This window comes from Neomelitea salexigens DSM 19753, assembly GCF_000422345.1.
Classification (GTDB): domain Bacteria; phylum Pseudomonadota; class Gammaproteobacteria; order Pseudomonadales; family Spongiibacteraceae; genus Spongiibacter; species Spongiibacter marinus_A.
Genome location: NZ_AULP01000008.1, coordinates 1 through 115,343 on the forward strand (window position 1 = coordinate 1; position 115,343 = coordinate 115,343).

The window sequence follows — 115,343 nt, forward strand, 5'->3', positions numbered from 1 at the left end:
AGGGCAGCCAATACACAAGCCATGACTGGAGCGAGTTTCTCAGAGAGCATGGCTTGGAGGGGAGCATGAGCCGCCGAGGCAACTGCCACGACAACGCGGTTGCGGAAAGCTTCTTCCAGTTACTAAAGCGAGAACGAATAAAGCGCAAAATATACGCGACACGAGATGCAGCAAGGAGCGATATATTTGATTACATCGAGATGTTCTACAACACAAAACGACAGCATGGTTCCAACAATGGGCTGTCGCCTGTAGATTATGAGCGTCAGTATTTAAAAGAGGCTGAAAAGCGTCTAGTGAACTAGTGGCGATTCAGAGAAAGGTGACAAAAACGCGTCTTTCTACTCCCTGATCGAGCAGCCTACCCCACCGGTGGTGACCTTCTACTGACAGCCAAGAATCCTGTTTTTCAGAGCCATACCGACACCCTGAAAAACGTAAAACTGAAAATGGTGCCAAATGTACAACACCGGGGACCCCCATGGTTACTGTGTTTTTTAGTTTTTTAAAATACTATGTTTTACGCTTTTTAGTGTGTCAGTGAATCAAACCTCAAAGCTGATAAACAGCCCCCGGTCAACATCGATCAGAGAGTGTTTTATGGAATTGGAACAGTACAACCTACAGCCTCAGGAACAGCTCGCAGTGAGCCTATACCTGAAGTCGATGAACAAGTCCCAAGCTGCCACCGATGCTGGCTTTGCATCATCCGCTGTTTTCAATAAACCCTCGGTGAAGAGTGCCGTGGCTGAACAGCTAAGCAAACGAGCTGAACGAATGCGTGTTGGCGGTGACTGGGTATTGGTAGAATTAAGGCGAGTCTACGAACGCTGCATGCAAGTGGAGAAAATCCTGGATCGTGACGGCCACCCCACCGGTGAAATCAAATTCGACCCATCCAACGCCCTGAAGGCGCTGGCGCTTATTGGTAAGCATGCTGACGTAAAGGCATTTGAGAGCGCCAATACCTCACACAATGACGAGATAGCCGCGCGACTGCGCCGAGCTAGGCAGCGAACACAAGAACGATCAATTAACAATCACCATGAAGAGGAAGGGTCAGGAGTGAGCTTCCTATAGCTGTATCGGCTCCTGACGAAAATTTCCGACACTTCAATTTTCCCACACTTGATTGACGGTTTCCGCCGCATCGCGAAAAATAGAGCCAGACAACGGTGGGCAACCCTCTGAGTAACCACTGCCACTGAATGAGGCGAGAGTCTTATTCTCCGCGACGTCGACCAAGTCCACTACTATGTAGTTGAATTTATAACCACCACCAAAGCACCGGTTTGCCTCGCCATAAAAAGTCGAACCTTCAACCCTAACAATATATCGAGTGGCCGCGCTATTGTATAAGTTTGTTTTATCCTCCGAGACCTTATCAAAAGTCTGATGCTGGCTAGCCCATCGCAACACAGTGAACCCCCTTCTTTTCAGCTGATGCTCAATTTTGAGCACCCAAGGTGATCGCGGCCCATGGAGTGCTACTTCCTTCGGACCTGTAATCTTTGTATTGTGATCGACATATATATCCGTGTGACTACAGGCTGAAAGAAATACAGCTGCTATCAGAATTACAATCGTTCCCCTCATAAGTAAGTCCCTTTTCGTCTGCGTTAATTATCAACAAGTACAATGCTATTCCGGCTTTCGGCCAGGATATAAGGAAACTACGACCTCTTCGCGGTACTTGGCTATCAATTCGTCCCGTCGGCGCCTACGCTGCGACAGGTTGCGAATATGCCTCGTAGCGAAGTTAGCTCGCGCCTCCGGTAAGTCAAACTCAGGGTCGTAAGCGTCCTTTGGCAGGCTCTTCACCGTAGTAACGCGGGACTTGGCCAGTAAATCCTTCACCCTTACTCGCGGGACGACGAAATGCTCCCAGTCATCATCACCCGTTATCTTGAAACCCTTTGGGTCATCATCATTTGCCATAACTACGCCTCCGCCTCCTGTAATAGCCTTTCAACCCTTTTATCAATTGCGCCCTTAGTCAAATTACGTCGCAAAATGTCGCCTGCAGCCTCACTAGACCAATTAACTATTACCGTATTTCGCTCCTTACCAATACTATCAATAACACCATCGTCTAGATCTGAGCCAGGGAGCTGCAAAAATACCTGATTTTTTATAACGGGGGGATCTTCACTCTGGACTTTCCCAATAATCTCTTTGATGATCGCATCAAGATCTGCAGAGTACCCTTTCCGCTTACTACCCCCTTTAAAACTTCTATCCCGGTGTGACTGAAGTGCCAATAACCAATTAGCATACCGATTCAATTCCTGCCCAGCTTCTGGCCCGGGACTGGGGTCTTTTTTGATCTTCTGACAAATAGCCCAAAGTCTACAAGCTACCCATATCGATCTATTTCGGTAAGTCAACTTATCGAAGTCCTTCACTGACGCACCAGTAGTACCCATCAATCCGCCGAATGAGCCATAATCACTCCCCATCAAAAGCTTACCCCTGGCGTGCTCCAAATAAGGCCTTGCCTCACCTTCAGCAGTAGCTACATCAGCCATGAGCATTTTTCTGCGCGCTTCCGTGATATCTTTCTTAACGTCGTATTTCTCATCCATGGCTGCGCGCCCCTATTGCGACAATGTCAGTGCCATCACGTAAAGCATCCAGATGATCAGCCCATGACTGCATCATCCTGGTACGCTCGGCGAGATACTCTGATCTGTTGTAAGCCCTTGAGGTAGCTGTACCGACTAGATGAGCTAGCTGGGTTTCTATCACATCATGATGCCAACCCCTCTCGTGCAGGATCGTTGAAGCAGTACTCCTGAAACCATGTGCCGATACCACATCAGCAGCGTAGCCCAAGCTACGCAACCGGTTCGTCATGACATTTTTGCTAATCGGCTTATCGCTATTGGACAGACTGGGGAAAACATACCAAGAGTAACTGGTTACTTTTTGAATAGCTTGCAACTGCTCGAGAACCTGATCCGCTAATGGCACAAGGTGATCACGGCTACGCTTCATTTCTTCAGCAGGAATGACCAACAACTTTTGATCGAAATCGATATATTCCCACTTGAGGCATCTTATTTCTTTAGGCCTTAGGAACAATCGAGGAATCAGTTTCAACGCCTCTACGGTGCAAAAACTACCTGAGTCGGTTTGATCAATGTCTCGAATGAGCTGACCCAAAGCTATTGAAGTAGTGATGGCTGCTCGGTGCGTCACTTTTGGCATTGGATTCAGAACATCACCGAGGGGTAAACCCTGAGCGGGATTGCTACGCGTGTAGCGGTGAGCCAGTGCATACCCAAATATGCGATTGATAAGCGATAGAATGACTGGAGCCGCGCGCCGTTTACCCGAGGCTTCTAGCGACAGCATTAACTCGGTGATATGACCTTGATCAATGACATCCACCGGCAGCTTAGCCAGCGGCTTCATATCAACGGTAATCCAGCGATTTATCTTTCTAGCGTGGTCGGCGGACCATGATGACTTTTGTCGCCCCCACCAAACTAGAGCAACGGCTCCAAAGACACGTTCACCTGTGGTTGAAACGCGCTTCCTCGCACGCCGCTCTTCCGCAGGGTTGATACCCTGCACTAGCTGAGCACGAGCGCGTGCAGCCATGTTTCGAGCTTCAACTAGGGGTATCGTTGGGTATCTGCCGAAGGCGAGTTCTTGATATGTACCGGAGAACCGATATCGAAACCGCCACAGCTTCGAACCATTGTTTTTTACTAATAAAAACAGTCCGTTACCATCAGATTTCTTACATAGCTTTTGACTTTTTGGGCAGGACGCCCGCTTTACTTCAAGCGCTGTGAGGCTCATTTCTTCCATCCAAGTAGGGGTATTATCAAGGGTATAGCGATGGAAAAAAGGTGATTTGATTGGTTGCCCAATCGAAGTAACCCCTACTTGTACCCATCGATACCTGCGTTTTACTGCACCATTATGCTACGTCCTGCATTCGAAAGGCAATAAAAAAGCCCGCAAACACTAGGCTTGCGGGCCTTCTTGACACTTACTGGGACTATGTCAGGACGCTTACATCATGCCGCCCATGCCACCCATGCCACCCATGCCGCCCATGTCAGGCATTGCAGGAGCTGCTTCTTCTTTTGGTGCGTCGGCAATCATGCACTCGGTGGTGATGATCAGGCCAGCCACTGAACCTGCAGCTTGCAGAGCAGTACGGGTCACTTTAGCTGGGTCAAGGATACCCATTTCCATCATGTCGCCGTAGGTGCCGTTGCCCGCGTTGTAACCGAAGTTACCTTCGCCAGAGCGCACCTTGTCGAGTACTACAGAAGCTTCGTCACCCGCGTTAGTCACGATTTGACGCAGAGGCGCTTCCATCGCACGCAGCGCCGCGTTAATGCCCGCCAGCTGGTCTTCATTGTCACCTTCAACCGCGGCCAAGTTGCTGATTGCGCGAACCAAAGCAACACCGCCGCCAGGAACAACGCCTTCTTCTACCGCTGCGCGCGTTGCATGCAGAGCATCTTCAACGCGGGCTTTTTTCTCTTTCATTTCGATCTCAGTGGCTGCGCCTACTTTGATCACCGCAACACCGCCAGCCAGTTTGGCTACGCGCTCTTGCAGCTTCTCGCGGTCGTAATCAGAGCTGGTGTTTTCGATCTGAGTACGAATCTCGGCAACGCGTGCTTCGATATCGCCCGCTTGGCCGGCACCATCAACAATCACGGTGTTTTCTTTGTCCATGGTTACGCGCTTAGCGGTACCCAAGTGCTCCAGAGTCGCTTGCTCCAGGTCGAGGCCAACTTCTTCAGAGATCACGGTGCCACCGGTCAGGATGGCGATGTCTTGCAGCATCGCTTTACGGCGGTCGCCGAAGCCAGGCGCTTTACACGCAGCCACTTTAACGATGCCACGCATAGTGTTAACAACCAGTGTTGCCAGGGCTTCGCCTTCAACATCTTCAGCAACAATCACCAGCGGACGGCTGGCCTTCGCAACGTTCTCCAGCAGCGGCAACAGCTCGCGAATATTGGAGATTTTCTTATCAACCAACAGGATGAAGGGGTTATCGTGCTCAACAGACATGTTGTCGGTGTTGTTCACGAAGTAGGGAGACAGGTAGCCGCGATCAAACTGCATGCCTTCAACAACATCCAGTTCGTTTTCCAGGCCCTGACCTTCTTCTACAGTGATAACGCCCTCTTTGCCGACTTTTTCCATCGCCTCAGCAATGATTTCACCAACGTGGCTGTCGCTGTTGGCAGAGATGGTGCCAACCTGAGAGATGGCCTTGCTGTCAGCACAGGGGATAGACAGCTTCTTAACTTCTTCAACTGCCGCCGCGATTGCCTTATCGATGCCGCGCTTCAGATCCATTGGGTTCATGCCAGCAGCAACTGCTTTCAGGCCTTCGTTAACAATGGCCTGGGCCAATACGGTGGCCGTGGTGGTACCGTCACCCGCGTCGTCAGAAGCTTTAGAAGCCACTTCTTTGACCATCTGCGCGCCCATGTTCTCCAGCTTGTCCTCAAGCTCGATTTCTTTGGCAACAGAGACACCGTCTTTAGTTACAGTTGGGGCGCCGAATGACTTGTCCAAAACTACGTTACGGCCCTTGGGACCAAGCGTCACCTTAACCGCGTTTGCCAGAGTGTTAACGCCAGCCACCATACGCAGGCGAGCTTCGTTACCAAATACTACGTCTTTAGCCATGATTGTTTTACCTTCCTACTAATTCGTTGATTCAATTGAGTGCTAAAAATTAGCCTTCGATAACGCCGAAAATTTCAGACTCACCGAGAACAATCAGCTCTTCACCGTCAACTTTAACGGCGTTGCCAGAGTACTGACCGAAGATCACGCGATCGCCAACCTTGACACCAACAGGGCGCAACTCGCCGTTTTCCAGCAGTTTGCCCTCGCCTACCGCCAATACTTCACCTTGATTCGGCTTCTCTTTGGCAGAACCTGGCAAAACAATACCACCGGCGCTGGTCTGCTCCTCTTCGCTACGACGAACCACTACACGGTCGTATAAGGGACGAATTTTCATCTTGATCAATCTCCATTAAACCAATGAACAGATTTTTATTTGACCGGACACTCCGGCGCCACCATGTAGACAACTTCTACTTGGCGACCTCCCTTTCACACGGATCGGGAATCATCAGGTTTCCCATCGCGCAGACTGGACAACCAGTCACCGTGGGCTGCTCTGGTAATTGGGGGCGGGAAAATACTTTTCAAGGGCCGAATGCGAAATTTTTTAGTCTTCTTTTCGGTATTCGCCTTCGATGGTGATATGGCCAGACTCGCGACGCCCTTCGGCGTCCGAAGAATTGCCGCGCGGGCCGCCACTGGCGCTGAAGCCACCGGCCTGCATCTGGATAACGCCACGGCGCAGTAACTGATCAATAACCGCGTTGCGCAGCGGGCGAATCAGGCAGACAAAGCCCACCGCATCAGTGATAAAGCCCGGTGTGAGCAGCAACGCACCACCGACTGCCAACATCAGGCCCTCGAGTATCTCTCTGGCGGGCAACTCACCGTGATCCAGGCGCTGGCGCGCACGCAATAACGTAGACACACCCTGCTGGCGCAGCAAGGTGGCGCCAATTAACGCGGTTAGCAATACACAAGCGATCGTAGGCAAGGCGCCGATCAGCCCCCCAACCTCGATAAGCAGCCACATTTCCAAAATGGGGGCGATGACAAAAATACTAAATAGGGCTCTCATAGTTATGCTGACCTGATGAATCAAAAATGGTGCCGTCTTTAGCCCCAATAAAAGAAAAAAAACCAAAGCGCCTAGTGCCCGCCTTGCTGACAACTTATTATGTCAGCAACGCCACTGCGACCTCTACCACCTTTGAGAGCTCAGCCCTATGCACCTCGCTCGCGCCGCCTTATTCCTGCTGCTAACCCTATATATTTCAAAAACTTACGCAGCACCTTCGGATGCACCAACTCCGGCGATGGATATGGAAGAATGTCTATCGCTGGCCACCCAGAGCGCCTCCGACGAGATCACACTCGGCCAGTTGCGCGAGCAGTGCCAACAGCGCCTTCAAGGCCCCGATGCTGCCGAAGCGCATATTCGCAAACAAAATAAGGGCGTTGTCGAAGAGCGCGTTGCATTAGAGCGCTTCACCGATGATAACCCCTTTGTCCTCACTCCCCACCGCGCCAATTACTTACTTCCCCTGTCCTGGCGCGACGATAGCGCCGATTACAGCTCATCCCTGCCGATCAAAGAAGAGAATATCGACAGCGTGGAGATGGAGTTCCAGCTCAGCGTGAAAGTACATATCGCCAAAGGAATTCTCGGGGGCGGTATTCTCAGCGGCGCCTATACCAACCGCTCCTTCTGGCAGGCCTACAATAAAGAGTTTTCTGCGCCATTTCGCGAAACCAACCACGAGCCCGAGCTCATTCTCAGTTACAGCAACGACTGGCAATGGAAGGGGGTTCGCAATGTAGGTAACCAGCTAATTTTCAACCATCAGTCCAACGGACGCGGCGAGCCGTTATCGCGCAGCTGGAATCGCATCATGCTCAATATGGTATTTGAGCACGACCGTTTCGCGATGACCTTTAAACCCTGGTACCGCATCCCCGAGGCCGCCGATGACGACGACAACCGAGACATCGAATTTTATCTCGGCCACTTTGAGTGGATGGGCTTCTATCAGTGGAAAGACCGCACACTAAGCGTCATGCTGCGCAACAACTTGCGCAGCGACAATCGTGGTGCGGTTGAAATCGGCTGGAGCTTTCCGATTAGTTCCAAGATCAAAGCTTATGTAAAATACTTTAATGGTTATGGCGAAAGCCTGATCGAATACAATAACTCGCTGCAGAGCGTCGGTTTTGGCGTGCTGATCAGCGATTGGCTGTAACACTCGACAGAAAATACATATAAAGGTAGATAATGATCAATGCTCAGGAAGCGCTTGCGCGTTTAAAAGAAGGCAACACCCGCTTTGTTGAAAAGCTGACTGAAAACAAAGACTACATATCGAATAAAAAACCCGAGTTGGTTGAGGAGCAGAGCCCCTTCGCCATTATTTTGGGTTGCTCCGATGCGCGGGTTCCCGCTGAGATGGTGTTCGACCAAACACTGGGTGACCTGTTTGTTATTCGCGTAGCCGGCAATGTTGTCGCCCCCTCCGGCATCGGCAGTGTTGAATTTGCCGCCCTTAATTTTGGTACGCCATTGGTTGTGGTGCTGGGCCACTCGCGCTGTGGCGCCGTCAAAGCCACAGTAGACGCACTAAGTGGCAACTCCAAAATCCCTACCTCCGCCCTACACTCCATTGTTAAGCGCGTGCGCCCAGCGGTGGAAACCCTGCTAGTCACCGAGCTAAAAGACAACCCCGAGGAGCTGGTTAAGCAGGCGGTACGCGCCAATGTACGTACCTCGGTAGAGCACCTTTGCAGCGGCTCATCCACACTGGAACAGCTGATTAGCGAAGGAAAGCTAATGGTGGTGGGCGCGGAATACTCGCTGGAAACCGGAAAGGTCGACTTCTTCTATGAAGACTACTGGGAGCGCATTCGCAACCTTGACGAATAAGTCCTCCGACCAGGCTCGGCGTCAGCTACTGCTGGCGCTGAGTCAGATCCCCTCTGGCCGCTTATGCAGCTACGGCGAGCTCGCCCGCCAAGCAGGACTTCCCGGCCGGGCCCGCTGGGTTGGGCGCCAGCTCAGCCAACTTCCCGACAAGAACACCCTACCTTGGCACCGAGTTATCAATGCACAAGGAAAAATCAGTTTTCCGCACAACTCTGAGGCTTATCGTCGACAGCTCTCACGACTAATTGATGAAGGCAGTGCCTCACCCGACGGCAAAATCGCGTGGCAGCGATGCCGGTGGCCTGATCAGCATTAACGCTCTGCCGACCACGGCGCGACCTTAATCAGCATCAACATACCGGGGATCGCCAAGCCGGCACAGAGCAAATAGAAGTTCGTCCAACCGACCACTTCAACAATAGCGCCGGTGGTGGCATTCGCAAAGGTGCGCGGCAGCGCTGCTAGCGCAGTGAACAAAGCAAACTGTGTGGCCGCATAGGCCGGTGTCGTTGCCCTGGCAATAAAGGCGGTAAAGGCAGCGGTGCCTAAACCCACCCCCAGGTATTCAAAAATAATCACCAAGGTTAATGCCAGGCGATTCGGCCCGATTTCCGCCAACGCCGCAAAGCCAAAGATGCTGAGCAGCTGCACCACACCAAATAGCCAAAGCGCGCGATTGATTCCCAGGCGAATCATAATCACGCCGCCCACCAAGCCGCCGATAATCGCGGCCGTCAGCGAGGCAGTTTTAGCGATCGTGCCAATTTCCGTGAGGCTAAAACCGATATCCAAGTAAAAAGGCGACGACAGCGCTGTGGCCATATTGTCACCGAGTTTGTACAAGAACAGGAACGTCAGCAGCCACAGGGCACTGCCCAGCCCGTTGCGCTGTACAAATTCCTTAAATGGTTCGACCACCGCCGCGCGCAGAGTAAGAGGCGCCGCGCTGTCATCACCGGCCTCACTTACCCAGAAGGTCATCGCAACACCGATGAGCATGAAGCCGGCCATCACCATGAACACCGTACTCCAGGGGAAGTAGTCCCCCATGATCACTCCGAGAGAGCCCGGCACCAAACCGGCTAAGCGGTAGGCCTGCACATGTATCGCGTTGCCCAGCCCCAGCTCCTTGTCCTTCAACAGCTCGCGGCGATACGCGTCCAGCACAACATCCTGGCTGGCGCTAAAAAAAGCGACCCCCGCCGCCACATAGGCAACCAGCCCGACAGACATTGTCGGGTCAATAAAACCCAGTGCGGCCATGGACAGCATGAGAGCAATCTGAGTGATCAACATCCACCCGCGCCGACGCCCCAAAAACGGCGGCACATAGCGGTCCATCAACGGCGCCCATACAAACTTCCAGTTATACGGAAAGCCCACCAGGGCAAATAAGCCGATCTCGGTTAGCCCTACTCCCTCGCTGCGCAGCCACGCTGGCACCAATTGAATAAGGAAATACAACGGCAAACCCGAGGCCAACCCGGTCAGCACGCAGATAAACATCTGCTGCGTAAAAATGGCTCGATACCATGGCAGGTCTGTGACGTCCGGTGACGGCTGGGGCTGCATATTGCCTATCCTTTATTGGGCTGCGGCCCAGAGGCCGGGGTCGGTGCAATCAATCGCGAAAATTATTAAATTGCAGGGGCTGCTCTAGATCAGCATCGCGCAACAGCGCCATAACCTGCTGGAGGTCGTCGCGTTTCTTGCCGGTGACCCTCACCTGATCACCCTGAATTTGGCTTTGTACTTTCAGCTTGCTGTCTTTGATGAGCTTAACGATCTTGCGGCAAAGATCCGACTCCAAACCATTTTTCATGGTCACCCTTTGCCGCACTTGCTTGCCGTAGCCTTCCATGTCGCCCAGTTCCATCGCCTTCGGGTCGATCTTGTTCTTGACCAGGCTGCTGCGCAGTATGTCTTCCATCTGAGTCAGCTGAAACTCCGCCTCGGCCAACACCGTGGCATTGAGCCCGTCGCGCTCGAAGCTGGCTTCAACACCGCGAAAATCAAAGCGGGTATCCAACTGACGGTTGGCCTGATCCAGAGCATTGGTAAAGGTGTGCAAATCCACTTCAGACACGATATCAAACGACGGCATTCAAGTTCTTCCTATACAAATTAACGGGCTCAAGTGTAACAAGGGCTGGGGCGCGCAAACAGCACCGTTGCTCCACCCCGCAGCCATCACGTAAGCTGCCACCATGACTTCACACAGCTCACATTGGCACATACTTGGCGCAGGCGCGATAGGCAGCCTGTGGGCCAGCTACGCCGTTAAACACGGCCTGCCAACCACCTTGCTGCTACGCAGCGACGAACGGCTTTCGCAGTTTAGAATGGCTGGGGGAATCCTCGCGACCCTCGCAGGGAGTGCTGAGCTGCTGCCGCTGGCGGCAGAGTCATGTCAACAAGACGGCCCGCCGATAGCGCGTTTACTCCTTACCACCAAAGCGCCAGACAGCTTGTCAGCCGTCGCGTCTATCAGCCCCCGCTTGGTCTCGGGTGCCTGCGTGGTGCTGCTTCAAAATGGCCTGGGTGTGCGTGAAGAATTGCTCAAACTTCGGCCCGACCTGCAGTGCTATCACGCCGTCACCACGGAAGGGGCGTTTCGCCCCGCCCCGTTTCAGGTCGTGCACGCGGGTCGCGGTCGCACGCTGCTCGGCGGCGGCTCAAACGATGAAACCCTTGCGAAGGAGCTCAGCGTCGGGCCGCTCGTTGTTACCGCCGACCCGAACATCGAGCAAGCCCTGTGGCGCAAGCTCATTATCAACTGCGCCATCAACCCCTTAACGGCGCTGTATCGCTGCCGCAACGGTGAGCTGCTGGACAACCCTCAGGCGCTTCAGCAACTGCACGGCGTCATCGACGAGGCTCTCTGCCTGGCGCCGCATTTGCAACTGGGCGATGTCTTTGACGGCCTGCGGGAGCAAGTCTTGGAAGTCGTCGCAAATACCGCCCTCAACCGCTCATCGATGTTACAAGACATCGAGTCCGGTCGCCGCAGTGAGATCGACTACATCACGGGCTATCTCTGTCGCGTGGCAGAGCAACACGGTATTGCCATGCCAATCAACCGGCAGCTGCTGGGGCAGCTTAAGGCCCTTCCGGGCCAATAAACCACAGGCTTCCGTGCCCCCGACTGCAGGTCGAGGTATTTGCCACCAAGCCCCCATCAAGGCTCCACAGGTTCGCGGCTAAAAATACCGATAATCGGCGTTTGCTCTGCGCGCAAAATCGGCTCAATTTCCCGGTGAACGGCGTGATAGCGATAAAACGGCACGCGGGGAAATAGGTGGTGGATAGAGTGCAGATTTTGTCCCAGCCAGAACCATTCAAATGGCTTCATCCAACGCGGCATGATCATACTGCAGGTATTGCGGTAGCGTTCAGCGTCGCGGTAAGGCAGGTGCGGGCGATACGCAAACCAGTAGGCAGTAAAGAAACCACCAAGGAAGTAGCCCACGATCAATAATGCAACAATCGCTGGCGTCGCCACCCACGCCACCAAGGCAATACGCCAGCTCACAGAAAACGCAATTTCACTCAAATAAATCAGCCGCTCGCGGCCAGACACCTTGTGCCAGCCGGTCGCATAAAGGAAGCGGTTTTGCAGCCAAAAAAACTGCAGTCCCGTCACCAGAAAGGCCCACAACCCGTCGCCCATTTTGTGGAGCATATAGTCCGGATCCTTACCCTGCTGATTGGTATAGCGGTGATGGGTAAAGTGCTCCACCGTGTGCGATGCGTAAGGGATCATAATAATGGGGGCAACAACAAACCCACAGGCATCGTTTAGCCATTTCAACGATGCATGATCACCATGAATATTCGCGTGGGTGGCTTCGTGCAAAGGCGTGTACGCCATGTAGGTGAGCGCAGCATACACCAGCGTCGCCAGCCACCAGGGCACCACACCGGCGATGAACAGTGCCAAATTCGCAATAAACGCGCCGACAACCAACATAGTGAGTAGCACCGTTGGCCAAGCAAACTCTCCCATGTAGCGCTTGGCCACCACAATAGCCCGCCGATTAGCTGTGCTATGATTCTTTTCCACCGATTATTCTCCGAGCATTGATGACAGGCCAGCACACTACAGACCGCTTCGCTCAACCAGAAGGGCATTTCTGGCCGTCATCAGGGCATCGCAGACCACCACACATTGCGTGCCGGCTGCAGCGGCAGACGGAGCTGGCCGGGCGATGACCGCGGATATTCTTCACCCAATCACCATGGCCCAGGTCATGGTGAACTTTGCAGCCGAGCGCGGCGTTAGCCAACAATGCTGCCTGCGAAACACCGGTATTTCCGGCAGCGACCTTGCCGAAACAGAAAGCCTGATTACCCGCGAGCAGGAAATGCAGGTCATCGCGAATGTGATGCATGCCCTTGGCGGCAGCCCCGCCATCGGGTTTGAACTAGGCCTGCGCTACAACATCGCCACCTTCGGCTTATGGGGCTTCACGCTTCGCACCTGCCGCAGCCTGCGAGACGCCGTGCAACATGCCATGCGCTATCTGCCGCTAAGCACTGCCTACTGCCAACTGAGCCTGATCGACAACGATACGCACTTCGGCGTTGTACTCAACGGCGATACGATCCCACTCGAGCTCAGGGAATTTCTGAAGCTTCGCGATTTGGCAACTGCGCTCAATTTACTGCGTGAACTCGGTTTGTCAGGCATTACCGTGCAAGCCGTGGAGCTGGACTTATTGCAAACCGCGGAGCTTGAGAAAAGCGAGACCTTAGCGGCCTGGAACCCCAATTTCGCTGCACCGCGAACCGCCGTGTTAATCGCCCCGGAAGACGCCGACCGACCGCTTCCCACTTACGACCCCCACCTGGTGAGAATGCTGGAAGACCAGTGCCGCAAGCAATTGGCACGTCGACAAGAAACCGGAACCGCCGGACAAGTCCGTCGCCAAATCCTCTGTCAACTCGGGCTAAGCGCCACACTGGAAGACACGGCGGCCGCACTGTCGATGTCACCGCGCAGCCTGCGTCGTCGTCTGGAAGAGGAAAACACCAGCTTCAGGCAACTGGTTGATGACGAGCGACGCTCACTCGCCGAGCAACTGCTAAAAAACTCCCTGATGACGTTGGAAGAGCTCGCCGCCCAGCTCGGATACCTGGATACAGCAAGCTTCACCCGCGCCTTTCGGCGCTGGCACGGCCAGTCTCCAGGTCAATACCGCAAGACCCACAACATCAAATAACCGCTTCGCAGCGCTGCAGCATACTGGAAACCCTAAGCAAATTCTTCGCACGCTAATAGCAACGTGCCGATGTATACAATTTGACAATGCCCCCTAGCCCGAATAGAGTTGCGCCGCCTGAGTTAGGTGCCTAAAAACTTTTGTTTGAGGGTTAAACGGGAAGTTCGGTGAGTCGATAACTCGACAAGACCGACGCTGCCCCCGCAACGGTAATCACCTTTGGTGAGAGCCCGGAACCGGCCTAATCAGTTATCACCCGATGTAGCGGAGGGCTTCATCAGCGGTCATATACTTGTATATCACCACTATCCCTCCCTCATTGCTTCCTTTTCTTAGCTTTGAGGTAAGTCATGAAAATCCGTCCACTTGCTGCGAATACTGCACTGCTTGCAGCCTTATCCAGCCCGCTGATTAGCAGCGCCGGCGAAATAGAAACTACCGTTGTCACGGCAACACGCACCGAACAAAGCATTGCCGAAGTACTGGCACCGGTCACGGTATTCGAGCGCGCCGATATCGAGCGTATCGCACCACTAGACTTGCAAGAGTTGCTGTCGCGCGCCGCCGGCATTAGTTTCGTGCGCAATGGTGGCCGCGGTTCTGCCACCAGTTTGTTTGTTCGCGGCAACCAAAGCAATCATACGCTGTTGCTGGTTGACGGCGTGCGGGTAGGCTCAGCAACACTGGGCAGCCCTTCGCTCACTAACTTGCCACCGGAACTGATCGAGCGCGTAGAAATTGTCCGCGGGCCTCGCTCAGCCTTGTATGGTTCCGAGGCGATTGGCGGCGTCATTAACATCATCACCAAGAAGTACCACGACACCGATGGCGTGAAACCTTTTGTACAACTTAGCGCAGGCACCCAGGGCACCGTTAAAACGGTTGCTGCCGTTAACGGCGGAAACGCTGACACTCAGTTCAGCCTGAGCGGTTTGTACGAGGAAACTGACGGCGTCGACAACACCACAAGCAAGGCCCTGCGCCACGGCGATGACGACGGTTTTGAGCAGCAGGCTATCAACGCCAGCGTGTCACATCGCATTAACGCACGCGCTAAAGTTCACGCGCTGTACCAGCACAGCGACAGTGAGAGCGAATACGACACCAACTGCTACTCACCGTTTCCCAATAACTTTGGCTGCGAGCCCTACACAGACAGTACGGTTACCGTCGCGGGTTTGCGCGGTGAATTTCAATTAGCCGACAACTGGGCACTGAAACTCACCGCGGGCCAATCTACCGATGAAAGCCAAATGCGTTATCGCTATCGCGACCCGGCGTTGGTTGCCGCGAATCTTCGCGGCGATGTATTCGAAACCACTCGCAAACAATTCACTGCCCAGAATGATTGGCAGCTCGGTAAACACCACGTACTCACCCTGGGTGGCGAGCATATTAATGACGAGGTCGACAGCACGCTGAGCTACGGCAAAGACGAACGTGAGAACAACGCAGGCTTTGCGCAATGGCAAGCCGACTATGGCCGCATCGACTACGCACTGGGTTGGCGCCATGACAGCAATGAACAATTTGGTTCCAGCGACACCCGCAACGCCGCCGCCGGATTGGACTTAGCCATGGGCATGAAATTGATCGCCTCCTACGGCGAGGGCTTCAACGCGCCCACCTTTAACGACCTGTACTACCCCGGCTACGGCAACCCCAACCTCGAGCCTGAAAGCTCAAAAAACCGGGAGCTTGAGCTGCGCGGCAAACACGCCTGGGGACAGTGGAGCGTCAACTATTTCATCAATGACGTGGATATGCTCATTCAATACAACCCCGCCACCTTCGGGCCGGACCAAATTGAATCAGCACGCATCGAGGGCCTGGAGCTAAGCTTAGCAACCGTAGTAAGACAGTGGCATATCGAAGCCAATGCAACCCTCCTGGATACTGAAGATAAAAATTCGGGCAAGGAATTGCGCCGCCGCGCCGACAGCCAGGTGAACATCGATGTTGACCGCCAATGGCAGCAATGGGGAGTCAACGCCAGTGTTCGCCTGACCAGTGACCGCTACGAAAACACCAGCAATACCGACGAATTGCCCGGCTACGGTTTGGTCGATGCCGGAGTTTCTTACCAAATCAATGACAGCCTCAAGTTGCAACTGCTGGTAAAGAACCTGTTTGACAAAGACTACGTTAGCGCCAGACACTTCAGCCTCGGTAACTATGAGTCAATTGGGCGTGAAGCCCTGCTAAGCGTGACGTACGCCCCTTAAGGCGAACGCTTAGACTGCGATGGAGCTCCGTCACAATGAATGAAGAAGAGAAGCGCCACCAACAGCGCATGCAGAAGAAGAAGGCACTGATCGACGCCAAGGTCGCGAAAGCGACCGAAGAGCGCGGCGTGCTGATCGTCTTAAGCGGGCCGGGTAAGGGGAAATCCAGCTCGGGCTTTGGCACCGTGATTCGCTGTATTGGTCACGGTTACAAGGCCGCGGTGGTGCAGTTCATTAAGGGGACCTGGGACTGCGGTGAGAGAAATTTCCTGCAACAGCGCTGCCCCGAGGTGCCGTTCATTGTGATGGGCTCCGGTTTTACCTGGGAAACACAAAGCCGGGAACGCGATCGCGAAGCCGCTCAGCAAGCCTGGCAGCAAACAAAAACACTGTTGAGCGATGCCTCATTACACTTGGTGCTGCTCGACGAACTGACCTACATATTGAAGTACGGATACATCGACGCCGAGGAAGTCTACGAAGCGCTGCGCAACCGCCCTCGGGAGCAGAGCGTGATTATTACTGGCCGCGGTGCGCCGCCGGCCCTCAAAGAACTGGCCGACACCGTATCGATGATTGATGATAAGAAACACGCCTTCCGCGCGGGCATTAAGGCCAGAAAAGGCGTGGAGTATTGATGCGCTGCCTGCTTGTCGTACTCAGCCTGCTGCTCGCGCATATAGCCAGCGCCGGCAGTGAGCGCTGCGTTGACGATGACCGCAACGTAAAAGTTTGTCTGGATGCCCCAGCCACGCGCATTATCGCCCTGTCACCCGGTGCGACGGAGCTGCTCTATGCCGCAGGAGCGGGCGGTAAATTGATCGCTGCCGTCAGCTTTAGTGACTACCCTGACGAAGCGAAAGCCCTGCCAAGAGTGGGCAGCTACAACCGTTTTGACCTCGAAGCGATTCTCAGCTTAAAACCAGATCTGCTAATTGGCTGGCACAGCGGCAACCCGACAGAGCAACTGGCGCAACTCGAAGCACTGGGGCTTAAGGTGTATTACAGCGAGCTGCGCGGCTTTGACGGCGTTAGTCGCACCCTGCGCCGTTTTGGCGAGCTGGCCGGCAGCGAGCCCGCAGCAAATGCCGCCGCCGAGCATTTTGACCAAGGCATCGCCGCCTTACGCAAGCAGTACCAGAGCGCGGAGTCCGTGCGCGTTTTTCAGCAAATTTGGGTCAACCCCTTAATGACGGTTAACGACCAACACCTAATTAGCGAAGCGACACGCCTGTGCGGCGGCATAAACGTCTTTGGCAACCTGCCGCGTCTGGCCGCTCGCATCGACCACGAGGCCGTGTTAGCGGCCAACCCCGAAGCCATTATCGCCGGCGGCATGGGAGAAGAAAATCGCAACTGGCTGGACGACTGGCGCTCCTACTCAGGCCTACTGGCCGTGCAGAGAGATAATCTGTTCTTTATTCCGCCCTCTACTCTGCAACGGCCAACACCAAGACTCCTCAGCGGCACCCGTATGCTGTGCCAGCATCTGGACACCGCACGTGGCCGCCGCTAGCTATCACACCCCGCGCCTGCTACCCGCACTCGCCGTGCTCAGCCTCGGCGCGCTGCTGGCCGTTGCGCTTAGTGTAAGCACTGGGAGTGTCGCCATTAGTACCGCGGAGCTGTGGGCAGTGCTGCAAGGAGAGGGGGAACCCCTGCACCGCACCCTGATATTCGACCTGCGATTGCCGCGCAGCCTCGCCGCGTTTGCCACCGGCGGGCTACTGGCCGTGGCGGGCGCACTTATGCAAGTGCTGCTGCGCAACCCGCTGGCGGACCCCTATGTGCTCGGCCTTTCCGGCGGCGCAGCAGTGGGCGCCCTTAGCGCCATGCTGCTTGGTCTGGGCAGTGCGGCGGTTTCAGGCTCGGCATTCATCGGCGCCATTGTATCGGCGATCACGGTATTCGGCTTAGCCCACGGCACCGGCAGCTGGACACCCACACGCTTACTGCTTACCGGTGTGGTTATTGCCGCGGGATGGGGAGCCGTGGTCACCTTTATGCTTGCCATTGCCCCCACCGAAAGTCTGCCCGGCATGCTGTTCTGGCTGATGGGGGATCTCGCCTATGCTCGCAGCCCCTGGCCAGCGCTGACGACCCTGCTCGCTCTGTCTCTGCTTTTGCTGCCACTCGGGCGCAGCCTCAATGCAATGGCCCGCGGCCCGCTGCAAGCAGCGGCGCTGGGCGTTGCCGTTAAGCCCATGGAGTGGAGTATTTATATTGCCGCCAGCCTACTCACCGCATTGGCGGTCACCACCGCCGGCAGCATCGGCTTTGTTGGCTTGGTCGTGCCACATATGCTGCGGCTGATATTGGGGAATGACCAGCGGCTGATTCTCCCCGCCTGCGCCTTGGCAGGCGGTGCACTGCTCACCTTGGCAGATACGCTGGCCAGAACCATCATCGCACCAGAGCAATTGCCCGTTGGCGTTATCACCGCCCTGCTCGGCGTTCCCACCTTCTTGCTACTGTTATACCGGAGCCGATAGTGAGCGAGGTCTTGTTACAAGCCGCCCAGCTTTGCATTGATGTGCCGGGTCGCAGCGATGGCAGCGAGCTTAACTTTGCGATTCAGCGCGGCGAAGTTTGGGGCGTTCTCGGCCCCAACGGCGCGGGTAAAACCACCCTACTCCATACCCTGGCCGGGCTGCGAAAACCTCGTAAAGGTACGGTATATCTCGCAGGTTCGGCCATTCAACGGCTGCGCCGGCGCCAAATCGCCCAGCAAATGGCGGTTGTTTTTCAGGAGCGCTCAGACAGCTTCCCGGCAACGGTCATGGAATCGGTGATGATCGGCCGCCACCCGTTTTTAAGTGCCTGGGATATGGAGTCTGCCGAGGACCTTGAGATCGCTCGCGCCGCACTGGCGCGCATGGAGTTAAGTGGCATGGAGCAGCGCCTGGTGAGCAGCCTGTCCGGCGGCGAAAAACAGCGCCTTGCCATTGCCACCGCCATGACCCAGCAAGCGAATATTTGGCTGGCCGACGAGCCCGGCAATCACTTGGATCTTCACCACCAAGTCGCCGTTATGTCGATGATGCGCGAACAGGCCGCGCAGGGAAATGCCGTTCTGCTTTGTCTGCACGATATCAACCTGGCAGCGCGTTACTGCGACCAACTCCTGCTGCTCTACCCCGACGGCAATGCTTGCTGGGGAGACGCCTCGATCATGCTGCAAGCCCCCGCCCTGGAAAAACTGTATCGGCAACCGCTTACCGTACTCGAAGACCAAGGCCAACGCGTTTTTATTCCCCGTACTCAGCGACATACTGGCAATGAAAACTGACTTTAGCCGCGACGATATCGACGCCATCTATCGTGTGATTGCCGCGCGGCGAGATATGCGTCACTTCACCGGTGGTGAGATTGACGACACCACGTTGACACGCCTGCTAAGCGCCGCACATCAAGCGCCCAGCGTTGGCTACATGCAGCCCTGGCGATTTATCCGCATCCGTAAACCCCGGCTCCGGGAACAACTCTATGAACTGGTGCAGCAGGAAATCACTGCCTCAGCCGAGGCACTGGAAGAACGCGGTAGTGAGTTTTTACAATTAAAAGTAGAAGGTATACGCGACTGCGCCGAACTCATTGTGGTGGCACTGTGCGACCAGCGAGAGCGCTACCTGTTCGGCCGCCGCACACTGCCGGAAATGGACCTGGCTTCCGCCGCCTGCGCCATTCAAAACCTTTGGCTCGCTGCACGCGCCGAAAACCTGGGCATGGGCTGGGTATCGCTATTTGAGCCAGAACCCTTGAAGGCACTATTAAAAATGCCGGAGGGTAGCCACCCCATTGCCCTGCTGTGTCTGGGACCCGTAGAGGAATTTTACGACCGCCCAATGCTGGAGACAGCGCAGTGGGATCAACGCCGCCCCCTCCACACACTCATTATGGAGGATGGCTGGCAAACCGAGCACGAGGCAGACGATGACTAATACGCTAATGGTTCAGGGTACCACCTCCGATGCCGGCAAAAGCGTTCTCGTTGCCGCACTGTGCCGCGCCCTGCACCGCCGCGGGGTAAATGTCGCGCCGTTTAAGCCACAGAATATGGCGCTTAACAGTGCCGTCACCCCCGATGGCAAGGAAATCGGTCGCGCTCAGGCGGTGCAGGCGCGGGCTTGCGGATTAGCGCCCCACAGCGATATGAATCCCGTTCTACTTAAACCCAATAGTGACACCGGTGCACAAGTCATTATTCACGGGCAGGCCCTGCGCAATATGGAGGCGCAGGACTACCACGGCTACAAAGCGACTGCGCGAAAGGCAGTATTGTCATCCCACCAGCGCCTTACTCAACAATACGACTGGGTTGTGGTGGAGGGCGCCGGCAGCCCTGCTGAAATCAATCTGCGCGCTAACGATATTGCCAATATGGGGTTTGCAGAAGCGGTTGACTGCCCGGTGATACTTATTGCGGATATCGATCGCGGTGGCGTTTTCGCGCATTTAGTGGGCACGCTGGAGTTGTTGTCAGCAAGTGAACAAGCGCGGGTTGTTGGGTTCGTCATCAACCGTTTTCGCGGCGATATTGCCCTGCTGCAATCCGGATTGGACTGGTTGGAAGCGCGCACCGGCAAGCCGGTATTAGGTGTACTGCCCTATTTACACGACCTGCACCTGGAAGCCGAGGATGCCATTGATACCCAGCAAATTCGCGAGGGTGTCAGTTTGCGGGTGGCGGTACCGGTATTGCCCCGCACCAGTAATCACACCGACTTCGACGCCCTTCGCCTGCACCCCAATGTTGACCTTTGCTTTGTGCGCAAGGGCGAGGCACTGCCGCCTTGCGACTTACTCATCCTGCCCGGCAGCAAAAGCGTGCGCGCTGACTTACAACAGCTGCGCGACAATGGCTGGGCCGATCAGCTCAAACGTCATTTGCGTTACGGTGGCAAAGTGCTGGGGATTTGCGGCGGCTTTCAAATGCTGGGAAGTGAACTGCACGACCCGCTGGGTATTGAAGGCCCAGCCGGTAGCAGTGAGGGCTTAGGCCTTCTTGATATCACCACCACACTGGCCAGCGAGAAAACCCTGCGCCAAGTCAGCGGGCACTGCTATCTAAACGGTAAAGCGACCTCAATTCGCGGTTATGAAATTCACGCCGGGGTCAGTGAGGGCGCCGGCCTCGAGCGCCATTTTGCCGATTTGGGAAGTCACCTTGATGGCGCCATTAGCGAAGACGGACAAGTACTGGGCAGCTATATCCACGGCTTGTTCGACGACGACCACGCTCGGCAACAGCTGCTCAGCTGGGCTGGTGCCACCGAGCAGGCTGCCTACAATTACGACGCGGTCATAGAAACGAATCTAGACCGCATTGCCGACAGCGTGGAGCAGCACATCGATCTCGATAAACTGCTCCGTACCTGCTCACTAGAATTCAGACAGTCCCGCTAAGGCATCAAACAGCGGTCGCAACAGCAGTTGATCCAGAGCGCCGATCAGCGGATCCAACTGAGACAACAGCAAGTTATCAATATGGAAGCCCAATTCTCGGGTGACTGCCAGCAAAGCGCTGCTCAGGAAGGCTGGCCCCAAACCGATGGCCTGAGTCACTTCAGCCGGCGCAAACTGCTCAATGGGGATCACACCCACGAGAATATTATTCAACAGGTCTTCCACGGTAGAAGACAGCACTTGCCCAAGCTCGCTAACGCTGACATTGCCGATGGCGTCGATGCTGCGGCCCACGTCCAGCAATAGCTCGGACAGCAGGGCAAAGCTGCCACCAACCACCGGGACGATACCGGCCTCTTCTTCAATGGCATCGACAATGCCCTGAATATTGCCAGCCAGGCCCCGCAGCGGGTCAGTCAAACTGCGCAGGTCCGCGGGCTGCTGCTCACCATCTTGGTTGTTGGCGGCTTTGAAAGCATCCAGTGCTGGCGCTAACTGGTCAAACGGTGCGGGTAAATCATCGCGGTCGGCAATGGCTTGCAACTGCTGCAACGAGTACAGCAATGCCTGCGACGCCCTGGCAGAACCCGCCAGTATCAATTCCGGGTTTTGCTCTGTCGCAGCAGCTTGGACGCCACTTGCCAGAGCGTCCACGACTTCAATCAAGCCTTCCGTCGCAGCGCCCAGAGAGGCAATCACTGCCGCCAAATTCTCTTCAGGTACGGCTGCAGCCAAGCCATCAAAACCAGCGCGCAATTGCTCCTGCACAGGGTCGAGATTGCCCTGCTCCGACGACACATCAAAGCTCGGATCACCCTGCAAAGGGTTGCTAAAGGCATCGCTTGCCGCCAGCCCCTGTGAGGGCTGTTGCGGTGTTTGACGGCCATACGCCGGCTGGGGGTCGGAGAGCGACCCCAGTCCTAAAGCAGGGCCATTGGGATCAACCTCATAGGCCTCACCACGCATGCGGTCGCCTTTGATTTCTACCCAGAAAAACCCGTAGCTGTCGCCGCGCTCGTAGAACACGGGGTTTTCGTCGCGCCGCACTAGGCTGCGGGTTTTACTTCCCGCGCCAGATAGAATGAACTCCGTCTTTCCACACGATGGCGTCGGCATTAGCCACTGCAGGTCGTGGTCGTGGCCTGCAAAGAAAAAGTCGGCACGGTCACACATGGTTTCTTCTAAGAAGGCCTTGTAGCGCTCGCCCGCGAGAACCGGCAGTAAGAAGCCGGGGACGCCGTCATAGTTACCGGCGTTACCGTGGCTGCCATTGGAAACATAAGGGTGGTGAGCAAAGACCATTTTCCATTTAGCCTGACTGGCATCGATTGACGCTTTCAACCAACGCGCCTGTGCCAGACCGTAACTGTTGTAGGCGTAATTTTCATCGCTATCGGGGAAACCGCCAGCCACCTGGCTGGAGTCAATGGCGAAGAACTCCACCAAGGGCTGGCCATTTTCCTGCTGCCCCTGAGTAAAACGGTAGTAGCGATCAGGCATCTTCCAGCGGTCACTGGCGCGGGGCGCATCGGGGTGTTCGCTGTCGCGATAATGGTAATCTACCTGGAAATCACCGTTGGCATTTCCCGCACCATCGCCACCGAAAAATTCGGTGTTGTCGTGGTTACCCAAAACAAAATAGAACGGCAGATCAACGGGGGCAAAAGGCTGTTCAAACTTTTCTTCGAACTGGCTATCCATCACCGAGCTCACCCCGGACTCATAGATATTATCGCCCAATCCCAGGACAAGGTCGCACCCCCTAGCCGCACAGACTTTTTCAATCGCCTGCCCGACTGCATAAGCACCATCGCTGCCGCTGCCGCTGTCACCCAGCAAAATAAAGCGCAGGGTGTCGGCGTTGCCATCAATGGCTTGCTCAACGCCGTTATCAACACTAGGCGTTGAACCGCTGTTACTGCTTGACGAGGAACCACCGCAGGCACTCAAGGCCACCGCTGCGCCAAATACCAGAGCGCGACCCAGTGCGTTGTACAAATGAGACATTTATCTACTTCCTCGGCTTAGCTACGCGGACGGCTCACTGGGGTATCTTCGACTAAGCGGCTGCTGCCGGCATTCACAGACAGTGTTTTAACCTTGTCCATTTCCACCCCGGACTGGTCAGCACGACTGATATCAGCGGCGTAGTAATACTCCGCCTGCGTGCGTTCACGAGTGACGTCCATCAAGATGAAACCCTTGTTTTTCAGGTCTGTATATTTCATGTGCGGGTTCGCCACGGGCAGCACTGCCGATACCAACTCAGCGGCGCCGTCCGGGAAACCGGGCGAGGTAATACTGCTGGTCACGAATTCGACGGCCAAGGGCTCATCCAATACACCGCTGGTCAAGATCGCACTGCTTTTATACACCTCGTTCGCCCAGCTGGTGTGGATATCACCGGTTAGAATTACGGTGTTTTGAATACCCTGCTCTTCGATAAAGTCGAGTATCTCTTCGCGCTCGGTGGGGTAGCCGTCCCATTGGTCCATATTGACGGCGATGAGCGGGCTGAAGTCGTTAGTGGGGACACCTGGCAGCAGGCGTTGCAGCTCGAGGATCTGCAGCTGCGCAAACATAACTTGCTGACCTACGAATTTCCATATCCCTTGAGACACCGCCAGCTGATTTTTAAACCAGTCTTTTTGCGTTTGTCCCAGCAGGTCACGCTGTTCAATGCGCGCCGGATCAACCGGGTTATCGAGCTGCTTTTCCCGGCCTTCTAAGCGGGTATCGAGCATGACAAAGTCAGCCAGGTCGCCAAAGCGGAAGGCACGGTAGATGCTGTCCTGACTTGCGGTCGGCGGGCGGATCGGCAGCCATTCAAAATAGGCCTGAATCGCTAAGCGTTTGCGCTCAAACCAATCGCCTTCGCCCTCGTTGTGATTGTTGGCTCCATCTTTATAAGAATTGTCAGTGGTTTCATGGTCGTCCCACACCGTAACAAAGGAGTGGGTGGCATGAGCGGCCTGAAGGTCGACGTCGCGACGGTATAACGCATAGCGGCGCCGATAATCGTCAAGGCTGACAATTTCATGGGCCGGATCGAGCAGGCGTTCAGGATGGTCGCCGTACTCATCCTGGCCATATTCGTAGATGTAGTCGCCCAGGTGCATGACAAAGTCGAGGTCGGCGCGGTTTGCCATCATGCGGTATACCGAGAAGTAACCGTGGGGATAGCTGCTACACGAGCACACGGCGAAGCGCAGGCGGTCAGTGTATTGACCAGGCAGGGGTAAGGTTCGCGCGCGGCCAACCGGCGAGCTGCTGTCGGCACCTTTAAACCGGTACCAGTAGCGTCGGTCAGCCAGTAGACCGGCAGCATCGAACTTTACTGTGTAGTCGCGATTAGCATTACTACTCAGGGCTTCTGAGAGCACGATGCGCTCGAAACTCGGATCTTCGGCGATTTCACACAACACCGTAATATCGCCAGTGTGGCCAAGCGCTGGCGTTGCTCGCGTCCATAAAATGACGCGGTCGTCCAAGGGGTCACCACTGGCAACACCGTGTTCAAAGCGCAGCCCGGCACTTGGCGTTACGCCACCACCGCCACCGCCGCTGTTATTGCTACCGCCTCCGCAGGCTGTCAGTATAGGTATGCCAATGCTGGCAGTAGTAAGCGCTTTGATAAATAGTCGGCGATCCATAGTGTACTCGTTGTCATCAAACAGGGCGTGAAGCATGCAAATCTCGCATGCGGAGGAGCCTACTGCCCAAAGATGACAGTTATGTTTCTAACGAGCTACCTATTTATGTGTATTTTTCCCTTTGCATTACGCCGCATTTTCGCAGTGTTTGCCGCAGCGATACTGCTGGCTGCCTGCAGCCAGAAACCCATCGCATTTACCGACTACACCGTGCAAGAATTGTTAAAGAAAAACATCGCCGAGTTGGCTGAGCCCGCATTTTTTGAGTTGGAGAGTGTCGAGGTATTGAATAAAAACGACGGTGGGGAGTCCGCTAGCGCAGACGTCTATGTCACGCTGCGTTTCCCTGAAGATTTCGACACCGTGGTCGGCATGCGAAAGCTCGCGCCTTTCAATATGGAATACAAACAGTACAAAAGCAGCTTTGGTAGTTTCAAAGCCGGGGAAACCCAGCGCCATCACGCTCGTTACCAATTTGTGCGCCGGGACGGCAAGTGGTTTATTGCAGGCAGTAAGGCGCTATCCGCCCCGAAAATTGAACGCCCGTAATCTGCACGACTGAACGCCTAGCCGTGGCTATGCAACTGCACCCATGGCTCCCGACCATCTTGGTGATAAATATGAAAGCGGCTAAAGCCGGCATAAGGCACCGATAGCCGCGTCATTGCGCCCATTGGCATACCCAACCAATGGCATATCATCACGCGGATAACCGCGCCGTGTACCACCAGCAATACCGACTGCCCACTGTGCTGCTGGGCAATGGCATCCAGTGCTCCCGTCACCCGCGCGCAAAAGTCACTCATCGCCTCACCATTGGGTGGGCTAGCGGAATCCGGTGACTGCCAAAACTTGCGCCACACCTCTGGGTCTCGCTGTTGGGCCTCACTGTGCGGCAGCCCCTCCCAGTCACCAAAATGGATCTCTCGCAAGTCATCGTTTACCGAAAGTGTAACACCGTGCTGGTTAGACAACTCTTCTGCAAAACGCGCACAGCGCTGCAACGGCGAGGTCACAATGTGATCCCAGTGAGGCTCGTCCACCCTGGCGACTTTGTCACGCATTTGCGACCAGCCGGTTTCGCTCAAAGCAACGTCGGTACTGCCGCGAAATATCTCGCCGCCCTCGCAGGCGCCGTGGCGCAGCAGATCAATGCGGCTGCTTGTCACCGTCACGCGTCGCTACCTCGGCTCACACCGGCTTCTTCAAAACTTGCCATATCGTTGTGCAGTCGACAGGCTGCACGCATAATTGGCAGAGCCAACGCTGCACCACTGCCCTCGCCCAAGCGCATATCCAGCTCTAGCAGCGGCTGCGCATCCATTTTCGCCAACAGTCGCTTGTGACCGGGCTCAGCCGAGCAATGAGAAAAGAACAGCCACGGTCGAATAGAAGGGTTCACCTTCACAGCAGAAATTGCTGCCGCCGTGCAAATATAGCCATCAACCAAAACAACGATACCTTTCTGCGCGGCGCGAATATATGCACCCACCAAGGCGTTAATTTCTAATCCACCGATACGCCGCAAGGTTTCGACACCGTCTTTCATATGCGGCAAGTGCCGCGACATTGCCCGCGTGACCACCGCTGCTTTTTTGGCTAAGCCCTGTTCACTAATACCGGTACCGCGCCCCACCATTGCCGTTGCCGACAGCCGCGTGTGCGCCACCGCAAGTGCCGCAGCAGAGGTACTGTTGGCAATGCCCATCTCACCGCCGAGAAAGATATCAATATCCCCCGCCTCATCAATGATATCCCGGCCCACGGCAAAGGCCTCCAAGCACTGCTCGCGATCCATCGCCTCGGTAACACACATATTTTGTGTTCCCGCAGCCACGCGCCGATCAACCACATTGGGCAGGTCTTCAATCGCGTAAACCGTTCCGGTGTTCACCACTTTAAACGACGCACCGACACTGTCAGCCAATACACTGATTGCCGCACCACCGCTGGCAAAATTACGCACCATCTCGGCGGTTACCGTTTGGGGATACGCCGACACTCCCTCGGCAGCGACGCCGTGATCAGCGGCAAAAACTGCGATAAATGCCCGATCAAGCTTGGGAGTCCGCGTGCGCTGAACCGCCGACAGTTGCACGGCAACATCTTCTAGCCGTCCCAGAGAGCCACGCGGCTTGGTCAAATTGTCTTGATGCTGCTGCGCAGCGGCGCGCATTTCTTCGTCCGGCTCTGGCGCCGCCTCTAAATACCACTCAGTCACGGTTATTTCCCTTTTAAAACTTGTTCCAAGCCTGCTGTAACAAAGACCACCCGGTCGGCTACAGCGGCGATATCCTGATGTAGGCGGCCCGCTTCATCTACAAAGCGGCGAGTCAGCGCTCCAGTGGGGACAACACCTTGGCCAACTTCATTGCTGACCAGTATCACCTGCCCCGGATTACGTTGAATACACTGCAGAAAACCGGCTCTTACACCCCGCCATTGCTGCTCATCATCTTTAATGAGCCAATTGCTCAACCACAGCGTTAAACAGTCTACCAATATGCACCGGTTCTCTGCGGCGTGTTCGGCGATGGCTTGGCAAAGCTGCTCAGGTGCTTCAACGGTGTGCCAACCGCAGCCTGCACGCTGCTGCCGATGATGGGCAATACGTGCCGCCATTTCAGCATCCCCTGCGGTTGCTGTCGCGATGTAGATCAATTCCCGGCCGCTGTCGCAGGCGCGCTGTTCTGCCAAGCGGCTTTTGCCCGACCGCGCACCGCCTAAATATAATTCCAGCACCCTGACTCCTATTATCGTTTTCATGGGCACTCGGCTGCCCAGTTTCTGCAAGTCACGTATACTTACGCCGGCAGCGAAATTCCGCACCGGCACGTCATTCTACAAGACAGCAGTCAGCAGAGGGAAATATGGGACACCGTTTATCCAAGATTTATACCCGCACCGGAGACGATGGCACAACGGGCTTGGGCGACGGCTCGCGCATTGACAAAGACCACGCCAGAATGGAGGCGATAGGCACGGTAGATGAACTCAATTCACAAGTGGGCGTACTGATTGCCGAACTGCCCGAGCACGACGACTACACTCGCCTACTGGCATGTATCCAGCACGACCTTTTCGACCTTGGCGGTGAACTCGCCGTACCGGGTTACACCTTGGTTAGTGCAGAGCGCATCGGCGAACTTGAAGAAAGCCTGGACACGCTCAATGAAGACCTGCCGCCATTGAAGAACTTTATCTTACCCGGCGGCAATAAACCGGCCGCCGCCTGCCACCTTGCCCGGGCCATTTGCCGTCGCGCGGAGCGCAGCCTTGTTGCCCTGCACCGCGAAACGCCCATTAACGACACTAGCAGGCAGTATCTCAATCGCCTGTCCGACTTTTTATTCGTGATGGCGCGATTACTCGCGCGCCGCAATGGCGACAATGAAGTGCTGTGGCAACCCGCCGATAAACGCTAACTCACCATAGCCAGGCCGCACCGCGAACGCCGCTGCTATCACCGTAGCGCGCGGCCAATAGTTGCGTGCGGCACTGGTCACTGAATACCCACCTGCCCCACAATTCAGGCACCCTGGTGTAAAGCAGTGGAATATTGGAAAGGCCACCGCCTAAAACAATCGCTTCTGGGTCGACCGTATTGATGACCGATGCCAGGGCTCTGGCCAGCTTTTCACAGTAATCGTCAAGCTGGGCACGGGCGCGCTCGCTACCCGCCTCGGCGTCAGCCACAACGCCTTGTACGTTCTCAGCACACCCCTGATTCCGCTGGTAACTCTGCAGCAGACCTGCGCCACTGAGGTAAGTTTCTATGCAGTCGCGGCGACCGCAATAACACTGACGCCCCTCGTCAGCGCCTGGCATAAGGTTGTGCCCCCACTCTCCCCCTATGGCATTTGCGCCCACGTGAAGCTGTTTAGAAAACACTAAGCCACCTCCCACGCCGGTCCCAATAATGACGCCAAAGACACTGCTGGCACTCTGCGCGGCGCCGTCAACCGCCTCAGACAAGGCGAAACAGTTCGCATCATTGGCTAGGCGCAACGGGCGTTGCATCAACGCCTCTAAATCCCGCTGTAGCGCTTGCCCATTCAAACAGGTGGTATTGCAATTTTTCATCCTGCCATCGACCGCCGAGGCGGCGCCCGGCGTGCCAACACCAACACTGCCCGTCTTGCCGAGCGCCGTTTCAACGCGCCCAACTAGGTCTGCAATAGACCGGAGAATCGAGGAGTAATTATCGCGAGGGGTCGGCGTTCGTTGCCGGTACAGAATGTCGCCGCCGTCCATTGCGACGGCCTCAATTTTGGTACCGCCGAGATCAATACCAATGCGCATGCCCTAGAACAACTGCATTAACGCCATCACGGCAATCCAACACAGCAGGCTGCGTGAAAGTAACTGCTGCACTTTTTGCAACTCTTGCGCTGCCTGCTGCACAAATTGATCACCATCGAGCTCAGCATTTACCGCTGATGCCATAGAACAGCTTCCCAGCTCATCCAGGTAAGCGTCGCTGGGCAGATCCCCCAACACCATAGCCCGCCATTTTCCAAAGCAGCCCTCGAAATCACCAATCAGTGCGAAGGCAAAGCCGAGAAGGCGAACGGGCAACCACTCCAGGTAGTAGAGTATGTTTTTACTTAAATCCCGCTCTTGCTGGCTGGCAAGGGCATCTTGCGCGGTCATGAATACCAAACGGTAGAGCAATGCCACTGCCGGCCCTAAGGCAAAAAACCAAAACACCACCGCAAACCAGCGCTCAAACCCCTGATAGAACACCGCCTTGCGCACGGCGTTGTGCATTTGCAAGGCATTGTCTGCACCGCTATCACAGAGCTCTTCGCTAAAATGTTGGCCATAGAGGAAGGCCCCTTCTAAATCTCCGCGCTGCCAGCTGTTTAGGTAGAGACGCAGCTGTATTTGAAAGTCTCCCCTTCCCAGACTGTATAGCAATACCGCCACGCTGATTAAGAACAGCGGCAAGCCAAAAACAAGCGGAGCAATCAACCACAATAGCAGCGCCAGCAATAACACTGGCACTAAAACAAACAGTCCCAAACGAAGAGCGGGACTGGCAAACCCTTTCAGCAGCTGGCGGTATTGCACCACCCAGCTATCTCGCTGGAACAGCTCCGCGCTACCCCAGAACTGTACCGCACCCCAAGCGATCAAAATCGCGAAAAATTCCATAGTTAATTTCCACTCATTACCGCTACAGGAAGGCGTTAAGCTAACAAGGCGCGCAATTTGTCCCAGTTAAAGGCCGGTCCCGGATCGGTTTTTCTTCCGGGCGCAACATCGCAATGCCCAACAATACGCTCTAGATTAATTTTTGGAAACCGCTGACGCAAGGCGCGTGTGACTGCCGCCAACTCGTGGTACTGCCGCTCGGTATAGGGGCGGTGGTCTTCGCCCTCCAGCTCAATACCGATACTAAAGTCGTTGCAGTTGTCTCGGCCACAAAATTGCGACACCCCGGCATGCCAGGCGCGGTCGAGCAGGGAGACAAACTGGTAGCACTCGCCTTCGCGGTCAATGAATAAGTGCGCCGAGACCTTCAACTCCTGAATATCGGCCAGCGCGGGATCCTGACTGCAGTCCAGAGTATTACAAAAAAACTGCGGCACGCAGCCTGTGCCAAACTGGCCGGGCGGCAGGCTGATATTGTGGATGAGCAGAAGGTCAATCTCTTCCCCTTCGGGGCGAGCATTAAAGTTTTCGGAGGGGGTTTTGCGGGCGTGTTCAAACCACCCATTCTTATCAATCGTGTACATCTGCTCTCCCGCGTTTCTGCGGGAAAGTGTAACAGGATAGAGCAAGTTTCGTGAGGCCGGGCAGGTCCAGCCACTCAGTACTTAAGGCACCTCTGATTAATTCGGTAATGGCTCAGCGAAGCCTTAACTTAGCGGCTTGTCGTGCATGTCGCGCAGGTTACTAATCACCGACTCCAGTGCTCGGTCGAACATTCTGTCGTCTTCAATCAGCACGATATCGCCATCAACCACAGCTGATCGCAGGGTATCCATATCGTATTCAGCGACTTTTATTCCAGCGCGATTGACGAAGATGTATTTACCAATGCCGTTAATCACTGCCGCCAAGCGGCAGCGCAGCATTTTTCCGTCGTCTTGACGCAAGTCCACCCAGTTGCCAACGCGCAAGGCGTCAAGCGCAGCGGCGGTGCTTGCAGCCTCCTCAACAGGCGGCTCATTTGAACTTAGTTCAGGCTCAGCCGCCTCATCAGTAGAAACGTTTTCCGCCGACACCACCGCTGGCTCATCCAGCTCTGCCAAGGCGGCGTCCAAATCTTCTAATGCTTGGTCTTCATCGGCCGTGCGCGGTGCCGACGGCGCCTCATTGCGACTTAATTTGGCTAGATGTAAACGCTCAAGCTGCTCGAACCACTTACTGGTATCAAACGCGTTTAGCGATACTCGGTTAAACCCGAGCCGAAGCGTTTCAATCAGCACGGGCAGCGCGGTAATCAGCTCATTGCGGTGCCCGGCTTCATTATTTGGGGCAACGCTCCACAGAAAGCGCTCAACAAATTGCACTTCGTCTTTGAAACTTGCGCTCTCAGGCCCGGACTGCACATAGCTTAGGAATAGCACCTTACTCCAGCCGTCCAGCAAGACTTTGCGTGCCACCGGAGGGTAATCTGCCCCGCTGAGCTTGTCCTCCAGCAGGCCGGAAATATATGAGCGCGCCGCCTGGGCAGTCGCCCGACCGCCCTCTGCGTTGATTGTGCGCTGCGCCACCAACTCAGCGCGACGCTGGGCCTTTTCTTGAAACTTGCCAAACTCCGTCAAAACATCGACGAAAACCTGAGTATCTACACCGAAGTCGCCCAGAATACGCATGACGACTTCTTCGAGCTTTTTATACAACGGGTCTTTTTCGGGCGTGGACACAGGCGACCAACCAATACCCGCGCCAACGATCGCACTGAGCAGCTTTCGGGCCGGGTGCTCTTCTCGACTAAAGAAGCTCTTGTCCAGCATCGCCATTTTTAGAATTGGGATCTGCAAGTGAGCCAACAAGCGCTTGAGCGGGTCGGAAAGGCCATCGCCTTCGAGCATGTACTGAAATAAGGTACCGACAAAATGGACGGTATCCTGATCCCTCTCAAGTGAGAGCGCTGACGCATCGTTTTGAGAAACTCGGCTCACCTCACGAAGGCGGGAGACTAACTTTTGCGATATTTCGTGGAATGCGTGACTGTCGTTGGCCGCCCCTTGCGTTTTCAAGTGGCTAAACTGCTCGTCCTGCATATCTTGCAGAGCGACCATAAACGACGGTTTGGAAAGGGTTGCCGCCTCATTCGCAGAAGCCTGTTGAAAGACCTCGTCCATGGCATCGACCAACTGGTTTACCAACTCAGCGGCCGGCCGGGCGCTATCTTCACCCTCTGCGCGGGAAGGCTCCACCGCCGCCGAAGACTCGTCTTTGCGTTGCTGGGATTCAGGTCGCTCTGACTCCAAGGCGACGCCACTGCTCTCCAACACCGGCAACATCACATCAAACAACTCGCCATAGCGAGAGATGATTTGGCCGTCGAAAATCTTAAACAGTATTAAGCGAGCTTTGATATCGATATTCAGGTCACGGCAAGCCTCGCTGAAAGCCTTGGCAATTTTCGCCGGCCCCATCGGCAATTCCGCCGCACTGATACTTTCGCCACCCACACTGTGTTGCCAGGCAACACTCAATTGCCACAATTGTTGCAAGTGCTGGCGCTCGGCCTTCTTCGCCATTCCCTCAATAGCGACCAACTCTTCCAGGGCATCTGACTCTAGAAGTTTTAGTTTAGCTCGCCCTCTGTCTGCAGCGCCGTTGACAGCCGTGTTCAGTTGATCAGTAAAATTGTCACAAAGTTTTGCACTGAAGTTCTGCTCGATTAGCTGACGATGAACGCGAATTTCGCGCATCGAGTCAAAATACAGGTGCTGCTCTTTGGCACTGCTCGCTTCGTCCGCAAGCTCAAAGAGCGTGTCATCGACATCGTCCAATAGACCGGTAAGACGTTCAGCCAAGAATAACTGACATTTCTCACGCAGGGCGGCCATACTGGCAGGCAACTCCGCCACACTGGCTTCGACAGCACTGGGCATCGGGTCTCTGCGTGTGGTTAAATCCACAACATTGTTGGGTTTATCAGTCATTTTGATTTCTGCCAGCCATCTGTCGAACTGCTAGTATTCTATTTTTTGTACGCTGTATCTCGATGTGCAGCGGCACTCCGTTGGAAACCCACCGCCCGGGATACTACCTTAGCTGTCCTTGCTTGCTTCAACCCTTCCTAGGTAACACAGTTATACCAAAGTGTCGTTAAGTCGTCAGTAGCGAATTATGCATATCTGCGCACTCAACTACACCTATACCTCCCATCTTGGTAAACTCCGCCTGCGTCGCGCAACAGCAACCTTTCACTTAAGCGTTTTATAGCAGCTGCCATTTCCCAGCGACCAGCGCGGGAAACTACCTAGAGGACTAGGGGCGACTGTGTTGTTGCTAGCGGAGTCGCCGTAAATCCTTATCAGCAAATTGCCATTGAGGCCTGCCCATGCCCCTTCCCACAGCCACTGAAAACGACGTTCAATCCACTGTGCGCGCAGCTTTGATTGAGGATATCGGCAGCGGTGACATCACCGCCATGTTAATCCCGGACACAGAAATCGCCGCTGCAAAAATTATCAGCCGAGAGGCAGCGGTTATATGCGGGCAGGCCTGGGTAGACGAAGTATTTCGACAAATTGATAACTCAGTCACAGTTACCTGGCACGTCAAAGACGGGGACCGCGCTGAAGCAAATAGCGTGTTATTTGAGCTACAAGGAAAAGCCAGAAGCCTGCTGACCGGTGAGCGCAGTGCTCTCAATTTTCTGCAGCTGCTTTCTGGCACCGCCACTACCTGCCGAGACTACGCCGACATTGTGGCACATACCCAGGTCAAACTTCTGGACACCCGCAAAACCATTCCCGGCCTGCGCACCGCGCAAAAATACGCCGTAACCTGCGGCGGCTGTCACAACCACCGCATCGGCCTTTACGATGCTTTCCTTATTAAAGAGAACCACATTGCAGCCGCCGGCAGCATCGCCAACGCCATCGCGGCTGCCCGCCAGCTGGCACCAGGCAAGCCTGTGGAAGTTGAAGTAGAGTCATTGAACGAGCTGGAACAAGCCCTCGACGCCCGCGCTGACACCATAATGTTGGATAACTTCAGCCTGGACGATATGCGCAAAGGCGTGAACCTTACCGCAGGCCGCGCCAAACTAGAGGCCTCGGGAAATGTTAGCAAAGCCACACTGGCAGGCATTGCAGAGACCGGTGTCGATTACATCTCGATAGGCGCATTGACTAAGCATGCCAGGGCAGTGGATTTGTCGATGCGGCTGATAGGCTAAAAATAGCGTAATAAAAAAGCCGCTCCCTATGCGAAAGCGGCTTTTTTGAACCCTGACAACCTATGTCAGGGCAAAACTACGCAACAACTAGCAAACGCCATTTGCAATGCAAGTACCAGTCTGCGCCCAAGTCAACGTACCGTTCACCGCGGTTGGGGTTAGAATGTAAGTTGAGGAGTTTGAATCTGAACCAGTGCCGGTGATAGCCGCTGTAGTTTCAGTAATAACAACGCTAGCCACCTCGGTCCCTGACTCGACATCCGTCTTGACCGCCCCTATCTCTGCGTAAGTATCGCAATTTGTGAGTGTTCTATCACCACGCGTCTGGAAGCAAGTGTCTATCGCTGTTTTAACACTGGACGAAGCTAGGACTACCTCCGTAAACCGGGCCTTTTCAGTGTAAGTTTGGTACGCGGGTAAAGCGACCGCTGCAAGAATACCGATGATCGCAACTACGATCATCAATTCGATTAAGGTAAAACCCTGTTGAGCTTGTTTCATAATTTACTCCAGCTATTTATTTTTGAAACGATTGATCATCATCAACCTACTCACTCTTAAGCACTTAACATGCCAAGTACCCCTCTCCTTTCTTAGAGGGCTAGACAATGGTAAAGCCGCTCAGCGCTGACAAAATTTGTCAGCGCTGCCATTTTATGTCACTTGGCCAATCTAAAAATCACGCCACAACTCGAGCAACCCCATTTACTCCGGAATCCATCGACCAAAGAACTCTCCAACTCAGCGACAGTGCATGCTAAGGTTCTAATCGATATTTACATCGCACAACATTAAAACAGAACCTGCTTATTATGAACTCTTCCAGTACGCCCTTAACCGGTTTGGCTCGCCGACTGGTCTTCGACGGTTTAATCGACGAGGCCGGCATTCGCAAGGCGCAAGACGCTGCGAGCAAGGAGAAAAAAAGCTTTGTCAGCCACTTGGTGGCCAGCAAGCTGGTAGATGGCATCGCCGTGGCCGAGGCAGCAGCGGATGAGTTCGGCGTTCCCTTTTTGGACTTGCGGGCTTTCAATATCGATTTAGCACCAAAAAAACTGGTAGACAGCAAACTGATACGCAGCCATCGCATTGTTCCTTTGTGGCAGCGGGGGAAGCGCCTCTACATTGGCATGTCTGACCCTACCAACCTTCACGCCTTGGATCAGATAAAGTTTCATACCAACCTCAGCACTGAGCCCATTGTTGTTGAGGAATCCGCGCTGAACGCAGCCATCGATAGCTATATGGCCGCCCAGGAAGAGTCTCTCACCGACAGTCTGGGTGAGATGGATGATATCGACCTGGAGAACCTCGACGTTCAAGCGGTGGACGAGGACGCTGCTGCTGAAGGCGATAGCAGCGGTGCCGACGAGGCGCCCGTCGTAAAATTTGTGAACAAAGTCTTGCTAGACGCAATTCGCGGCGGCGCTTCCGATATTCACTTCGAACCCTACGAAAAGACCTACCGCGTGCGCTTTCGCACCGACGGTATTTTGCAGGAGGTCGCCCGCCCGCCGGCATCTTTGGGCTTTCGGCTGGCTGCGCGCCTGAAAGTTATGTCGCAAATGGATATCTCTGAGCGTCGCATCCCCCAGGACGGCCGCATAAAAATGAAGCTGTCCAAAACCCGCGCCATCGACTTTCGTGTAAACACGCTGCCCACGCTGTGGGGGGAAAAGGTCGTGCTGCGGATTCTCGACCCGTCTTCCGCACAAATGGGCATCGACGCTCTAGGATATGAGCCTGAGCAAAAGGAGATGTACCTATCGGCCCTCAACCAGCCTCAAGGTATGATTTTGGTGACGGGGCCGACGGGCTCAGGTAAGACGGTATCGCTGTATACCGGCCTGAACATTCTCAATACCCCAGAACTCAATATCTCCACGGCGGAAGACCCGGTAGAAATTAACCTGGAAGGCATTAACCAGGTACACGTGAATACCAAAGTCGGCTTGGGCTTCGCCGAGGCCCTGCGGTCCTTCCTTCGTCAGGATCCCGACATTATTATGGTTGGTGAGATACGGGACCTGGAAACCGCCGAAATTGCCATTAAGGCCGCGCAGACTGGTCACTTGGTTTTATCTACCCTGCACACCAATAGCGCCCCGGAAACCTTAACTCGTCTGCTGAACATGGGTGTACCCGCCTTCAATGTGGCAACCTCTGTCAGCTTGATTATTGCCCAGCGTCTGGCTCGTCGGCTCTGCAAGGAATGCGCGAAACCCGCAGACATTCCCAAAGAAACGCTGTTAGATGAAGGTTTTACGGAAGAAATGCTAAGCTCAGCTATGATTATGGAGCCAGTTGGCTGTGAGCGCTGTAACAACGGTTTTAAGGGCCGCGTCGGGATATACGAAGTTGTTCGCATAACACCAGACATCTCTCGTATTATCATGGAGAACGGCAACTCATTGGAAATTGCCGACCAGGCGCAACGAGAAGGCTTTAATAATTTGCGCCAGTCTGCACTCAAGAAGTGCGCGCAAGGCGTCACCAGCCTCAGTGAAGTTAACCGCGTGACCAAAGATTAAAACAAGATTCGAGAAGCATTATGGCCGCACAGAATAAAGATGCCGTTTTTGTCTGGCAGGGTACCGATAAGCAAGGCCGAAAAACCCGTGGGGAAATGGTTGCTATTTCTCCGGCGATTGCCAAGGCACAATTGCGCAAGCAGGGCATTGCCCCCAAAGTTGTAAAGCGCAAGCCCAAGCCACTGTTCAGTAGCAAAAAACCGATCAAACCGGCAGACATTGCCATTTTTACCCGGCAAATGGCCACCATGCTAAAAGCCGGGGTGCCGCTGGTGCAAAGCTTCGACATTGTCGCCGAGGGTGCGGGCAACCCGACAATGACTGAGCTGGTCAATGACATTAAGAACGATGTGGCCTCCGGCGGCAGTTTTGCGGCCGCCTGTGCCAAACACCCCAAGTATTTCGATGATTTGTTTTGTAGCCTGGTCGAGTCCGGTGAGCAGTCCGGTACGCTTGAACTCATGCTTGACCGCGTAGCGACCTACAAGGAAAAAACCGAGGCGCTGAAAGCCAAGATCAAAAAAGCCCTCACCTACCCCATTGCGGTTATTGTCGTTGCCATCGTGGTCACCGCGATACTGCTTATAAAGGTTGTGCCCCAGTTTGCCGCTACCTTTGAAAGCTTCGGCTCTGACCTGCCAGCGTTCACCAAGCTAGTGGTTAGTATGTCGGAATGGATGCAGGCCAATTGGTATATTATGTTCGCCGCTATTGGCGTAGCGGTGTATGCCTTTGGTCAGGCGCGCCGGCGCTCTCAGGCTTTTTCAGACTGGGTGGATAGGGTCTCTCTTAAACTACCCGCTGTCGGCGATATTGTTTACAACTCGGTCATTGCCCGCTTCTCTCGCACCCTCGCCACCACCTTTAGTGCAGGGGTACCGCTTGTAGACGCCCTCAACTCTGTTGCCGGCGCCGCGGGGAATGCCGTATACAACAAAGCCATTATTCAGATACGCGACGATGTGACCACGGGGCAGACGCTGTATTCAGCCATCCGCTTTACCAATCTCTTCCCCACCATGCTGCTGCAGATGGTCTCGATAGGTGAAGAGTCTGGCTCGCTGGACGAAATGCTCGATAAAGTGGCGAATCACTACGAAGAGGCCGTGGACAATGCGGTAGACTCGCTGACTGCGCTGCTAGAACCCTTCATCATGTCGGTTCTCGGTGTGCTGGTTGGCGGCTTAATGATCGCAATGTACTTGCCAATCTTCATGCTGGGTTCCGCGATTTAACAATCTCGTGCTTGTTCATTCCAAACGCCGCTAGCCAACGCTGAGCGGCGCAATGCTAGGTTTTATTCATGTCTACCCTGAGCTACTTACACTCCAACCCAGCGCTAAGCATGGCGCTGCTCGCCATCTTTAGCCTATTGTTTGGCAGTTTTTTTAACGTTGTTATTTACCGCTTACCCAAAATGATGGAAGCGCGCTGGAAGCAGGAGTGCAGGCTCATTCTGGAGCAGGACGAGACGGATTCGCAGGAGCAATTTACCCTGTCTTTCCCCCACTCGCATTGCCCCCATTGCCATGCCCCCGTGAGAGCCTGGCAGAATATCCCCCTTATCAGCTTCATACTCTTACGAGGTCGCTGCGCCAACTGCAAAGCGGCAATCGGACTGCGTTATCCCGCGATAGAATTAGCAACGGCCATACTCGCCATTTTCGCTGCCGTTCAGTTCGGCATGTCTTGGCACACAGTTGCCGTCATTGTCTTCAGCTGGCTGCTGCTGGTGATGAGCATGATAGATATCGACCATAAGCTCCTGCCAGACAGCTTGACCCTGCCATTGCTCTGGCTCGGACTCGGGTACAACGCTTTGAGCGGGACGGTGCCACTTCAAGACGCCGTTTGGGGCGCGATCTTTGGCTATTTGTCTCTGTGGTCGGTTTACTGGCTGTTTAAGCTGACAACCGGTAAAGAGGGGATGGGCTACGGCGACTTTAAGTTACTGGCCGCCCTCGGCGCCTGGCTTGGTTGGCAGATGCTGCCGGTTATCATTTTGCTGTCATCGGTAGTCGGCGCGGTGCTCGGCGGTATGCTACTGGCGCTCAAAGGTAGGGACAATGCCGGTACCATTCCCTTTGGCCCCTACCTTGCGGTGGCAGGCTGGATCGCCTTATTTTGGGGACCAACCTTATTGAACGGCTATCTGACGTTCGCCGGGCTACCACCGCTTTGACAGACACGGAATTTCGATTGTGAGCAATTACATTGTAGGACTCAGTGGCGGCATTGGCAGCGGTAAAACCGCCGTGTCGGACCGCTTTGCAACGCGCGGCATTACCGTAGTGGACGCAGACGTGATCGCGCGCCAAGTCGTTGAACCGGGACGCGACGCGCTAAAGACTATTCAACAGCATTTTGGCGATGCGATTGTGGATGCAAACGGGGAACTCCGGCGCGCCGAGCTGAGAAAACGAATATTCAGCAATGCCGAAGACAAGCAGTGGCTAGAAGCACTCCTGCACCCGCTAATTGCCACCGAGACGCTAAACCAGCTTGAAAAAGCCAAAGCCCCTTACGTCATTTACGTTTCGCCTTTACTGGTAGAGGGTGGGCAGAAGGCGCTTTGTGACCGCCTATTAGTGATCGATGTTCCGGAGTCCGTCCAAGTTGCTCGCACGATGACACGCGATGACAACGACCAGGCCCAAGTCGAGCGAATTATGGCGAGCCAGGCCAGCCGTCAACAACGGCTGGATGCCGCCGATGATGTGATTGACAATAGTGGCGATATCGAACACTTAGATGCAGAGGTGGAAACACTACACCAGCAGTACTTGGCCTATGCCGAGGAGAAAAAAGCACAGTGAGCACAGCAAACAAGCCCACGACACTGAGCACCATCGTGCCCTGCCCAACCTGTGGCGCAAAATTAAAATGGGACAGCAACAACCCCTACCGTCCATTTTGCAGTGACAACTGCAAAAATCAGGACTTTGTCGCTTGGTCAAACGAGGAACACCATATTCCGGGGCAACCCGATTATGAAGATATTCTGAGTGGCGACTTAAACGACGAATACACGTCGCGCTGATTGGCTAGCGCCTGTTAACGGGCGCTGGCCAGTATGGCGTCTATAATCGCGTGATTCGCCTCGGGGAAGCGGTACTGATTCAAGTTCTGCGGCGCAACCCACATTAGGGGCTGCCCCTCTCGGCCCTCAGGCTGGCCGCGAAACTCCCTCACCCAGCACACCTCCAAACAGACTTGCTTATCCCCGTAGTCGTGCTCGATTTTGAGCAGCGGCGAGCACCGCTCAGGCACAAGACTAATCCCAATCTCTTCTTGTAGCTCCCGCTCTAACGCGTCTAACAGAGATTCGCCGCTTTCCACCTTACCGCCGGGAAACTCCCACAGGCCGCCTTGATGGCGGTCTGCAGAGCGCTTGGCAATCAGGATATTGTGCTGGTCATCGCAGACAACGCCCACCGCAACGTGCACGACCGCCACTAGCTGCGATACTCCGCGTTAATCTTGACGTAGTCATAAGAGAAGTCGGTGGTCCACACCGTCTCCCGCGCATCGCCGCGACCGAGATCAATGCGGATAGCAATCTCGTCTTTCTTCATCACGGCAGCACCAGCCTCTTCAGTGTAAGAGGCCGCACGGCCACCGCGCTCGGCAATCAACACCTCGTCAAGGTGAACCCTGACATCTTCAACCGTTAGGCGTTCGACACCTGCGCGCCCGATGGCCGCAAGGATACGCCCCCAGTTGGGGTCGCTGGCAAACAAGGCAGTTTTCACAAGGGGGGATTCAGCAACCGTGTAGGCCACTTTTAGCGCCTCGTCAGGCGTCCTCGCCCCACTCACTGCCACTTCTACAAACTTGGTAGCGCCTTCACCGTCGCGCACAATGGCATGCGCCAACTCCAGAAAGACCTCATCCAAAAGTGTTTGCAAGGCGGCCAATAATTCGGGCGTTTGCTCAGTCACTTCCAGCCCCGACTCACCGCTGGCGATCAGCATGCAGGCGTCATTCGTCGAGGTGTCGCCATCAACCGTGATGCGGTTAAACGAGCCATTAGCACAGCGCGTGACCATGGACTGAAGCAGACCCGGCTCAATGCGTGCATCGCAGGCCACGTAGCCAAGCATCGTCGCCATATTCGGCTTGATCATGCCAGCACCTTTGGAGATACCGGTGATCGTAATCGTGCTGCCCTGCCATTCTAATTGACGCGAGCAGGCCTTTGGACGGGTGTCCGTCGTCATAATACCGCTTGCCGCCGCCGCCCAGTTATCCTCAGATAGATCAGACAAGGCATCGGGCAACGCCGCCAGTATATTATCAACCGGCAGCGACTCGCCGATCACACCTGTTGAGAATGGCAACACCTGCTCGGGAGATACCGATGTCAGCTCAGCCAAGGCCTCACAGCAGCGCTTAGCATCGCGCAAACCCTGCTCACCGGTGCCTGCATTTGCATTGCCGGTATTCACCAGAAGGTAACGGCTCTCGGCACCAGCAATATGAGACTTGGCCACCGTTACTGGCGCAGCACAAAATGCATTCTGCGTGAACACGCCGGCAACACTGCTGCCCGGCGCCAATTCGAAGACCACAACATCTTTACGACCGACCTTCTTGATACCCGCACTGGCAATACCAAGACGCACACCTGGCACGGTGTGCAAATGCCCAAACTTCCCCGAACCCACTGCCATCACTGCTTCCTATTTTGACTGCCTCTCGACAAGGCTAAGGGTTAGTCCAACTTGCCGTGGCACTGTTTGTATTTTTTGCCGGAACCACAGGGGCAGGGCTCATTGCGCCCAACCTTACGCCCCTCTCGAACAAAGGTTTCGGGGTTTTTTGGCGTCTCGTTGGGCTCATCTTGCAGACCGTCATCATCCAGTGCAGAGCTTTCCGCGTGCTGGAATTCCATCGCGCGCTTTGCCTGTTCTTCGCGGCGCTGCTGCTCTAATGCTTCAGCGCTCTCATCTTGCTGCAGCTGCAAATGCGATAGGAAGCGCACAACCTCGTGCTTTAAGCTCTCCAACATTTGCTGGAATAACTCGAAGGCCTCGCGCTTGTATTCCTGCTTTGGGTTCTTCTGAGCAAAAGCGCGCAGATGAATCCCCTGACGAAGGTGATCCATTGTTGCCAGATGCTCTTTCCACAAGGTATCGAGCACTTGCAGCATAATGTGGCGCTCAATTTTGCGCATGTCCGGCCCAACTTGCGCGCACTTGCTGGCATAAGCAGCGTCGACAGCATCGATAATGCGCTGACGAACGCCCTCTTCTTGCAGCTTTTTGTCTTCATCCAGCCACTGCGCAATCGGCAAGTCCACTTCAAAGTCAGCCTCGATGCGGCGTTGAAGACCTGCCACATCCCATTGCTCTACCATGCTTTGCATGGGGATATATTCGCTGATGACGTCTTGCACAACATCGTTGCGAATCACCGCCAGCATCTCGCTGATATCTTCTGACTCCAGCAGCTCGTTGCGCTGTTCGTAGATAATTTGCCGCTGGTCATTGGCGACATCATCGTATTCCAGCAATTGCTTACGAATATCGAAGTTGCGCCCCTCGACCTTGCGCTGAGCCTTTTCAATGGCGTTGGAAACCATGCGGTGCTCAATGGCTTCGCCCTTCTCCAGACCCAGTGCCTGCATAATGCCGCGAACCCGATCCGAAGCAAAAATACGCATCAGGTTGTCTTCCAGAGACAAGTAAAACCGTGACAGACCGGGGTCACCCTGGCGCCCTGCACGACCGCGAAGCTGGTTGTCGATTCGGCGAGACTCGTGACGCTCTGTGCCGATAATGTGTAAACCACCCGCTTGAATCACCTGCTCATGGCGCAGTTTCCACGCCTCACGTAGCTCGCTGATTACAGCATCTGAAGGCGAGTCGAGCTGTTCAATTTCTGCATCGACGCTACCACCAAGCACAATATCCGTGCCTCGGCCCGCCATATTAGTTGCGATTGTCACAACACCGGGGCGTCCCGCCTGCGCAATGATTTCAGCCTCTTGCTCGTGATATTTCGCGTTCAATACCTTGTGAGGCATTCCCGCTTGTTTAAAGCGCTTGGACATTTCTTCCGACGTTTCAATCGAGGCGGTACCCACCAGAACCGGAGCCCCCGTTTCGACAATGCCCTTAACGTCCTCAACAATGGCGTCGTACTTTTCCTCTTTGGTTAGGTAAACCAAGTCATTCAGGTCGCGACGCGCATTGGGCTTATTGGTGGGGATGACGACCACATCCAAACCGTAGATTTGCTTAAATTCAAAGGCCTCGGTATCAGCCGTACCTGTCATACCAGCTAGCTTATTAAACAAGCGGAAATAATTCTGGAAGGTCGTCGACGCCAGCGTTTGACTCTCGGCTTGAACGGTCACGCCCTCTTTCGCTTCAATCGCTTGGTGCAACCCCTCAGACAGGCGACGCCCGGGCATTGTTCGACCTGTGTGCTCATCAATTAACACCACTTGGTCATTTTGAACGATGTATTCCACGTTATTGCTGAATAGGACGTGGGCCCGCAGCGCTGAGTTGACGTGATGTAGCAGGCTAAGGTTGCTTGCTGAATAAAGACTATCGCCCTCCTCCAACAAACCCGCCTGGATCAACCATTCTTCAACTAGTTGATGGCCTGCCTCGTTGAGCTCCACCTGACGCATCTTTTCGTCAACGGTGTAATGCCCTTCTGCAGGTTCGACACCCGCCTGCTGTTCGCCTTCACTTTCCGGCACAGCCTGTAGCTGGGGAATAAAGCGATTTATCTGTTTATAGAGTGCAGAGCTATCTTGCGCTGGCCCAGAGATAATCAACGGCGTTCTCGCCTCGTCGATCAGGATCGAGTCGACCTCATCGACAATGGCAAAATTCAATTCGCGCTGATAACGGTCTTCAATAGCGAAGGCCATATTGTCGCGCAGATAGTCGAAACCAAATTCATTATTAGTGCCGTAGGTGATATCCGACTCATAAGCGGCGCGCTTCTCTTCCGCGCCCTGCCCAGAACGAATGATACCTACGCTTAAGCCAAGAAATTCATAAAGCGGCCGCATCCAGTTGGCGTCACGCTGGGCGAGATAATCGTTCACGGTAACAACGAACACGCCCTTGCCCGCAAGCGCGTTAAGATACACCGGCAATGTCGCAACGAGCGTTTTACCCTCACCCGTGCGCATCTCAGCGATACGGCCCTCGTGCATGGTGATACCACCGATCAACTGCACATCGAAGTGGCGCATGCCGAGCACCCGTCGGCCAGCCTCTCGGGCCACCGCAAACGCTTCAGGTAAAAGCTGGTCCAAGGACTCGCCGGCACTCAATCGCTGGCGAAATTCCCCGGTTTTGGCCTGGAGCGAGGCATCGTCTAAGGCGGTTAGCTCCTCTTCCATGGCGGATATACGTGCAACAACTTTTCGCATGCGTTTCAGCTCGCGATCATTCTTGCTTCCAAATACCTTTTTGACTACGGATGTGATCATGATGAGTCGTTGCTTTCCCGGGGAATATGAGTTCCTGCGTGCTATTGGCAGCGCCACGCTAAACTACGTCAATGAGGGTCAGATGACAAAAATTCAAGGGCGTATCTATGAGGCCCTTTGCGATCGATTCCCGGCGAGCGGGCGCGCTAAGGAGCCGTGCGAGCACTGAACTACCGGGTCGCAATATCGCATAGATGAGAAAAGATTGCCATTCCCGGCGGGCGTTGCTCGCGCCGGAAATGGCCAGAAATTACGCGTTAACTGCGGCCGCAGCGGCGTAGGTGATGGGGGCGTCGGCGGGGTCTTCAAAGGTCACCCACTCCCAGGCGTCAGTCTCTTTGATGAGTTTGCGAAGCGAGGCATTATTTAAGCCGTGGCCAGACTTAAACGCCTTGAACTCACCGATAAGGCTGGTACCCAGGAGGTAGAGGTCACCAATAGCATCGAGCACTTTGTGCTTCACGAATTCGTCTTCATAGCGAAGGCCGTCTTCGTTCAAAATGCGGTACTCGTCCACCACGATGGCATTGTCGACACTGCCGCCCTGGGCTAGCCCCTTGGAGCGCAGGTATTCGATTTCATGCATAAACCCAAATGTGCGAGCGCGGCTCACCTCTTTAACAAAAGAGGTGCTGGAAAAATCCAACTCAGCGTGCCCTGTCCGATCCCTGAAAACAGGGTGGTCAAAGTCAATCGTGAAAGAAACTTTAAAGCCGTCAAAAGGGAGAAAACTCGCGACTTTATCGCCGTCTTTCACGGTAACTGGACGTTTTATACGGATGAACTTCTTCGGCGCATCCTGCTCTTCGATTCCCGCAGACTGAATCAAAAACACGAACGGACCCGCACTGCCATCCATAATGGGCACTTCTGAAGAGCTCAGCTCCACATAGGCATTGTCGATACCTAGCCCCGCCATCGCAGACAGCAAGTGCTCTACGGTCGACACGCGTACATCACCATTAACCAGCGTTGTGGAAAGCGTTGTATCACCGACATTCTCTGCGTGAGCATGAATCTCGACAACGGGGTTCAGGTCCGTTCGCCGGAAGATCACACCCGTATCAACGGGCGCTGGCTTCAGGGTCAAAAAGACTTTTTCCCCAGTATGCAAACCTATCCCGGTCGCCCGGATGGTATTGCGCAATGTTCGTTGTCTGATCATTTTCTATACTCTTTTAAAGACGCAAAGACGCCATCGCACGCTACGCCGACCCAAGGTCGGCGGCGCCCGCGCGACTAACGCTGCTGCGTATCAGTCTGCCTGACGGCGCAAGAACGCTGGAATATCCAGGTATTCCATGTCCTTGTCTTCAACGACAGGCGCCGCCGCAACCGCTTCGCGCGCTGCCGCCGCTTGTTGATTACGCATGATGGTTGGGCGGTCCAACTTGCGGTAGTCACTCGCGCGCTCAACAGGCTTGCTTTCAACGGCTTTCAGCGGCACTTCTTGCCCAACACCGTCCAGGCCTGTGGCAACTACAGTAACCCGCAGCTCTTCGCTCATTTCAGGGTCGATAACCGTACCAACCACCACGGTTGCGTCCTCGGACGCGAATTCCTTGATAGTATCCCCGACATCGCTGAACTCGCCTAGGGAGAGGTCCAATCCTGCGGTAATATTAACCAAAATGCCGCGCGCCCCTTCCAAATTAACGTCTTCTAGGAGTGGGCTGCGAATCGCCGCTTCAGCCGCTTCACAGGCGCGATTTTCACCGCGAGCGACACCGCTACCCATCATCGCCATACCCATTTCTGACATCACTGTGCGCACGTCAGCAAAGTCGACGTTAATCATACCCGGGCGGATAATCAGGTCGGCAATACCCTGTACAGCGCCGAGTAATACGTCGTTGGCGGCTTTGAAAGCGTCGAGCAGACTGGTGTTTTTACCCAGCACTGGCAGCAGCTTTTCATTGGGAATAGTGATCAGTGAATCCACATGCTGACGCAGTTCTTTCATTCCCGCTTCGGCAACGGTTAAGCGCTTTTTCCCTTCAAACGGGAAGGGTTTAGTCACGACTGCAACGGTAAGAATACCCAGCTCTTTCGCCACTTCAGCAACCACTGGCGCACCGCCGGTGCCCGTGCCGCCGCCCATACCCGCGGTGATGAACACCATATCAGCACCTTCCAGCGCTTCAGCGATGCGATCGCGGTCTTCCATGGCGGCCTGACGACCCACTTCTGGATTCGCGCCAGCACCCAAGCCCTTGGTAATCGTTGTGCCCAACTGCAGCACGGTTTTAGACATGACATCGGTTAACGCCTGCGCGTCGGTGTTCGCGCAGATGAAATCTACGCCGTCTACCGAGTTAGCGATCATGTGCTTAACGGCATTACCGCCGCCACCACCGACGCCAACAACCTTAATCACAGCGTTCTGAGGAACGTTATCTACGAGTTCAAACATGGTCTTTCTCCCTTTTACAATATTGGCCGTGCTGCCAAACACGACCCGTTACTACTTCGTTATCATCTGCGGCAACATCGGCGCCGCTGCAGATTCGTTAAAAATTATTTTGAAACCAGCTCTTGAGCCGCGATACGAAACCGTCTTGGCGTACGCGGCCATGACCACCACTTTCGGTTTGATGCTTAATGCCGTAGTGCAACAGGCCCACGCTGGTTGCATAGATCGGGTTGCGCACAATGTCGTTCAAACCGCGAACATCCTGCGGTGAGCCAATGCGCACAGGCATATGGAAAATTTCCTCGGCCAGCTCAACAACCCCTTCCATTTTGGAGGTGCCACCGGTCAGCACGATGCCCGCCGCGCACAAATCCTCGTAGCCGCTGCGTCGCAGCTCAGCCTGCACCAAGGTGAACAACTCGTCGTAGCGGGGCTCGACGACTTCCGCTAGCGCTTGACGTGATAACTCGCGCGGCGCCCGCTCCCCAACGCTGGGAACCTTGATCGTCTCGCCCTCACCGGCAAGCTGGGTTAAGGCGCAGGCGTATTTAATTTTGATCTCTTCGGCGTACTGGGTTGGCGTGCGCAAGGCCATCGCAATGTCATTGGTCACCTGGTCGCCAGCAATGGGAATCACGCCTGTATGGCGAATTGCACCGTCGGTAAAGATGGCGATATCGCTGGTGCCACCGCCAATATCGACCAGACAAACTCCCAGCTCTTTTTCGTCGTCGGTCAGCACGGAATAGCTCGATGCCAGCTGCTCCAGAATGACGTCCTCAACCTCCAGCCCACAGCGACGAATACACTTCTCAATGTTTTGGATGGCATTCACCGCACAGGTGACTAAGTGCACCTTGGCCTCGAGCCGAACCCCCGACATCCCGAGCGGCTCTTTTATGCCTTCCTGCTCATCGATAACGAATTCCTGTGGCAGGATATGCAGCACCTTTTGATCCGCAGGGATCGCTACCGCCTGCGCGGCATCGATAACGCGATCCAGATCCAGCTGGAAAACCTCGCGATCGCGGATGGCGACAATGCCGTGGGAATTCAAGCTGCGAATATGGTTGCCAGCAATCCCGACATACACACTGTGGATCTCGCAGCCCGCCATCAGCTCAGCTTCTTCGATGGCCCGCTGAATGGATTGCACGGTGGACTCAATATTCACCACCACGCCTTTCTTTAAGCCGCGCGATGGGTGAGAGCCAATGCCAACGATCTCCAGTTTGTCCTCGTCGTTAATGGCACCGACAATCGCCACGACTTTCGACGTACCGATATCGAGGCCGACGACCATTCTTCCGGCGTTTGAATTAGACATAGCTGCACTTCCCCCAAGCTCTGCACGGCGCATAGTGTGAGCGTGCTTTGCCGCTTACTATTTCCCCTAACGCACTGTGCATAGTTATCCCTTATCACTGTGTTGAGTCCGCGCAACCGCGAGACCATTTATGTAGCGCATATCAACCCGCGCAACGGTGGCGAAATCTGCCGCTAAATACTTGCGGTAAACCCACAGAAATCGCCGTAATTTTTCCAGTGGCTCCTGACGCCCTAACACCAGCTCCACATTCTCATCGATGCGGGCGGTCCAGCTGCCCCGCGCATCCATCTCCAGGTGTTGTAGGGTGAGCTGTTCATCACCCAGCAACTGACTCATCAACCGATACTGCCGCATTATTTCTATTGCGCTGCCCTTCGGGCCATCCAAGCGCGGCAAGTCTGTGCCGTAGTCGCTGCCATCCTGGGGAACGAAAATCCGCCCCCGATGGTTGAGCAAGCCGCCCCGCCCCCACACGGCTATCGGGGTTTCTTCAACAATGGTGATCTTCAGTTCCCGCGGCCAAAGCCGCTCCACCACTGCCCGATATACCCACGGCTCCTGTTCAAGCTCGGCCTGAATGGCCTCGAGGTCCAAGCCGATATACCCAACCGCTAACTGACCGGTAACCCGTTCAACCAACACATCGCGATCCACACGCTGCAAATCACCGGCGAACACCACCCGCTCCACGGGTATGGCATCCAATTTGGCCGACAGTCGCTCGACCCCGTAAACAAAACCAAGCACAGCAACTAACAACAGCAGCCTGTTGGCTATTCGGCCCCACTCACGGCGATTGCCGCGCTTACTGCGCTCTGTCTCTTTGCGAGAGCTTTTAAAGCGGTTTTGCTTAGCGGCCATTCGCGTCTGCCCCACCGGCAAGGCTGCTGTGCAACACCCGCAGCACCAACTGCTCGAAACTCATACCGGCTTGCTTAGCGGCCATGGGCACCAAACTGTGATCCGTCATTCCCGGCACGGTGTTGACTTCCAACAAGTAAAAACGGCCGTCGGCACCACGCATTACATCAACCCGGCCCCAACCTCGACAGCCAACGGCGTTGAAGGCCTTTAACGCGAGATCTCGCAACTCCGCCTCATCCTGATCGCTCAATCCCGCCGGGCAGTGATAGCGGGTGCTATCCGATAAATACTTGGCATTAAAGTCATAAAACGCCGCATCGGTTTCCAAACGAATAGCCGGCAAAGCCTCGCCATCGAGTATCGCCACGGTATATTCACCGCCGCTTACCCACTGCTCAGCAAACACCCGCCCATAGGGCTTGGCCGCAAGCCACGCCTGCTCTAATTCGCTGGCATTACACGCCTTCGACATGCCAATACTGGAGCCTTCGCAAGCGGGTTTTACAATGGCCTCACCCAGCTCGTTGGCGATCGCCGACCAATTGCTGTGCTCGTCCAACTCCACAAACTTCGGCGTGCTAAGCCCACAGCCCAGCCACAATAATTTGCAACGCAATTTATCCATTGCCAGCGCCGAAGCCATCACACCACTGCCGGTGTAACGTACTCCCAAACATTCCAGCGCACCTTGAACGGTACCGTCTTCGCCACCGGGGCCGTGCAGCGCCAAAAAACAGTGAGAGAACGTCGCAAGCTCACTCATCCAGGCATCGCCAGCGGTATCAATCTTAGTAACCGCCAAACCTTGAGCGGCTAGCGCGTCAGCAACGGCAGCGCCACTTCGCAGCGAGACTTCGCGCTCTGCGCTGTTGCCACCCAGTAGCACGGCGACTCTGCCGTCTGTCGCCTGCACAATGTCGTTGAGCACTACTTTCGTCATTACTTATGTCCAATCCTGATTGGCCAGTTGCTGCGCAACTGCGCCGATATTGCCGGCACCTTGCGTCAACAGCACATCACCGGGGCGCAAGTGAGGCTTGAGCTGCTCAAAAACATGCTCCGGCCCATCGATAAACAGCGGCTCAAGCGCTCCCTGCAAGCGAATGCTGCGGCACAGGCTGCGGCTGTCAGCACCGGGGATCGGGCTCTCACCGGCGGCATAGACATCCAACAGCGCCAGCGCATCGGCGCTGCCCAGTACCTTGACGAAATCTTCGTAAAGGTCGCGAGTACGGGTGTAGCGGTGCGGCTGATATAGCATCACTAAGCGCCTATCCGGCCAGGCCTGGCGCGCCGCGGCCAGGGTGGCGGCAACTTCGGTGGGGTGGTGGCCGTAATCATCGACCAACATAAAGCTGCCGTCGGCGAGTGCTTGTTCGCCGTAACGCTGGAAGCGACGCCCCACACCCTGAAAATTTGCAATGCCTCGACAGATGGCTTCGTCAGCCAAACGCTCGTCACTCGCCACCGCCACAGCCGCTGTCGCGTTAAGCACATTGTGAATACCCGGCTGCCCAATACACAGCGACAAGGCCTCGCCACTGCGACGCGCAACGGTGAAATAGCTTTTCAGTCCGTCTTGCTTGACGTCTTGAATACGAAAATCCGCGTCCTCAGAAAATCCATAGGTCAGCGTCTGGCGACCAATCTCAGGGAGCAACTCTCGAATCACCGGGTCGTCAACGCACACCACGGCCACACCGTAAAACGGTAGATTGTGCAAAAACTCGATAAAGGTTTTCTTCAAACGGCCAAAATCGCCGTCGTAGGTATCCATGTGGTCCGCTTCAATGTTGGTCACCACCGACACCATGGGCTGCAGATGCAAGAACGAGGCATCACTCTCATCGGCCTCGGCGACCAAATAACGACTTTCGCCCAGCGCCGCATTAGTGCCCGCACTGTTTACCAAACCACCGATAACAAATGTCGGGTCAAGGCCCGCTTCGGCGAAAATGGAGGTAATCAGACTGGTAGTCGTCGTTTTTCCATGGGTGCCAGCAACCGCAATGCCGTGCCGATAACGCATCAGCTCAGCCAACATTTCCGCGCGCGGCACAACAGGAATACGCAATTCGCGCGCGGCGATAACTTCGGGGTTGTCGCTGTTCACCGCACTCGAGACAACCACAACATCGCAACCGCCAATACGCTCGCCATCGTGGCCGAAAGCAATACTGGCGCCCAGGCGCTGCAGCCGCGCCGTGCTGGGCGATGCCTTCAAGTCCGAGCCAGAGACGACGTAACCAAGGTTAAGCAATACCTCGGCAATACCGCACATCCCCGCGCCGCCAATCCCCACAAAGTGAATGCGCTTCACACGCCGCATCTCTGGAACGATGAAAGGATGCTTAGTGACCATGGGCATACTCCATACAGTAGTCCGCAGCTACTTCGGCAGCATCAACTTTCGCCAAGGCCCGCGCCGATTTAGCTTGGCGCAGGCGCAAATCAGGCTGCGCTGCAAGGTCGGTTAAGCGTGCCGCCACGACCTCGGGGGTCAGATCTTTTTGATCGAGGATTTCACCCGCCCCACCATCGACAAACCACTGGGCATTGGCCCGCTGATGATCATCAATGGCATGCGGCAAGGGGATAAGAATCGCTGGCAAACCAGCGGCGGCAAGCTCTGCTACCGTCAACGCCCCAGCCCGGCATATCACTACATCCGCCCAGCTGTAGGCCTCTGCCATATCATCAATAAAGGCATCGGCGCGCACCTCAGCGCCGATGGCTTGGTAGGCCTCCCGCACCACACTTTCGTGAGCGCGACCGGTCTGGTGCCACAGCTGCACCCCGCTGAGCCCTGACAGCATTGGCCACACCTTGACCATGCAGTCATTTATGGCCTTCGCGCCCAAGCTGCCCCCAAGCACAAGCACCCTTAAGTCCTCTTCCCGGCCGGATAAGCGCTGTTCCGGTGCAGCAATATTGGCGATTTCAGCGCGCACAGGGTTGCCGATATAGCAGCTTTTTGCGCCGCCAAGAGCGATTGGGTAACCGGTCAGGCAGCGCCGCGCCAGCTTCGCCAACACCCGATTGGTCGTACCGGCGACGGCGTTTTGCTCGTGTATCAATACCGGAATGCCCAGAATTCTTGCGGCCAAGCCACCAGGGCCCGAGGCGTAGCCACCCAAGCCAATAACGCAAAACGGCTTGATCTTCCGCAGCAGTCTCATGCTTTGCAGCACCGCAGCCCCCGCCTTAAACAAGGCAGCAATGCGAAAAATCGGGTTCTTACCGCGCACACCCGCCATATTCAAACAATGCAAAGGAATATTCGCGGCAGGGACCAATCGCGCCTCAATACCCGCGGCAGTACCCAGCCAATGGACATCAACACCGCGCTCAGACAATACCCCGGCCACCGATAACGCCGGAAAAACATGCCCGCCAGTGCCACCAGCCATAATAAGTACACAGGGTTTATCGGCCATGCTCCCCCCTGCATTCACGTTCTATTCGCGCAACTAATGCCACCATGGCCATACACACCATCAAGCTGCTACCACCGTAACTAAAGAAGGGCAGGGTCAAACCCTTGGTCGGTAACAAGCCGGTATTCACTCCCATATTGATAAATGCCTGGGCGCTGATCATCATCGCCACGCCGTAGGCAACAAAGGCATGAAAACGCCTACTGGTAAGCTCCGCATGCCGACCTATTGCCAAGATACGCCCCACCAGCCCAACAAATAGCCCCAGGATGACCAAGGTGCCGATAAACCCGAACTCCTCGGCAAAAATCGCGAACACAAAATCCGTATGCGCCTCGGGAAGGTAAAACAGCTTCTGTACGCTATTGCCAAAACCAACGCCCGTCAGTTCGCCGCGACCGAAAGCAATCAATGACTGAGTAAGCTGATAGCCGCTATTGAATTGGTCTGCCCAAGGGTCGGTAAATGCCGTTAAACGCTTCATCCTATAGGGTTCAAAAATCACCAGCGCAACAGCGCCAGCAAGGCAGCCAAGAATGACCAATAAAAACTGGCCAAGTTTCACGCCACCCAAGAAAATCATCACAAAGGCAGTGCCGGCAGTTACCACCGTGGCACCAAAATCCGGCTCCAACATCAGTAGCAGAGTCAGCGCAAATAACACGGCCATCGGTTTGATAAACCCAGACCAACGCTCCTTCACTTCATCGCCGCGACGGACCAAGTAGCCCGCCAAATAAAAGATGACAAAGAGCTTCACAAATTCCGAGGCCTGCAGCGTCAATGGCCCCACCGCCAACCAGCGGCGACTGCCGTTTACTTCACGCCCTACGCCCGGTACCAGCACCAGCGCTAACAACAAGAAGCCAATCAGCAACCACAACCAACCGGTTTTCTCCCAAAAATCGATGGGGGTGAGATACATCACCGCACTCAATGCCAGCGCCAACGTAAAATGCATGCCGTAGCGCTTAGCGAAGAAGAACGTGTCGCCATAGCGACTAGCGGCATGTTCTACCGATGCCGAGGTCATCGCGATAAAGCCCACGGCCAGCAATGCCAATAACAGCAACTGCAAGTGCCGATCTATTTGCTGAACTTCCTGCCAAATCATTAGGGGCTTAACCATGGGCAAGCTCCCGCACGGCGGCACTAAACTGTTCGCCGCGATCGCTGTAGCTGCGGAACATGTCGAAACTCGCACAGGCCGGAGAAAGGAGTACAACGTCTCCGGCCTGTGCAAAGGCAAACGCGCCTTGCACGGCAGTCGCCATACTCTGCTCGCGGCGACAAGGTACGTGTTCACCGAGGCAGGCTTCGATCGCAGCAGCCGCCTCGCCAATCACCACTGCCGCTCGGCCACTTCTGCGCATGGCTTCAGCCAGTGGCGAAAACTCCCCGCCCTTGGCCAAGCCACCGACAATCAATACGATTTTCCCGGTCTCAGCTAAGCCTTCTATTGCCGATACCGATGCCCCGACATTGGTGCCTTTTGAATCATTGTAAAAACGCACACCATCGATTTCTGCCACAAACTCACAGCGATGCGGCAAGCCCGAAAATTCTCGCAAGGCGTCAAGCATTACCGGTGTATCAATCCCTGCTGCGGCACCTATGGCCAGTGCCGCCAGTGCATTGCTCAGGTTGTGGCGCCCCGCTATGCGCAATTCACTTGCCGCCATTAGCGGTTCGCGCGCCAGTGCTAAGTAGCGTCCACCCGGCTGCTCCAAAACGCCAAAGCGCCGAAAATCTGAGTGACCCAGCGAAAAGCTCCATACCTCGACATCGTCGGGCACCAGGGGCTGCGTGAGTGACTGGTCAGCATTGACAACGGCTTTTTTGCAGCCTTGAAAAATTCGGTGTTTCGCTTGGTGATAGTTGAGCATGCTGCCGTGGTGGTCTAAATGATCGGCACTGATATTCAGCACTGTCGCCACCTCTGCCCCAAGCATTGCACAGCGCTCTAGCTGGAAGGACGAGAGCTCCAATACATACAGCTGCACATTGTGGTCCAACAACTCCAGAGCAGGCGTGCCCAAGTTCCCGCCGACCGCAACGCGAATGCCGGCCCGCTCGGCCATTAAGCCCACCAGCGTGGTGACCGTGCTTTTCCCATTGGATCCGGTGATTGCCACAATCGGCGCACCGGCCGCTTGGTGAAATAAATCAATGTCACCGCTGACGCGAACACCCGCCGCCGAGGCCGCGGCAATCGCCGGCTCGCTCAACGGGATACCAGGATTCACCAGCAATTCGCCGGCGCCGATAAACTGGTCTTCAGAGAAGGGGCCAAGCTGCAGTTCAACATCGGGGAACGCCTGGCGAAAGGCATCGAGCCCTGCCGGCTGCTCTCGACTGTCGGCAACCGCGAAGGGCAAGCCACGCGCACTCAAATAGCGGGCAACAGAAAGCCCGGTGGCTCCGATCCCCACAATGACGCGTTTATTGTCCGACGCTATTACGCTCACCTTGCCTCTCTTATTACCGTAGCTTCAATGTTGCCAGGCCAAACAGCACCAGCATCACCGTAATGATCCAAAAACGTACGATTACCCGCGGCTCAGGCCACCCCTTTAATTCAAAGTGATGATGGATAGGCGCCATGCGGAAAATGCGCCGCCCCGTCAGCTTGAACGATGCAACCTGCAAAATGACCGACACCGTTTCTAATACAAAAATGCCGCCCATGATGAAAAACACGATTTCATGGCGGGTAATCACCGCTATACAACCCAGGGTTGCGCCCAGAGCCAGGGCGCCCACATCACCCATAAAAACTTGCGCTGGATAGGTGTTAAACCACAGGAAACCGAGCCCTGCGCCAGCCAGGGCGCCGCATATCACGATGAGCTCTCCAGCGCCCGCCACGTAGGGAATATGCAGGTACTCAGCAAACTTCACGTGCCCGGTAAGGTAGGCAATCAAGCCCAGCGCTGCGCCCACTAATACCGTGGGCAGAATCGCCAAGCCATCTAGACCGTCAGTCAGGTTCACCGCGTTGCTGGCGCCAACGATCACGAAGTAACACAGCACCATAAACAGCGGCCCCATTTGCCAGCTGAGATTTTTGAAGAACGGGAAGTACAGCGTAGTGTCGACAGGACTGTCAGCGGTGATGTACAAGAAAACCGAAGCGCCGATGCCCGCAACACTTTGCCAGAAGTACTTCCACCGCGCGGGCAGTCCACGGGGGTTGCGCTCGATAACCTTGCGGTAGTCATCGACCCATCCCACTGCGCCGAAAATAAAGGTGACGATCAATACGGTCCACACGAAGGGGTTGCGCAGATCTGCCCACAGTAAGGTACTGGTAAATATCGCGACCAGAATTAAGGCACCACCCATGGTCGGAGTCCCGGACTTACTCAGGTGGGACTTCGGGCCATCATCGCGAATAGCCTGACCAATTTGATAGAAGTTCAGCTTGCGGATCATCGCCGGCCCGACTAACAACGAAATGGCCAAGGCGGTTAACACCCCAAGAATGCCGCGAAAACTAAGATATTGGAAAACCGCAAATCCGCTAATATGCTGGCTCAGGTATTCTGATAACAGTAACAGCATGTCAGCTGTCCCCCTTGGACAATTGTTGTTGTAATACCTGCACCACGGCCTCCATTGCGGCGCTGCGGGATCCTTTAATTAGCAAGGCATCAATGCCCTGTGTGTCATCAGCCAGCTGCGATAGCAGCGCTGAGTTATCGCTATAAGCGCGCGCGCCCTCGCCAAAGCACGCCGCCATCGCATTGGCGTATTCGCCAACGACAATAAAACGCTCGATACCCGCTTTCGCGGCATACTCGGCAATTCGCAGGTGCTGATCAGCGGCGTTCTCTCCCAGCTCAGCCATGGTGCCGAGCACCAATGCACGTTGCCCCGGCTCACTGGCCAGCACATCAATCGCCGCTCGCACCGAGCCTGGGTTGGCGTTGTAGCTGTCATCGATAAGCGTGACACCTGCGATCGTTTCCCGCGACAGCCGGCCTTTGGCATTTCGTACCAGCCGGAATCCCTCGGCCAATTGCCCAAGCTCAACGCCCAGCGCTAACGCGGCCGCAGCCGCCGCCATGGCATTGGCAACCATATGGCGACCCGGCAGGGGCAACTCGACCGCTACGCTGCCCTCTGAGCAGTGCAACGTGAATCGCGACCTCCCTGCCTCCAACTGAATATCGCTGGCGTAAATATCTGCCGACGCAGACTCGACGCTAAACGTGACCTGCCGGCAATGAGCGGCCCTTTCCTGCCAGCGCGAGCAGTACTGATCGTCGGCGTTAATTACCGCAAGCCCATCAGCCGGAAGGGCTTCAAATATTTCGCCCTTGGTGTTTGCCACACCATCCAGCGAGCCAAAGCCCTCTATATGTGCCGGCTGCGCATTGGTCAAAATGGCAACACGAGGGCGAGCGAAGTCACACAGGTAGCGGATGTCGCCAGCCTTGGCAGCACCCATTTCAATCACCGCAAAATCGTGCTCAGCGGTCAGCCGCAACAACGTAAGGGGAACACCCAGTTCATTGTTGTAATTGCCCGCCGTTGCCAACACATTGCCGCGAACGCTCAATAGCGCCGCTAATATTTCTTTGGTTGATGTCTTGCCGCTGCTGCCAGTCAGCGCGACCAACGCGCCGCAGTATTGCCGGCGATTCTCCCGGGCAATAGCGCCAATAGCCGCATAGCTGTTTTCAACTTGAACGCATGGCAGGCGTTCACTCACTACATTCACCAGCGCTGCAGCAGCACCGTTTTTCGCCGCGGCGTCAATGAAGTTGTGGCCATCAACGTGCTTGCCGGGCAACGCGACAAAAAGACTTTGGTCACTGCTTCGGCGACTATCGATCTCCACCGAAGAAACCGCTACATCCTCGCCGTAAACGCGCCCCTGGCAAAGTGCAGCGATTGTCGACAGCGACATTGGCTGAATCATATTGCCTCCCTGCGACCGATAGCCCGATGGGCCACCGCTAGGTCGCTAAAAGGAAGCTGTTGACCACCGATATCCTGGCTTTGCTCGTGGCCTTTCCCGGCAATGACCACTACATCACCCGGCTGAGCACCGGTAATCGCCGCTAATATGGCAAGCTCGCGATCAACCTCTACCTCAACGCCACTAACGTCGGAAATACCAGCGCAAATATCATCGATAATGTCTTGTGGCGCCTCGCTGCGAGGATTGTCACTAGTAACAAAAAGGCGATCAGCCCCAGCAGCTGCAGCGCGCCCCATCAACGGGCGCTTGCCACGGTCTCGCTCGCCACCGCAACCAAACACACAAAGCAGCTGGCCACTGCATACAGGACGCAAGCTATCGAGCACTTTCGTCAACGCATCTTCGGTATGGGCGTAGTCGATCACAACCAGCACCCCGTCTTCGCTGCGCAAGCACTGCATTCGACCCGGTACTGGCTGCAGAGCCTCCAATACGTTGGCAATCTGCTGTGGAGCAATGCCCCGGGCGAGCAATACACCGCATGCGGCTGCCAGGTTGGCCAGATTGAAGTCGCCCAACAACGGCGTATCAATATCAATCTGCCCCCAGGGGCTGTGCAGTACGGCTCGGCTGCCGGAAATATCGCTCGCCAGCCGCTCAACATAAATCTGCGCAGCGGCATCGCTGAGGCTGTAATCAATTATCTGCGACGCCGATGCACTGGCTATCAATTGACGACCAAATTCGTCGTCGCGATTAATGACCGCCAGCCCCAGATTTGGCCAGTTAAACAAACGGGCCTTCGCCGCAGCGTACGCCGCCATACTGCCGTGATAATCGAGATGATCTTGGCTTAAGTTGGTAAATATCGCCGTATCGAAATGCAGCGCTTCAACGCGGTGTTGCGCCAAACCGTGAGAGGACACTTCCATAGAGGCCCAGCGCGCGCCGCCCTCACACCAACTGGCAAGCAGCGCCTGTATAGATACCGCGTCAGGCGTGGTATTTCCCGCTGGTTTCAAGTCTCCCAAGCGACCATTACCCAAAGTACCCACGATCCCGCAGGGCTCACCCATGGCCTCAAGCAGTTGCGCTAACATCCAACTGCAGCTGGTTTTTCCATTGGTGCCCGTTATGCCGATCAGGCGCATAGCTTGTGAGGGGTGAGCAAAGTACTTACCGGCAATTTCACTAACGCGCTCAGCCAGCTGGTCAACGGGCAACACCGGCAACGACCAAGCCGAGGTGTCGCAGGGCGCGTCGGCAATAACCGCAACAGCACCTGCCGCAACGGCCGCATTGATATGGTCACGACCATCGTGAGCGTGGCCTTTCAATGCCAGAAAAACCTGGCCCGGCTTAATTTTTCGGCTATCCAGGCACAGGCCACTCACGGGAATTGCCGCCACATCGGCACTGACGCCAGGCAGCAGATCACCCAGACTGCACTCACTCGGCTTACTATAGCGGGCTACAGAGGTCATGCGGCGGCATCCCCCCGGTCTTCGCCTTCAGCTTCAGGCTCAACATCATCCGGTGCAATATTCATCAAGCGCAGCGCATCCGCGACGACACTGGAGAATACCGGCGCGGCCACTAGCCCGCCAAAATAATCACCTTCCGGCTCATCAATCGTCACGACCGCAACAATGCGCGGGTCACTGGCCGGCGCCACGCCGGCAAACAGCGAAAAATAGCGATCTTCCGCATAGCCGCCAGCAACGGCTTTGTGCGATGTTCCAGTCTTTCCGCCAACGCGGTATGCCGCTACGCGAGCGCGTGTGGCTGTGCCGCCGGGCTGAGTAACCAGCTCCAGCATATCAACGACCTGACGGGCAACTTTAGGAGCAATCACCTGCCGATGCTCTGCAGGCTCCTGGCGCTTCAACATACTCACCGGCTGAAACACGCCGTGGTTAGCAAATACAGAATAGGCTTGAGCGAGCTGTAGGTTAGTAACGGTCATGCCATAACCAAAGGACAACGTCGCCCGTTCGATCGCTCGCCAATTCGGGCGGTTAGGCAATACGCCGCTGCTTTCTCCAGGAAATCCAGAGCCGGTATCACGACCAAAGCCGAATCGCTGAAAAACACGCCACACTTCTTGCTCGTCCAGCGACAGTGCAATTTTGGTAGTGCCGACCTGGCTGGATTTTTTCAATACTTCCGCCACCGTAAGTACACCGTAGTTGCGATGGTCTTTAAGTAGCTTAGGCCCCACCTTTATATAACCGGGGTGGGTGTTTATTTCAGTATCCGGCTGATAGCGGCCACTCTCGAGCGCAGCGACCAATGTCATCGGCTTCACCGTTGAACCCGGCTCAAACATGTCGATCACTGCGCGATTGCGCAATGCGCTCGGATTAAGTTGACTGCGGTTATTGGGGTTGTACGAGGGTTGATTCACCATCGCTAACACCTCACCGCTCTTACTATCGAGAATAACGACCGAACCGGCTTTAGCGCCGGTTCGTTTAAGTGCTGCTTTTAATTCTCGGTAGGCCAGGTACTGCAAGCGTAAATCTATGCTGAGTTGGAGGCTCTTTCCGGGGCTCGCCTCCTTCCCGGCATCGATCTCCCGAATAATATTGCCGTACAGATCTTTTAATACTCGCTTGCGCCCGGGCTCGCCGTTGAGCCATTCGTCATAGGCCAGCTCTAAGCCTTCCTGCCCTCGGTCATCAATATTTGTAAAACCCAGCAAATGTGCCGTGACCTCACCCGCGGGATAAAACCGCCGGTATTCGCGCTGCAGGTAAACCCCCGGCACTTTTAATGCGAGGATCGATTTCGCGTCTTGCGGTGCGAGATGGCGGCGCAGGTACATAAACTGACTATTGCTGTAGCGCTCCATTTTTCTCGACAATTCTGCAACCGACATCGACAGTGCGCGTGCCAGCCTCGGCCAGGCGTCTTTCTGCTTGCCCAGCTCTCTGGGATTAGCCCAAATTGACGCTACCGGCGTGCTAACCGCCAGCGGCTCGCCATTGCGGTCTGAAATCATGCCACGGTGGGCGGGGATGACTTCGCTGCGAATCGTCCTAGCATTACCCTGCCCCTGCAGGAACTCATAGCCGCGATCAACATCAAGCACCTGCAAGGTCAGGGTGCGCGCAAGCAGCATGGCAGCCAGCACCAGCAGGCCGGCCACAACAACGCGAAACCGCCAAGGCGATATCGGTGCTTTAACCTGCTTTGCCATAACCCCTAACCATTTTTACCTCACGCATATCAGGCGCTTTCATTTTTAATTTATCTTCAGCCAGACTCTGCACTCTATCGGGCGATGCCCATGTGCTCTGCTCCAGCAGCAGACGCCCCCACTCTTCATCCAACTGCATTGCGTCGCGTCGTAAATCTTGTAACTCACCAAATAGCTTGCGCGATTTGTGTGAGCTTTGAATCAGCGCCAACGCTGACACCAAAACCAGAACAAACAACAGCGGCACCCAAAACCCGCCAAAAGGCGCAATCTCGGCGCTCTCGCGCTGCTTTTTTTTCGGCTTGCCAGCGGCCGCCACCTAGCGCTCCCCCAGTTTTTCAGCAACTCGCATCACTGCACTGCGCGCTCTGGGGTTTGCTGCCACCTCTTGCTCACTCGGCTTCACTGCTTTGCCGATCAGTCGCATCGTCCGCCCTACCTGGTCATCGGTAACAGGCAAATACGACGGCACCGACTCGCCCTGGGCTTGTCGGCGCATAAAACGCTTTACAATGCGGTCTTCCAGCGAGTGAAAGCTGATAACGACCAATCGACCGCCGGGCCGCAGGCACCCAACAACTTTTTCTAGCAGGCGCTCTAAGTCACCTAACTCGTTATTGATGTATATGCGTATCGCCTGAAAAGCTCGCGTTGCTGGGTGCTTGTGCTTCTCCCAAGAGGGGTTTGCCTCCGCCACAATTTTTGCCAATTGCAGGGTTCTTGTTATTGGCTGCTCCGCTCTAGCCTCAACAATCGCTCGCGCGATACGCTTGGCGAAGCGCTCTTCGCCATAGACTTTCAGCACCCGCGCGATATCACTCGCTTCCGCCTCAGCCAACCACTGCGCCGCACTCTGACCTGACTCGGTATCCATGCGCATATCAAGGTCGCCATCGCGCAGAAAACTAAAGCCGCGCTCAGCTTCATCCAACTGCGGCGACGACACACCAAGATCAAGCAGTACACCGTCGACACCGTCGCGCCAACCAGCGCACTCCAACAATTCATTCAGCTCGGCAAATGAACCTTTGCGCATCTGGAAACGCCGGTCTTCAGCCATTAAGGCAACGCCAGACTCACAGGCACGAGGATCTTTATCGATCCCCATTAACAGTCCCGATTCGCCCAAACTTTCCAGAATTAACCGGCTGTGACCGCCACGCCCAAACGTTCCGTCCACATAGCAGCCATCACTTGGCCCCATGAGTGCCGAAACCGCCTCGCTACGCAGTACCGTCAGATGCTGTTCCAAAGCGCCCCCTTAAAGTGACAGCGACAGCATTTCTTCCGGCATCGACTCATCGTCATCGCCGGTATCGAGCTCCTGGTTCCAGCCCGACTCACTCCAAAGCTCTAATTTTTTCCCCTGCCCGATAAGCATCAATTTCTTTTCCAAATTTGCGTAATCACGCAGGGTCTGCGGCAATAACACGCGGCCATTACCATCGAGTTCAAGTGGCGTGGCATAACCAAGCAACAAGCGCTGCATGCGCCTAGCTTTGCGATGGATATTGGGTAAGGCCTCAATCTTTGGCTGCAGATCCAACCATTGGGGCTCGGGATAGACCAGCAGACAGCGCTCTTCTGTATGAGCCGTGACAACCAAACGCCCTTCACACACAGACGAAAGGGCATCGCGCACTTTGGCTGGAATCGCCATGCGCCCCTTTGCATCCATTGTGATTGCGTAGCTGCCGATAAACACGCTAGCCCACCTTTATCCCTTCAAAATCCACTCACACACCACCTGAACCCACAAAATGCCACTTTTCACCACTACGCGACACTATATGAACTGCGCAGCATTTATGTCAAGGAAGACGCACTGTAAAACGCAGGGATTTTTCGCAAATATGTCGTGAAATGGCAGGCAAAATCGCGGAACTTGCACAAAACAAGAAAACTAAAGCATGAAAAACAAGCAGATAAATGCACTACTTAAAGTAAATCCTTAAGTAGATGATTCGCTATCGAAGGAATAATCAGAAGGGAAAAAAATGAGTCGGCCTATAAGCCGGGTTCTGTCGTGGACGACCATTCATCTGGGGCCTGCGTCACCGCAAACCTCAAGCAGCCTACCCGAATCCACTGCGGGTCGCAGCGTAGGATTCCTATTTGGCCTTGCTCCAAGCGGGGTTTACCATGCCACGAACTGTTGCCAGTCGCGCGGTGCGCTCTTACCGCACCATTTCAACCTTACCGGCAGCCGAAGCTACGTAGGCGGTATATTTTCTGCTGCACTTTCCGTAGGCTCTCGCCCCCCAGGCGTTACCTGGCGCTTTACCCTATGGAGCCCGGACTTTCCTCCCCGCGCTTGCGCGCAGAGCGGCCGCCCAGCCGACTCAACTGTAAGAATAACCAGTAGTTTAAAAAGACACAAGCCCGAGATGCTATTTTTTTAGGGGTTGCTCTAATCCATATTGATAAAGACGGTTTTTCTTAACGCCAGTAAGCTTCGCAGCCATTGAAGCTGCCTGCTTCATCGGCAGTTCGCTGCGAAGTATATCGAAACAGCGCACTGCCTCCGGACTAAGGTCACCCTCCTTCGCCTGATACCCCGCCACTAACAACACACACTCACCCCGCTGCTGATTGCGATCGCCTGCCACCCAAGCCACTAGATCATCAGCCGGAAGCCTTGCCACCGTTTCATACAATTTAGTGAGCTCCCTCGCCAACACCACTACACGATCACCACCAAAGCATCGCGCTATATCCTGCACACAATCCAGCAACCGATGGGGGGCCTCATAAAAAATCATGGTGCGAGGTTCTGCCTTGAGGGCGTCCAGCTGCTTACGGCGTGCCTGCTCTTTGGCGGGCATAAACCCTTCAAATGTAAAACGGTCTGACGGCAAACCTGCGACCGACAAGGCGGCAATCAGAGCGCTTGGCCCCGGGATTGGCGATACCCGAAACCCCTCTGCTAATACCGCATCAACAAGGCGATAACCGGGGTCTGATATCAGCGGCGTGCCAGCATCAGAAATGAGCGCGATACTACCGCCGTTGCGCAGCATATCGAGCAAGCGCTCGGTATCCTTGCTACCACTGTGGTCATGGTAGGCGATCATAGGGGTAGTAATACCGAAATGCGCTAATAAAGGGGCGCTGCGGCGCGTATCCTCAGCCGCAATCCGATCTACCGATTGTAGGACTTCCAGCCCTCGGGGTACCATATCGGCGAGATTCCCGAGAGGTGTGGCAACGACATAAAGCGTGGGAGTCGACTCCAAAAGGACTATCCTCTAATGAACCAGCTGGCGAAGACTAACAACGGCATAATGATGAAGACAAGATTTTTCGCGCTCGCGATCATTGGCGCAGCACTCGCTGCCTGCTCCAGCGCACCAAGTTCGCCAACCTCTACGCAACGGCAACCCCTGACAAGCTACGATGAAATTCGCCAGCGCCCCAGCACCCCGATAAACCGGCAAGCACCAGAGTTTAACCCCGCCACAGCGAAATCCGAAGATGTTGAATTGTGGCTGCAACAGGCCATGAGCCTAGACCCAGAAGCCGCACAGGAGCTTCAACTGCGCGCGGCCGAAGTGCTTCTCAGAGACGGGGAAATGGGGCGCGCAGACGACACCGTACGAGATTTGGTCGCACCGGAATTAACGCCGAATCAAGCCCTTCGTCTGGCCCTTGTCAGGGCGCGGATTCACCGCGCGCACGCGGAGTTTAGCGAAGCGCTGATTCAACTGTCAGACCCATTAGTTGAGCAGGCGATGTTGGAAGCCCCCCTTCGGCGCCAACTACAATTCAGCCAACTTAGGGCGTCGCTGTTTGCCATTGAGGGGGACCACCTCGCCGCCGTCCGGGAATGGATATTTATCGATCCGCTGCTCACTCCCAGTCAGCAGGAGCAAAACCGCGACGCTATTTGGCAATCGCTGATGCAGATCCCAACGTCCGTACTGCTCGACAAGCTCGACAGCGCCAGCAACCGCGACTATCTCGGCTGGCTCGAACTTGCCTCCGTCGCCAAAGACAATCAAGGCGATATTGAAGCGCAGATTCGCCAGCGCGATACGTGGCTGGCACGCTGGCCCAACCACCCCGGTCGCGACCCACTGCCCGGTGGCCTGGATCAACTCGACAGCCTAATTGTCGACCAGCCGACGAAACTCGCGCTCATCCTGCCATTCACCGGACGCTTTGCCAGTTATGGCAAGGCCATACGCGATGGCTTTATCGCCGCCTACATGCAGGCGCAGGAAAACCAGGCCAGGACCCCGGAAATTATTCTCTACGATAGCGGTAGCGGCGACATCAACCGGCTGCTTGATCAAGCCATTAGCGACGGCTGCGAATTGGCTATTGGCCCGCTGCGCAAGGAAAAGCTCAATGAACTGATTAGTCAGCACCCCAAAATGATGCCGATCCCCACCCTGGCGCTCAATCGTATCGACGGGGATCAATTCCCCAGCGGCCTCTATCAATTCGGCCTGAACCCGCAAGATGAAGCGCAGCAGATCGCTGATATTGCCCGCAATAAAGGCCTACAACGCGCCATGATCATCACCCCGGAGGGCAACTGGGGCAGCAAGGTGGCACAGGCCTTCGCGCAGCGCTGGCAACAAGCCGGCGGATATATTAGCGACAGCACTAACTTCAATGCGAAATCAAACGACTATTCCAAGCGCATAAAACAACTACTTCATATCGACCAAAGTGAACAGCGTCGCCGTCGCCTGCAACAAATTATTGGCATGACACCTTACTTCGAACCCTATCGCCGCAGCGATGCCGACATGATTTTCTTGGTCGCTCGCCCGAACGAAGGGCGCGCGGTGAAGCCACTCCTGGCTTATCACTATGCGGGCGACCTGCCCGTCTACGCGACATCACACATCTACCGCGGCAACACTGACCGCTCCCGGGACCGGGACATCAACGGCATTCACTTTGTCGATATTCCCTGGGTGTTCAATAGTGACTCCGCCATACGCCAAGCCATCAATGCGCACTTTGCTCGCAGCGACGCCTTTCAGCGCATGTACGCCCTGGGCGTAGACAGCTTCCGTTTGCATATGCGTATTAATCAATTACGCACAGGCAGCGGGCAGGTGTTCGGCGAAACCGGCACACTCACCCTGAATGCCCTGGGCCAAATAGAGCGCGAACTCACTCTGGCCGAAATTCGCGGGGGTGTCGCGGTCATCGATGCATCCAACCAGGAATAAACTTGTTTAACCGCAAGCAAAAAGGCGATAACGCCGAACGCTTAGCCTGCGACTTCCTGCGCAAACGAGGCCTTATCATCGTCCAGCAAAATTTTCGTAGCCGCTTTGGCGAGATCGACATTATCGCTAAAGACGGCGAGACACTGGTGTTTGTGGAGGTCCGCTTGCGCAATAACCGTCGCTTCGGCGGTGGTGCCGAATCTGTCGACCGACACAAGCAACAGCGCATCATCCAAACGGCCTCACTCTACCTAGCAACCCACAGCCAGTGCGAACTTCCCTGCCGTTTCGATGTCATTGAAGCATCGGAGCAGCAAGGTAAATTCCAACTACACTGGCTACCTAACGCCTTTCAGCTATAAGGATTCCGCACTGTGGATCAATCAGAACACGTGGTAGACCTGTTTCATCGCCACATAGAGAGCTGCATGTACACCATGGAAGCACTTGGTGAGGGTATTGCGAAAGCCAGTGAAGGTATCGTCGAGTCCATGCTCAGCGAGAATAAAGTTATCTGTTGTGGCGAGGGCACTCAGGGCTTAATCGCCCAACATCTTGTTACCAACTTGCTCAATCATTTTCAGCACGAACGTCCTGCGCTTCCAGCAATGGCGCTAACGACGGATTCAGCGACCGCCACGGCAATCGCATCCCAGTCAGGTTACAACGATATATTTGCCAATCAAATCCGAGCATTAGGCCATCGCGGTGACTGCCTTTTCATCTGCTATCAGGGCGGCAGTGCGAATACGCTGCGCTGCATACAGGCTGCACACGAACGTGAAATGCGCGTAATCGGCCTCTCGGGGCCAGACGCCAGTGACGCTAGCGCACTGCTACAAGCTGACGATATTGAGCTGGTCTTCCCCGTCGACAATGCCGCCCGCTTAACAGAAATGCAGCTTGTCGCTGTTCACGCAATATGCGAACTCATCGACAGCCAACTATTTGGAAGTTATTGATATGAATACTTACCTACGCACCTTGCAGGCGCTCGCTTTGTCCCTGAGCCTGGCGTCCTGTACTCAGATACTCACCGCCACTAACGATGCACCGATACAGGAAGATCCCGGTAGCCGGAGCCTTGGCAGTTATATTGACGACCAAATTATCGAAACCAAAGCCACTGTTAATATCCGCAAAACCCGCCCGGAGCTTGAAGATGCGCACATTAACGTCACGAGTCACAACGGCATTGTGTTGCTCACGGGGCAAGTGGCTAACGCCGAGCTAAAACAGCAAGCCGCCGCCGTTGCCGACAAGCTCAAAAAGGTACGAAAGGTGCACAACGAACTCAGCATTGGCGAAGCCAGCAGCATGCTCACACGCAGCAATGACAGCTGGCTGAGCACCAAAGTCAAAAGCCGCTTATCCCTCAACGAACAGCTGGACGCATCGCGCATCAAGGTCGTTACCGAAAAGGGCGTCGTATATTTGATGGGCTTAGTATCAAAGAGTGAATCAGATATCGCGGCGCGCGTGACCAGCGAAACAAAAGGCGTGCAAAAAGTAGTAAGGGTATTTGAATACTACTAGGTAGGTAAGTAGCCCGAGGACTCGAGCCACGACTGCTACTTGACCACTTTCAGGCTTGGCCGCCCCGGCTGAGGCTTACTGCCCGACGTCGCGTCGGAGCCCGCCCCATCCGGCGGTGTTGTCGGCGGCTCTTCGGCATCAAACAGCATGCCCTGGCCATTTTCCCTGGCGTAAATTCCGAGCACAGCCGCAACGGGCACGCGGATATCTTGCGCAACACCGCCAAACCGCCCCCGGAAACCCAGCTCGTCGTTTCCAACATCAAGGCCAACAACAGCGGACGGAGAGATATTAAGAACGATCTGACCGTCTTGTACAAACTGTTGGGGCACCTCCACCCCCTCCATCATGGCATTTACCAGAATGTAGGGAGTGCAGTCATTATCGACAACCCATTCATAGATCGCTCGGATCATATAAGGCCGGCTGGAGTTCATTGCCATAGTGATTAAGCCGCGCTGTTTTCGCCGCGCATTTCACGCTCTTTCTGGGTCAGGCTCTCCTGGAATGAGGGACGCTCAAAAAGGCGAACCATGTATTCCAACAATGGCTTGGACTGACGCGTCTGAGGAATTTCCACGCCCAGCACTTCTAATCGCCACAGAATAGGGGCCAGGCAGCAGTCCACCAATGTGAACTCTTCGTTCATGAAAAACGGCTTTTCTGCAAAGATTGGCGCAATCGTCAGCAGGCTGTCGCGAAGCTCTTTGCGCGCTTTATCCTGCGCTTTTTGACTGCCGTTCTGAATTTCATCAACCAGGCGGCACCAGTCGCGCTCAATGCGGTAGATGTACTGGCGACTTTCTCCACGGGCTACTGGGTATACCGGCAGCAAAGGGGGGTGAGGAAAACGCTCGTCGAGGTATTCCATCATCACTTTTGACTCATACAGTGCCAAATCGCGATCCACTAAAGTAGGCAAGCTACCATAGGGGTTGAGCTCTACGACTTCCTCTGGAAGGTTGCTTGGATCAACGTCAACAATATCGACGGTTACACCCTTTTCTGCCAATACGATCCGCACACGGTGGCTATAGTGGCTGGCTGCATCAGAAAAGAATGTCATTGTAGAACGCTTGGCAACAACGCCCATTGAACTCACCTCAAACTATCAATCTATATGACAAGAAACGGGCAGACCTCAATTTGAGGCCGCCCGTCCATAAAACCCAGCTATTAGCAGGTTTAAATCAGTGCACGTCTTTCCAGTACTCGCGGTTAAGCAGGTAAGCAAAGACGAAGAACAGCGCAATAAACGCCAGCACATAAACGCCGATGCGCTTACGTTTCGCTTGTATAGGCTCTCCCATGTACTCAAGGAAGTTCACCAAGTCGTAGATAACGGCATCATACTCTTCCGGAGTCAAAGACCCTTCAGTAGCGTAGGTGAAACTGCCACATGGATTCAGTGCATTACCGTTCTCATCGAAAAGCACATCTTCACCGGTTAACGGGTCGCGCAGTATACCACCATTGGCCGCCTGCACCGGGCCCGGTGCGCACTCAGGCATACCCTGCAGCTCAGCGAGAACGTGAGGCATACCAACATCTTTAAACACGCGGTTATTTACGCCGTAAGGGCGTGAAGGGTCAGCGTGAAAAGTGCGCAGGTAGGTGTAAAGCCAGTCGGGGTTACGCGCACGCGCAACCAGCGTCAGATCCGGTGGCGCAGCGCCAAACCATTTCTTTGCTTCGGCCTCATCCATCGCATTGGTCATCAATGCACCGATTTTGGCCGACTGATCGAACTTAAGGTACTGCTCAAACAAGTCTTCGGGGATATTCAGGTCGTTGGCAGTACGCTGATAACGCCCGTACTGCAAAGAATGGCACCCCATACAATAGTTCATATAGGTCTGGGCGCCACGTTGCAGGGACGGCAAATTGGTAACGTCCGTCTGAATTTCATCGCAATCCATAGTGCCGCAGTTATGCGCCGACTCCGCACCGACCGCCTTCAGCGGAACGATGGTCAACAGCGCTACGACCAGCAGAACACCCATGCTCTTCCAGAAGCCCATGCCGCCATCGGTCACCCGGGTAGGCTCAGCTTTAGTCGCCTCCCACTTGGTCCAGAAAGGCATTAGCAGGAAGAAGGCAAAGTAAATCACTGAGCAAATTCGAGCCAACAAAGTACGGCCTTCGGTCGGCGCCTTAACACCCAGCACACCCAAAATCAGGAAGGCTGCCGCAAACAGTACGATAGCAACCTTACTGATCCGCCCTTTATAGCGAATCGACTTCACTGGGCTGCGATCAAGCCAAGGCAACAGGAACAGAATCGCTACAGACGCGCCGAATGCAACGAAGCCCCACAGCTTATCCGGAACTGCACGCAGCACCGAGTAAAACGGTGTGAAGTACCAAACTGGAGCGATGTGCTCAGGCGTCTTCAAGCCATTGGCGATTTCAAAGTTCGCAAACTCGATGAAATAACCGCCCATTTCAGGCATGAAGAAGATGATGCTACAGAAGACAAACAAGAACACCGCTACCGCCGTCAGATCGTGCACGGTGTAATAAGGGTGGAAGGCAACGCCGTCCAGAGGCACACCATTGGCATCCTTGTTCTTCTTGATATCAACACCGTCGGGGTTGTTTGACCCCACTTCATGAAGGGCGAGAATGTGCAGTACAACCAAGGCCAGCAGAATGATAGGCAGCGCAACAACGTGCAGAGCAAAGAAGCGGTTCAGGGTAATACCAGAAATCAGGTAGTCACCGCGGATCCACTGCACGATATCTTCACCGACAACCGGAATGGCACCGAACAGCGAGATAATTACCTGTGCACCCCAGTATGACATTTGGCCCCATGGCAACACATAACCTACGAAGGCCTCTGCCATTAGCGCCAGGAAGATGAACATACCGAATACCCAAATCAGCTCACGGGGCTTCTTATACGAGCCGTAAAGCAGGGCACGGAACATGTGCAAGTAGACAACAACGAAAAACGCCGATGCCCCAGTGGAGTGCATGTAGCGTATAATCCAGCCGTACTCAACATCACGCATGATGTATTCAACGGAGCGGAACGCCTCCTCAGCACTCGGCGTGAAGCTCATTGTCAGCCATACACCGGTCAGCAGCTGGTTTACCAACACCAGCAAAGACAAAACACCGAAGAAATACCAGAAGTTAAAGTTCTTAGGCGCATAGTACTTACCCATATGGGTATCCCATGCACGCATAATTGGTAGGCGGGCATCAACCCAGTCGCGCAGACCAATTAACATCTTCATTACGCAGCCCCCTGATCGACACCGATGACGAGTACATTGTCACCTTCGTATGAATATGGCGGAATATCCAAGTTACGCGACGCAGGTGAGCCCGCGTAAACGCGACCAGACAGATCGAAGCGTGAACCGTGGCAAGGACAGAAGAAGCCGCCTACCCAGGCATCGCCACCCAAGTCGGGAACACCCACTTCTGGACGGTGCTTAGGCGCACAACCCAAATGGGTGCACAATCCGATCAAAACGAGATACTCAGACCGAATGGAGCGAGCAACACCTTCAATGTACTCAGGCTGCTGCGCGCCTTCAGATGCGGGGTCTTTCAAATGCGTTTCGATAGTAGAAAGCTCTTCGACCTGCTTTTCTGTGCGGCGCAGTACATACACTGGCTTACCACGCCACTCTACTACGACCATTTGGCCCGGTTCTAATTTACTGATATCAGCCTTTACCGGTGCACCTGCCGCTTTAGCTTTGGCACTGGGATTCCAAGAGCCCACGAATGGCGTTGCCACCCCAACTACGCCTGCGGCACCGACCACCGAGGTAGCTGCGGTCAGAAAGCGCCGACGCCCCGTGTTTACGCCGTCATTACTCATGACGTTTCCCCCATAACATACGAATAATCAGACTAAACCGCCCCAAAAAGGGAGCGACAGCTAATTTCAAGTGGGCCAAATACTAATGAACTTGGCCCGGACTGACAATCAATTCCCTGCTCGCCAGCATTATCCCGCCTCTCAAACGGGCAAAAAAAAACGCCCACAGTTTTTCTGTTGGGCGTTTTCCGATAGCCGCCAAAGCGCCTTCCGGCCATTCGGCCGCAGTGGTTAACGCTTGGAGAACTGTGGCTTTCTACGCGCTTTACGCAGACCAACCTTCTTACGCTCAACTTCGCGAGCATCACGAGTCACGTAGCCGGCTTTACGCAGGTCACCACGCAAGGCTTCGTCATACTGCATCAGCGCACGTGTAATACCGTGACGAATCGCACCGGCCTGACCAAAGCTGCCGCCACCGCTGACGTTTACTTTGATATCAAACTTCTCAACCATATCGACCAGCTCCAGAGGCTGACGAACGATCATACGAGCAACTTCACGACCAAAGTATTGATCCAGCTCACGATCATTGACCGAAATTTTACCGCTTCCCGCCTTCAGAAAGACGCGAGCTGAAGAAGTTTTACGGCGACCAGTGCCGTAATATTGAGTGGCTGACATAGTACGCTTCCGTTAAATATTCAGTTCGATGGGCTGTTGGGCAGTGTGAGGATGCTCAGCGCCAGCATAAACTTTCAGTTTTTTGAACATAGCTCGACCCAGGGGGTTTTTAGGCAGCATGCCTTTAACCGCACCCTGAATAACTCGCTCGGGGGCTTTATCGATCAGCTTTTCGAAGCTGATTGACTTCAAACCACCGGGGTAGCCAGTGTGATGATGGTAAATCTTGTCTGTCGTTTTCTTGCCAGTTACGCGAATTTTCTCCGCGTTGACAACAACAATGTAGTCGCCGGTATCGACATGAGGCGTGTACTCAGGCTTATGCTTACCGCGCAAGCGATGCGCAATCTCACTGGCCAGACGACCCAATGTTTTGTCGGCGGCGTCAACCACGAACCAGTCGCGAGTGACATCGTTGGGTTTTGCACTAAAGGTTTTCATGAATCTCGCCTATGGGGACCGTACCGAACAAAGAGCGCGAATACTACATAAGCGCCAAATGATTTTCAAGCTAAAAACACAGCTTTCTTAAACAAAACCAAGAGAGTAAACCGCCGCTATGGGCGGTGCTCTCGCGCCAGATATTCCTTGGACTGCATTTCGAGCAAACGGCTCTGGGTACGCTCAAATTCAAAATCTAATCGTCCGCCAGCATACAGTGACGCCAACGGTGCGGCTGCAGACAATACCAGTTTTACATTGCGGTCGTAAAACTCATCGACCAAATTTATAAAACGTCGCGCCTGATCATCTCTTCCCGCGCCCAGTATTGGCACATTGCCAATCACCACTGCGTGGAAGATTCTCGCCAGTTCGATATAGTCGTACTGACTTCTGGGGCCATCACACAGCTCATCGAATTCAAACCACGCAACATCGTCAGCGACGTGTTTGGCTACAATATTTCGCCCCTCAATATCCAGCGCAACATTAGCCTCGGGCGCCTCCGGTGCCAAACTGGTGAAGCTGCGCTGCAAGCTGGCCTCCGCCTGGTCGTCCAGGGGGCTGTGGTACAACTCCGCCTGCTCGAGGGCCCGCAGACGGTAGTCCACCCCACCATCGACATTCACCACCTCAACATTCTCTTGAATCAAGGCGATAGCAGGCAAAAAGCGCGCCCGTTGCAAACCATCTTTATACAATTGGTCGGGAACAATATTCGAGGTGGCAACCAACACCACGCCGCGCTCAAACAAGCGTTCGAACAAGCCTGCAAGAATCATGGCATCAGTGATATCGGAGACAAAAAACTCATCAAAGCAGATGACCCTCGCCTCATCCGCTATGCGATCTGCCACCATGACCAGGGGATTTTTCTCCCCGGCCAGATCCTTTAGCTCGCGATGAACACGCTGCATAAATCGATGAAAGTGCGCGCGCAGCTTATCGTCAAACGGCAGAGTGTCGTAAAACGTATCCATTAAATACGTTTTGCCGCGCCCCACTCCACCCCAGAAATAGAGTCCCTTAATAGATGCGACCGGCGGCGCCTTACGAAACTTGGCAAAGACTCCCGCCAAACCGCGCCCCCGACTTCTCGGTGGTGCAGCAATCAGCTCCTCGTACAAACGCTGCAAACACGCAACAGCATGCGCTTGAGCCTGGTCATGGGAAAACCCGCCCGACTCAATATCTCTCTGGTAGCGCTGTAGAGGTGAAGACATACTGCTCTCCCTAGTTTTGACGGCGGCAACTTTACCCAGCGCAATGCCAATTGGCAATTTTTCCCCTCAGCTGGCTGCCCCAATCACCCGAGCCAGTTATACTGTCGCGAAACACGACAACATGTCGTGAGTAAGGAGGAAACACTGTGTACGAATTGAGCACCCTGATCGCCGTAGCCATTATCTGCCTGCTGATAGGCAGTGCCGCAGGCTACTTTATGCTCAGCCGCATCAGGCCAGAACAGCAGAGTCGCGCTGCCTTGGAAAAGCAGTTTAACGACATGCAAAAGCAGCAACAGGACTACCAGCAAGAAGTCAGCGGCCACTTCGACCGCACTGCAGAGCTACTCAACGACCTTGCAGAAAGCTACCGCAACGTTCACAACCACATCGCTAGTGGCGCACGCGACCTGCACAGCACAGGCATCAGTCCCCTGCAAACCCTTCCCGAGGGCCGCCCCGTCCTCGAGGGCAACCCCGCTGCCGGCAAACCTTCTCAGCAGCCACTGGACTATGCACCGCGACAACCGGGCAGCAAGGGCGCCCTCCACGAAGAGTTCGGCCTGGACAAGGAATCAGAACCCGAACAGGAGCCTAAACCGCCGGTAGCGCCCCACGCCTAACCCCGCTCACGCTGGGTTATCAACATCGATAAACTGATGCTCGATCCCCAGCGCCTCCGCTAGCGTGGCACCGAGCGCGCGCACGCCGTAGCGCTCGGTGGCATGGTGGCCCGCAGCAATGTAGTGCAGCCCCTGCTCCCTTGCGCTGTGAATGGTCGGCTCCGATACTTCGCCACTCAGGTAGGCATCTACCCCCAACTCGGCCGCACGATCAATATACGATTGCGCCGCTCCCGTACACCAAGCAATCCGGCAAATAGGGTGCTCCCCCACCGCCTCTAACAAAGGCTCTCTGCCGAGAACGCTGGCCACTTTGGCAGCAAAGGCGCGCGCTGCCATCGGCTCACTCAAACGCCCCACATTGCCGACCGGCCTAGCCGAGCCGTCCAACCCCGACTCCACCACAATACCCAGCTCTTTTGCCAACTGAGCGTTATTACCCAGCACCGGGTGGGCATCCAAAGGCAGATGGTAGGCAACAAGACTAACGCCACTTTCTAACAATCGCTGGAGGCGCCGGCGCTTCATGCCTTTTACGCATGGGTCCTCACCGCGCCAAAAAAAACCGTGGTGAACCAGCAGGACATCAGCGCCTGCGTCCACAGCAGCATCAATCATCGCCTGACTGGCCGTCACCCCGCTGACGATACGCCGCACCTCTGCCCGCCCTTCTACTTGCAGGCCGTTTGGGCAGTAATCCGTAAACGCCTCAGGCTCCATAATGGCGTTCGCTTCCGCCACCAACTCTTGCAAACTCGTCTCCTGCACACTCGTCGCCACATTTCCCCCTTGTTAATTCGGAATCGTTCACATTCGTGATAGGCTATCACGCCCCGCCGGACGCCAGAACCACAGCCCTGCTCCCGGCTAACGATTATGCTGGTGAAAATTGAGGCGCTGCGGTGAAACTGCACTTTCTGAAAACGCTTTTCTGGCCGAGTATCTGCGGACTGTTGCTCGGGCTATTCATCCTTTCTTATCAGCCAGGTGGCGCAGCACCGGGCGATTATTCAGCAGCCGTGGAGAAGGCGGCACCCGCGGTCGTTAACATCTACACCACCAAAGTGGTACAGCAGCGCCACCCTCTCGCCAACGACCCCTTGTTCAAGCACTTCTTCAACCGCAGCGGCAGGGCACGGCAACACTTGGAGCGCAGCCTTGGCTCGGCGGTTATCGTCGACAAGCGCGGCTATCTGCTTACTAACTTTCACGTTATTAAAGATGCCGACGAAATTTTGGTGATGCTGCAAGACGGCCGCCAAGCGCTAGCCAGCGTGATCGGCAGTGATTCCGACACCGATTTGGCGGTGCTCAAGATCGACCTGGAAAACCTAACCGCCATTCAAGCCGGGCAACCAGAGCAGGCGCGGGTTGGCAATATTGTGCTGGCCATTGGCAACCCCTACGGCTTTGGCCAAACCGTAACCCAGGGGATCATCAGCGCAACAGGGCGCTATGGACTGGGATTGAGCCAGCTCGAAAACTTTATTCAAACCGACGCCGCGATCAACCCCGGTAACTCCGGCGGTGCATTGATCGACCGCGACGGCAAGCTTCTGGGCATTAACACGGCTATCTATACCCAGAGTGGCGGCTCCACAGGTATTGGCCTTGCGATACCCACCGACCTTGCACTGCGCACCATGAACGACCTCATCCGCTACGGACGGCCGGTAAGGGGCTGGCTGGGGATTGAAGTTCAGCCTCTGGGCACGGGCACCAATGGCGTGGTTATCACAGGCCTAGCCAGAAATGGCCCCGCGGCCACCGCGGGTCTTCAACTGGGTGATATTTTAACGGAGATCAACGGCGAGAAAGTTGGCGACGGCCACGCTGGGATGAGACTCATCACCGACACCCGCCCAGGCGAGACCGTTCGACTAGGCCTGCTGCGCAGCAACAAGCCATTCTCGGTAACCACCAAAGTTACAATGCGCCCTGAGCAACAGGGCGGCTAGCGGGGAAAGCGAGCGTCGAAAGACGCCAACAACTGAGCGTGCTGCTCGGCAGTGCCCACGGTAATACGCAGATAATTATCGATACGCGGCTGCTTGAAGTGCCGCACAATCACCCCATCCTCTCGCAGGGCCGCGGCAATATCCGCAGCTGCCAGCGTCCGGTGGCGCGTGAACAAAAAATTTGCCGCAGAGGGCAGCGACTCAAACCCCCGCTGACTGAGCTCAGCGCGCAAGCGCTCACGCTCGGCAATCACCGCATCGCAGCACTGAGTAAAGTACTCCCGATCGTTAATCGCCGCTTCCGCCCCCGCTAATGCCAAGCGGTCCAATGGGTAGGAATTGAAGCTGTTTTTTACTCTATCCAAAGCGTCAATCAGCTCTGTTGAGCCAATCGCCAAACCCACTCGCAGGCCCGCCAAGGAACGCGACTTGGAGAAGGTTTGCGTTACCAGCAAATTGGGATACTCATTCACCAAACCAACTGCCGACTCGCCGCCAAAGTCGATATACGCCTCATCAACAACGACAACAGTTTCGTTATTCACCGCCAGCAAGCGACGAATCTCGTCCAAGGGGAGCAAGCGGCCAGTGGGGGCATTGGGGTTAGGGAAAATAATTCCGCCGTTGATGCCGGTATAGTCACTAACATCTATCGCAAAATCGTCCGTTAACGGGATGCGCTCAAAAGGAATGTTATACAGCTGGCAATACACGGGGTAAAAGCTATAGCTGATATCGGGAAAGAGCAGCGGGCGGCCGTGTTGGAAGAGACCATTAAAAATATGAGCCAGCACCTCGTCGGAACCATTCCCCACGAACACCTGGCCGGCTTCAACGCCGTAATAACTGGCAATCGCTGCCCGCAAGCTGTCCGCATTTGGGTCTGGGTATAACCGCAAATCATCGCCCAGCGCCGCCTTCATTGCCTCAATAGCCTGAGGCGACGGCGGGAAAGGGTTCTCGTTGGTATTGAGCTTCGTCAACTGGCTCAGCTTGGGCTGCTCGCCCGGCACGTATGGCTCAAGCTCCTTAACGCGGGGGCTCCAAAACCTACTCATCGCCACCCCCATCTCGGAGACGATACTCGGCACTTCGAGCGTGTGCCGTCAGCGACTCACCACGCGCCAACACCGACGCGGTTTCAGCGAGCACAGCTGCGCCGGCAGGAGAACAGTTAATCACCGAGGAGCGTTTTTGGAAGTCATATACGCCAAGCGGGGATGAGAAACGCGCAGTGCCAGACGTCGGCAGCACGTGATTAGGCCCTGCGCAGTAATCCCCCAAGGCTTCCGGGGTGTGCCTACCCAGAAAGATCGCCCCCGCATGACGGATCTGCGGCAAATATTGCTCGGGCTCGTCAACGGACAACTCCAAGTGCTCCGGCGCAATACGATTTACCAGCTCGATAGCTTCCGACATATCGGCCACAGCGATCAGCGCGCCACGGTCACTCAGCGAACGCCGGATGATATCCTCGCGCTCCATTGTCGGTAAAAGTCGGTCAATACTTGCCGCCACTTGATCAAGGTATTCCGCGCTGGGCGATATCAATAATGATTGCGCATCTTCGTCGTGTTCGGCCTGTGAGAACAAATCCATTGCGATCCAGTCGGGGTCGGTTTTGCCATCACAGACAACCAGTATCTCCGAGGGGCCAGCGATCATATCCAAACCCACGCTGCCGAACACTTGCCGCTTTGCCGTGGCGACATAGATATTGCCAGGCCCGACAATCTTATCCACCCTAGGAATGGTTTCGGTACCATAGGCAAGCGCCGCAATCGCCTGCGCACCACCTATCGCAAACAGTCGATCGACACCGGCAATCGCTGCAGCAGCCAAGACCATGTCGTTCGCTTGACCACCCGGCGTGGGTGACACTGCAACCAGCTCAGCCACCCCAGCCACTTTTGCTGGAATCGCATTCATTAACACTGACGACGGGTAGGTTGCCTTGCCACCGGGCACATACAACCCCACGCGATCCATGGGACGCACTTGTTGACCAAGCACCGTTCCATCGGCCTCTTGATATTGCCACGACTCCTGGCGCTGGTGCTCATGGTACAACCGAATTCGCTCTGCCGCCCGCTCTAGAGCCTGCCGCTGCTTCGCGTCAATACGCTGCAATGCGGCGTGCAACTGCTGCTGGCTGAACTCCAGCTCGGCGACTGATTCCGCCTCTACGCTATCGAAACGACGCGTGTAGTCCAACAGCGCGGAATCGCCATGTTCTCGTATCTCGCCCAGCACACTGGCAACCGTACTCACGACACCCGCATCCGACACAGAATCCCAGGCGAGCAAAGCATCGAGCCGGGCATCAAAGTCCGGCGCGCTGCGGCTCATTCTGTTGATCACTGCCTTGCTCATTTTCAGGCCTCCGCGGCTCGTGCGCTAACTGCCTTTTCCAAGTCGTTGATAATGCCCTGAATGACCGCGTGCTTGCGCTTCATTGCCGCCCGGTTCACCACTAACCGCGAACTTACTGGGGAGATCAGTTCCAAGGGCTCCATACCGTTCGCTCGCAAGGTATTACCGGTATCAACGATATCGACGATTAGATCGGCAAGATCCATCAGCGGCGCCAGCTCCATGGCACCGTAAAGCTTGATCAATTCCACTTGAATACCGCGCTCGGCAAAGTGGCGGCGAGCAACGTTTACAAACTTTGTCGCAACACGCACGCGCCCTTGAGGCAGAGGCTCACCCACCCGCCCAGCGGTCATTAGCTTGCACCGCGCGATGTTCAGGTCCAGAGGCTCGTACATGTCCTCAGCACCCAACTCCAGCAGCATATCTTTACCGGCGATGCCGATATCAGCCGATCCCAGCTTAACGTATGTCGGTACGTCCGTACCTCGAATCACGATCAATTGAATATGGGGATGATTTGTCGCGAAGATCAACTTTCTGCTACTGGAAATATCCTCCAGCGGTTCAATACCCGCCTCCGCCAAAAGAGGCAGCGTCTCTTTGAGAATACGCCCCTTCGTTAGCGCTATGGTAATTGGCTGATCCACGCTTACAACTCCCAAATTAGGCTATACCAGCAACACCTGCGGCAATGGCCAAACTAATATTTTTTAACTGCTTACTCGGCGAATGTCGGCACCGAGCGACAAGAATTTTTCTTCAATACACTCATACCCGCGATCAATATGGTAGATGCGATCCACGAGTGTCTCACCGTCAGCCACTAAACCAGCGATCACCAGACTCGCCGACGCGCGCAAGTCGCTGGCCATCACCGGCGCACCTTTCAGGCGTTCAGTTCCGGTAATCAACGCGGTATTGCCATCGACACTAATGTTCGCACCCATACGATTCATTTCGTGGGTTTGAATCAAGCGGTTTTCAAAGATGGTTTCGCTCACTTTGGCAACGCCCTCAGCCACCGCATTCATCGCCGTGAACTGCGCCTGCATATCTGTGGGGAATCCCGGGTAAGGCACGGTCTTGAAGCTCACTGCCTTGGGGCGTCGACCTTCCATATCCAGGCTAATCCAGTCTTCGCCATACGCTATTTTCGCGCCGGCCTCTTCAAGCTTAACCAGCACGGCATCTAGCGTGTTGGGATCGATATCCCGCAGTTTAATATTGCCGCGCGTTGCTGCAGCAGCAACTAAGTAGGTTCCCGCCTCTATGCGGTCTGGCATCACCGAATAACTGCAGCCACCTAACTTTTCCACACCATCAATGGTGATGGTTGCACTACCATGGCCGGAAATCTTGGCACCCATGGCGATCAAGCAATTCGCCAAGTCAATAATTTCTGGCTCTCGCGCCGCATTTTCCAGAACCGTCCGCCCCTCGGCCAAACACGCCGCCATAAGAACGTTCTCTGTACCGCCGACGGTGACCATATCAAACAAAATATGGGCACCCTTCAAGCGCCCGTTGGGGCACGTTGCGGTGATGTAGCCTTCATCGACTTCGATCTGCGCGCCCATGGCCTCCAGGCCACGCAAATGCTGATCGACAGGACGGCTGCCGATTGCACAGCCGCCGGGAAAAGACACTCTGGCGCGCCCAAAATGGGCCAAAAGCGGACCGAGCACAAGAATCGACGCCCGCATGGTTTTCACCAATTCGTAGGGCGCGGTGGTTTGCTTCGTCGTCGCGCCGTTGATTTCAACGCAGAGCTTCTCGTCGACCAACAGCTCAGTCCCCATGCTACGCAGCAGGGCGATCATGGTAGTAATATCGTGAAGATGGGGCAGATTACTAACTCTTACCGGCTCACTGGATAGTAGCGTCGCCGCCAGTATCGGCAGGGCCGCATTTTTTGAACCTGAAACGCGTATCTCTCCGCTGAGCGGACCACCGCCGCGGATTAATAATTTATCCATGAGAGCTCCTGCGCCGCCAACTACCTATTTGCCCATCAGGCTTCGGCAGGGGTCAGCGCCTTAATATTAATAGCGTGGAGAGAACCGTCTTTAATCCAGTCGTTTACGGCGGCATATACCAGCTGCTGGCGCTTCACCGGGCGAAGACCGGCAAAGGCATCGCTGATCACTTGCACATCGTAATGATTACCTTCCCCACTCACTTCAAAAACACCATCTGCGAAGTGTTCGCGGAGTCGCGCCAGGATCTGTTCTGCTTGCATGCCTAAGGTATTCCGTAAATACAAAAATTAGGCGGCGAATTGTACGCAATTGCGGCGGTCTTGGCGAGAAGACCACCGCAGGTCTTCACTTGGCGGCTTGCTCCATCACCTCTCTCGGAGCAACCGTCCAATTGTCGATCACTTTATCAATAGCGCCATCATAGGTCGCCACCGCGGTAGTAAACTGATTTTGGTAGATCAGCCCCAAATTCAGCCCCTCTATGATCACGTTGCGTAGCTTCCAGTCGCCATCGCGCCCACGGCGCAGGGTGTAAACTACTTCATAGGGCTCAGCACGCTCACCGTAGATGTGCTGACGCACGCCGACGCTACCCGATAAATCCGCATCGGCTGGCAGCGGAAGCACTTCTATCTTGTTGCCATTGAAGCCAAGCAGGCCCTTTGCGTAGGTATTGATCAAGCCGTCTTTGAAGTTCTTGGTAAAGCGAATCACATTGTCACGAAACTGCTCCCGCTCCTCTTTGGTGCGCAAGCTCTGGTAATACGCACGACTACCGTACTTACCCATTACCCCGCGAGCAAAGCTCTGAAAATCCACAACCTCATCCATAATTCGACGCACTTCGTCGTTAAAACGTTGCGGGTCTTCAGCAACGTACTCGCGCGCCTCTTCAATCACTTTCATCAATTCCTGCGTGGTACCCGCCACCACCTCATGAGGCCCGCGCTGAGCGTCAGCCGCCGACACGGCGCCCGCAAACACCACCAAACCCAGCGCCAAAAGCATTTGTTTGAACATTTTTTATCTCCGATAGTTAAGCCACGACCCGCATTACCGCGAATAGCCTGCCCTACACCCTTGCTAGGACAGCAGTTTACGGAATTGGCTCCCCGCACGACGACGAGGTAAACCTGTTAATTTTTCACATTGGAAATTATCATAGCGAAAATTAGCCGCCGCTTAACGGCATTATTGCAATAATGAGGTTTCCTCCCAACGATGGCATCTTCCTATCTCGACACTGCTAAACGCGTTATTCGCATGGAAGCAGAGGCCGTCGACGCGCTCGGCGAGCGTATCGACGACAGCTTTAACCGCGCCTGCGAACTTCTTCTTAACTGCAAAGGCAGGGTTGTTGTCACCGGTATGGGTAAATCGGGACACATCGGCAATAAGCTCGCGGCAACCCTTGCCAGTACCGGCACCCCAGCATTTTTCGTTCACCCCGGGGAAGCCAGCCACGGCGACATGGGGATGATTACCGCGGGTGACGTGGTTATCGCCCTGTCAAACTCGGGGTCAACTGCAGAACTGGTCACCCTGATCCCGCTGCTTAAGCTACTGGCCGTACCCGTGATCGCCATGACGGGGAAGCCCAACTCAGAGCTCGCCAGCAGTGCGGATGTCCACCTCGACGTCGGCGTAGAACAAGAGGCCTGCCCTCTGAACCTTGCCCCGACATCCAGCACTACCGTAACGCTTGTAATGGGCGATGCGCTCGCTATCGCGTTACTGGAGGCCCGCGGCTTCACCGCCGATGATTTTGCCTTCTCTCACCCCGGCGGCGCGCTGGGCCGACGCCTGCTGTTGAAGATCGACAATATTATGCACACTGGGGACGCCATACCGCACATCAATGCCGGCGCCAAACTCAGCGATGCGCTGCTGGAAATGAGCAGCAAAGCGCTGGGCATGACCACCGTACTCAATGAAGACGGCAGCCTGGCGGGTATCTTCACTGATGGCGACTTGCGGCGCGCGATCGACCGCGGCGTCGACATTCATCAGGCGAAAATAGACGACGTAATGACCACCAACTGCCGCAGCATCAAGCCCGGCATACTGGCCGCAGAAGCACTGCGCATTATGGAAGATAATAAAATCACCGTACTGGTCGCTCTAGACGACCACGCAAAACCCGTAGGCGTGATCCACACCCACGACCTGCTTAAAGCCGGCGTCGCCTAAAACAGGGAACACCATGCAAACCATTCTCGAAAAAGCAAAAACGGTCACCCTACTGGCAATGGACGTCGACGGCGTACTGACCGACGGCAGCTTATACTTTGGCAATAGCGGCGAGGAAATGAAAACGTTCAGCATCCTTGATGGACTGGGCATTAAACTGCTGCGCGACGTCGGTATCCGCCCCGCCATCATCACTGGCAGAACCTCTGAACTGCTGCTGCGACGAGCGCGAGAACTGAGCATCGACCTAATCTATCAAGGCAGGGAAGACAAAGGCACGGCACTTGAAGAACTGCGCCAAGACCTCAAGTTAAGCTACGATCAAATCGCCTACGTGGGTGACGATTTACCCGACTTAGCCGCGATTCGAGCAGCGGGCTTGGGCATTACCGTCGCCAATGGTCACCACTTCGTCGCCCGCCATGCCGACTGGCAAACGCGCGCTGCGGGGGGTAGTGGCGCCGTGAGAGAGATCGCCGAGCTTATATTGATGTCTCAAGGCAAGCTCAACGACGCACTCGAGCAGTTCCTGTAAATGGCTGCGCCGTCATTCAATATTAACGCCGCATCGGTCCTGTCGGTACTGGCCGCCATAGCGGGCACCGTTATCTACCTCACGCAATTCAGCGAGAGCGGCAAATTGAGCCTGACTGACAGCTTTGAGGCCATCCCCGATGTTGACTCCCACCTTCAGGGCATCGAAGGCTTGAAATACCGCCAAGACGGCAATGTGGCATATCGCTGGCGTGCAGACAGTGCCGAACGAATGATTTCCTCGGGTAGCATCCGCCTCAATCAGCCCTTCTACATCGGCAATATCGGCGAGCAGCGGCCGTGGACGGCGCAAGCCATTACCGGCACACTGTCACAAAACGGCCAACAACTGCAGTTGCGTGGCAGTGTTGTTGTTGAAGACTTAATTCGCGAAGCGCAAATCCACACAGAGCGACTCAGCATTGACCTGGAGCAAAGCCTGGTTGCGACGGATCAGCCACTGCGACTGCAACTACCCAATGGCGAAACCCAGTCGGAGGGCATGACGGCCGACCTCGTCAACGAGAAAGTCGAGCTGCTCGCGAAGGTAAAAGGACACTATGAACCGCAATAATCTACGCACCTTCGCTATTAGCGCCCTGCTCTGCCTCGCCGGCAACGTGCATGGTTTGCCCGATGACCGCCGCCAGGCCATCAATCTCAGCTCAGATAAAGCCACCTATGAAAACAATCGCGGCATCTACACGGGCAACGTCAATATGTCGCAGGGCAGCCTGATTATTCGCGCAGACAAGCTGATTATTGTCGAGGCTGACAGAAAAGTAACCAAGGTCATTGCCCACGGCAGCCCCGCCCATTTTGAGCAACAACCCCGAGCCGGGGAAGGCGTCGTGGTCGCCAGCGCAAGGCTCATTGAATACAGCCTAAATGCGGAGGAAATCCTGCTACAGAAAGATGCCACCATCCGGCACCAGGGCTCCAAGATCAGTGGCGACCGCATTGTATACAGCGGGCGCAAGCAAATGGTCATTGCCGATGGCGGCAGCCACAAACTCGATGGCAGGGTACAAATGACCCTACAGCCTCAGCAGGGCGTGAGTGATACCGATAGCCCCGCGCCAAGCACCACCCCCGAAACCCCGGAGACTCCCCGCTAACATGCCCGTATTGAAAGCCAGCAACCTCGCTAAAGCCTACAAGGGCAGAGAGGTAATCAAAGACGTCTCCCTGAGCATTAACAGCGGTGAAATAGTCGGCTTGTTGGGCCCCAACGGGGCGGGGAAAACGACCTGTTTTTACATGATCGTCGGCATTGTCAACGCCGACCGCGGCCGCATTCAGCTCGACGACAAAGACCTGACACCACTCTCCATCCAAGGTCGGGCCAAACATGGAGTGGGCTACCTCCCCCAGGAAGCATCCATATTCCGGAAGCTGAGCGTCGCGGATAACATCATGGCGATATTGGAGACCCGCAGCGACCTGAATCGTAAGCAACGCAAAGAAAAACTCGAGGCACTGCTACAAGAGTTTCACATTGCCCATATTCGCCAATCGCCAGGTATGGCGCTCTCGGGCGGTGAACGACGCCGAGTAGAAATTGCGCGCGCACTGGCCACCGAGCCCAGCTTTATTCTGCTCGACGAGCCCTTTGCAGGGGTAGACCCCATCTCGGTGAACGATATTCAGCAGATTATTCGCCACCTGCAGGCGCGCGGCATCGGCGTCCTAATTACCGATCACAACGTGCGAGAAACCCTCGATATCTGCGAAAAAGCCTACATAGTTGGCGAAGGCCGCATCGTTGCTGAGGGCAATGCCGAGGCCGTACTCAACAACCAGATCGTGCGAGACATCTACCTCGGCGACACATTTACCCTTTGATCAAAAAATCGGCACAGCAATTGCTTTAAACGCCTATTGCAGCGGTGCGGCTGCGGGACTACACTGATCCTGAAGCATCGTCGTTACATGAATAAATAGCGGCATTTAATCCCTCAGGTATGGTTGTAGTAGAAGTCATTGCCTATGAAACAATCGCTCCAGCTAAAAGTCGGTCAGCAGCTGACCATGACGCCCCAGCTGCAACAGGCGATTCGTTTATTACAGCTTTCCACCCTCGACCTCCAACAGGAAATTCAGTCGGCACTGGACTCCAACCCCTTGCTCGAAGTGGAGGAAGACAGCGACAGCCCGGAACCCCAGAGCAGCAACAGCCAGAGCGAGAGCAACGCCAATGAGGCTGAAGGAAAAACGACCTCTTCTGAGGAAGCGCCCAGCAACGACGCCGACAGTGAGTGGGCCGAGCGCAGCGACATCCCCGAAGATTTGCCGGTAGACAGCCAGTGGGAAGACGTCTATCAAAGCTCCGCGCCAAGCTCCTCCGCGGCCGGTAGCGCCGACGAGGACTACAACAACGACTATCGTCACGGCAGCTCAGAGTCACTTCAGGACCACCTGCGCTGGCAACTCAATCTCAGCAGACTCTCAGACCTTGATCGCATCGTCGCGGATGCCATCATCGACGCGATCGATGATAAAGGGCGGCTCACCGTCAGCCCCGAAGAGCTGGTGGACGCCTTCGACGACGACAATATCGAAATAGAAGAAGTGAATGCTGTCCTTCACCTCATCCAGCAGTTTGACCCCCCGGGTGTCGGCGGCCAAGACCTTCAAGAATGCTTGTTAATTCAACTTCGACAGCTCTCCCCAGACACCCCATACTTGGCTGAAGCACTGCAGATTGTCGAGCAGCATATGTCCCAGCTCGGCAACCGTGATTACAACCAAATCATGCGTCGCTGCCGGCTGAAAGAAGACCAACTGCGCGATACCCTGGCACTCATTCAAACGCTGAACCCCACTCCCGGCGACTGCGTGGGGAACGACGAAACGGAGTATGTGGTACCGGATGTATTCGTCAGCAAAAAAGAAGGCCGCTGGCTAGTTGAGTTAAACCCAGACATTGCCCCGAAAATCCAAATTAACAGCCACTACGCATCGCTCGCCAAAGACAGCGGCACCAGCAGCGACAAAGACTATATTCGCGACAACCTCCAGGAAGCGCGCTGGTTCATTAAAAGCTTGCAGAGCCGCAACGAAACACTGATGAAAGTCGCCACCAAAATTGTGGAATATCAGCGCGGGTTCCTGGAGTACGGCGACGAGGCGATGAAACCGCTGGTGCTCCACGATATCGCCGATGCGGTGAGCATGCATGAATCGACGATCTCACGGGTTACCACGCAAAAATACATGCATACCCCGAGGGGCATCTACGAACTCAAATATTTTTTCTCCAGCCACGTATCGACCGACACTGGAGGAGAGTGCTCCTCCACGGCAATTCGTGCACTGATCAAAAAATTAATTGCAGCAGAAAACCCCAAGAAACCGCTAAGCGACAGCAAAATCACCCAACTGTTGGCCGAGCAAGGCATCAAAGTCGCCCGGCGCACCATTGCAAAGTACAGGGAATCACTAGTCATTCCGCCCTCTAACGAACGGAAAAGACTAGTCTAATAAGGCCCGAACAGGCCCAAACAACGCGCCGGGAGGCGCCGGATGTTCTCAGCGATGAAGGAGCAAGATATGCAAATAACCGTCAGTGGTCACCATGTTGAAGTCACCCCGGCACTTCGCGATTACGTCAACAACAAACTCGCCAAGCTGCAACGGCACTTCGACAATATCACCAATACCGACGTTACCTTGTCAGTAGAAAAGCTGGTTCAAAAAGCTGAAGCCACCGTACATGTGGCCGGCGCCGATCTGTTCGCCACCTGTGAATCAGAGGATATGTACGCGGCCATCGACAGTCTCACCGACAAGCTCGATCGCCAGCTTATTAAACACAAGGAGAAAAACCTGGGCCGCTAAAGGCCCGGGAATGTTCCGGAAACGTAAACATGACCCTTGATTCAATACTCAGCCCCGGACGTACCCACTGCGGTACGTCTGTGGGCAGCAAGAAACGCCTACTGGAACAAATTTCTATTTTTGTCAGTGAGGATAATGCGCAATTCAACGCCGACGAACTGTTCAACGAGCTGCTCGCTCGCGAGCGACTCGGAAGCACAGGTATCGGGCACGGGGTTGCAATTCCCCACTGTCGCAGCCAGCAGTGCACCGAAATTACCGGCCTGCTGCTTAAACTTGCCGAGCCTATCGACTTCGAAGCAATTGACGACCAACCCGTAGACTTAGTGTTTGCGTTGATCGTTCCTGCCGAAGCGCACGACGAACACATTAAAGTGTTGGCGAGCTTGGCCAACGCCTTCAACGATGACGCTTTCCGCCAGCAGCTTCGCAGCGCAGACAGCGACAGCAACCTCTATGAACGTGCGGTAGCGAGCTAGGCGTGAAGCTTATCATTCTCAGCGGCCGCTCAGGTTCGGGCAAAAGCACGGCGCTGCACCAGCTCGAAGACGAAGGCTTTTACGCCATCGACAACCTGCCGGTGTCACTGCTGCCTGCACTCGTTACCGAACTCTCTCAAAGCACCCTGAAAGTCCATCAGCAGGTTGCTGTCTGTATCGATGCGAGAAACTCGCAGACGGAGCTCGCCCGCTTCCAAGAACTGTGCAAACAAGTTAGAAGCCTGGCCAGCTTGCGCATTCTTTTTTTAGATGCCAGCGACGACAAGCTCATTAAGCGTTTTAGCGAGACCCGCCGAAGACATCCGCTGAGCACCGACTCCCAGCCGCTTAGCGACGCCATAAAACAAGAGTCCGCTCTGTTGGAGCCCATTGTCGCCGAGGCATCGCTGACCATCGATAGCAGCGACATGACCGCGCATCAATTGCGCGCCACCATACGCGACCGCGTTCTCGGCGTCGACGCTAGCCGCATGGCATTACAGCTAAAGTCCTTCGGCTTTAAGCGCGGCCTACCCATTGATGCCGACCAAGTCTACGACTTGCGCATGCTCCCCAACCCTCACTGGGACGAGGCGCTGCGCAGCCTTAGCGGCCGCGACGACGCCGTTCAGCACTTCCTCGACGCCCAGCCTCAAGTCCAACAGATGTATAGCGACATACTCACTTATCTGCAGCGCTGGCTGCCTGAAATAGAATCTGCAGGTCGCAGCTACTTCACCATCGCGATCGGTTGCACGGGTGGACAACATCGCTCAGTATACATGGCCGAAAAGCTGGCTAAGGCGCTTCGCGACACCTGTCCTGGCCTGCAAGTTCGCCACCGCGAACTTCAGCACTAACCTGGGCTGGACAAGGCGATGCAAGAAATCCAAATTCCCATCATTAATAAACTCGGCCTTCACGCCCGTGCTGCGTCCAAATTCGTGACCACCAGCACCGCCTTTGCCTCTCGCATTCAGGTATCGGCTGGGCAGCAATGGGTCGACGGGAAAAGCATCATGTCGGTGATGATGCTCGCGGCCAGCAAAGGCATGACTCTGCACATTCGCTGCGAAGGGGAAGATGAACAAGCAGCCCTCGACGCTCTCGTCGACTTGATCGAACGCCGCTTTGACGAAGGCGAATAAATCAAATACTGCGCATTTCAGCGTGATTTCGTCCGTCTGCAATTGTTGCCCAGCGAAGATTAAAGGATAATTCTCGCCACACTGTGTGACTGCTATCCAGCAGAAAGCCGAACGCAACGCAGAGAGCTATATGGCCCAAACCGCAGAAAAGCCCCAAGCTGAAAGCCGCCTAGAGCTACTGAATGAAGCTCTGGGCTCCGGCGCGTTTCTGCAAATTCGGCGTATGCTCAACGGCCTGCCCCCCGTCGATGCCGCCCACCTTATTGAGTCGACACCGCAAAAAGTGCGGGGCGTGCTGTGGCAACTTGTCGATACCGAAAATGAGGGTGACATCCTTCAGCATCTGAGCGACGAGGTGCAGAGTCAGTTCCTGCGGCACATGGATGCCGAGGAAGTCGCCGCGATCACCGAAGGCCTCGAAACCGACGATATCGCCGACATACTCCAGCAACTTCCGGACCGCGTGATTCGCGAAGTGCTGGAGTCGATGGACCATCAAGACCGGGTGCGCGTTGAGCACATACTGTCCTACGACGAGGACAGTGCCGGTGGTCTGATGAACACCGACACCATCACTGTGCGACCTAACATCACCCTGGACGTCGCACTGCGTTACCTGCGGCGGCACGAAGAGCTACCCGCAATGACCGATAGTCTGCTGGTGGTGAACCGCAATGACCAGTTCATTGGCTCACTGTCGCTGCGAAAGCTGCTGGTTTCCGACCCCAGCGTTACCGTTCGTGAAATCATGGACACCGAGGTTGAGCCCATTGTGGCCTCCATGCCCGCGCGCGATGTTGCCAACCTCTTCGAGCGGCGGGACTGGGTCAGCGCCCCCGTGGTCGACGACAATCAATTGCTACTTGGCCGAATTACCATCGATGACGTCGTCGATGTTATCCGTGAAGAGTCCGACCACTCACTGATGAGTATGGCCGGCCTCGATGAAGACGAAGACACCTTTGCATCGGTAATGACCACCGCGCCGCGGCGCGCCATTTGGCTCGGCATCAATTTATTGACGGCCTTTATTGCCTCCGGTGTTATTAATCTTTTCGAAGGCACCATTGAAAAGGTCGTCGCACTGGCCGTGCTCATGCCCATTGTCGCGAGCATGGGTGGTGTCGCCGGTACACAAACATTAACCGTAGTGATTCGCGGTATGGCCCTTGGCCATATCAGCCGCAATAACAGTCGCTGGCTGATTAATCGTGAGGTTCTGGTTGGGCTCATGAACGGGCTGCTGTGGGCATTAATTGTCGCGCTGGCCGCCAGTTACTGGTTTAACGACCCCTTAATCGGCGCCATTATCGCAGCCGCCATGGTAATTAACCTGATCACTGCCTCACTGGCCGGCGCTATTTTGCCGCTGGTAATGAAGGCGCTAAACATCGACCCCGCATTAGCCGGCGGCGTTGTGTTAACCACCGTTACCGATGTTGTCGGCTTTATGTCCTTCCTCGGACTAGCCACGTATTTTTACGCTTGAGGCCCACTCAAGCCACGCCGATAGAGCAACCGTTATTGTGACCGATATAGACGATCAAGAACGCCCGAGTAAAACCGCGCTGAAGCGCGAAATGGAAGCCCTGCAAAAACTGGGCAGCCGCCTGGTGGGCTTAAGCAATGCCGATTTGGCCCGGGTTCCCATCAACGACCCCGACCTTGAGGAAGCCATTGCCACGGCGCGGCGAATTAAAAGCCGCGAAGGGCTTCGCCGGCAAATGCAGTACATCGGAAAATTGATGCGCCGCGTTGATGCCAGCGGCATTGAAGCTGCGCTGCTTGAACAGGAGCAAGGGCAAAAAGCATTGGCGCGACGCTTTCACGAGCTAGAGGGCTTGCGAGACGATATGCTGGCCGCCGGCGTGAAGGGCGTCGACGCGGCACTGCAACGTTTTCCCAATGCCGATCGACAGCGGCTTCGCCAATTACTCATGCAAGCTGGCAAAGAAAAAGCGGCGAATAAGCCCCCCGCGGCAGCGCGCAAGCTCTTTCGCTACCTGCGCGAACTTCAGCAGATTGCCAACGAAGAAGAAGGCCAGGCGTAGAACTAGAATCGCCGGTGTTGTGACACCGGCATTTTTTGGCGCAGCGCTCGCTGCGCCGCCATGTCGATCTCAGCTGTCGCAATGCCAGCGCCAAACCCGAGTTCGGCGAGTACGCGCCCCCAGCTGTCAATCACGCAGGAACCTCCGGATGTCTCTCGGCGCGTGCTGTGAATACCGCCCTGATTTGCCGCAATGACCGCTACCTGATTTTCAATGGCACGCGCCCTCAGCAAGGGCAACCAATGCGCCAGCCCCGTGCGCCGTGTAAACGCCGCCGGCAACGCCAACAGCTCCATCCCGTCATCGAGCATTAGACGAAACAACTCGGGAAAGCGCAGGTCGTAACAGACCGCTACGCCAAGCCGCCCCCAGGGGGTATCAATAACGCAGGGCCGCTCACCGGGAGCGTAGTGTTCCGACTCCCGGTAGCGTTGCTGTGCATCGCCAACATCGGCATCAAACAAATGTAACTTGCGATAATCGGCGACACATTCACCGCTGTCATTGAAGACCAGCGAGCTGGCATAACAACGACCATCCGCTGCAGGCAATGGCAGCGTTCCCGCGACAACCCACATCCCCAAACGTTTAGCCTGCTCGGCCAGCCTTCCCCGTATCTCTGCGTGCTGCTGCTCTCGGCAAGCCACATCCTTCAGCGCTGAACCGCTATCAAAACAGGCAAAATTTTCTGGCAGCACCGCCAACTGCGCTCCCTGACAAGAGGCCTCTTCCAGCTTCTCTAACGCGTCATTCAGATTGACGCTCACCGCTGCGCCGGACACCATTTGCACCGCCGAGGTACGCAGTATCATGGCGCAACCTGCGACGGCATCTCTTGCCCCTTTAACTCAGTGGGCGAGACGTCAAAAATCTTTTTGAAGGAGAGCTCAGGCTGTTGAACCGTGCCCCGAATGTCATACACCGCACTGGAGAAACTATCGACTTGCTCTTCGAACACCTTCGTTACCACATACGCTCCCGCAGCAGCCGGTAAGCCACCAACCAGCGCGGCGACCCAGGGCAGGTTACTGCCAACAGGCAGGGTGGCAACCAGCCGCATATCTAAGGCCTCCGACACGAGGTCGATATTACCGCTCATCTGAAACCGGCTCGACGGCCCACTGACTTCCAGCGGTTGAGTTAGCACCAGTTGCTGCTGGCCAAAACCCAGCTCACCGCGCATGTCGTCAAAATGTACGCCCTTGCGGAATACATCTCGAAAATCGAATTTCAAGCGGCGCACTATATTGGTCATATTAAAAATACCCAACACGCGCAATGCGCCACTGGCCGCATCCGAGGTCTTTAAAAATCGACCATTCTTTAAGGCAAATTTCACCCTTCCCTGGCTCGCGCTCATCGCCCATTGGTCCGGTGAGCCTGGCCAACTCACATTGACATCAAAGCCGCCGGAGCGCGTCTCTAGAGAGCGTTCATAGCCGAGCGAGCTGAGCACTTTCCCCATGTCGCGAACCGCAAATTTACCTTTGATCTGAGAACCTCGGCGGCCATTTTCCTGATACCACCAATGCAAGGCGTTTTGCCTGCTGGCGTCGCCCAAGTCGATTCCCAACACCTGCCCCCGAAGCGCTGAGAAATGCGCGCCAAACAGGTCTGTGCGAAGGTCAAAACCGACACGGCCATAGTTTTTACCGCCAATACTGAGTGATTCAATATCGACATCCAAGGCTGGGAACGACCTCGGATCAACATCGCCTAAATGCTCGGCAGCGGAACCACTGCTGCCAAGGCTTGGCAGCGCGAGACGCTCCAGCATCAACACGTAGGGGTCACCCAGCTGCGATGGCAGGGCAATATTCCCTGCAACCTCATCACTGTCGATACGCAGCGTCCAATCCCCCGCTTCAGACCGGGCACTGATATTTGCGGAGTGTAGTATTCGCCCGAGCACTTCCAGTTCATCGACCTGCAAGCGATCAACAAACACCGGGACTTCCCCTCCCGCCGTGGCAACGGGTTGCAGAGACTGCCATTCTAAATAATTGTCGAGAGCCAACTGCCACTGATCCATGGCAGCAAACGCCAGCCCCCCACCAATACTCAACGCCCCCTCGCGCAAGGGCGCTCGGTTGCCATCGCCAAGTGTCACGGAAATCGCGCCATCACGCTGGCGGTATTGCAAACGAAACGACTCGGCAAGCTCGACGCTGAGCGGCGCCCCTGAACCGGCAAAGGACTGATAAATTTTCAATGGCCGGGACTCATCGGCGCCCTTGTATAGCGGCTGTGGTAATCGCACTTCCACTCCGCGCATCGCCGACTCGACTTCAATCCCAGGGCGTTTGCCGCCGGCTTGCACATGGACACTCACATCTGTGCGCCCCTGCAAAAACCCGAGCGCAGGCTGCTGTAGCCATGCGCGCACGGCGGCCATATCCATCTTCCCGGACGCCTTCACATGAACGACGTCACCGCGCTGCTCTATGCGTCCTTGAATAGACTCCCCCAACACCGACGCCCGCAAGCCGGAACTATTCAAACCGCTATCACTGCGATACTGCAGAGGGCCACGGACGTTATTCAAGGACAAATTAACATCCGGCAAGGTAAGCTCAGACAGTGCTAAATCCGCTTGCACAGCCACCTCTGGCTGCGGCTCACCGACTAAGGGCATTGTCAGCGAGAAACTGCTGTCCACCACACCTTCCATGCGCCAGTCATCTAATACTCCCCCTGTCATTGCCCCGAGAGGACTGCGCTTAAACAGGTTCTGAACAGCCGTCGCTCGCACACTAGCCGCGGTATTCACCGTCAACACCGGGCCGCCATGATCATCTAGACGTACATCAACCCGCGGCAGCTGCATGCCCACGAAGTTTCCCGCATACGCCGTGGCCCACACCTGTCCGTCATCGAGGTACACCTGCGCCCGCTCGGCGGCAACCTCGGGCCACTCATCGTGAAAGGCCAACGCCAGCGCTCGCGTATCGAGCTTCAACTGCACCGTGCGCCCATCGTGGTCGCCACTGCGTAGCGACCCCCGGTAAATAAATTCAGCCGTGGATGCCCGGCCCGCGCGAATACTTTGATCCAGCCAGCGCCGCAAACCGGCGTCCAGTACGTCGGGAACATAGGCCTTCGCCGACGCCAGCGGCAATCGCTGCGCCGCTATCGCCAAGGTCATTAGCGGTGGCTCTGAGGCCTCTTTTGACAGCGGCAGATCTAACCGTAGCAGGGCTGTTAGCGGCGCGTCTGCGTCTCGCGCCTGCAGTGGCGAGCTTCGCAGTACCAGCCGGTCATTGTTCAGTTGCCAATGTACCTCACCCCTCATATTGTCGAGCGTGAAGGCTTGGGGATATAAATTGGGAAACGCCAGGCTAAGCGCGTCGGTATCGATCACCGCAGTTCCGGAATTTTCGTCGAGCTCCAGGTAGCCATTTACCCCCTCTGCACCCGGTGCCCCTTGCCAGGGCGCTAGCGCGACATTTGACAGCTCACTTCGCAGCGAGAAGCTGGATGTCTCACTGCGCTTAATATTCAAGTGAAGGTTTTTAAGCTGCCCCGATGGTTGCAAGGTATCGAGGGTGTCCTGTAGATCGCGCTTTAGCACACCGCTGTCGCTGAGCAGCGCCGTACTTGCAGCCAAATCCAGCGCGGGCAGAGAAAACGTCCACGATACGTCGCCCTGGTGGGTGAGCGATAGCCCCGCCAAATCCAACTGTTGGTCGCGCCACTTGGCCGAAAAATCGCTAAAGCCTATCTGCCAGAAATCACCGCGGTGATGGCCGACAAACTCCATTGAGACATCGTGAAATTGCTCGGTCGATCCCCACAGGGCACCCGCCGCCAGGGTATCTGCCCGAATCACCCCCTTTGCCACCATTCGGCGCCCCGCTTGCCAAGCCAGCCAAAGGCGGCCGTCCACCGGGTTGTGAATAATCTGCTGATTGCGAAACAAAGGAGCGAGGGCTGAGAAGCGACTGTCATCAAGCGATACAAATGCCGATGCCCGGAAATCGCGATCGCGCGGATCACCATAGGCTTCGGCAATAAGGCGGATCTCGCCGGTTTGATCCGCGCTCAGGCTGGCATAGCTGCGCCGGAAATGCCCATCGCTTGACCAACTGAAGTCGCGACTGCGCACCGAGGTTTTGCTGCCATCAGCAAAGGTTAAGCTAACATCCAGGCTTTGCATGCTCGCCCGGCGCACCGCGAGTACAACATCGAGCAGGGTGTCTAGATTTGTCCCGCCACTGCCCCCGGACATACCGGGGATCGACCAGCGCCCAGCCTTATCTTGAAGTAAGTCGAGCTCAATGTGACCGACACGCAGTTGCTTTAGGCGTGGACCAACACCGAGCAAACTGCCAATTGGGTCGAGCACCACTTTCGCTCGATCCAGCTTGATGGCACCGCCGCCAATATCCAGGCTTTCCAGCCTTAAGACCGGCGACAACCCCGACCAACTTCCCGTCAGCGCCTCCGCCTGAAGCTCAATACCAAGCGCCGCCTCAAGTTCATTAAAAATTTCCGTTTGGTAGCGCGACACTAAGCCGATGTATTGACGCCCCAAACTGACGTAGAGCGCCAGCAACACGAGTAACAGTAGTGCTAAGCTCCAGACCAGGGCGTAGGCTCGCCGCAACAATCCCTGTAGCATCGCGATCAAGCCACTCGCGCTAAAACAGCGGATTTACAGCAGCACAACATCGAACTGTTCCTGGGTGTACATCGTCTCAACCTGAAAGCGAATACTAGCACCGATAAATTCTTCTAAATCGGCAACGCTGGCCGACTCCTCATCTAACAAGCGGTCGACCACCTCCTGCGAGGCCAGCACTAATAGGCTGTTGCTTTCATAGGCTCGGGCTTCGCGCAGTATTTCCCGAAACACCTCGTAGCAAACCGTCTCTGGCGACTTCAATGAACCGCGGCCGTGACAGTAATGGCAGGTTTCACACAGCACGTGCTCTAGGCTCTCGCGTGTGCGCTTGCGCGTCATCTCAACCAGGCCCAGCTCAGAAACCCCGGTAATACTGGTCTTCGCGTAATCTTTCTCCATCGCGCGTTCTAGCGCTCGCAATACCTGCCGCCGGTGCTCGGCATCTTTCATATCGATAAAGTCGATAATAATAATGCCGCCCAAATTGCGCAGGCGAAGCTGACGAGCCAAGGCTGCCGCCGCTTCAAGGTTCGTTTTAAATATGGTTTCTTCCAGATTGCGATGACCGACAAATGCCCCGGTATTGATATCAATGGTGGTCATCGCTTCGGTCTGGTCGATAATCAGGTAGCCCCCTGATTTCAATTCAACCTTGCGGCCAAGGGCGCGCTGAATCTCGTCTTCAACGCTGTAAAGGTCGAAGATCGGCCGTTCACCTGGGTAGTACTCCAGCTTAGAGCGAATCTCCGGCAGATAGTCTTTGGCAAACTCATCGACACGCTGGAAACTCTCCCGGGAATCGATGCGGATTTTTTCCAAACCGGGATGCACCAAATCACGCATTGTCCGCATAAACAACGGCAGGTCTTCATATATTACTGAGGGTGCCGTATCACGCTTCATGCGACGCTCTACCGCCAACCATAGCCGACGCAAAAACGCGATATCTGCGCGCAGTTCATCCTCGCCCGCCCCCTCGGCAGCCGTGCGCAGAATGTAGCCATCCGTCAGTACTAGGGGTTCATTATCATCGCCGTCACGCAGGATTTTCTCCATCAAACCTCGCAGGCGCTGCCGCTCGTCTTCATCATCAATGCGATGAGACACACCGAGATGAGAGCCCCCTGGCATGTAGACCAAGTACCGCGACGACACCGACAAGCGGGTACTCAAACGCGCCCCTTTGGTCCCCATAGGGTCCTTGGTAACCTGAACCGTAAGCTGCTGACCCTCGCGGATTTTGCTGCGAATATCCGCGTGCTCACCGCCCTCCTGCTCAAGGGCGACAATATCCGAAGCGTGAATAAAACTGGTTCGCTCCAAGCCAACTTCAACAAACGCTGCCTGCATGCCGGGCAGCACTCTCACGACCTTGCCTTGGTAGATGTTTCCAACAATGCCTTTAGAGCGGGTACGTTCGATATAGACTTCCTGCAATACCCCGTTTTCAACGACCGCAACCCGCGTCTCAACCGGCGTTACGTTAATCAGTATTTCTTCGCTCATGCTTTCACTCTGCCAATGCTGTCGGGGGATTTATACCCACCTTGCGCAGCGCTTTACGGGTTTCGTATAGCGGTAGCCCTACCACCCCACTGTAACTGCCATTGATACGCTGAACAAACTGTGCGGCGCGCCCCTGTATAGCATAGCTGCCCGCTTTGTCATCGGCCTCTCCGCTGGCGAGGTAATCATTGATATCGCTATCACTCAAAGGGCCGAAAGAAACCTCAGTAGCCACCAGCTCACTATATTGAACACCGCCTTGCGACACTGCTATTGCGCTGAGCACTCGGTGACTGCGATCACTTAAGGCGCGCAACATCTTCGCTGCGTCAGCGCGGTCACAGGGTTTACCGAGAATGTGTCCGTCGAGGTCGATGGCGGTATCGGCAGCCAATACCACGGCAGAGGGGTATCGCTGCGCAATCACATTGGCTTTTTCTTGTGCCATTCGCAGCACGTAGTCATCGGGGAGCTCACCAAGTCGAACACTCTCATCGATGTCGGCAGGGCAAATCTCTGCCGACAACTCCAACTGCCCCAGCAGATCAGCACGGCGCGGGGACGCAGAAGCAAGGATCAAGGTCATATCAGTACGCCACAAATAAGCGCTGCAACCACGACATCATCGGACGCAGGAAAAACCAAAGTAAGGCGGTGGAAAATACCGGCAGAAAAACCAACCAATGCGTCTGAGAAACGCCGTTTAAATTTTGCGCCCACTGATCGACAAGAATGCGGAACAACTCCAGCAGGGCGATCAGCGCCGCCTGCTTTCGCAAACTAAACATCCGCAGCTGTTGGTAGGATATTTGAATAATATAGGCGACGACGGCCAGCGAAAACGCATTCTGCCCCAACACCGTTCCGAGCAAAATATCCTGGACTATGCCGCACATCCAGCACAGAGCGATGCCAACATTTTCGGGCATTGCGAGTAGCCAGTATATCAATACCAGCATCAACCAATCCGGCCGCAGCCAGGCCAGGCCAGCGGAAAGCGGCGCTATGGTAAGCACCAGTGCCGCCAGCAAACTTACCGCGACAAAAATCAGCCCCTGAGCATGAGAGTCCATGACTTACTCCACCGCAATTTTTTCGCTAAATACCAGCAACACATTGCGACTGCGGTCGAGTTCTGCCAAAGGGCGGGCGTTAATTTCAGCAAAGGGTTTACCCGGGTCTATGGCAACTCGGGTGACTTCGCCCACAGGGTAGCCCGATGGGAAGCGATCGCCGAGGCCCGAACTCACCAGTAAGTCCCCCACTTGTATATCCGTTGTCGCGGCAACATGGGCAACACTGAGCTCGTCGATACGACCACTACCCTCAGCCACCGCGCGCAGACCATTGCGGCTAATTCGCACGGGAATAGCATGGGCGCTATCGGTAATCAGCAACACCCGACTGTGGTAGACGCCCACGTCGACAATCTGCCCCAGCAGGCCCTTGGCGTCGATCACTGGCTGACCAACAAAGGCATTGTCGCGACTGCCTTTATCCACCACTAGCATATGCCGATTGGGGTCGGAGGCCACACCGACAACTTCGGCAACGACCACCGTGTCTTTGACACGCTCCGCCGAGTTCATCAGCTCGCGCAAGCGGACGTTCTCCGTACTGAGTTCAATATATTTCTGCAGCTTGGCGTTGAGGATCAGCGACTCGGCACGCAGGGCGCGATTTTCTTCAAGCAGTTCACTGCGGCTACTAAACACGCCGCTAAACTGAGCACTCAAGCGAGAAGGCACATCGGCCAGCCAGTAAAACGGCGCGGCAACAACAGAAAGCTGGGTGCGAAGGGGGGCCATAGACTCCAGGCGGGCACCCAGAAGGATCAGGGCAAGCGCGAGGCCGCCCAAAAAGACAAGTCGACCGCCCGATGAGGGCGGCTTGGAGAATACCGGTTTAATTGCCGCGCCCTCCCTCTGCTGAACACACGGTTACACGAGCACGCCTGTGTCGCAACGCCACAAGAGCTTGCTTATTCAGCAGACAATATATCCAGGTGGTGACGATCAACCATTTCCAGTGCCTTACCACCGCCACGCGCAACACACGACAATGGGTCCTCGGCGATAATTACCGGCAACGCACTTTCATCGGCAATCAGCTGATCGATACCCGTCAGCAAGGCGCCACCGCCCGTCAGTACAATGCCGGTTTCCGCAATATCGGCAGCCAGTTCTGGTGGAGATTGCTCCAAAGCGCGCTTCACTCCCTGGGTAATTACCTGAAGAGGCTCTTGCAACGCTTCGAGAATTTCATCGCTATTCAGAGTGAAGCGACGGGGAATCCCCTCGGCCAGATTGCGGCCGCGCACGTCAATTTCCCGCAGCTCGCTGCCGGGGTAGGCACAACCAATTTCTTGCTTAATGCGCTCGGCGGTCGCTTCGCCGATCAGGCTACCGTAGGTGCGTCGCACATGCGTGACAATGGCTTCGTCGAAACGGTCACCACCAACACGCACCGAGTCGGAATACACAACGCCATTCAGAGAGATAATCGCAATTTCAGTGGTACCACCACCAATATCAACCACCATCGAGCCAGACGCTTCTTCAACTCGCAAACCGGCACCAATCGCGGCGGCCATTGGTTCCTCAATCAACCGCACCTCGCGGGCACCCGCACTGAGTACCGATTCGCGAATCGCCCGGCGCTCTACCTGCGTACTCTTACAAGGAATACTTACCAATACGCGGGGGCTGGGGCGAATAAAGCTGTTTTGGTGGACCAGCTTAATAAAGTGCTGCAGCATTTTTTCCGTCACCTGAAAGTCGGCGATAACACCGTCTTTCAGAGGGCGAATGGCGGTGATATTACCCGGCGTTCTACCCAGCATGCGCTTGGCTTCAATCCCGACAGCCTCGACCGTTTTCTGACCATTGTGCACACGGATCGCCACAACAGAGGGCTCGTCAAGCACGATGCCCTGGCCGCGAACATAGATGAGAGTATTGGCCGTTCCCAAATCGATCGACAGATCATTGGAAAACATCCCGCGGATACGTTTTAACATTTGCGATTATCACCTTATACGATTCTGCGAAGACCGAGAATCGGGCTGGTAGGGCCGAAAACGCGGCGCAAAAGGCAGCACTGACCCCTAGATTAAAAACTTTGCCACTCTATCAACGCCGGGGATTCAGGGCAAGGCGCAAGTATGATAAGTTTACGGGCTTTTCCCAACCGCGCTCCGCATCCGCTCTCGGCTTGCGAAGCGCGCGTTATCAGCGCAACACGCGCCACGAAGCCAACAGGGTGAACCATGAGTTTAGAACAGGGCGATATCGCCAAACTGGCAAGGCTGGCTCGAATTCGCATTAGCGAAGAAAGCAGCGAAGAGCTGCGCCAGCGAATCAGCGACATTCTCGGCATGATCGACACCATGCAAGCCGTCAATACTGACGCCGTAGATCCGATGGCCAACCCCCACGATGCAACACAGCGCCTGCGCGCAGACGTGGTCAGCGAAGTTGACCAAAGAGATGATTTTCAGCGCATCGCTCCCGCCACCGAAGACGGCCTCTACCTTGTTCCCAAGGTTATTGACTAGCCCCTAGCCGCAGCCCCTAATTTAAGAGTACTCGACACCATGCCCAGTCATACCGTTGCCGACCTTCTTCGTGGCCTCGCCGCCGGCGACTTTTCCAGCGAAGAAATCACTCAACAATACCTCGATGCCATCGCCGACCGCGACGGCCAAATCAACAGCTTCATTACTGTCACCCGCGAACACGCGCTCGAACAAGCGCGCGCTGCCGACAACGCCAGGCAACGCGGCAATGCCGGTGCCTTGTGCGGGTTACCCATCGCCCACAAGGACATATTCTGCACCGAGGGCGTACGCACCAGCTGCGCGTCAAAAATGCTCGACAACTTCATCGCGCCCTACAGCGCCACCGTGGTAAACAACATGGCCAGCGCCGGTGCCGTTATGCTCGGCAAAACAAACCTGGATGAGTTCGCCATGGGCTCGTCAAACGAAACCAGCTATTACGGCACTGTGCGCAACCCCTGGAACACCGATCGCGTCCCCGGCGGCTCCTCGGGCGGCAGTGCTGCGGCCATTGCGGCGGGCCTCGCTCCTGCGGCCACGGGCACCGACACCGGCGGCTCCATCCGCCAGCCAGCGGCGCTGTGCGGCCTTACTGGCCTGAAACCCACCTACGGACGAGTGTCGCGTTACGGCATGATCGCCTTCGCCTCCAGTCTCGACCAAGCGGGCCCGATGGCGCGCAGCGCTGAGGATTGCGCCCTGTTACTGCAAAGTATGGCGGGCTTCGACGAGCGCGACAGCACCAGCATGGATGTTCGCGTGGACGACTACGCCGGCGCCTTGGATCAGGATTTGCGCGGCCTGAAGATCGGCCTGCCCAAAGAGTATTTTAGCGCTGGTCTCGACCCCGCAATCGGCGACGCGGTTCATGCCGCACTGGAAGAGTACCGCAAAATGGGGGCGGAGACGGTTGAAATCAGCCTGCCCCACACCGAGCTGGCGGTACCGTGCTACTACGTCATTGCACCGGCCGAAGCGTCAACAAACTTGTCACGCTTTGACGGTGTGCGCTACGGCTACCGCTGCGAAAACCCCGCCGACCTCGACGACCTCTACACCCGCAGCCGCGAAGAGGGCTTTGGCGAGGAAGTAAAACGGCGCATATTGGTGGGCACCTACGCCCTGTCGGCTGGCTTTTACGATGCCTACTATCGCAAGGCACAGCAGGTTCGCCGCCTGATTAAGCAGGATTTCACCGACGCCTTTAAGCAGGTAGACATTATCGCCGGCCCAACAACACCAAACCCGGCCTTTGGCATCGGTGAAAAAGTAAGCGACCCCGTGACGATGTACCTGGAGGACATTTACACCATTGCCGTCAATCTGGCGGGGCTACCTGCCCTCTCCATGCCCGTGGGCTTTGCCGGCGAGTTGCCTGCCGGCATGCAGCTGATCGGCCGAGACTTCGACGAGGGCCGCCTGCTGGCCGCTGCTCACCAGTATCAACAGCGCAGTGACTGGCACCTGCGTACCGCCCCAGAATGCGCGTAAGGAGAAGCCCAGATGCAATGGGAAGTTGTTATCGGGCTGGAGGTTCACGTCCAGCTCACTACCAAATCAAAGATTTTTTCAGGTGCCAGCACTGCTTTCGGCGCGGCACCCAACAGCCAAGCCTGCGCGGTCGATCTGGCCCTGCCCGGCACGCTGCCCGTTCTCAATGAACAGGCCGTTAACGACGCGATTTTGTTCGGCTTAGCCATTGATGCCGATATTTGCCGCGACTCGGTGTTTGAGCGCAAAAACTACTTTTACCCCGACCTGCCCAAAGGCTATCAAACCAGCCAGATGGACAAGCCGATTGTCGGCCACGGGGTGGTGGAAATTCGCCTAGAAGATGGCAGTACACGCAATATCCGTGTTCACCACGCCCACCTCGAAGAGGATGCAGGAAAATCTCTGCACGAAGACTTCCACGGCATGTCTGGCATCGACCTCAACCGCGCCGGCACACCGCTGATAGAAATCGTCTCCGAGCCCGACCTGCGCAGCGCCGAGGAAGCAGTTGCTTACTTGCGCAAGATTCACTCCATCGTTACCTACCTAGGCATCTCCGACGGTGACATGTCGCAGGGCTCAATGCGTTGCGACGCCAATGTTTCCGTGCGCCTAAAAGGCGAGGAAGAATATGGCACCCGCGCAGAGATCAAGAACATCAACTCCTTCCGCTTTGTCGAGCGCGCCATCAAAGTAGAAGCGCAGCGCCAAATCGACTTGATTGAGGACGGCGGCAAAGTCGTGCAGGAAACCCGCCTCTACGACAGCGACAAAAACGAAACACGCTCCATGCGCAGCAAGGAAGAAGCCAACGACTACCGCTACTTCCCCTGCCCCGACCTGCTACCGGTTCATATCGAGCAATCCTTGATCGACAGCCTGCAAAAACAAATGCCGGAGCTGCCAGACGCCAAACGCCAGCGTTTTGAAACTGAGTACGGTCTGTCGACCTACGACGCCAGCCTGTTAACCGCCGAGCGAAGTACTGCCGACTTCTTCGAAACATGCTGCAAAATCGCTGGCGACGCCAAACTCGCCGCCAACTGGGTCAACGGCGAACTGTCCGCCGCCCTGAATCGCGAAGGCAAGGCGTTAAAAGACAGCCCGCTCAGCGCAGAGCAACTCGGCGGTCTGATAGTGCGCATACGCGACAACAGCATCTCTGGCAAAATCGCCAAACAGGTGTTCGAAGCGCTGTGGAATGGCGAAGGCCAAAGTGCCGACGAGGTGATAGAAGCCAAGGGTTTGAAGCAGGTGTCTGATACCGGCGCAATAGAGGCGATGGTAGATGAGGTTATTGCCGCTAACCCCGCCCAAGTCGAGCAATACCGCGCCGCCGACGACGGCAAGCGCAAAAAGCTCATCGGCTTTTTTGTCGGGCAAATTATGAAGGCCTCTAAGGGGCAAGCGAACCCAGGAATGGTCAATCAACTTTTGAACAAAAAACTTAGCGATTAACACCGCTGCAAGGCACAACGGGATAAACAATGAAGAAAGACAAAGAAAAAGTATTGGATGAAGTGTGGACTGAGGACCGCGTGCGTGAGTTTCTCAACGTTGAAGCCAAAGCTGGCGTAGATGCAGACTTTCACCGCCTACTCAAAGCCTACCAGAGCATGCGCGCGGACGACTTTGAATTGTTCATCGGTATGTTTTTGGAAGCTGGCGGCAATATCAACGCCGTAGATAATTCGCAGCGCAGCGTACTGAGCTATGCCAAAGAACATCGCAACAGCGATGACTACATCGCGGCGCTGGAGAAGCACGGCGCCAGCCTGTAACGGCCGCGCAGCGCCATCAAACACTGCGGCCGCGCGTAAGCCGGTCGCGGTTTTCCTGTTTTTTCCTCTCGCTTTTACGCAGCAACACATAAACCGCCCCTGCTCCGCCATGCTGAGGCTGTGCACTACAAAAAGCCTGTACATCTTCGATTTGCGGCAGCCAATGGGCGACGTGTGACTTCAACAGGGCGACACCACTGTGATTCCCCCGGCCATGCACGATAATTAAACTGCGCAAGTCCATCGACATCGCTTCGCGAATGAACTCAAAGACCTGCTGGCGTGCACGCGCCACCGACATTTTATGTAGATCCAGGCGTGCTTCCGCCTCATAGCGAGCCTGCTTAAGCTTGCGATAGACACCGTGCTGCACACCCTCGCGCCGGAAATCCACCATATAATAGGGGTCTAGCAGCGGCACATCGTTGTCTGCCAGAAAATTCTTCACGCCCGGCTTGGCTTGTGCCGCCTCGCGGCGGGCAGCAAACGACGGGGCATCGACGGCCGCTTTTTTGAGCGCCACCCGCGCAGGCCTTTGCAAAGGTTTTACCCCCGCCATTTCTTCAGCAAATAGCTTGTCGTCGTCGCTCATTATTCAACCTCAACCTCATGCCTCTTCGCGGCGAACTGAGGTATTATCCCGGGATGACTACCGATACCGCAAACGCCGGGGCATGCCCTCTGTGCGAGGGAGAAAATCAATGCGCCATTGCAAAGGGCGAAGCGCCTCAGCAGTGCTGGTGCATGTCGACAACACTTGACCCAAGCGCCCTGGAACGCGCGGCAGCGCTACCCGGTGCGCGGCGCTGCATATGCGCCGACTGCGGGGCAATCAAAGACGCCGGCTAATAATCCGCTTGCAACGCCTCATAGCGTTTACATGCCGCCGTTTCTTCACCGCCATCTAAGGCCTCACAACTCAGCTTAGCCATCGAGCGCAAACAGGCGACAGCGGGGCCGTGCAAAGGGTGACTGCGGGCCGCCGCGTCAGTAAATGGCTCTTTCATGCTGTCGCACATCTGCATCAACTGCTGATCGACCAACGCGCGCATATCTGCACTGAGCTTCACACCGGCCATGCTCTGGCGCGCGCACTGGCGAGCTTTTTCACACATTGCCATGGCCGCATCACTGAGCTCATCGGCGTGGACATTTGCACCGCAAGCAACCGCCAAGGCCAGGATTGCTAATGTTTTACGCATTAGCTTTCCTCCGCCACAACTCGAACTTTGAGCTTAGTCGTTCCGATACGCTCAACAACGCGCGCGTGGACCACCTCCGGCCCGGGAATCACATCGATCAAACTCAGCGCATCACCTTTTCGGTAGGTATTCGCGGTACTACTCACCACAATTTCATCGCCCGGCGACAAACTGGCCAGCATTTTTACCTTGATCGGCTGCGCCGCGTGCGCCGCCCCAACCAGTGAAATCAGCAGCACCATTATCCAAATCTTCATAATTTCCTCCTGACAGCCTTTGTTTATTCTTCCCTGCCATTTAACGGGGACTCTGCGCCCAGCGCAATAAGCAACTGTGCCGACTCCGCGCAATGCTTTGCAAGCTCGGATATCAGGCTTACCATAGCCTTTTTTATTGCAAGGATTTGCACTATGCCCCCTGCATTACTCAGTGGCCCACAGTATCTCCATCGCGGTTTTCAGCTGTTGCGCCTGCCCGGCATTCGCCTGTTCGTGTTACTGCCGCTGTTCATTAACGTCGCTATTTTCGCTGCACTTAGCTATTTAACCATGTCCCGCTTCTCTCAGTGGATCGGCCAATTAATTGGCTGGCTTCCCGACTGGCTGGGCTTTTTGGAGTGGTTGCTGTGGCCCCTCGCCGTGATTCTTCTGCTGGCCATTGTGATGTATTTTTTCAGCACCATCGCCAATCTTATTGCCGCCCCTTTTAACGGGCTATTGGCTGAAAAACTCGAAGAACACCTCTGCGGTGAAGAGGTGGCAGGCCGCGAAACCATTGCCCAAGCGCTGGCCAGCTTTCCCCGCAGTATCGGTCGTGAATGTCGCAAGCTTCTTTACTATGCGGGCTTTGCCATCCTTACTTTGATAGCCAGTTTCATTATTTCACCCCTGGCCCCCCTGCTTTGGTTCGCAATGAATGCCTGGATGATGGCCATTGAATATTGCGACTACCCAATGGACAACCACCGGCTCAGTTTTTCTGAAGCACGTCGTCGGGTAGCCAGCCAACGCGGCACCAGTTTTAGCTTCGGCGCGTTGGTTATGCTGGGAACAATGATCCCCATCGTAAACTTGATCATCATGCCCGCCGCGGTATGCGGGGGCACGCTGATGTGGGTGGAAAGGCTAAAGGAGGAGGGAAATAAGCGCGCCTAGCGCGCTTATTTCAGCAGCTCTGCTGGCGGCTGCTCACAGGGCAGTTTCATGGCAAGCTCTGCTTCGATATCAGGCAACAGAAAGGCGTCGTCTTCACAGGCAAAGCTGATCGACGTCCCCGTCGCCCCTGCGCGACCAGTACGACCGATGCGATGCACATAATCGTCGGGCTCTTCAGGCAGCGTGTAATTCACCACGTGGCTAATACCCTTCACGTGGATGCCCCGCCCGGCAACATCGGTGGCCACCAGGCAGTTAATCTCACCGTCTTTGAATTGTTGCAGCGTTCTGGAGCGCTTGTTCTGAGGAATTTCACCGGAAAGAATGCCGCAGCGAACCCCCGCTTTGCGCAGTCGCTCATGTAAGCGACGTGTTTCATCACGCCTATTGGCAAAGATAATGACGCTGTTCACGTCATCTTGCCTGACAATGTTCAGCAGCAACTTAAACTTGTCGTGGGACTCAACAAGATACACTTTCTGGTCGACGCTATCCGTCGCCACCGACTCCGGCTCTATCTCAATTTTTACCGGGTCGCTCGTCCACTGTTCAGTAAGGCGAATAATATCGTCAGTAAATGTGGCGCTGAAGAGCAGGGTTTGTCGGTGGGTCTTTTTCGGGGTCAGACGCACAATGCGCTTCACTTGGGGGATAAAACCCATGTCCAGCATGCGGTCGGCTTCGTCAATAACCAGCACCTCGACCTGATCCAGGTATAAGTCGCGACGACCCGAGAAATCTAACAGCCGGCCCGGTGTTGCCACCACAATATCAACCAAGTCATTATTGAGCCGCTCTAACTGTTTTTGGTAGTCCATGCCGCCGATCAAGGTCACCACATTCAAACCGCAATGGGCGCCCAGCTGGCGAGCATCTTCGCCAATTTGCACAACCAATTCACGAGTCGGCGCAATCACTAATGCCCGCGGCTCTCCGGCAAAACGCTCGTCTTCCACGGGGTTGTTGAGCAGGTCGTTAAAAATAGTGATCAGAAACGCCGCGGTTTTACCGGTTCCGGTTTGCGCCTTACCGATAACGTCGTTGCCGCGCAAAGTGTGTGGCAGCGAAGCGGCCTGGATCGGGGAGCAGTACTGAAATCCGGCATCGGCAATACCGTGCATGAGGCGAACATCCAGCCCCAGGTCATGAAAACGCGTTTTACCCTCAACTTCAGGGACGTCAAACTGCTCAATACGCCATTCTGGCTGGGGCTTTTTAGGGCGTTTTTGCCGTGGTTTATGCTGTGAGCGCCCGGCCGCCTTATTACCGACTTGGCTTTCTGAACCCGCATTATCTTGCTTATCGGCTTCTGCAGTTTGGGGTGCGGGCGAGGATGAAAATAACTTTCTTAACAAAATGATCTCTTCTTTTACTGTGATTCTGTGCAATATTCGACCATTCTAGCACCAAACACCCGCACTAAGGTTAATAAAGTCAGCTTAGCGCGAGGGCGTTGGGTCGTCTGGGCTGGCGTCCTGAACCGCTTGGTCGCCCACATCAGCATCGGGGGCCTGGGGCTTCGGGTCGGGCATTGAGCCCTCGACGACCGGCGATGGATTTGATGGATTTTTTGTCGAGACGCTCGGTTCTGGTTGCAAATTTTGTGACGCTCGTTGCAGGTGATAGCGAGCAATCGCCGCCCGACACTGCCGGTCGAGATAAAAGTCCAGACTCAACCAGCGCCCAGCGCCACTAAACAATAGCGCCAGCAGCATAATGAAGTAGGTCGCGGCAAATTCGATACCGTTGTTAAGGACAACAAAATTTCCCTTCGCAGTAAGCCAGGGGTAGTTACCATGCTCTTGGAGAATGGCTCTTGCCCGCTCGAGTCGGCGCCCCACCTCAACACTGTTTTCCAAACTCTCCCGCGCGGCTGGCAGCCCAATATCGGCTAGCGGCTTGGCGGCGCTATTCAAAGGGTCACTGGGCGCGATCGCAAACCAGCCATTTGGCCAATGCACCGTGACCGCAGCCACGGCCATGGTAATTAACAGCGGAATACACGCCCAGCGCAAAGCAAAACCAAAAAGCAGGCAGAAGCCGCCAATCAGCTCGGTATATGCCGCCAGTTGCGCCATCAGCATTGGCTCAGGAAACCCCAGGCTGTGCTCAAACCACTGCGCCGTTGCATCCAAATGATAGGCCTTGTTGAGCCCAGCAGCGATCATCACCGGCGACAGATACAAGCGCATCATCAGCGGTGAGATAAACGCCAAGCGCTTGAGCAGAGCAACCACGCCGTCGTGAAAAAAATAATAGGCTCGCAATACGTGCACCATCGGCAATCCCTCTTTGTTATTAATGTTGTCGTGCCGGTTTATGGACGCACTATGCCATTATCGACCCGCACTGCAAACTGGGCAGCCGGGGTCACGTCCCAGCCGCAACTGGCGAATATCCATGGTAAGCGCGTCGATAATCATCAAGCGGCCGCAAAGTGTGCCGGGCAAGGCAAGCAGGCACTTAATTGTTTCAATCGCCTGCATGCTGCCCACCATACCGACCAGAGGAGACAACACGCCACTGTCGGCGCAGCGCAAATCATCCCCGCCTTCGTGATACAGGCAGCGATAGCAGGGGCTATCTGCCTGACGAAAATCATAAACGCTAAGCTGCCCTTCAGCGCGAATGGCCGCGCCGGAAACAAGCGGTACACCTGCGCGATAGCAGGCCTGGTTCACCGCAAACCGTGTCGCCAAATTGTCGCAGGCATCCACAACAATATCGACAGAACTCACCGCCACGTCGAGCACCTCACCCTCGAGCACCTGGGCATATTCGTGCACCGAGACATCCGGGTTCAGCTCGGCAACGCGCTGCGCCGCCGAGGCCACTTTGTGACGACCGATATCAGCGGTGGTATGCGCAATCTGACGCTGCAAATTACTGAGCTCAACGGTATCGCCGTCGGCAAGGTGCAGCTCGCCCACACCTGCAGCGGCCAAGTACATCGCCACGGGGGAGCCCAGGCCACCCACGCCGACAACCAGTACGCGGCTGGAGAGCAGTTTTTGCTGCCCCGCCACATCGATTTCTGGCAATAAGATATGCCGGCTATAGCGCAATAATTGCTGATCGCTTAACTCTTTCATAACTTGGCCTGCGCCACCTTCTGCCCCACAGTCATACGCTCGTTGCCGCCGTAATCGCGGTGCGTTTCCACACCGACAAAGCCCGCCGAAGCAAACAATGCCCGCACCGCTGATGCTTGCTGATAACCGTGCTCCACCAGCAAATAACCGTTGTCAGCCAGATAGGGCATCGACGAGCCAACAATGTGTCGCAGATCAGCCAAGCCACTTTCGGGCGACACCAGCGCGGAGGCAGGCTCAAATCGCACATCGCCCTGGCCCAGATGAGGGTCTTGAGCATCGATATACGGGGGGTTACTAATAATCAGATGGAACGGCTGGCTCGTGTCCAATGCTGTAAACCAATCCGACACCGCGACACGAACATTCTCCAACCCCAGTGCATGGCGGTTTTGTTCAGCGAGCGCCGCCGCCTCGGGAGAGCGATCCAGCGCCCAACAATGCCAGCGCGGCCACTCACTGGCCAGCGCCAAGGCCAATGCTCCCGTACCGGTTCCAAGGTCGAGCAGGCGACCCGCCTTATTATCCTGACAAAGACTCAGCGCCAGCTCTACCAAACACTCCGTATCCGGGCGCGGAATCAATGTATGCGCATTGACCTGCAAAGGCAGAGACCAAAATTCCCGATACCCCAGGATATGCGCTACCGGCTCCCCCGTGCGGCGGCGGTCAACAAGCGCGCAAAACTGCGCCTGCTGTGCTGGCTCTAATCGCCGCTCGGGCCAGGTGTAGAGGTAACTGCGAGGCCGGTCGAGCACATGGCAAAGGAGCAGCGAGACATCAAGCCCCGCCGTATCACTCACTGACTCAAGCTGGTGCTGGCACGCCAACGCATCGGCAATTGTCATTGCACCCGGCGCCACCACCGCCTTACTCAGCCATTGCAGCGAGCAGGTCTGCTTGATGCTCTTGGCGCAGAGGGCCGACGATTTGATCGACATCGCCCTGCATAAATTCATCAAGCTTATAAAGCGTCAGATTAATACGGTGGTCGGTCACCCTTCCCTGAGGGAAGTTGTAAGTGCGGATACGCTCCGAACGATCACCGCTGCCGACGAGGTTACGCCGCTGATCCGCCTGTGCCTGTTGGTGCTCACTGTTGCGCACATCGTTGATACGGGCCGCCAACAGCGACATCGCCCGCGCCCGGTTTTTATGCTGGGAGCGCTCATCCTGACACTCAACCACAATGCCACTGGGGATATGAGTAATACGCACGGCAGAATCCGTCTTATTGACGTGCTGACCACCCGCACCACTCGCGCGGAAGGTGTCGATGCGTAAATCGCCTTTATTGATTTCTACTTCTTCGGCCGCTTCCGGCTCGGGCATCACGGCCACCGTACAGGCCGAGGTATGAATACGGCCCTGTGACTCAGTTTCTGGCACGCGCTGAACCCGGTGGGCCCCGGACTCAAACTTTAAGTGGCCATAGACATCCTGCCCCGCAACACGGCTAATAATCTCCTTATAGCCACCATGCTCGCCGGGACGCTCATTGAGCACCTCAATCTTCCAGCCCTTGGACTCGGCGAATCGCGAATACATTCGGAACAAATCGCCGGCAAAAATCGCCGCCTCGTCACCGCCGGTACCGGCACGGATCTCTAAAAATACGTTGTGGGAGTCATTGGGGTCGCGCGGCAGCAGCAGGGTCTGCAATTCCGTTTCGAGCGTTTCAAGCTGCTGCTCGCCGTCGGCAATCTCTTCCTCGGCCATCGCCCGCATGTCGGCATCGTCTTCATCCAGCATCAATCGCGCTTCGTCCAAGTCATCACACACTTGGCGATACCGCGCATAGCTGGCCACTACCGGCTCAATTTCCGCATATTCCTGCGAGAGGCCACGAAACCGGTTTTGGTCGGCGATAATATCGGCATCGCTAAGCAGCGCGCCGATCTCCTCGTACCGATCAAGCAGGTTTTCCAGTTTGCTGCGAATAGACGCCTTCATAAAATCTCGCTTGGCTATATAGAAAAGTAAACGTGGTGGTGCAAAAGTCGCGGACGGTGCCGCGCTAGTTTTCACGGTCCTGGTCGCGCAGCTGGAGCAGCTCGCGAGCCCAGTCGACCAGGTCGTTACGCCCCTTGGCGCCGGCTTCTTTTATCTGCGTGGTGGGGCTGTGAATCAGTTTATTAGTCAGCCCCCGCGCCAGTTGTTCAAGCACCACGCCGGCATCCTCACCCTTGGCCAACTGGCGACGCGCACGCTCCAGCTCGGCATCGCGCAGACCCTCGGCCTTGGCGCGGAAGTCCTTGACGGTAGCAACGGCACCGCGCGATCGCAGACGTGCCTGCCACTCTTCAATTGCCGCAACAATTAACTGGTCCGCCTTGCGCGCCTCAGATTCTCGCGCACGCTTATTTTCGTCAACGATTTCACGAAGGTCGTCGACGGTATACAAATACACATCATCGAGCTCGGCAACCTGGGGCTCAATATCCCGGGGAACCGCTATATCCACCATCACCATTGGCCGGTGTTTGCGCTTTTTCAAGGCCACCTCAACGGCGCCTTTACCAAGAATCGGCAATTGGCTGGCAGTGGATGCCACGAGGATATCGGCATCGCGCAAATACGCCGGAATGTCAGACAGCATCACCGCCTCCGCCTGAAACTCCTCGCCCAGCTGTCGCGCGCGCTCGAGGGTGCGATTGGCAATAATGATGCGCTCCACCCCCTTCTCCCGCAGGTGACGGGCCACCAGCTCAATTGTCTCGCCTGCGCCAATCAGCAAAGCCGTACACTTGGATAATTTACTGAAAACATGCTGAGTGAGTGACACCGCTGCGTAGGCTACCGACACCGGGTTCTCGCCAATGGCGGTGTCGGTGCGCACTTGCTTGGCAACACTAAACACCTGTGAAAATAGCTGGTGCATGCCCGAGGCTGCCGTACCGGCCTCTGCTGCCAGCGCATACGCTGACTTCATCTGACCCAGAATTTGCGGCTCACCCAGGACCATAGAGTCCAGGCCGGCGGCGACTTCCATCATGTGTTGAAGCGCCTGGCTATCGCGACTGATATAGCAGCAGTCATCCAAATGGCTGCGCTCGACATGGTGAAAATGCGACAGCCAGTCGAGCATCTTTGCGTCGTCGACCGCATCGCCTTCACCGCCCAACGCGTATATTTCAGTGCGGTTGCAGGTAGACAGGATGGCAAGCTCCTCACCCAGACCACAGGCCAGGGCGTCCTGCAGTGCCAAGTGAATTTGCTCGGGCACGAACGCCACCCGCTCTCTTACCGAGAGCGGGGCGGAATTATGATTGATGCCAACAAGGAGCAATTTCATTCAGTTGGGAAGCCGAGTCAGGAGCGCAAAACTGACGCGGATTCTATCAAGTTGGCGTTCAAATGTGGATTTTATTACCAAAACAAGCGGGGTTTTCTCGGCCAGCCGGTGATCATTCCCGCTCGCAGCGGTCATAGATGGCACGCGTCGCCCCACTGGCGATAGAAATAAGGTAGGATTATTCCAGCCATTACACCGCGACGACAACGCGGCGCCATCGCAACAGGACAACAATGTCACAACGCTTACACTATACCCTCATTGGCCTATTTTTCTTGGCCTCCGGCTGCGCCTTGACACCGGCAGAACACCAGCCGGAGAAAGCCGTCGCCGCCGAAGACAAGAGCGTGCCCCTCAGAGCACTGCCGGAAGACAGCGTTTACGACCTGCTGCTCGCCGAATTGTCGCTGCGCAACCACGACCTCAGCACCGCCCTAAGCAACTATCGCCGGCAGGCTGACCGCACCGGCGACCTTGAGCTGACTGCCAGCACGGCACGGCTTGCCGACTATATGGAGCAGCACAACGTCGCCGCGGTTTACGCGCAGCGCTGGCTAAAACGCGACGCCGACGCCAGCGAGGCCCATTATATACTGGCCGGCGCGCTGTCCCGCCTGGGCGACCCGCTCAGCGGCCTCCCTCATATGACCCGCGTGCTCGAACTCGGCGATGAAACCAATTTCGCGGCAATGGCAGCCACGGCACTTGGCCGGCCCGATGCTGAAAAAAATGCCTTTTTCCAGGCCCTGCAAACCGTTCAGGGCCAACACCCCAACGATAACAGCCTGCGTATTGCCCTGGCGCTTATGCTGCAATACCGCCAGCGCGAGGAAGACGCCTTAAACCTTGTGCGCCTAGCATTGGATGAAGAGCCAACCAACCCCCACGCCCTACTCATAGAAACACGCACCTTGAGCCAGCTCGGGCGCGACGACGAAGCGATAGAACGACTCAAATACGCCGTAGACCAAAATCCGAGACACAAGCGCCTGCGCCATGACCTGTGCCGCAAGCTGGTTAAAGTCGATGTCTATCAAGCCAAGGCGCACTATGAAGTATTGGCCCGGCAATACCCTCAGGATCACGATATCTTGCTGGAGCTGATGCTGATAAACCGCGAACTCAGCAATACTGAGGAAGCCGAGCAACAACTGGAAAGCCTGAGCGCCAATCCGCAGCAACGCAGTCGGGCGCACTATGTACTTGGCCGCCTCGCCGAAGAAGAGCGCGACTGGAACGACGCCCTGCAGCACTACCAGCAGGCGACCCGCCTACCCGAATTCAATGAGGCCAGCCGACGGGTAGCCAGTATCAGCCTATCGACAGAAGGCCGCGAGCAGGCCCTGTCGCGCCTGGCTGACTGGCGCGAATCACTACCGGAACACGCTGAATTCATTTATTTGCTGGAAGCCGAAATTCTGCGCAAGGCCGATTTAGACGAGCGTGGCTTTTCACTTCTGACTCAGGGCTTACAAACACTGCCGGACAGCACCGAATTGCGCTATGCGCGATCACTATTCTCCGAACGCTTGGGCAACCTGCCCGCCGTGGAAAAGGACCTGCGCTACATTATCGACCGCGACCCAAACAACAGTGCGGCTCTCAATGCGCTGGGCTACACGCTGGCCAACCGCAGTGCACGACTGGATGAGGCCCAGCGCTTAATCGAACGCGCGCTAAAGCTATCCCCCGATGACCCCGCCATATTAGATAGCTACGGCTGGGTGTTGCTCCTCAAGGGTAAGACCGAGGCTGCACTCAGCTACCTTGAGCGCGCCTTTGCCCAAAGCCAGGATCACGAAATTGCCGCCCACCTCGGCGAGGCCTACTGGTTACTGGGCAGAGAGGATGCCGCCCGCGCGGCTTGGCAGAAAGGTCTGCAAGACACACCGAATAGCCCCATTATCTATGACACTTTACAGCGACTGAAACTCCTCGATGAATAAACACATTCGCCTGATCAGCATTGTCGCTGCGGCGATGCTCACAGCCTGTAGCAACCTGCCCCCCGCCACCCCTGGAGAGCAGCACTGGCATATGCAGGGCCGAATCGGTCTATGGCAAGGCAGCCAGCAAGAGAGCAGCCAAATTACCTGGCTACAATGCGGCGACAATTACGCCGAAATACGCCTGACTGGCCCAGTAGGTATCGGCGGCGCCGAAATCATCAGCGAACCCTCGGGCGCCCGGCTAACCTACAAAGGCGATGTTCGCCGAGCCGCCAGCGCCGAAGCGCTGGCCGCCGATATCGGCTGGCCCGTTCCCGTTTCTGCTTTGCGCCACTGGCTGCGTGGCCGCGCCGCGCCCAACGCACCACTGGCGGCGCAACTTTCAGCAACCGGGCAACTCAGCTCGCTGGAACAATTTGACTGGCAGATTCAATTTGCCCGCTACCAGCACGACAGCACCGACGCCCTGCCACAATTGATTGAAGCGAAACGCGGCGATACCCGGCTAAAGCTGATCGTTAAATCATGGCGCAATGGCAAACAGGAATGCGCACAATGAACACTCTCAGCCTGCCTTGCCCGGCCAAAATCAACCTATTCCTGCACATTACCGGCCAGCGCGACGACGGCTATCACGAATTACAAACGCTATTCCAACTTCTGGACTACGGCGACACCCTTCACCTGCAGGGGCGCACCGATGACGAACTGCGCTTCCTTACTCCGCTGGCCGGCGTAAGTGACGACAACAACCTGATCCTCCGCGCAGCGCGCCTGTTGCGAGAGCATGTGCAGCGCCCACTTGGCGCCAATATCGGACTAGACAAGCGCCTCCCGATGGGTGGAGGCATTGGCGGCGGCAGCTCTGATGCCGCATCAACCCTGCTGGGGCTCAATCACATCTGGCAGTTGGACCTCGGCCTCGACGAGCTTGCTGAACTAGGCCTGAGCCTCGGCGCCGATGTTCCGGTATTCATCCACGGGCACACCGCCTGGGCCGAAGGCATCGGTGAAAAATTACGCCCGCTGGACACCCCCGAATACTGGTATTTAGTGCTGCGACCTGACTGCGAA

117 protein-coding genes, 1 other RNA gene and 1 riboswitch (1 of these 119 running past the window's edge) are annotated in these 115,343 nt (G+C 55.5%); of the genes, 49 read left to right on the forward strand and 69 right to left on the reverse strand.

Features of this window, described 5'->3' with window-relative positions; translation table 11 throughout:
- On the forward strand, positions 1-305 hold a 305-nt coding region (locus tag H573_RS0112005; RefSeq protein WP_027874487.1), incomplete at its 5' end, for an IS3 family transposase.
- 295 nt (positions 306-600) lie between these two features.
- Positions 601-1,080 carry a terminase small subunit gene (locus H573_RS0112010; protein WP_027874488.1) on the forward strand — a complete coding sequence of 160 codons (480 nt, stop codon included), beginning with the start codon at positions 601-603 and terminating at the stop codon, positions 1,078-1,080.
- An 860-nt stretch (positions 1,081-1,940) separates the two neighbouring features.
- On the opposite strand, the gene H573_RS0112025 is transcribed toward H573_RS0112010, so the two are convergent.
- The 5 genes from H573_RS0112025 to H573_RS0112045 form a co-directional block, all read right to left on the reverse strand.
- Positions 1,941-2,585: a hypothetical protein gene (locus tag H573_RS0112025; protein ID WP_027874491.1), complete on the reverse strand. Its 645-nt coding sequence runs from the start codon at positions 2,583-2,585 to the stop codon at positions 1,941-1,943.
- Complete coding sequence (locus tag H573_RS0112030) at positions 2,578-3,810, reverse strand: tyrosine-type recombinase/integrase (protein ID WP_027874492.1); 1,233 nt, start codon at positions 3,808-3,810, stop codon at positions 2,578-2,580. Before H573_RS0112030 ends, H573_RS0112025 begins: the two co-directional genes overlap by 8 nt.
- A 216-nt stretch (positions 3,811-4,026) precedes the next feature.
- Positions 4,027-5,676 carry a chaperonin GroEL gene (gene groL / locus H573_RS0112035; RefSeq protein ID WP_027874493.1) on the reverse strand — a complete coding sequence of 550 codons (1,650 nt, stop codon included), beginning with the start codon at positions 5,674-5,676 and terminating at the stop codon, positions 4,027-4,029.
- A gap of 46 nt (positions 5,677-5,722) precedes the next feature.
- Positions 5,723-6,013: a co-chaperone GroES gene (locus H573_RS0112040; RefSeq protein ID WP_027874494.1), complete on the reverse strand. Its 291-nt coding sequence runs from the start codon at positions 6,011-6,013 to the stop codon at positions 5,723-5,725.
- Between the two features lie 213 nt (positions 6,014-6,226).
- Positions 6,227-6,697: an FxsA family protein gene (locus tag H573_RS0112045; RefSeq protein ID WP_027874495.1), complete on the reverse strand. Its 471-nt coding sequence runs from the start codon at positions 6,695-6,697 to the stop codon at positions 6,227-6,229.
- Between the two features lie 244 nt (positions 6,698-6,941).
- Here H573_RS0112045 and H573_RS0112050 point away from each other — a divergent pair, with 244 nt between their 5' ends.
- Genes H573_RS0112050 through H573_RS0112060 form a run of 3 tightly spaced genes read left to right on the forward strand, consistent with a single transcriptional unit; the run spans position 6,942 to position 8,852 of the window.
- Entirely contained in the window at positions 6,942-7,859 is a 918-nt protein-coding gene (locus tag H573_RS0112050) for a phospholipase A (protein WP_161624262.1), read from the forward strand.
- Positions 7,860-7,891: 32 nt separating this feature from the next.
- The gene (locus H573_RS0112055) at positions 7,892-8,536 is read left to right on the forward strand and encodes a carbonic anhydrase (protein WP_027874497.1); all 645 of its coding nucleotides are present in this window, start codon (positions 7,892-7,894) and stop codon (positions 8,534-8,536) included.
- Positions 8,526-8,852: an MGMT family protein gene (locus tag H573_RS0112060; protein ID WP_027874498.1), complete on the forward strand. Its 327-nt coding sequence runs from the start codon at positions 8,526-8,528 to the stop codon at positions 8,850-8,852. The genes H573_RS0112055 and H573_RS0112060 overlap by 11 nt, the downstream gene beginning before the upstream one ends.
- Here the strand turns inward: H573_RS0112060 and H573_RS0112065 are convergent.
- Complete coding sequence (locus tag H573_RS0112065) at positions 8,849-10,108, reverse strand: AmpG family muropeptide MFS transporter (RefSeq protein ID WP_027874499.1); 1,260 nt, start codon at positions 10,106-10,108, stop codon at positions 8,849-8,851. The two genes, H573_RS0112060 and H573_RS0112065, sit on opposite strands and share 4 nt — an antisense overlap.
- A gap of 49 nt (positions 10,109-10,157) precedes the next feature.
- On the reverse strand, positions 10,158-10,640 hold the full coding sequence (locus tag H573_RS0112070; RefSeq protein WP_027874500.1) for a YajQ family cyclic di-GMP-binding protein: 483 nt from the start codon (positions 10,638-10,640) through the stop codon (positions 10,158-10,160).
- Positions 10,641-10,743: 103 nt separating this feature from the next.
- On the opposite strand from H573_RS0112070, the gene H573_RS0112075 reads away from it, so the two are divergent.
- Positions 10,744-11,658, forward strand: a complete 915-nt coding sequence (locus H573_RS0112075; protein ID WP_051171264.1) for a 2-dehydropantoate 2-reductase — start codon at positions 10,744-10,746, stop codon at positions 11,656-11,658.
- A gap of 56 nt (positions 11,659-11,714) precedes the next feature.
- On the opposite strand, the gene H573_RS0112080 is transcribed toward H573_RS0112075, so the two are convergent.
- Positions 11,715-12,599, reverse strand: a complete 885-nt coding sequence (locus tag H573_RS0112080) for a fatty acid desaturase family protein (protein ID WP_027874502.1) — start codon at positions 12,597-12,599, stop codon at positions 11,715-11,717.
- Positions 12,600-12,744: 145 nt separating this feature from the next.
- Here H573_RS0112080 and H573_RS0112085 point away from each other — a divergent pair, with 145 nt between their 5' ends.
- From H573_RS0112085 to H573_RS0112120, 8 genes are all read left to right on the forward strand, one after another.
- Positions 12,745-13,758, forward strand: coding sequence for an AraC family transcriptional regulator (locus H573_RS0112085; RefSeq protein WP_027874503.1), 1,014 nt, complete (start codon positions 12,745-12,747; stop codon positions 13,756-13,758).
- A 107-nt stretch (positions 13,759-13,865) separates the two neighbouring features.
- Positions 13,866-14,017, forward strand: a riboswitch (cobalamin riboswitch).
- 91 nt (positions 14,018-14,108) lie between these two features.
- Complete coding sequence (locus H573_RS0112090) at positions 14,109-15,983, forward strand: TonB-dependent receptor domain-containing protein (protein WP_036256709.1); 1,875 nt, start codon at positions 14,109-14,111, stop codon at positions 15,981-15,983.
- Positions 15,984-16,018: 35 nt separating this feature from the next.
- Positions 16,019-16,621 (forward strand): cob(I)yrinic acid a,c-diamide adenosyltransferase, encoded by a 603-nt coding sequence (gene cobO / locus H573_RS0112095; protein WP_027874505.1) that lies wholly within the window; start codon positions 16,019-16,021, stop codon positions 16,619-16,621.
- A complete protein-coding gene (locus H573_RS0112100; protein ID WP_027874506.1) occupies positions 16,621-17,499 on the forward strand; it encodes a cobalamin-binding protein in 879 nt (292 codons plus the stop codon). Before cobO ends, H573_RS0112100 begins: the two co-directional genes overlap by 1 nt.
- Positions 17,486-18,475 (forward strand): FecCD family ABC transporter permease, encoded by a 990-nt coding sequence (locus H573_RS0112105; RefSeq protein ID WP_205618935.1) that lies wholly within the window; start codon positions 17,486-17,488, stop codon positions 18,473-18,475. Before H573_RS0112100 ends, H573_RS0112105 begins: the two co-directional genes overlap by 14 nt.
- The gene (locus H573_RS0112110) at positions 18,475-19,272 is read left to right on the forward strand and encodes an ABC transporter ATP-binding protein (protein ID WP_234701871.1); all 798 of its coding nucleotides are present in this window, start codon (positions 18,475-18,477) and stop codon (positions 19,270-19,272) included. Before H573_RS0112105 ends, H573_RS0112110 begins: the two co-directional genes overlap by 1 nt.
- Positions 19,262-19,924 (forward strand): 5,6-dimethylbenzimidazole synthase, encoded by a 663-nt coding sequence (gene bluB, locus H573_RS0112115; RefSeq protein ID WP_036256711.1) that lies wholly within the window; start codon positions 19,262-19,264, stop codon positions 19,922-19,924. Before H573_RS0112110 ends, bluB begins: the two co-directional genes overlap by 11 nt.
- Positions 19,917-21,389 (forward strand): cobyric acid synthase, encoded by a 1,473-nt coding sequence (locus H573_RS0112120; RefSeq protein ID WP_027874510.1) that lies wholly within the window; start codon positions 19,917-19,919, stop codon positions 21,387-21,389. The genes bluB and H573_RS0112120 overlap by 8 nt, the downstream gene beginning before the upstream one ends.
- Here H573_RS0112120 and H573_RS0112125 read toward each other — a convergent pair.
- Both H573_RS0112125 and H573_RS18050 read right to left on the reverse strand, forming a co-directional pair.
- Complete coding sequence (locus H573_RS0112125) at positions 21,366-23,396, reverse strand: metallophosphoesterase (protein ID WP_036256713.1); 2,031 nt, start codon at positions 23,394-23,396, stop codon at positions 21,366-21,368. The two genes, H573_RS0112120 and H573_RS0112125, sit on opposite strands and share 24 nt — an antisense overlap.
- Before the next feature lie 17 nt (positions 23,397-23,413).
- The gene (locus H573_RS18050; RefSeq protein WP_036256734.1) at positions 23,414-25,042 is read right to left on the reverse strand and encodes an alkaline phosphatase D family protein; all 1,629 of its coding nucleotides are present in this window, start codon (positions 25,040-25,042) and stop codon (positions 23,414-23,416) included.
- 72 nt (positions 25,043-25,114) lie between these two features.
- Between H573_RS18050 and H573_RS0112135 the strand changes: the two genes are divergently transcribed.
- On the forward strand, positions 25,115-25,591 hold the full coding sequence (locus tag H573_RS0112135) for a hypothetical protein (RefSeq protein WP_154653891.1): 477 nt from the start codon (positions 25,115-25,117) through the stop codon (positions 25,589-25,591).
- Positions 25,592-25,608: 17 nt separating this feature from the next.
- On the opposite strand, the gene cobC is transcribed toward H573_RS0112135, so the two are convergent.
- The 3 genes from cobC to cobU are packed head-to-tail and all read right to left on the reverse strand — an operon-like array spanning position 25,609 to position 27,784.
- Positions 25,609-26,217 carry an alpha-ribazole phosphatase gene (gene cobC, locus H573_RS0112140; RefSeq protein WP_084498053.1) on the reverse strand — a complete coding sequence of 203 codons (609 nt, stop codon included), beginning with the start codon at positions 26,215-26,217 and terminating at the stop codon, positions 25,609-25,611.
- Complete coding sequence (gene cobT / locus H573_RS0112145) at positions 26,214-27,263, reverse strand: nicotinate-nucleotide--dimethylbenzimidazole phosphoribosyltransferase (RefSeq protein ID WP_027874514.1); 1,050 nt, start codon at positions 27,261-27,263, stop codon at positions 26,214-26,216. Before cobT ends, cobC begins: the two co-directional genes overlap by 4 nt.
- 2 nt (positions 27,264-27,265) lie before the next feature.
- Positions 27,266-27,784: a bifunctional adenosylcobinamide kinase/adenosylcobinamide-phosphate guanylyltransferase gene (cobU, locus tag H573_RS0112150; protein WP_027874515.1), complete on the reverse strand. Its 519-nt coding sequence runs from the start codon at positions 27,782-27,784 to the stop codon at positions 27,266-27,268.
- A gap of 128 nt (positions 27,785-27,912) precedes the next feature.
- On the opposite strand from cobU, the gene H573_RS0112155 reads away from it, so the two are divergent.
- Positions 27,913-28,467, forward strand: a complete 555-nt coding sequence (locus tag H573_RS0112155; protein WP_027874516.1) for a cob(I)yrinic acid a,c-diamide adenosyltransferase — start codon at positions 27,913-27,915, stop codon at positions 28,465-28,467.
- Between the two features lies 1 nt (position 28,468).
- Here the strand turns inward: H573_RS0112155 and H573_RS0112160 are convergent, their stop codons facing one another.
- The 4 genes from H573_RS0112160 to H573_RS0112175 form a co-directional block, all read right to left on the reverse strand.
- Positions 28,469-29,344 carry an ROK family protein gene (locus H573_RS0112160; RefSeq protein ID WP_027874517.1) on the reverse strand — a complete coding sequence of 292 codons (876 nt, stop codon included), beginning with the start codon at positions 29,342-29,344 and terminating at the stop codon, positions 28,469-28,471.
- A gap of 3 nt (positions 29,345-29,347) precedes the next feature.
- On the reverse strand, positions 29,348-30,199 hold the full coding sequence (ampE, locus tag H573_RS0112165) for a regulatory signaling modulator protein AmpE (RefSeq protein ID WP_027874518.1): 852 nt from the start codon (positions 30,197-30,199) through the stop codon (positions 29,348-29,350).
- Positions 30,200-30,234: 35 nt separating this feature from the next.
- A complete protein-coding gene (gene ampD / locus H573_RS0112170) occupies positions 30,235-30,783 on the reverse strand; it encodes a 1,6-anhydro-N-acetylmuramyl-L-alanine amidase AmpD (RefSeq protein ID WP_027874519.1) in 549 nt (182 codons plus the stop codon).
- A gap of 123 nt (positions 30,784-30,906) precedes the next feature.
- Positions 30,907-33,171, reverse strand: a complete 2,265-nt coding sequence (locus tag H573_RS0112175) for a DUF1631 domain-containing protein (RefSeq protein ID WP_027874520.1) — start codon at positions 33,169-33,171, stop codon at positions 30,907-30,909.
- 401 nt (positions 33,172-33,572) lie between these two features.
- Here H573_RS0112175 and nadC point away from each other — a divergent pair, with 401 nt between their 5' ends.
- On the forward strand, positions 33,573-34,415 hold the full coding sequence (gene nadC, locus H573_RS0112180; RefSeq protein ID WP_027874521.1) for a carboxylating nicotinate-nucleotide diphosphorylase: 843 nt from the start codon (positions 33,573-33,575) through the stop codon (positions 34,413-34,415).
- A gap of 87 nt (positions 34,416-34,502) precedes the next feature.
- On the opposite strand, the gene H573_RS0112185 is transcribed toward nadC, so the two are convergent.
- A complete protein-coding gene (locus H573_RS0112185) occupies positions 34,503-34,916 on the reverse strand; it encodes a pilin (RefSeq protein WP_027874522.1) in 414 nt (137 codons plus the stop codon).
- A gap of 311 nt (positions 34,917-35,227) precedes the next feature.
- Here H573_RS0112185 and pilB point away from each other — a divergent pair, with 311 nt between their 5' ends.
- The 5 genes from pilB to yacG all read left to right on the forward strand — a co-directional run bounded on the left by pilB (position 35,228) and on the right by yacG (position 39,986).
- Complete coding sequence (gene pilB, locus H573_RS0112190; protein WP_027874523.1) at positions 35,228-36,946, forward strand: type IV-A pilus assembly ATPase PilB; 1,719 nt, start codon at positions 35,228-35,230, stop codon at positions 36,944-36,946.
- 20 nt (positions 36,947-36,966) lie between these two features.
- A complete protein-coding gene (locus H573_RS0112195; RefSeq protein ID WP_027874524.1) occupies positions 36,967-38,181 on the forward strand; it encodes a type II secretion system F family protein in 1,215 nt (404 codons plus the stop codon).
- 68 nt (positions 38,182-38,249) lie between these two features.
- Positions 38,250-39,128, forward strand: coding sequence for a prepilin peptidase (locus H573_RS0112200; RefSeq protein WP_027874525.1), 879 nt, complete (start codon positions 38,250-38,252; stop codon positions 39,126-39,128).
- Between the two features lie 19 nt (positions 39,129-39,147).
- On the forward strand, positions 39,148-39,762 hold the full coding sequence (coaE, locus tag H573_RS0112205; protein ID WP_027874526.1) for a dephospho-CoA kinase: 615 nt from the start codon (positions 39,148-39,150) through the stop codon (positions 39,760-39,762).
- Positions 39,759-39,986, forward strand: a complete 228-nt coding sequence (gene yacG / locus H573_RS0112210) for a DNA gyrase inhibitor YacG (RefSeq protein WP_051171265.1) — start codon at positions 39,759-39,761, stop codon at positions 39,984-39,986. Before coaE ends, yacG begins: the two co-directional genes overlap by 4 nt.
- Positions 39,987-40,000: 14 nt before the next feature.
- Here yacG and mutT read toward each other — a convergent pair whose 3' ends face one another.
- From mutT to rsmI, 21 genes are all read right to left on the reverse strand, one after another.
- Positions 40,001-40,402 (reverse strand): 8-oxo-dGTP diphosphatase MutT, encoded by a 402-nt coding sequence (mutT, locus tag H573_RS0112215; protein WP_027874528.1) that lies wholly within the window; start codon positions 40,400-40,402, stop codon positions 40,001-40,003.
- Positions 40,402-41,619, reverse strand: a complete 1,218-nt coding sequence (gene argJ / locus H573_RS0112220) for a bifunctional glutamate N-acetyltransferase/amino-acid acetyltransferase ArgJ (RefSeq protein WP_027874529.1) — start codon at positions 41,617-41,619, stop codon at positions 40,402-40,404. The genes mutT and argJ overlap by 1 nt, the downstream gene beginning before the upstream one ends.
- Positions 41,620-41,660: 41 nt before the next feature.
- A complete protein-coding gene (gene secA / locus H573_RS0112225) occupies positions 41,661-44,405 on the reverse strand; it encodes a preprotein translocase subunit SecA (protein ID WP_027874530.1) in 2,745 nt (914 codons plus the stop codon).
- 250 nt (positions 44,406-44,655) lie between these two features.
- The gene (gene lpxC, locus H573_RS0112235; RefSeq protein ID WP_027874531.1) at positions 44,656-45,570 is read right to left on the reverse strand and encodes a UDP-3-O-acyl-N-acetylglucosamine deacetylase; all 915 of its coding nucleotides are present in this window, start codon (positions 45,568-45,570) and stop codon (positions 44,656-44,658) included.
- A 90-nt stretch (positions 45,571-45,660) separates the two neighbouring features.
- Complete coding sequence (gene ftsZ, locus H573_RS0112240; RefSeq protein ID WP_027874532.1) at positions 45,661-46,818, reverse strand: cell division protein FtsZ; 1,158 nt, start codon at positions 46,816-46,818, stop codon at positions 45,661-45,663.
- A 97-nt stretch (positions 46,819-46,915) separates the two neighbouring features.
- Positions 46,916-48,145, reverse strand: coding sequence for a cell division protein FtsA (ftsA, locus tag H573_RS0112245; protein ID WP_027874533.1), 1,230 nt, complete (start codon positions 48,143-48,145; stop codon positions 46,916-46,918).
- Positions 48,146-48,229: 84 nt separating this feature from the next.
- Positions 48,230-49,009 carry a cell division protein FtsQ/DivIB gene (locus H573_RS18055; RefSeq protein WP_051171266.1) on the reverse strand — a complete coding sequence of 260 codons (780 nt, stop codon included), beginning with the start codon at positions 49,007-49,009 and terminating at the stop codon, positions 48,230-48,232.
- The gene (locus tag H573_RS0112255) at positions 48,999-49,952 is read right to left on the reverse strand and encodes a D-alanine--D-alanine ligase (RefSeq protein ID WP_027874534.1); all 954 of its coding nucleotides are present in this window, start codon (positions 49,950-49,952) and stop codon (positions 48,999-49,001) included. Before H573_RS0112255 ends, H573_RS18055 begins: the two co-directional genes overlap by 11 nt.
- A gap of 3 nt (positions 49,953-49,955) precedes the next feature.
- Positions 49,956-51,374, reverse strand: coding sequence for a UDP-N-acetylmuramate--L-alanine ligase (gene murC, locus H573_RS0112260; RefSeq protein ID WP_027874535.1), 1,419 nt, complete (start codon positions 51,372-51,374; stop codon positions 49,956-49,958).
- Positions 51,364-52,449, reverse strand: coding sequence for an undecaprenyldiphospho-muramoylpentapeptide beta-N-acetylglucosaminyltransferase (gene murG / locus H573_RS0112265; protein WP_027874536.1), 1,086 nt, complete (start codon positions 52,447-52,449; stop codon positions 51,364-51,366). The genes murC and murG overlap by 11 nt, the downstream gene beginning before the upstream one ends.
- On the reverse strand, positions 52,439-53,578 hold the full coding sequence (gene ftsW, locus H573_RS0112270) for a putative lipid II flippase FtsW (protein WP_027874537.1): 1,140 nt from the start codon (positions 53,576-53,578) through the stop codon (positions 52,439-52,441). The genes murG and ftsW overlap by 11 nt, the downstream gene beginning before the upstream one ends.
- The gene (gene murD, locus H573_RS0112275; protein ID WP_027874538.1) at positions 53,571-54,917 is read right to left on the reverse strand and encodes a UDP-N-acetylmuramoyl-L-alanine--D-glutamate ligase; all 1,347 of its coding nucleotides are present in this window, start codon (positions 54,915-54,917) and stop codon (positions 53,571-53,573) included. Before murD ends, ftsW begins: the two co-directional genes overlap by 8 nt.
- Before the next feature lie 13 nt (positions 54,918-54,930).
- The gene (mraY, locus tag H573_RS0112280) at positions 54,931-56,013 is read right to left on the reverse strand and encodes a phospho-N-acetylmuramoyl-pentapeptide-transferase (RefSeq protein ID WP_027874539.1); all 1,083 of its coding nucleotides are present in this window, start codon (positions 56,011-56,013) and stop codon (positions 54,931-54,933) included.
- A gap of 1 nt (position 56,014) precedes the next feature.
- A complete protein-coding gene (locus H573_RS0112285; protein ID WP_027874540.1) occupies positions 56,015-57,376 on the reverse strand; it encodes a UDP-N-acetylmuramoyl-tripeptide--D-alanyl-D-alanine ligase in 1,362 nt (453 codons plus the stop codon).
- Entirely contained in the window at positions 57,373-58,863 is a 1,491-nt protein-coding gene (locus tag H573_RS0112290; protein ID WP_084498054.1) for a UDP-N-acetylmuramoyl-L-alanyl-D-glutamate--2,6-diaminopimelate ligase, read from the reverse strand. The genes H573_RS0112285 and H573_RS0112290 overlap by 4 nt, the downstream gene beginning before the upstream one ends.
- A complete protein-coding gene (locus H573_RS0112295; RefSeq protein ID WP_027874542.1) occupies positions 58,860-60,581 on the reverse strand; it encodes a peptidoglycan D,D-transpeptidase FtsI family protein in 1,722 nt (573 codons plus the stop codon). The genes H573_RS0112290 and H573_RS0112295 overlap by 4 nt, the downstream gene beginning before the upstream one ends.
- A complete protein-coding gene (gene ftsL, locus H573_RS0112300) occupies positions 60,565-60,900 on the reverse strand; it encodes a cell division protein FtsL (protein ID WP_051171267.1) in 336 nt (111 codons plus the stop codon). Before ftsL ends, H573_RS0112295 begins: the two co-directional genes overlap by 17 nt.
- Positions 60,901-61,833, reverse strand: coding sequence for a 16S rRNA (cytosine(1402)-N(4))-methyltransferase RsmH (rsmH, locus tag H573_RS0112305; protein ID WP_027874544.1), 933 nt, complete (start codon positions 61,831-61,833; stop codon positions 60,901-60,903). It lies immediately after the preceding gene.
- Positions 61,834-61,842: 9 nt separating this feature from the next.
- Complete coding sequence (gene mraZ / locus H573_RS0112310; RefSeq protein WP_027874545.1) at positions 61,843-62,286, reverse strand: division/cell wall cluster transcriptional repressor MraZ; 444 nt, start codon at positions 62,284-62,286, stop codon at positions 61,843-61,845.
- Positions 62,287-62,575: 289 nt separating this feature from the next.
- Positions 62,576-62,926, reverse strand: an RNA gene (gene rnpB, locus H573_RS19110) — RNase P RNA component class A.
- A 45-nt stretch (positions 62,927-62,971) separates the two neighbouring features.
- On the reverse strand, positions 62,972-63,817 hold the full coding sequence (gene rsmI / locus H573_RS0112315; protein WP_027874546.1) for a 16S rRNA (cytidine(1402)-2'-O)-methyltransferase: 846 nt from the start codon (positions 63,815-63,817) through the stop codon (positions 62,972-62,974).
- A gap of 15 nt (positions 63,818-63,832) precedes the next feature.
- On the opposite strand from rsmI, the gene H573_RS18060 reads away from it, so the two are divergent.
- From H573_RS18060 to H573_RS0112335, 4 genes are read left to right on the forward strand one after another with little or no spacing between them, the layout of a single operon-like run.
- On the forward strand, positions 63,833-65,770 hold the full coding sequence (locus H573_RS18060; RefSeq protein ID WP_051171268.1) for a penicillin-binding protein activator: 1,938 nt from the start codon (positions 63,833-63,835) through the stop codon (positions 65,768-65,770).
- A gap of 2 nt (positions 65,771-65,772) precedes the next feature.
- Positions 65,773-66,132: a YraN family protein gene (locus H573_RS0112325; RefSeq protein ID WP_027874547.1), complete on the forward strand. Its 360-nt coding sequence runs from the start codon at positions 65,773-65,775 to the stop codon at positions 66,130-66,132.
- Positions 66,133-66,144: 12 nt separating this feature from the next.
- Positions 66,145-66,732: a D-sedoheptulose-7-phosphate isomerase gene (locus tag H573_RS0112330; protein ID WP_027874548.1), complete on the forward strand. Its 588-nt coding sequence runs from the start codon at positions 66,145-66,147 to the stop codon at positions 66,730-66,732.
- Between the two features lies 1 nt (position 66,733).
- On the forward strand, positions 66,734-67,306 hold the full coding sequence (locus tag H573_RS0112335; protein WP_027874549.1) for a BON domain-containing protein: 573 nt from the start codon (positions 66,734-66,736) through the stop codon (positions 67,304-67,306).
- A gap of 35 nt (positions 67,307-67,341) precedes the next feature.
- Here the strand turns inward: H573_RS0112335 and H573_RS0112340 are convergent, their stop codons facing one another.
- The 7 genes from H573_RS0112340 to zapE form a co-directional block, all read right to left on the reverse strand.
- A complete protein-coding gene (locus H573_RS0112340) occupies positions 67,342-67,749 on the reverse strand; it encodes a ClpXP protease specificity-enhancing factor (protein ID WP_027874550.1) in 408 nt (135 codons plus the stop codon).
- A 5-nt stretch (positions 67,750-67,754) separates the two neighbouring features.
- Positions 67,755-68,399 carry a stringent starvation protein SspA gene (sspA, locus tag H573_RS0112345; protein ID WP_027874551.1) on the reverse strand — a complete coding sequence of 215 codons (645 nt, stop codon included), beginning with the start codon at positions 68,397-68,399 and terminating at the stop codon, positions 67,755-67,757.
- A gap of 97 nt (positions 68,400-68,496) precedes the next feature.
- On the reverse strand, positions 68,497-70,551 hold the full coding sequence (locus H573_RS0112350) for a ubiquinol-cytochrome c reductase (RefSeq protein ID WP_027874552.1): 2,055 nt from the start codon (positions 70,549-70,551) through the stop codon (positions 68,497-68,499).
- On the reverse strand, positions 70,551-71,147 hold the full coding sequence (gene petA, locus H573_RS18065; protein ID WP_036256721.1) for a ubiquinol-cytochrome c reductase iron-sulfur subunit: 597 nt from the start codon (positions 71,145-71,147) through the stop codon (positions 70,551-70,553). Before petA ends, H573_RS0112350 begins: the two co-directional genes overlap by 1 nt.
- Before the next feature lie 231 nt (positions 71,148-71,378).
- Positions 71,379-71,771: a 30S ribosomal protein S9 gene (gene rpsI / locus H573_RS0112360; RefSeq protein ID WP_027874553.1), complete on the reverse strand. Its 393-nt coding sequence runs from the start codon at positions 71,769-71,771 to the stop codon at positions 71,379-71,381.
- 12 nt (positions 71,772-71,783) lie between these two features.
- Positions 71,784-72,212 (reverse strand): 50S ribosomal protein L13, encoded by a 429-nt coding sequence (gene rplM, locus H573_RS0112365; RefSeq protein WP_027874554.1) that lies wholly within the window; start codon positions 72,210-72,212, stop codon positions 71,784-71,786.
- 116 nt (positions 72,213-72,328) lie between these two features.
- Positions 72,329-73,435, reverse strand: coding sequence for a cell division protein ZapE (gene zapE, locus H573_RS0112370; RefSeq protein ID WP_027874555.1), 1,107 nt, complete (start codon positions 73,433-73,435; stop codon positions 72,329-72,331).
- A 146-nt stretch (positions 73,436-73,581) separates the two neighbouring features.
- Between zapE and H573_RS18070 the strand changes: the two genes are divergently transcribed.
- Positions 73,582-74,058, forward strand: coding sequence for a Z-ring associated ZapG family protein (locus H573_RS18070; protein WP_051171270.1), 477 nt, complete (start codon positions 73,582-73,584; stop codon positions 74,056-74,058).
- Positions 74,059-74,064: 6 nt separating this feature from the next.
- Here H573_RS18070 and H573_RS0112380 read toward each other — a convergent pair whose 3' ends face one another.
- Positions 74,065-74,838, reverse strand: coding sequence for a Nif3-like dinuclear metal center hexameric protein (locus H573_RS0112380; protein WP_422730528.1), 774 nt, complete (start codon positions 74,836-74,838; stop codon positions 74,065-74,067).
- A gap of 122 nt (positions 74,839-74,960) precedes the next feature.
- Between H573_RS0112380 and H573_RS0112385 the strand changes: the two genes are divergently transcribed.
- Positions 74,961-76,016, forward strand: a complete 1,056-nt coding sequence (locus H573_RS0112385; protein ID WP_027874557.1) for a trypsin-like peptidase domain-containing protein — start codon at positions 74,961-74,963, stop codon at positions 76,014-76,016.
- Here H573_RS0112385 and hisC read toward each other — a convergent pair.
- From hisC to H573_RS0112415, 6 genes are all read right to left on the reverse strand, one after another.
- Positions 76,013-77,074, reverse strand: a complete 1,062-nt coding sequence (gene hisC / locus H573_RS0112390) for a histidinol-phosphate transaminase (RefSeq protein ID WP_027874558.1) — start codon at positions 77,072-77,074, stop codon at positions 76,013-76,015. The genes H573_RS0112385 and hisC overlap by 4 nt on opposite strands.
- Positions 77,067-78,389, reverse strand: a complete 1,323-nt coding sequence (hisD, locus tag H573_RS0112395) for a histidinol dehydrogenase (RefSeq protein ID WP_036256723.1) — start codon at positions 78,387-78,389, stop codon at positions 77,067-77,069. The genes hisC and hisD overlap by 8 nt, the downstream gene beginning before the upstream one ends.
- Positions 78,390-78,391: 2 nt before the next feature.
- Positions 78,392-79,039: an ATP phosphoribosyltransferase gene (gene hisG, locus H573_RS0112400; protein WP_027874560.1), complete on the reverse strand. Its 648-nt coding sequence runs from the start codon at positions 79,037-79,039 to the stop codon at positions 78,392-78,394.
- 63 nt (positions 79,040-79,102) lie between these two features.
- A complete protein-coding gene (gene murA, locus H573_RS0112405) occupies positions 79,103-80,368 on the reverse strand; it encodes a UDP-N-acetylglucosamine 1-carboxyvinyltransferase (protein WP_027874561.1) in 1,266 nt (421 codons plus the stop codon).
- Between the two features lie 35 nt (positions 80,369-80,403).
- Complete coding sequence (locus H573_RS0112410) at positions 80,404-80,631, reverse strand: BolA family protein (protein WP_027874562.1); 228 nt, start codon at positions 80,629-80,631, stop codon at positions 80,404-80,406.
- Between the two features lie 85 nt (positions 80,632-80,716).
- Entirely contained in the window at positions 80,717-81,391 is a 675-nt protein-coding gene (locus tag H573_RS0112415; protein WP_027874563.1) for an MlaC/ttg2D family ABC transporter substrate-binding protein, read from the reverse strand.
- Between the two features lie 201 nt (positions 81,392-81,592).
- Between H573_RS0112415 and H573_RS0112420 the strand changes: the two genes are divergently transcribed.
- The 12 genes from H573_RS0112420 to yjgA all read left to right on the forward strand — a co-directional run bounded on the left by H573_RS0112420 (position 81,593) and on the right by yjgA (position 90,613).
- Positions 81,593-82,561, forward strand: a complete 969-nt coding sequence (locus tag H573_RS0112420; RefSeq protein ID WP_027874564.1) for a KpsF/GutQ family sugar-phosphate isomerase — start codon at positions 81,593-81,595, stop codon at positions 82,559-82,561.
- Positions 82,562-82,574: 13 nt separating this feature from the next.
- Positions 82,575-83,096 (forward strand): KdsC family phosphatase, encoded by a 522-nt coding sequence (locus tag H573_RS0112425; RefSeq protein WP_027874565.1) that lies wholly within the window; start codon positions 82,575-82,577, stop codon positions 83,094-83,096.
- Positions 83,097-83,669, forward strand: coding sequence for an LPS export ABC transporter periplasmic protein LptC (gene lptC, locus H573_RS0112430; protein ID WP_027874566.1), 573 nt, complete (start codon positions 83,097-83,099; stop codon positions 83,667-83,669).
- Entirely contained in the window at positions 83,656-84,213 is a 558-nt protein-coding gene (gene lptA / locus H573_RS0112435; protein WP_027874567.1) for a lipopolysaccharide transport periplasmic protein LptA, read from the forward strand. Before lptC ends, lptA begins: the two co-directional genes overlap by 14 nt.
- Position 84,214: 1 nt before the next feature.
- A complete protein-coding gene (gene lptB / locus H573_RS0112440) occupies positions 84,215-84,940 on the forward strand; it encodes an LPS export ABC transporter ATP-binding protein (protein ID WP_027874568.1) in 726 nt (241 codons plus the stop codon).
- A gap of 144 nt (positions 84,941-85,084) precedes the next feature.
- The gene (locus tag H573_RS0112445; RefSeq protein ID WP_027874569.1) at positions 85,085-86,578 is read left to right on the forward strand and encodes an RNA polymerase factor sigma-54; all 1,494 of its coding nucleotides are present in this window, start codon (positions 85,085-85,087) and stop codon (positions 86,576-86,578) included.
- 69 nt (positions 86,579-86,647) lie between these two features.
- On the forward strand, positions 86,648-86,935 hold the full coding sequence (gene hpf / locus H573_RS0112450) for a ribosome hibernation-promoting factor, HPF/YfiA family (RefSeq protein WP_027874570.1): 288 nt from the start codon (positions 86,648-86,650) through the stop codon (positions 86,933-86,935).
- A 29-nt stretch (positions 86,936-86,964) separates the two neighbouring features.
- A complete protein-coding gene (locus H573_RS0112455; protein ID WP_027874571.1) occupies positions 86,965-87,414 on the forward strand; it encodes a PTS sugar transporter subunit IIA in 450 nt (149 codons plus the stop codon).
- A gap of 2 nt (positions 87,415-87,416) precedes the next feature.
- Positions 87,417-88,274 (forward strand): RNase adapter RapZ, encoded by an 858-nt coding sequence (gene rapZ, locus H573_RS0112460; protein ID WP_027874572.1) that lies wholly within the window; start codon positions 87,417-87,419, stop codon positions 88,272-88,274.
- An 18-nt stretch (positions 88,275-88,292) separates the two neighbouring features.
- Positions 88,293-88,562 carry an HPr family phosphocarrier protein gene (locus H573_RS0112465; RefSeq protein ID WP_027874573.1) on the forward strand — a complete coding sequence of 90 codons (270 nt, stop codon included), beginning with the start codon at positions 88,293-88,295 and terminating at the stop codon, positions 88,560-88,562.
- A gap of 130 nt (positions 88,563-88,692) precedes the next feature.
- A complete protein-coding gene (gene mgtE, locus H573_RS0112470; RefSeq protein ID WP_027874574.1) occupies positions 88,693-90,051 on the forward strand; it encodes a magnesium transporter in 1,359 nt (452 codons plus the stop codon).
- 37 nt (positions 90,052-90,088) lie between these two features.
- A complete protein-coding gene (yjgA, locus tag H573_RS18075; RefSeq protein WP_234701872.1) occupies positions 90,089-90,613 on the forward strand; it encodes a ribosome biogenesis factor YjgA in 525 nt (174 codons plus the stop codon).
- Between the two features lie 2 nt (positions 90,614-90,615).
- On the opposite strand, the gene H573_RS0112480 is transcribed toward yjgA, so the two are convergent.
- From H573_RS0112480 to H573_RS0112510, 7 genes are all read right to left on the reverse strand, one after another.
- Complete coding sequence (locus H573_RS0112480; RefSeq protein WP_027874575.1) at positions 90,616-91,425, reverse strand: carbon-nitrogen hydrolase family protein; 810 nt, start codon at positions 91,423-91,425, stop codon at positions 90,616-90,618.
- The gene (locus tag H573_RS0112485; protein ID WP_027874576.1) at positions 91,422-95,234 is read right to left on the reverse strand and encodes a YhdP family protein; all 3,813 of its coding nucleotides are present in this window, start codon (positions 95,232-95,234) and stop codon (positions 91,422-91,424) included. Before H573_RS0112485 ends, H573_RS0112480 begins: the two co-directional genes overlap by 4 nt.
- A 33-nt stretch (positions 95,235-95,267) precedes the next feature.
- Positions 95,268-96,743, reverse strand: coding sequence for a ribonuclease G (rng, locus tag H573_RS0112490; protein WP_027874577.1), 1,476 nt, complete (start codon positions 96,741-96,743; stop codon positions 95,268-95,270).
- A 4-nt stretch (positions 96,744-96,747) separates the two neighbouring features.
- The gene (locus H573_RS0112495) at positions 96,748-97,329 is read right to left on the reverse strand and encodes a Maf family protein (RefSeq protein WP_027874578.1); all 582 of its coding nucleotides are present in this window, start codon (positions 97,327-97,329) and stop codon (positions 96,748-96,750) included.
- Position 97,330: 1 nt separating this feature from the next.
- Entirely contained in the window at positions 97,331-97,816 is a 486-nt protein-coding gene (gene mreD / locus H573_RS0112500) for a rod shape-determining protein MreD (protein WP_036256726.1), read from the reverse strand.
- 3 nt (positions 97,817-97,819) lie between these two features.
- Complete coding sequence (gene mreC / locus H573_RS0112505) at positions 97,820-98,653, reverse strand: rod shape-determining protein MreC (RefSeq protein ID WP_084498057.1); 834 nt, start codon at positions 98,651-98,653, stop codon at positions 97,820-97,822.
- 71 nt (positions 98,654-98,724) lie between these two features.
- The gene (locus tag H573_RS0112510) at positions 98,725-99,762 is read right to left on the reverse strand and encodes a rod shape-determining protein (protein WP_027874581.1); all 1,038 of its coding nucleotides are present in this window, start codon (positions 99,760-99,762) and stop codon (positions 98,725-98,727) included.
- Between the two features lie 249 nt (positions 99,763-100,011).
- Here H573_RS0112510 and gatC point away from each other — a divergent pair, with 249 nt between their 5' ends.
- From gatC to H573_RS0112530, 4 genes are read left to right on the forward strand one after another with little or no spacing between them, the layout of a single operon-like run.
- The gene (gatC, locus tag H573_RS0112515; RefSeq protein ID WP_027874582.1) at positions 100,012-100,299 is read left to right on the forward strand and encodes an Asp-tRNA(Asn)/Glu-tRNA(Gln) amidotransferase subunit GatC; all 288 of its coding nucleotides are present in this window, start codon (positions 100,012-100,014) and stop codon (positions 100,297-100,299) included.
- Positions 100,300-100,338: 39 nt separating this feature from the next.
- Positions 100,339-101,793 carry an Asp-tRNA(Asn)/Glu-tRNA(Gln) amidotransferase subunit GatA gene (gene gatA / locus H573_RS0112520; RefSeq protein WP_027874583.1) on the forward strand — a complete coding sequence of 485 codons (1,455 nt, stop codon included), beginning with the start codon at positions 100,339-100,341 and terminating at the stop codon, positions 101,791-101,793.
- A 12-nt stretch (positions 101,794-101,805) separates the two neighbouring features.
- Entirely contained in the window at positions 101,806-103,254 is a 1,449-nt protein-coding gene (gene gatB / locus H573_RS0112525; protein ID WP_027874584.1) for an Asp-tRNA(Asn)/Glu-tRNA(Gln) amidotransferase subunit GatB, read from the forward strand.
- A 29-nt stretch (positions 103,255-103,283) separates the two neighbouring features.
- Positions 103,284-103,577 carry a PA4642 family protein gene (locus tag H573_RS0112530; protein WP_027874585.1) on the forward strand — a complete coding sequence of 98 codons (294 nt, stop codon included), beginning with the start codon at positions 103,284-103,286 and terminating at the stop codon, positions 103,575-103,577.
- A 16-nt stretch (positions 103,578-103,593) separates the two neighbouring features.
- Here H573_RS0112530 and smrA read toward each other — a convergent pair whose 3' ends face one another.
- Positions 103,594-104,169 carry a DNA endonuclease SmrA gene (gene smrA, locus H573_RS0112535; RefSeq protein WP_027874586.1) on the reverse strand — a complete coding sequence of 192 codons (576 nt, stop codon included), beginning with the start codon at positions 104,167-104,169 and terminating at the stop codon, positions 103,594-103,596.
- Between the two features lie 53 nt (positions 104,170-104,222).
- On the opposite strand from smrA, the gene H573_RS19890 reads away from it, so the two are divergent.
- Positions 104,223-104,426, forward strand: a complete 204-nt coding sequence (locus H573_RS19890) for a cysteine-rich CWC family protein (RefSeq protein WP_084498058.1) — start codon at positions 104,223-104,225, stop codon at positions 104,424-104,426.
- Here the strand turns inward: H573_RS19890 and H573_RS0112540 are convergent.
- Positions 104,423-104,779, reverse strand: a complete 357-nt coding sequence (locus H573_RS0112540) for a hypothetical protein (RefSeq protein WP_027874587.1) — start codon at positions 104,777-104,779, stop codon at positions 104,423-104,425. The genes H573_RS19890 and H573_RS0112540 overlap by 4 nt on opposite strands.
- The gene (locus H573_RS0112545; protein WP_027874588.1) at positions 104,779-105,036 is read right to left on the reverse strand and encodes a hypothetical protein; all 258 of its coding nucleotides are present in this window, start codon (positions 105,034-105,036) and stop codon (positions 104,779-104,781) included. The genes H573_RS0112540 and H573_RS0112545 overlap by 1 nt, the downstream gene beginning before the upstream one ends.
- A 153-nt stretch (positions 105,037-105,189) precedes the next feature.
- On the opposite strand from H573_RS0112545, the gene cysZ reads away from it, so the two are divergent.
- Positions 105,190-105,933 (forward strand): sulfate transporter CysZ, encoded by a 744-nt coding sequence (cysZ, locus tag H573_RS0112550; RefSeq protein WP_027874589.1) that lies wholly within the window; start codon positions 105,190-105,192, stop codon positions 105,931-105,933.
- A 5-nt stretch (positions 105,934-105,938) separates the two neighbouring features.
- On the opposite strand, the gene rhlB is transcribed toward cysZ, so the two are convergent.
- The 6 genes from rhlB to hemA all read right to left on the reverse strand — a co-directional run bounded on the left by rhlB (position 105,939) and on the right by hemA (position 112,320).
- Positions 105,939-107,288, reverse strand: coding sequence for an ATP-dependent RNA helicase RhlB (gene rhlB / locus H573_RS0112555; RefSeq protein ID WP_027874590.1), 1,350 nt, complete (start codon positions 107,286-107,288; stop codon positions 105,939-105,941).
- A gap of 84 nt (positions 107,289-107,372) precedes the next feature.
- Positions 107,373-108,212: an HvfX family Cu-binding RiPP maturation protein gene (locus H573_RS18080; protein WP_084498059.1), complete on the reverse strand. Its 840-nt coding sequence runs from the start codon at positions 108,210-108,212 to the stop codon at positions 107,373-107,375.
- Between the two features lie 57 nt (positions 108,213-108,269).
- Positions 108,270-109,025 (reverse strand): HesA/MoeB/ThiF family protein, encoded by a 756-nt coding sequence (locus H573_RS0112565; protein ID WP_027874591.1) that lies wholly within the window; start codon positions 109,023-109,025, stop codon positions 108,270-108,272.
- Entirely contained in the window at positions 109,022-109,873 is an 852-nt protein-coding gene (gene prmC, locus H573_RS0112570; protein WP_027874592.1) for a peptide chain release factor N(5)-glutamine methyltransferase, read from the reverse strand. The genes H573_RS0112565 and prmC overlap by 4 nt, the downstream gene beginning before the upstream one ends.
- Before the next feature lie 22 nt (positions 109,874-109,895).
- A complete protein-coding gene (gene prfA / locus H573_RS0112575) occupies positions 109,896-110,978 on the reverse strand; it encodes a peptide chain release factor 1 (RefSeq protein ID WP_027874593.1) in 1,083 nt (360 codons plus the stop codon).
- A 64-nt stretch (positions 110,979-111,042) separates the two neighbouring features.
- Positions 111,043-112,320 carry a glutamyl-tRNA reductase gene (gene hemA / locus H573_RS0112580; RefSeq protein ID WP_027874594.1) on the reverse strand — a complete coding sequence of 426 codons (1,278 nt, stop codon included), beginning with the start codon at positions 112,318-112,320 and terminating at the stop codon, positions 111,043-111,045.
- 233 nt (positions 112,321-112,553) lie between these two features.
- On the opposite strand from hemA, the gene H573_RS0112585 reads away from it, so the two are divergent.
- The 3 genes in view from H573_RS0112585 to ispE are tightly spaced (each overlapping or abutting the next) and all read left to right on the forward strand, a layout consistent with a single transcriptional unit that may run on beyond the window.
- Positions 112,554-114,266: a tetratricopeptide repeat protein gene (locus H573_RS0112585; RefSeq protein WP_027874595.1), complete on the forward strand. Its 1,713-nt coding sequence runs from the start codon at positions 112,554-112,556 to the stop codon at positions 114,264-114,266.
- A complete protein-coding gene (gene lolB, locus H573_RS0112590) occupies positions 114,259-114,828 on the forward strand; it encodes a lipoprotein insertase outer membrane protein LolB (protein WP_027874596.1) in 570 nt (189 codons plus the stop codon). Before H573_RS0112585 ends, lolB begins: the two co-directional genes overlap by 8 nt.
- Positions 114,825-115,343, forward strand: the 5' portion of a protein-coding gene (gene ispE, locus H573_RS0112595) for a 4-(cytidine 5'-diphospho)-2-C-methyl-D-erythritol kinase (protein ID WP_027874597.1). It continues 324 nt past the right edge of the window; the window shows 519 of its 843 coding nt (coding positions 1-519); the start codon lies at positions 114,825-114,827; its stop codon lies beyond the right edge, outside the window. The genes lolB and ispE overlap by 4 nt, the downstream gene beginning before the upstream one ends.

Coding starts and splice junctions, on each gene's coding strand:
- cysZ (WP_027874589.1), top strand. CDS start 105,190: ATGCCCCCTGCATTACTCAGTGGCCCACAGTATCTCCATCGCGGTTTT.
- mreD (WP_036256726.1), bottom strand. CDS start 97,816: ATGGACTCTCATGCTCAGGGGCTGATTTTTGTCGCGGTAAGTTTGCTG.
- H573_RS0112585 (WP_027874595.1), top strand. CDS start 112,554: ATGTCACAACGCTTACACTATACCCTCATTGGCCTATTTTTCTTGGCC.
- H573_RS0112340 (WP_027874550.1), bottom strand. CDS start 67,749: ATGGCAATGAACTCCAGCCGGCCTTATATGATCCGAGCGATCTATGAA.
- ftsW (WP_027874537.1), bottom strand. CDS start 53,578: ATGGTTAAGCCCCTAATGATTTGGCAGGAAGTTCAGCAAATAGATCGG.
- H573_RS0112425 (WP_027874565.1), top strand. CDS start 82,575: ATGCAAACCATTCTCGAAAAAGCAAAAACGGTCACCCTACTGGCAATG.
- H573_RS0112540 (WP_027874587.1), bottom strand. CDS start 104,779: ATGCGTAAAACATTAGCAATCCTGGCCTTGGCGGTTGCTTGCGGTGCA.
- murG (WP_027874536.1), bottom strand. CDS start 52,449: ATGGCCGATAAACCCTGTGTACTTATTATGGCTGGTGGCACTGGCGGG.
- lpxC (WP_027874531.1), bottom strand. CDS start 45,570: ATGATCAGACAACGAACATTGCGCAATACCATCCGGGCGACCGGGATA.
- secA (WP_027874530.1), bottom strand. CDS start 44,405: ATGATCACATCCGTAGTCAAAAAGGTATTTGGAAGCAAGAATGATCGC.
- H573_RS0112030 (WP_027874492.1), bottom strand. CDS start 3,810: ATGAGCCTCACAGCGCTTGAAGTAAAGCGGGCGTCCTGCCCAAAAAGT.
- H573_RS18080 (WP_084498059.1), bottom strand. CDS start 108,212: ATGGTGCACGTATTGCGAGCCTATTATTTTTTTCACGACGGCGTGGTT.
- H573_RS0112415 (WP_027874563.1), bottom strand. CDS start 81,391: ATGTTCAAACAAATGCTTTTGGCGCTGGGTTTGGTGGTGTTTGCGGGC.
- lptA (WP_027874567.1), top strand. CDS start 83,656: ATGAACCGCAATAATCTACGCACCTTCGCTATTAGCGCCCTGCTCTGC.
- H573_RS19890 (WP_084498058.1), top strand. CDS start 104,223: ATGACTACCGATACCGCAAACGCCGGGGCATGCCCTCTGTGCGAGGGA.
- H573_RS0112530 (WP_027874585.1), top strand. CDS start 103,284: ATGAAGAAAGACAAAGAAAAAGTATTGGATGAAGTGTGGACTGAGGAC.
- H573_RS0112420 (WP_027874564.1), top strand. CDS start 81,593: ATGGCATCTTCCTATCTCGACACTGCTAAACGCGTTATTCGCATGGAA.
- H573_RS0112040 (WP_027874494.1), bottom strand. CDS start 6,013: ATGAAAATTCGTCCCTTATACGACCGTGTAGTGGTTCGTCGTAGCGAA.
- murA (WP_027874561.1), bottom strand. CDS start 80,368: ATGGATAAATTATTAATCCGCGGCGGTGGTCCGCTCAGCGGAGAGATA.
- sspA (WP_027874551.1), bottom strand. CDS start 68,399: ATGGGCGTTGTTGCCAAGCGTTCTACAATGACATTCTTTTCTGATGCA.
- H573_RS0112075 (WP_051171264.1), top strand. CDS start 10,744: ATGACTTCACACAGCTCACATTGGCACATACTTGGCGCAGGCGCGATA.
- H573_RS0112445 (WP_027874569.1), top strand. CDS start 85,085: ATGAAACAATCGCTCCAGCTAAAAGTCGGTCAGCAGCTGACCATGACG.
- H573_RS0112455 (WP_027874571.1), top strand. CDS start 86,965: ATGACCCTTGATTCAATACTCAGCCCCGGACGTACCCACTGCGGTACG.
- bluB (WP_036256711.1), top strand. CDS start 19,262: ATGAAAACTGACTTTAGCCGCGACGATATCGACGCCATCTATCGTGTG.
- H573_RS0112495 (WP_027874578.1), bottom strand. CDS start 97,329: ATGACCTTGATCCTTGCTTCTGCGTCCCCGCGCCGTGCTGATCTGCTG.
- nadC (WP_027874521.1), top strand. CDS start 33,573: ATGCCCCTTCCCACAGCCACTGAAAACGACGTTCAATCCACTGTGCGC.
- H573_RS0112545 (WP_027874588.1), bottom strand. CDS start 105,036: ATGAAGATTTGGATAATGGTGCTGCTGATTTCACTGGTTGGGGCGGCG.
- mgtE (WP_027874574.1), top strand. CDS start 88,693: ATGGCCCAAACCGCAGAAAAGCCCCAAGCTGAAAGCCGCCTAGAGCTA.
- H573_RS0112125 (WP_036256713.1), bottom strand. CDS start 23,396: ATGTCTCATTTGTACAACGCACTGGGTCGCGCTCTGGTATTTGGCGCA.
- H573_RS0112410 (WP_027874562.1), bottom strand. CDS start 80,631: ATGCAAGCAGAACAGATCCTGGCGCGACTCCGCGAACACTTCGCAGAT.
- H573_RS0112010 (WP_027874488.1), top strand. CDS start 601: ATGGAATTGGAACAGTACAACCTACAGCCTCAGGAACAGCTCGCAGTG.
- gatA (WP_027874583.1), top strand. CDS start 100,339: ATGCCCAGTCATACCGTTGCCGACCTTCTTCGTGGCCTCGCCGCCGGC.
- prfA (WP_027874593.1), bottom strand. CDS start 110,978: ATGAAGGCGTCTATTCGCAGCAAACTGGAAAACCTGCTTGATCGGTAC.
- ftsZ (WP_027874532.1), bottom strand. CDS start 46,818: ATGTTTGAACTCGTAGATAACGTTCCTCAGAACGCTGTGATTAAGGTT.
- H573_RS0112195 (WP_027874524.1), top strand. CDS start 36,967: ATGGCCGCACAGAATAAAGATGCCGTTTTTGTCTGGCAGGGTACCGAT.
- H573_RS0112350 (WP_027874552.1), bottom strand. CDS start 70,551: ATGAAGATGTTAATTGGTCTGCGCGACTGGGTTGATGCCCGCCTACCA.
- H573_RS18055 (WP_051171266.1), bottom strand. CDS start 49,009: ATGGCCGCTAAGCAAAACCGCTTTAAAAGCTCTCGCAAAGAGACAGAG.
- H573_RS0112480 (WP_027874575.1), bottom strand. CDS start 91,425: ATGATACTGCGTACCTCGGCGGTGCAAATGGTGTCCGGCGCAGCGGTG.
- H573_RS0112065 (WP_027874499.1), bottom strand. CDS start 10,108: ATGCAGCCCCAGCCGTCACCGGACGTCACAGACCTGCCATGGTATCGA.
- lptC (WP_027874566.1), top strand. CDS start 83,097: ATGGCTGCGCCGTCATTCAATATTAACGCCGCATCGGTCCTGTCGGTA.
- hemA (WP_027874594.1), bottom strand. CDS start 112,320: ATGAAATTGCTCCTTGTTGGCATCAATCATAATTCCGCCCCGCTCTCG.
- H573_RS0112485 (WP_027874576.1), bottom strand. CDS start 95,234: ATGCTACAGGGATTGTTGCGGCGAGCCTACGCCCTGGTCTGGAGCTTA.
- H573_RS0112255 (WP_027874534.1), bottom strand. CDS start 49,952: ATGACGAAAGTAGTGCTCAACGACATTGTGCAGGCGACAGACGGCAGA.
- H573_RS0112175 (WP_027874520.1), bottom strand. CDS start 33,171: ATGACTGATAAACCCAACAATGTTGTGGATTTAACCACACGCAGAGAC.
- H573_RS0112510 (WP_027874581.1), bottom strand. CDS start 99,762: ATGTTAAAACGTATCCGCGGGATGTTTTCCAATGATCTGTCGATCGAT.
- hpf (WP_027874570.1), top strand. CDS start 86,648: ATGCAAATAACCGTCAGTGGTCACCATGTTGAAGTCACCCCGGCACTT.
- H573_RS0112200 (WP_027874525.1), top strand. CDS start 38,250: ATGTCTACCCTGAGCTACTTACACTCCAACCCAGCGCTAAGCATGGCG.
- H573_RS0112285 (WP_027874540.1), bottom strand. CDS start 57,376: ATGATTCAGCCAATGTCGCTGTCGACAATCGCTGCACTTTGCCAGGGG.
- ampD (WP_027874519.1), bottom strand. CDS start 30,783: ATGTACACGATTGATAAGAATGGGTGGTTTGAACACGCCCGCAAAACC.
- ampE (WP_027874518.1), bottom strand. CDS start 30,199: ATGGAATTTTTCGCGATTTTGATCGCTTGGGGTGCGGTACAGTTCTGG.
- H573_RS0112155 (WP_027874516.1), top strand. CDS start 27,913: ATGGGACACCGTTTATCCAAGATTTATACCCGCACCGGAGACGATGGC.
- smrA (WP_027874586.1), bottom strand. CDS start 104,169: ATGAGCGACGACGACAAGCTATTTGCTGAAGAAATGGCGGGGGTAAAA.
- rpsI (WP_027874553.1), bottom strand. CDS start 71,771: ATGTCAGCCACTCAATATTACGGCACTGGTCGCCGTAAAACTTCTTCA.
- ftsA (WP_027874533.1), bottom strand. CDS start 48,145: ATGTCTAATTCAAACGCCGGAAGAATGGTCGTCGGCCTCGATATCGGT.
- H573_RS0112025 (WP_027874491.1), bottom strand. CDS start 2,585: ATGGATGAGAAATACGACGTTAAGAAAGATATCACGGAAGCGCGCAGA.
- lptB (WP_027874568.1), top strand. CDS start 84,215: ATGCCCGTATTGAAAGCCAGCAACCTCGCTAAAGCCTACAAGGGCAGA.
- cobO (WP_027874505.1), top strand. CDS start 16,019: ATGAATGAAGAAGAGAAGCGCCACCAACAGCGCATGCAGAAGAAGAAG.
- gatB (WP_027874584.1), top strand. CDS start 101,806: ATGCAATGGGAAGTTGTTATCGGGCTGGAGGTTCACGTCCAGCTCACT.
- H573_RS0112045 (WP_027874495.1), bottom strand. CDS start 6,697: ATGAGAGCCCTATTTAGTATTTTTGTCATCGCCCCCATTTTGGAAATG.
- H573_RS0112335 (WP_027874549.1), top strand. CDS start 66,734: ATGAATACTTACCTACGCACCTTGCAGGCGCTCGCTTTGTCCCTGAGC.
- lolB (WP_027874596.1), top strand. CDS start 114,259: ATGAATAAACACATTCGCCTGATCAGCATTGTCGCTGCGGCGATGCTC.
- petA (WP_036256721.1), bottom strand. CDS start 71,147: ATGAGTAATGACGGCGTAAACACGGGGCGTCGGCGCTTTCTGACCGCA.
- H573_RS0112295 (WP_027874542.1), bottom strand. CDS start 60,581: ATGGCAAAGCAGGTTAAAGCACCGATATCGCCTTGGCGGTTTCGCGTT.
- H573_RS0112135 (WP_154653891.1), top strand. CDS start 25,115: ATGACAGTTATGTTTCTAACGAGCTACCTATTTATGTGTATTTTTCCC.
- murC (WP_027874535.1), bottom strand. CDS start 51,374: ATGGTCACTAAGCATCCTTTCATCGTTCCAGAGATGCGGCGTGTGAAG.
- H573_RS0112070 (WP_027874500.1), bottom strand. CDS start 10,640: ATGCCGTCGTTTGATATCGTGTCTGAAGTGGATTTGCACACCTTTACC.
- H573_RS0112085 (WP_027874503.1), top strand. CDS start 12,745: ATGACCGCGGATATTCTTCACCCAATCACCATGGCCCAGGTCATGGTG.
- H573_RS0112465 (WP_027874573.1), top strand. CDS start 88,293: ATGCAAGAAATCCAAATTCCCATCATTAATAAACTCGGCCTTCACGCC.
- H573_RS0112050 (WP_161624262.1), top strand. CDS start 6,942: ATGGAAGAATGTCTATCGCTGGCCACCCAGAGCGCCTCCGACGAGATC.
- hisC (WP_027874558.1), bottom strand. CDS start 77,074: ATGAGTAGGTTTTGGAGCCCCCGCGTTAAGGAGCTTGAGCCATACGTG.
- rng (WP_027874577.1), bottom strand. CDS start 96,743: ATGAGCGAAGAAATACTGATTAACGTAACGCCGGTTGAGACGCGGGTT.
- H573_RS0112185 (WP_027874522.1), bottom strand. CDS start 34,916: ATGAAACAAGCTCAACAGGGTTTTACCTTAATCGAATTGATGATCGTA.
- H573_RS0112055 (WP_027874497.1), top strand. CDS start 7,892: ATGATCAATGCTCAGGAAGCGCTTGCGCGTTTAAAAGAAGGCAACACC.
- H573_RS0112160 (WP_027874517.1), bottom strand. CDS start 29,344: ATGCGCATTGGTATTGATCTCGGCGGTACCAAAATTGAGGCCGTCGCA.
- zapE (WP_027874555.1), bottom strand. CDS start 73,435: ATGTCTTCACCTCTACAGCGCTACCAGAGAGATATTGAGTCGGGCGGG.
- H573_RS18050 (WP_036256734.1), bottom strand. CDS start 25,042: ATGGATCGCCGACTATTTATCAAAGCGCTTACTACTGCCAGCATTGGC.
- argJ (WP_027874529.1), bottom strand. CDS start 41,619: ATGGCAGTGGGTTCGGGGAAGTTTGGGCATTTGCACACCGTGCCAGGT.
- pilB (WP_027874523.1), top strand. CDS start 35,228: ATGAACTCTTCCAGTACGCCCTTAACCGGTTTGGCTCGCCGACTGGTC.
- H573_RS18060 (WP_051171268.1), top strand. CDS start 63,833: ATGAACCAGCTGGCGAAGACTAACAACGGCATAATGATGAAGACAAGA.
- H573_RS0112090 (WP_036256709.1), top strand. CDS start 14,109: ATGAAAATCCGTCCACTTGCTGCGAATACTGCACTGCTTGCAGCCTTA.
- gatC (WP_027874582.1), top strand. CDS start 100,012: ATGAGTTTAGAACAGGGCGATATCGCCAAACTGGCAAGGCTGGCTCGA.
- H573_RS0112290 (WP_084498054.1), bottom strand. CDS start 58,863: ATGACCTCTGTAGCCCGCTATAGTAAGCCGAGTGAGTGCAGTCTGGGT.
- prmC (WP_027874592.1), bottom strand. CDS start 109,873: ATGACAATTGCCGATGCGTTGGCGTGCCAGCACCAGCTTGAGTCAGTG.
- H573_RS0112100 (WP_027874506.1), top strand. CDS start 16,621: ATGCGCTGCCTGCTTGTCGTACTCAGCCTGCTGCTCGCGCATATAGCC.
- H573_RS0112565 (WP_027874591.1), bottom strand. CDS start 109,025: ATGAAAGAGTTAAGCGATCAGCAATTATTGCGCTATAGCCGGCATATC.
- mraY (WP_027874539.1), bottom strand. CDS start 56,013: ATGCTGTTACTGTTATCAGAATACCTGAGCCAGCATATTAGCGGATTT.
- hisD (WP_036256723.1), bottom strand. CDS start 78,389: ATGAGCAAGGCAGTGATCAACAGAATGAGCCGCAGCGCGCCGGACTTT.
- rplM (WP_027874554.1), bottom strand. CDS start 72,212: ATGAAAACCTTTAGTGCAAAACCCAACGATGTCACTCGCGACTGGTTC.
- H573_RS0112120 (WP_027874510.1), top strand. CDS start 19,917: ATGACTAATACGCTAATGGTTCAGGGTACCACCTCCGATGCCGGCAAA.